Consider the following 111,649-nt stretch of genomic DNA (forward strand, 5'->3'; position numbering starts at 1 on the left):
CAGCCCTTCGAAATGGCCATATTCGTCATGGACCAGGCCCATCGGCACATCGGCGCGGCGGATCGCCTGCAGCGCGTCCATCGCGTCGACCTGATCGGGCAGCACCGGCGCTTCGTGCAGCAGGGTGCGCAGGTCGAGCGGTTCGCCGCGACAGATCGCCGCGACGATATCGCGCGCCTGCACCACGCCGATCACCGCATCGACCGATCCTTCGGCGACCGGCAGGCGGGTGTGCGGCGTGGTCGCCATCGCCGCGCGGATACCGGCTTCGTCCAGCGTCACGTCGAGCCATTCGACCTCGGTACGCGGCGTCATCACCTCGCGCACCGGCCGGTCGGCCAGGCGGACGACGCCCGAGATGATCGAGCGCTCATGCTCCTCGATCACGCCCGACTTGCTAGCTTCGGCGACCAGCAGGTGCAGTTCCTCCGCCGTCACCCGGTTTTCCGATTCGCGGTTCATGCCCAGCAGCTTGAAGATCAGCGACGAGGTGGTGTCGAGCAGCCACACGAACGGCGCGGTGATGTACGACAGCCACAGCATCGGCACCGCGACCAGCACCGCGATCGGCTCCGGACTGCGCAGCGCGAACTGTTTGGGCACCAGTTCGCCGATCACGAGGCTGGCAAAGGTCGTGACGCCGATGACCACGCCGAAGCCGACATTGGCCGCCAGCGATTCGGGCAGGCCTAGCAGCACCAGCCGCTCACCGACCGGCCCGCCCAGGCTGGCGCCCGAATAGGCGCCCGACAGGATGCCGATCAGGGTGATGCCGATCTGGACGGTCGACAGGAACTTGCCGGGATCGTCGGCCAGCCGCATCGCGGTCTGCGCGCCCCTGCCCCCCGATTTCGCCAGGCCTTCCAGCCGTGCCTTGCGCGCAGAAACGATGGCGAGTTCGGACATGGCGAACACGCCGTTCAACGCCACCAGCGCGAGGATGATGACGACGTCGAACCAGGGGAAGGGTGTGAGAGGTTCCATTGAACTGGCCCATCCATGCCGCAATGCCGCGCCCCGCACAACCGGCGAGTCGCGTGCCGGCGTGCGATTACGTCGCCCGCTGCGTCAGGAACCGTTCAAAACGGCTGCGGAACAAGTGGCGCGTTGCCCGGTTTTTTCGGGCAGGACACAAAATCGGATACGTTGGAGAATAGCATATGGCGAAAGGCTCGAAATTCTGGATCGCAGGCGCGCTGTCGGCGGCGATGCTGACCGGCGGTTGCGTGACCGACCCGGAAACCGGCGAGCGCAGCATCTCGCGCGCGGCGATCGGCGGCATCGGCGGCGCGGTCGGCGGCTATCTGCTGGGCGACCTGGTCGGTGGCCGGCGCGACCGGACCGAAAAGATCCTGGGTGCCGGCATCGGCGGCCTCGCCGGTGCAGGCATCGGCGCGTATATGGACAAGCAGGAGCGCGATCTGCGCGCCCGCACCGCCGGCACCGATGTCGAAGTGACGCGGCGTGGCGACGACCTGGTGCTGAACATGCCTGCCGGAATCACGTTCGCCTATGACAGTGCCAATGTGCAGCCGCAGTTCCGCTCGACGCTGGATCAGGTTGCCGACGTGCTGCGCGACTACAACCAGACCTATATCGACGTGTACGGCCACACCGATTCGACCGGATCGGACGCGTATAACCAGACGCTGTCGGAACGCCGCGCATCGTCGGTTGCAACCTATCTGACGTCGCGTGGCGTGCAGTCGGCCCGCATCGGCACGCGCGGTTTTGGCGAGACCCAGCCGATCGCGTCGAACGAAACCGAGGAAGGCCGCGCCGAGAACCGCCGCGTCGAGATCAAGATCGTGCCGATCGAGCAGGATCAGCTGCGGTAAGCCATCACTAGTTTGGCCCTCTTCGTCACCCCGGACTTGATCCGGGGTCCCGCTTCTCTCGCGACGGTGGAGAAAGAAGCGGGACCCCGGCTCAAGGCCGGGGTGACGGTTCTTATGCGGTTACGCCCACCGATCAAAAGCGGCGCGGCGGCGTCTCGTCGCTACGCAGCGTCAGCACCTCCACCCCGGTCGCGGTCACCGCGACGGTGTGTTCGAACTGCGCCGACAGCTTTCCGTCGGCGGTGACGACGGTCCAGTCGTCGTCCTCCTGCACCACCTTGCGTGATCCCTGATTGACCATCGGTTCGATGGTGAAGGTCATCCCCTCGTGCAGCACCGCGCCGGTGCCGGGACGGCCGAAGTTCAGGACCGAAGGCTCCTCGTGCATTTCCCGGCCAATGCCGTGGCCGCAATATTCGCGCACCACGCTATAGCCCTGTTTCTTCGCATGGCGTTCGATCGCCGCGCCGATGTCGCCCAGCCGCGCGCCGGGGCGGACCTGTGCGATGCCGGCCCACATCGCGCCCTGCGCCGCCTGTACCAGCCGCCGCGCCTGCGGAGAGACGCTGCCGACCAGATAGGTCTTGGACGAATCGGCGATGAAGCCGTCCTTTTCCAGCGTGATGTCGAGGTTCACGATATCGCCGTCCCTCACGATCGCCGCCGCATCGGGCACGCCGTGACACACCACGTCGTTGATCGAGCTGTTGAGGACATAGGCAAAGCCATATTGCCCCTTGCTCGCCGGGCGCGCGGCGCAGTCGTCGACGATGAAGCGTTCGACCAGATCGTTGATCGCGAGCGTCGACATGCCGGCCAGCGGCTGGCGGTCGAGCATCTCGAACACGGATGCGAGCAGCCGGCCCGACACACGCATCAGGTCGAGTTCGGCGGGGGACTTCACCATGTCAGGCGGCGACCGCACGCACCTGCGCGGCGGCGAGGCGGCTGCGGACAATCTGGTTGAACGACAGGTCGGGATTGGCCTCGGCGATCATGCCGATCGTCATCCAGAATTCGGCCTGTGCGTTGATCGAGCGGCACAGCACCCCGCTCGCCCGCCGCACTTCCTCGTGCAGCGCGTTGTCAATCTTCACGATACCCATCGCCATCCTTTCGATATACGAACCATATATGATCCGTATATCGCGTGGTCAAACGCCGCGTCGGTTGGCGAAGAAATTGCGCAACAGCGCCGCCGATTCGGCCTCGGCGATGCCGGGATAGATGTCGGGGCGATGGTGGCAGGTCGGCTGGGTGAAGAAGCGCGGGCCATGCTCGACCGCCCCGCCCTTCGCATCGGGCGCGCCATAATAGAGCCGGGCGATGCGGGCATGCGCGATTGCACCAGCGCACATCGCGCACGGCTCCAGCGTCACCCAAAGGTCGCAATCCTCCAGCCGGTCGCGGCCAAGCGCCTGCGCGGCGGCGCGAAGCGCCAGGATTTCGGCGTGAGCGGTCGGATCGGCCAACGCGCGCGGCGCGTTGGCGGCGGTGGCGATCACTTGGCCCTGCCGCATCACGACCGCGCCGACCGGTACCTCGCCCGAATCGGCGGCGGCGCGGGCGGCGGCAAGCGCGTGGCGCATCGGGGCGGCATCGAACATGCCGCCTCCCTTGCCAGCACCCGCCGCCGTCAGCCAGTTGTTACTGGCCGGCGGGCTTTTCGACCTTGATCGCCGGCACCTCTACCGATTTGTTGACGGTGCCGACCTCGACCTTGCCGACCTCGACGTCGAATTTGGGTGCCTGCCCGCCCTCTAGCTTCACCTGCGGCAACGCGGCGCGCTGCGTCTGGTCGATGTTGATGAAATTGAACGCCATCAGCCCTGCGACGATCAGCACGACCACGCCCAGCAGCCCCAGAAATCCGCGCATCTACCGTCTCCCGATCTTGTCATCGTCTGAATCGTTGCCGTAACAACGCAGTCGTGGCGGCGCGGGTTGCACGCGTGCCCTTGTGGTTGACGCGGACGCCGTTCGACGCTATCCGCGCCGTCTTTCCGGGGCATGTGTCCCGACACAGAATCAGGATCATATCATGTCGCGCATCTGCGAGCTGACCGGCAAGGGCCGGCAGGTGGGTCACAATGTTTCCCACGCCAACAACAAGACCAAGCGCACGTTCCTGCCGAACCTGCAGAACGTCACGCTGATGTCGGAAGCGCTGGAGCGCTCGATCCGCCTGCGCGTGTCGACCCACGGCCTGCGTTCGGTCGAGCATGTCGGCGGCCTCGACAACTGGCTGCTGAAGACCAGCGACGACGACCTGTCGCTGCGTGCCCGCCGCCTGAAGCGCGACGTGAAGAAGAAGGCCGCCGCGGCAACCGCCGCAGCCGCCTGATTCGGTCACGCCGGTTACAAGACGGACCCGCCGGGGCGCTGCATAGCGACCCGGCGGGTTTTGTCGTGGGCGGTGCCTGACAGATTTTTCCCATTGAAAGCGGCGGGCTACTCGCGCCAAGCCTCTCCGACCGAGGTGCGCAGGAACGGCGCCGGCAGGGTCGTCAGTGCGACCCGACCCACAGGCCGACGGCATAGGCCGCGCGCGGACCATATTCGAACGCGGTGCAGATACCGGCCAGCACCAGCGCAACGTTGCCCCAGCGTTCTAGTCGTTGCCGCATCATCCACTGCCTCCTTGTCCGACCTCGCCAGCCTAGCGGTCAGTATCGACGCGGGCAATCGACGCCGCCGCGGCGGTTTGTGACAGCAGCACAGGACAGCGGGGAGCGGCTCAACCGCCGTGCGCCGCGTCGACCTGCGCGCGCACGAATCGTTCGAACGCTAGCCGAGCCTCGTCGCTTGCGAACGCGCGGGCGGGCACGATCAGCCCGTTGAAATCCGACCGCCGGATCACGAGCGTCCCGTCGACCGATTCGATCGCCGCAATGTCGCACCACGGTATTGCGGCGTGCCGCCGGCCGATCGAGGTCTGGAGCCCGTCTGCCGTCGCCGAAAGTTCGCGGACTTCCGGGTTGAAGCGCAGCATCGGGTACAGGATGAAGCAGACCAGCGGGATGCAGTTGGCCAGCACGGCGGCCGTCAGGCCAGCCGCTATGGGCCAGTCACGCTCCGACAGATGCGCAAAGAGCAGCGTCGCCAGCACCACGAAGACCGCCAAGTGCGCCTTCCACATCCGTTGCCGCCACAACCGCCAGTAATAGCGCCACACCTCCGCGCGGGTGGACGCATAGTGGATGTGCATGGCCATGGTCCGAAGGTGCGGCATCATGCCACCAGCCGCAACGACCGGCTTCCCGTCGAGATTGCGTTGCGGGGCACGCCCCCTCCACCAGCTGCGCTGGTCCCCCTCCCCGTACCGGGGAGGAGATTACGCCTAGTCCGGCCTCAATCCGACCCGAAAATATCCCGCGTGAACAGCTTGTCGCCGATATCGCCCAGTTCGGGGGCGGCGCGGTTGGCGATGATGACGTCGCACTCGGCCTTGAACGCGCCCAGGTCCTTCACCACGCGCGATCCGAAGAAATTGTCCTCGTGGAGCGAGGGTTCGTACACGACGACCTCGATCCCCTTGGCCTTCACCCGCTTCATGATCCCCTGGATCGACGACTGGCGGAAATTGTCCGATCCGGCCTTCATCGTCAGGCGATAGACGCCGACGCGCTTCGGGCGGCGGGCGATGATCTGGTCGGCCAGGAAATCCTTGCGCGTGCGGTTCGCGTCGACGATCGCGCGGATCAGGTTCTGCGGCACCTCGGAATAGTTCGCCAGCAGCTGCTTCGTGTCCTTGGGCAGGCAATAGCCGCCATAGCCGAAGCTGGGGTTGTTGTAGTGCATGCCGACGCGCGGATCGAGGCCGACGCCTTCGATGATCTGCTTCGTGTCCATGCCGCCGGCAATGGCGTAGCTGTCGAGTTCGTTGAAGAAGGCGACGCGCATCGCGAGATAGGTGTTGGCGAACAGCTTGATCGCCTCCGCTTCCCGCGAATCGGTGAACAGGACGGCCACATCCTTCTTTTCCGCACCCTGCAGCAGCAGGTCGGCAAAGATGCGCGCGCGGTCGGAACGTTCGCCGACGATGATCCGCGACGGGTGGAGATTGTCGTACAGCGCGCGACCTTCGCGCAGGAATTCGGGGCTGAAGACCACGTTCGGCGCGTTCAGCCGCTGACGCACATCGTCGACGAAGCCGACGGGGATGGTCGACTTGACGATGATCGTCGCCTGCGGGGCGGCAGCCGCCGCTTGGCGGATGACCGCTTCGACCGAGCCGGTATTGAACTTGTCGGTTTCGACATCGTAATTGGTCGGGGTGGCGACGATCACATAGTCCGCGCCGGCCAGTGCCTGCGCCGCATCGGTCGTCGCGGTCAGGTTGAGCGTGCGCTCGACCAGGAAGCGTTCCAGCTCGGCATCGACGATCGGTGACTTGCGGTCATTGACCAGCGCGACGCGGTCTTCCGAAATGTCGACGGCAACGACGTCGTTATGCTGTGCCAGCAGGACGGCGTTGGACATGCCGACATAGCCCAGGCCAAAAACCGCGATCTTCATTCGAACCATCCCCGCTATGCCGCACACGGCCGCCATGCGCCCGTTAGCCCCCCGCACCCCCGTGCGGCAACCCTTGCTGCAGCACAGCATAGGTTCGCGCGCCGGTTCGCGCCAGTGTGGACGCTCAATACGCCAAAGCGAATTTCAGCAGGTAGGTCCGCTGGAACATCGACTGGTTGTCGTCGGACACCATCCACAGGATCATCCGGCCGCCTTCACGGGTCAGCGCGATCCCTTCGAAATTGTCGTGGAGGACGGGGCCCTTGAAGATCGCGACGGTCTTGCCCTTCACGCCCTCCCCCGGTTTCAGGTTGCGGATGTCGGCGACCTGCAACTGCACGATGAAGAAGTCGTGGATGTTGGCGCTGCGAGTCAGCACCAGCAGCCGCCCGTCGGGCAGCGCCGCCGCGTCCGACACGGCATAGTGCAGCGGCGGGTAATAGTGGAAGACGCTGGGCCGTGCGCCGGCCACGGTCGGATCGCCACCATGAAAGCGCAGCGCGACGAAGCCCCATTTGCCCGGCGACAGATACGCCTCGCTCATCACCACGACCGATTTGTCGGGCATCAGCGCCATCGCCTCGGCCCCGCTATTGTCGGACCATCGCTTCATCAGCGGCGGTGCGGCATGGGCGACGGGGCGCAGGGTGCGGTCGAACCGCCAGACCTGATTATGCCGTTCATAGCCGACCAGCATGTCACCGTTCGGCAGCAGGGCGAGCGATTCGGTATCGCGGTCGCGCTTTTCCCAACCGGTGCCGGGACCGGCCAGTTCGGTGACCTGCGGATCGCGGACATGCCAATCGGCCCCCATGCGAAACCGCACCAGCGAGCCGCCATCCGACAGCAGGGTAAAGCGATCGCCATCGACATGCAGCGCCGAAAAGCCGCCGAACGCCGGGTCCGATGCCTGCAGTTCGACCCCGCCGAGATAAGTCAGGACGCCGTTCTTCACCCGTTTCGGATCGTCAGGGAACAGCGCGACCGGCCTGCTGTGGATGACCGGCGTGCCGCGATACAGCGGAAGCCGTTCGCTGCCCGCCCAGCTCGGGACCAGCAGCAGCACGGCAAGACAGACCAGCAGGACACGCAACATCGCTCTGCCTCTACCCCATCATGTCGTGGGCGACAGTAGCCATTTTTCGCAATTGCGGTACAGCGCGCCGATGCACAGCGCGGAAGAAGGATCGATGCCGGTGGTGGATGTCGTGGATCTGGCGGCACGATTGATCGCGTGCGACAGCGTGACCCCGGCGACGGGCACGGTGTTCGACGTGCTGGAGGCGGCGCTGGTGCCGCTGGGCTTCGCGGTCGACCGGTTCGTGGTGGGCGAGGCGCCCGACGGCCCGGTCGAAAACCTGCTGGCGGTGCGCGGGAACGGCGGGCGGCATGTCGCCTTTGCCGGCCATGTCGACGTGGTGGCCCCCGGCCCCGGCTGGACCAGCCCGCCCTTCGCCCCCGAACGGCGCGATGGATTGCTGTTCGGGCGCGGCGCGGTCGACATGAAGGGCGCTGTCGCCGCCTTCGTCGCTGCCGCCGGGCGGGTGCCGGCCGATGCGGGGACGATCAGCCTCATCATCACCGGCGATGAGGAAGGACCGGCGATTTATGGCACCCGTGCGCTGATCGATCGGATGGCGGCACGCGGCATCGCGCCCGACCTGTGCCTGGTGGGCGAGCCGACCTCGCAGCAGCGGCTGGGCGACATGGTGAAGATCGGGCGGCGGGGATCGGTTAATATCTGGATCGACGTGCCCGGACGGCAGGGGCATGTCGCCTATCCCCACCTTGCCGACAATCCGATCCCGAAGCTGGTCGCGGCATTGGCAGCGATCGAGGCGGTCGTGCTGGATACCGGCAATGCGTGGTTCCAGCCGTCGAATATCGAGGTGACCGACATCACCGTCGGCAATCCCGCCACCAACGTCATCCCCGGCCATGCCGCCGCACGCCTGTCGATCCGGTTCAACGACGAACATCGTGGCGCCGAACTGGTCGAGCGGATCACCGTGATCGTCCACGCCCATGCGCCCGAGGCGCGGGTCGAGGGGCGGATTTCGGGCGAGGCGTTCCTGACCCAGCCGGGCGCGTTTTCCGCGCTGGTCTCGGCAGCGATCGGGCGGCACACCGGGCTGACGCCCGAATTGTCGACGACCGGCGGCACGTCGGATGCGCGGTTCCTGTCGCGGCTGTGCCCGACGGTCGAATTCGGGCTGCTGAACGCAACGATGCACAAGATCGACGAGGCGGTGGCGGTGGGCGACCTGATCGCGCTGGTCGATATCTATGCCGATATCGCGCTGGCCGCGCTGGCGGATCAGCCGGCGCGGTAATAGTCGCGATACCACGCGACGAAACGCGCCAGCCCCTCGGCCAGCATCACCTTTGGCCGGTATCCGGTCAGCGCGTGGAGCCGCGAGACGTCGGCGAAGGTCACGGGGACGTCGCCGGGCTGCATCGGGCGCATCTGCTTGATCGCGTCGCGACCCAGCGCCGATTCGAGCGTCGCGATCATTTCCATCAGCGATACCGGATGGCTGTCGCCGATGTTGAGCAACCGGTGCTGCCCGGCGTCGGGCGCATGGTCCAGCGCGCCGACCACCCCGTCGACGATATCGTCGATATAGGTGAAGTCGCGCGCCATGCGGCCTTCGTTGAACACCTCGATCGGTTCCCCGCGCAGGATGCGGTCGGTGAACGAGAAATAGGCCATGTCGGGCCGGCCCCACGGGCCATAGACGGTGAAGAAGCGCAGCCCCGTCTGGGGAAAGCGGTAGAGTTTCGCATAGGCGATGCTCATCAGCTCGCACGACCGCTTCGTCGCGGCATAGAGCGATACCGGCGCGACCGCCGCATCGTCTTCGGAAAAGCCGCGCTCACCCATCTCACGCTCGCCATAGACCGAGCTGGACGAGGCATAGACGAGGTGGACGAAGCCGGGCGCATGGCGACACGCCTCCAGCACCGCCAGATGCCCGGCCAGATTCGCGTGCTGATAGGCAAAGGGATTGTCGATGCTGTGCCGCACCCCGGCCTGCGCCGCGAGATGGACGACGCGCACGATATTGTGGTCGGCGATCAGCTGCGCGATCAGCCCCGGCTCGACGATATCGCCCTGGTGAAAGCGGAAGCCGTCGCGCGCGGTCAGCGTTGCCAGCCGCGCCTGCTTCAGCGCCGGGTCGTAATAGTCGTTGACGATGTCGATGCCGACGACCCGCTCCCCCCGGTCGAGCAACCGGTGGGCGGTGGCATGGCCGACAAAGCCGGCCGCACCGGTAATGAGGACGGGTCCGTTCATGCAGCATCAAATCCCAGAGGCGAAGGCGATCGATTGCCCGTCCCATGGGCAGGATGCAACGCCCGTCAGCGCAGCAGCAGCGCCGCCACCGCGCCGAGGACGACCCAGCCGCCGATCCCGACGCCGACCGCCGCCGCGACCTGTTGCCGCGGCGACAGCTTCCTGCCGTGGCTCGACGATGCCTGCGTACCCACGGCCATGCCCTGCAACCGGACGACATTGCCCTGGCTGGCGCTGGTGACCGCGCCGGGTGGCAGGCGCTGGATGAATTCACAGCCATAGCCGACCGTGCTGGAGCGCACGACCCGCGCGGTTACCGCGCCGATCCCGGCAAGGCCCAGCTCAACACGCTGGTCGGCGGTGAGCACCACGTCGCTTTCGATCAGACACCCATCGCGGGTCAGATCGACAAGCGTAACCGGGATCGAGGTGTGTGCGTCGATCCGCAATACGGCGGAGCGCTGAATCCCGACGCGTTCGTCGATGCGACGATCGCTAGTGGACGCGGTAACGGACTGGGCGGGTTGCGGCACGACGTTCCCCAAATTGGCTGACCTGCCAAGATGTAGGGCGAAGTGCTTACGAAAGGGTTGTCGCTAAGCGATTCCCGGTCGACAAAAATGCAGGTGTCAGGTCGGTCGTGCCGCCTGCTTGTGCCCTAGTCGTGGTTATCAAATGGTTAACGTCCGATTCTTGGAATCAGGCATCGGGTCGTCGGACATTAATGTCGGATCACGGCGAATATTATGTTCGCAGTTGCGGAACGCTGTGGCTATCGGGTAGCAGCACGAAAAGGTTCGACCGGTCACACCGGCATCGACAAGGGAAGCCTCTGACAACATGGACGCGCGATTGGTCAATCCTGCAGGGACGGACGAACGGAGCTTTACGGCGTTCTGGGGGCAGCCGCATTCGGTGCGCGTCCGGCTGTACATCGTCATGCTGCTGGTCGATGTCGCCGCGATCGGCATCGGCTTCGCGCTGCCCGCGCTGCTGATGCGGCCCGAGGCGCAATATGTGCCGATGTTCATCGTCGCCGCCGCGATGTATTCGGTGATCGCGTTCAATGCCGGCGCCTTTTCGGTCGGCATCAACGACCGGCTGGCCGTAGAGACCGGCCCGGCGATTCGGTCGCTGCTGTTCACCTACGCGACCTTCTTCCTGATCGCCTATTTCTTTCGCATGGATCGCGACCTGTCGCGGTTGCAGCTGCTCATCACCATGTTTTCCGGGTCGATCCTGCTGATCGTGTTCCGCCAGATCCTGGCCGCCTATGTCCAGCTGCGCCTGCGCTCTAAGCTGGTCTATCAGCTGCTGATCCGCGACCGCGTTCCCGCGAAGATTCCCGACGGGTTCCGCCATTTCGACACCGACACGGTGGGCCTGCGCCCCGACCTGCGCGATCCGGCGATGCTGAACATGTTCAGCAACCTGATCGGCGGGTGCGAGCGCGTGGTCATCGCCTGCCCGTTCGAAGAGCGCAAGGCTTGGGCGATGATGCTGAAGGGCGCCAATGTCCGCGGCGAGATCATCGCGCAGGAAGTCGACCAGTTCGGTGCGCTGGGCGTGTCGAAGCTGGAACGGTCGCCGACGCTGCTGGTGTCGGTCGGCCCGCTGCAGCTGCGCAAGGCGATCGCCAAGCGGGCGTTCGACCTGATGTTCTGCATCCCGGTCCTGATCCTGCTGGCACCTGCACTGCTGATGGTCGCGCTGGCGATTAAGCTCGACAGCCGGGGGCCGGTGCTGTTCCGCCAGCGCCGGGTAGGTCAGGGCAATGCTTTCTTCAACATCCTGAAGTTCCGCAGCATGCGCACCGACATGAGCGACGCCAGCGGCAGCCAGTCGACCCGGCGCGACGACGACCGCATCACCCGCGTCGGCTATTTCATCCGCCGCACCAGCATCGACGAACTGCCACAGCTGTTCAACGTGCTGCTGGGGCAGATGAGCATCGTCGGCCCCCGTCCGCACGCGCTCGGCTCGCTGGCAGGCGAGCGGCTGTTCTGGGACATCGACGAACGCTACTGGCACCGCCACGCGCTGAAGCCCGGCATCACCGGCCTGGCGCAGGTGCGCGGCTTCCGCGGCGCCACGCACCAGGAAGAGGATCTGACCGGGCGGTTGCAGGCCGATCTGGAATATATCTCGAAATGGTCGTTCTGGCTCGACCTGACCATCGTCGTCATGACGCTGAAGGTGCTGGTCCACAAGAACACCTATTGAGCGCCGTCAGGCACCGTCGGGAAAACGAAAACGCCGCCCGCTCCGACAGGGAGCGGGCGGCGTTTTCGCGTTCCGGGGTGGGTGGATCAGCGCTGGGTGAACATGCCCCCGCTGCGCGAGAGCAGCGGCCCCAGCACGAAGTCCAGCGCGCTGCGCGACTGGGTGGGGATCATCACCTCGACCGGCATGCCGGCACGAACCCCGCCTGCGAAATTGCCCGATCGTACCGCCGCCTGCGCCGCCGCCGGCGACACCCGCACCGTCGCGACATAATAGGAGGCGCCGGTGCGATCGTCCTGCACGCTGTCGGCCGACACCCGCGCGACCACCGCGTCGAGCGGCGGCAGCGTCTGCATCCCCGGCCCGACCATGCGAACCCGTGCGGCCTGCCCGGTGCGCAGGTCGGCGGCTTCGTTGATCGGCACGCGCATTTCGACCGCCATGACACGCGCGTCGGGCACGATTTCGAACAGCGAGGCACCCGCGGCGACCACCGATCCGGGCACCGGCAGATGGGTGGCGGATACGGTGCCGGCGATCGGGGCATGCACCGTCATCCGCTGCAATTCGGCCCGTGCCGCACGCCAGCCCGGCAACACGGTGTCGAGTTCGGTGCGGGCAAGGCGCAGCCGGTCGGCGGCGGCGGCCATGCGTTCGTTGCGCATCTGCTGCAACTGCAATCGCGTCTCCCCCACCTGGGTCCGCAACCGGGCAATGTCGGCACGGCTGCTGCCCGCCGCGCCACCCAGATCGGCGACCGAGCGCTGCAGCGCCAGCAGCCGGGTGCGGGTCGACAGCCCCTTTTCGTACAACCGCTGATATCCCGACAGCTCGTCGCGGCTGAGCGCTTCCTGCTCCCGCAGCGAGGCGAGGCGTTCGCCGACGCCATCGATCTGGTGCGCGATCTGGCGCGAACGGTCGGCCATCACGCCGGCTTCGGAGCGTTGCAGCGCGCGTTCGGCGTTCAGCTGCGCCTGTTGCGCGGCCAGTGCCGCTGCCGCCTGGGTCCGGTCGTCGCCCTGCAAGGCCGCGAAGGCGGCGGGCGCGGGCACGCGCGATTCGCCGCGCAGGTCGGCCTCCAACCGGGCAATCTCCGCCTGTAGCCCCAATGCGCGGGCGGCGAGCGCACGTTCCTGCGCCAGTGCGTCGGACGTGGTGAAATCGATCACCGGCTGCCCGGCGCGCAACGTCGCACCATTGGCGACATGCACCGCGGAAACGATGCCGGCGGCGGGCGCCTGCACGACCTGTCGCGTATCGGCGAGGCGGATCACCCCCTGCCCCACCACCGCGGCATCGAGCCGGCTGGCGACGGCCCAGCCGCCCACCCCCAGCACCAGCACGGCGGCGAGCGCCGCGCCGGCACGCACCTCGCGCCCCGGATCATGGAGCGCGCGGGGTCGGCGCGGCGTGGTCGACGGCGAAGGTCGCAGCCGGTCGATCGTGGTCGAGAAGTCCATGGGGTTACGCCTTTACGAACGAGGTCGGCTGGTCCTGGTCGGGCTTGCGCCGCGACCGCAGCCCGAAGAGCGGCCCGAACCGTTCGATCCGCCCCTGATCGAGCAGCATAAGCCGGTCGGATGCGGCCAGCAGGTCGGGATCGTGGCTGGCGAACAGGATGGTGCGCTGGGCTTGCCGCAGCGACGCCAGCAACCGGGCCAGCGCCTTCTTGCCATCGGTGTCGAGATGCGCGGTCGGTTCGTCGAGGACGAGGATTGCCGGGTTGCCGAACAGCGCGCGCGCCAGCGCGACGCGCTGTGCCTGCCCACCCGACAGGCCGGTACCGCCGACGCCGAGGATCGTGTCATACCCCTGCGGCAGCGCGGCGATCAGATCGTGGGCGCCGGCCGCCTTGGCCGCGCCGATCGCCGCCTCGTCGAGCAGCGCGGTGCCGGCGGCATCGGTCCCAACATAGAAGCGGACGATATTCTCCTTCACCGTGCCGTGGAACAGCACCGGGTCCTGCGGCATATAGCCGATATGCCGGGCCAGGCGGTCGCGATCCCAGTCGGTGCGGCTGATCCCGTCGAAGCGGACATGGCCGACATCGATATCGACCGCGCCGACGATCGCGCGCAGCAGCGTCGACTTGCCCGACCCGCTGGGCCCGGCGATGCCGATCACTTCCCCCGCGCCGATCGCCCCGTCGATCCCCGACAGGATCGGATGCCCGTCGAGCGGCGCTGCGATGCCCAGGCCCTCCAGCGTGATCGCGCCCGTTGGCGCAGGCAGATTGGTACGGTCGGGCGTGTCGGTCGACGGCAGCGCCAGCATCCGGTCCAGCCGGGCATAGGCGATGCGCGCCTGCACGATCGTCTTCCACCCCGCGACCAGCTGGTCGATCGGGGCCAGCGCACGCGCCGTCAGCAGCGAGGCGACAATGATCGCGCTGGCCGAGATCGCATCGTCGACCACCAGCACCGCGCCCAGCGCCAGCGCGCCCGATTGCAGCGCGAGGCGGACGAACTTGATCGCCGCCTGCAGGCTGCTTCCCGCGAAGCTGGCGCGCAGCTGCAACAGGCCCGCGACGCCGCGATCGCGTTCGTGCCGCGCAGCGAGCGTGTCGACCATGCCCAGCGCGCGCACTTCGGACGCATGGGCGACCCCGTGGTTCAGCCGGGCATAGGCAATGCTCTGCGCCTCGCTCGCCTGCTTCATCGGCGCGGCGGTACGCTTTTCATTCAGCCACGCGAGCCCGATCAGCAGCACGCCCGACGCCACCATCGATGCGCCGAGCAGCGGGTGGAGCAGGAAACCGACGAGAATGTAGATCGGGATCCATGGCGCATCGAGCGCGGCGAAGACCGCCGGGCTGGCAATCGACTGGCGCAGCGTGTCGACGTCGCGCATCACCTCGCCCCGTTCCAGCCGCGACAGCGCGGGCTGGCTGAGCGCGATGCGCAGCGCCGGCCCGGCCAATACCCGCTCCGCCTGGACCGAGGCGCGGATGAGCACGCGCGACCGCAGCCATTCGAACACCGCCAGCGCGGCGAGCGCGCCGAGCATCAGGATGCTGAGCGCCGCCAACGTCCCCAGCCCCCGGCTGGGCAGGACGCGATCATAGACCTGCAGCATGTAAAGCGACGGGGCCAGGTACAGCAGGTTGCCGATGGCGCTGAACGACGCCGCCGCGACAAGATGCGTCCGGCACCCACGCAGCGCAATGCTCAGGCGCGAACGCGCAAGCGGCGGGACTTGCCCGGCCGAGGAAACGGGGATCATCCGCAAACTTTCAACAGGCGGACATCGGCATCCGCAGGCCGTCAGCCTAGTTGAAAGTCGTTAATTTTCGCTGATTGCTTGAAGGAATCAGGCGTCGGGCGCGCGCCGCCCGAACAGATAGGCGATCCCGTTGGCCACGCGCTGATAAGCGGTAGTCGGCAACAGCACCTGCGCGCCGACGACCAGCGCCAGCTTGGGTGGATAGGCGCCATGAACCAGCGACTGGAGATACAGCCGCGCACCATACAACCGCCGTGCCCGCGCCGCGCCCCGCGCCGCGTGCCAGCCGCGAAACGCCCAATAGGCGCGTTCCGACACATGGACACCGCGCATCCGGTCGATCCATTGCAGCAGCGGCACATATTTCGGCTGCTTCGACACACGCTGGGGATCGAACACGTCATCGCCGATCGACAGCGCTTCGGGCACATAGACGAACTTCAGCCCGGTCGATGCGCAACGGATTGCGAAATCGGTGTCCTGCGACGACGGCAGCGTCTCGTCGAAGCGGACGCTTCGTGCGACGTGAGTCGGCAGGATCATGGTCGATGTCGGGACCCATCCGCGCGCGCAGAACAGATATTCGTCGATCCGTTCCTCCGCAGCGGGACCGCGTGGCGGCTTCAGCCAGAAGGTGCCGGTGCCGCGGTCCATCGCGATCTGGGTGAACAGCATGCAGTCGCCGGACTGCGCGGCGAGCACGCCGGCGGCATGTTCGAGCTTGTTGGGCAGGAACTGGTCATCGGAGTCGAGCAGTGCGACATGGGGGGCGCGCGCTTCGTCGAACCCCGTGTTGCGTGCCGCACTGGCACCACGATTGGGAGTACGGATATAGCGGAAACGGTCGTCACCCATTGCGTGGATAACCTGTTCCAGCGCTTCGCCGTCCTTCGATCCGTCATCGATCACCAGGCATTCGAAATTCGCCAGGGTCTGCGCCTGCAGCGATTCAAGAGTCGGTCCGATCTTGTCCGCGCGGTTGTACGCAGGGATGACCACCGAGAACATGGGCTGCAAATCCGTCATCCTTCTACCCTAGCGAGACCGTCCGAACGTACAAGTTTCCACCCCTGTCCGCAGCGATTATCCTGTGCCGTGGCCGTGAAGACGGCACCTCCTGCCGCGTTTCGCGCATTACACCGTTCTATGCTGCACCGCAAACTTGATAGTAAACAAATGCTGCATGGGCTATAGCCGCGCGGCTTTCGCCCCATGTGCTTCCATCGGGAAGGCTGGGGCTATTAACAGGGTGGCAGGCGCGATGAACGGCAAGGCAGGGATGGACCGATCCGGTATGGAAACCACACGGATCGCCGGATTTCCGGTAGTTACTGCTGGACGCCAGGCGCTGACCGACCGGATGGCAGCCGATTGCCGACGTGGCCCGGACGGCGCCGGGCGGGGTTCGGTGCTGGTGTTCGACATCAATGGACACGGCATATCGATGGCCGGCACCAATCGCGCCTATCGTGATGCACTGCACCAAGCGGACATGATCCATGCCGATGGCGGGGTGTGGGTCGCCATGTCGAAGCTGACCGGCACGCCGATCGCCGAGCGCAGCGCCACCACCGACATGATGACCGATTTTGCCGAGCGCTGCGAACGCGACGGCCTGTCCTTCTATATTCTGGGCGGCACCGAAGAGGTGAACCAGGCATTCTGCGCCTTCCTGAAGCGCGACTATCCCGGCCTGCGGATCGCGGGCAGCCGCAACGGATATTTCAAGCAGGACCAGGATGCGGAGGTGATCGAGCAGATCGCCGCGGCCAAGCCGGACGTCATCTGGGTCGGGATGGGCAAGCCGCGCGAGCAGCAATTCTCCATCGCGCTGCGGCGGCGGCTGGACCATGGCTGGATCGTAACCTGCGGTGGCTGCTACAATTACTTTGTCGGCGAATATACCCGCGCGCCGCAATGGATGCAGTCATCGAACCTCGAATGGCTGCACCGGATGGCGACCGAACCGCGCAAGTTCGCGTGGCGCTACATCACCACCAACCCGCATTCGCTGGCACTCGGCCTGTGGGATGTCGTGAAGCTGAAGGCGTCCCGATCGAACAAAGTCGGCTGATGCGGGTCGATTCGCTGACCGGCGTGCGCGGTGTCGCTGCGCTGTCGGTCATGGTCTATCACCTGCCGCAGCACAGCGTCTTTGCCGCTTTCCGGCTGCCGCTGTTCGATCGCGCCTATTTGTGTGTCGACCTGTTCTTCGTGCTGAGCGGATTCGTCATGGCGATCGGATATCGCGACCTTGTCGACGCGCGGCCATCGACCACGCGGTATGCCATGTTCCTGCGGCACCGGCTGGCGCGGGTCTTTCCGCTGCACTTGGTCGTCACGTTGGCATTTCTGCTACGCGCGATGGTCAACGTGTCGGGGGATGGCACCTCGGTCAGCGCGGGCGATGTCGGTGCGAACCTCCTGATGATCCAGTCATGGGGGCTGGGCACCACGGCGCTGGCCGGCAACAGCTGGTCGGTCAGCACCGAATGGGTCGCCTATCTGCTGTTCCCGCTTTTGGCGATTGCGGTGCGGTCACCGCTGCGTTGGGGACTGGCGGTCGCGGCCGTCGCGCTACTGGTGCTGGTCGCGACGTCCGGTATCGGGGTGCGGGGATCGATGGACGTCGTGCAGCGTACATCGGTCCTGCCGGTGCTGCGGTGCCTGGGCAGCTTCATCCTGGGTATGCTGGCACAGCGGATCGCCGATCGTCCGGGGGTGCGACGGCTACTGGGGGGTGACGGCGCGTTCGTCGTCATGATCACGTTGATCGCGTTGGCGTTGCTGGTTCCCAACAGCGATCTGATCGTCGTGCTGCTGCTGCCGATCCTGATTCTGTGCTGTTATTACGAAGGGCGGGCGGTGCGGGCGATTCTGGCGAACCGGGTCAGCCTGTGGTTGGGGATCATCTCCTATTCGCTGTATCTCTGGCATCCGTTGCTGCGCGATAGTGCTGCGCGAATCGTCACGATGCTGCACGGTCGGGGCGTGTTTCAGATCGATGCGGTCGCCTATGTCGCACTCATCATCGGCACGATCGCGGTCTGCGCGGCCAGTTATTGGTGGATCGAGCGGCCGGGCCATCGGCTAATCCTGCGACGACAGCGCGACCGTGCCGGATCGCCTGCGCTGGGGATAGCCGCATGACGCATGTCGCCATCGCCGTTCCGACCTTTCGTCGGCCCGATCAGTTGCGCACCCTGCTCACATCGCTGGCGGCACAGATGGATGCGCCGCCGATGACGATCGTCATTGCCGACAACGATCGACAGCGCAGCGAAGGTGTCGCGACCGCCGAAGCGATGGCGGCGGCGGGATATATCCATGCGATCGACGCCTTCGTCGTCGAGACGCCGGGGCTGTGCCATGCGCGCAACGCGCTGGTCGACCATGCCCTTGCGGTGCGCGGGGTGACCCATGTCGCGATGCTGGATGACGATCAGTGGGTGGCGCCGGACTGGCTGGCCAGGCTGCTGGCGTCGCATCGCGCGTACGGCGCGGACATGACCGGGGCACCCGTCCGCTACCAGTTCGATGGCCCCCCGCCGCATTGGAACGATGCGCTGTTCGTGTTCCAGGCCGAGCGGCGCGACGATGGTCCCACGGACATGTTGTTCAGCCTGACCTCGGCGATCGCCGACAGGGCATTGTGGGATTCGACCCCTGCCCCGTGGTTCGACACCCGGTTGAACCAGATCGGCGGAGAAGACCTCGACCTCTACACCCGTTGGGCGGCGGCGGGGCGGCGCTTCGGCTGGACCAACACGACCGAGGTGTTCGAATCGGTCCCGGCGGATCGCACCTCGCTGCGCTGGGCATGGCGGCGGGTCTGGCGGGTCGGCAATACCGATACGATCGTGGCCTGGAACCGGGCCGGCGCGGCGCGGCGGGGGGTGCTGGTGCTGCGGACGCTGGCGATGACCGGGGCGGCGCTGTTGCTCTGGCCGCTGTCGGCGCTTTCCACGCAGCGGCGGCTGACCGCGACCGGCCGGGTGATACGGCAATTCGGTCGGATCGCGGGGCTGACCGGCCACGGCTTCAAGGAATATGGCGGCTAGGCACGCATCGCCCGGAACGCGAAAACCACTTTCCTACAGAAAAATTGTGAACATATAGGGAACGCCTGCCGGCATCATCGGGGTGCCGGCGACGGAGGCGTTTCATGGCATATACCAATCATCCCGACACGGCGAACGGGCCGGCGCTGGCCCCCTATCCCATCGTCCCGAGCGACACCGCCGAACTGCCCGCGTCGCCCAAGGGCATCTATGTCGGCAGCGGCGGCGACGTCACGCTGCGTGGGGTCGAGGGGGCGGCCGATGTCACCTATCGCAACCTGCCTGACGCATCGTACATCGCGGTGCGCGCGCGGTTCATCCGCGCGACAGGCACCACCGCGTCCAACCTGATCGCGGAGGCCTGAACCATGACCGCAAGGCAATCGGGGGCGCAGGGCGGGATCACCGACCGGGCGCTCGACACGAAGCTGGCCACCCGCAACCTGCGGATGCCGGCGAACAACCGGATCGCGGTGTTCGGCCCCAGCCATGCCGCGCAGCATTTTGCCGGCACCAATGCGGCGGGCGATGTGCCGACCCTGCTCGGCCAGACGGTCGGGGCGGTGCACTGGGCGAATTTCCTGTCGGGTGGTCGCGCGGTGCTGGAGCCGGCCGACATGGTCGCGCGTAACGGCGAATGGACCGGGCCGATGCTGTGGAACGGCATCGACTATCCGGGGCTGGGATCGCGGGTCGACCGGCTGCTGGCGACCGGGGTCGGCCATGTCGTGATGGTCGCGCCCACCGCGAACGATCGCAATGCGTGGAGCGCGGCGCAGTCGATCGCCAACCTGACCGGCATCATCGACCGGATCGTCGGGGCGGGCATGTTGCTGACCATCCTGCTCGACTATCCGCACGGCGCAGCGGCCTATACCGCGATGCGGCTGTCCAACACCGCCGCCAGTCCGCAGCTCGACCATTGGAGCGTCGTCAATCGCTGGCTGCTGACGCTGCATGGCCAGCGCGGCATCCGCGTAGTTGATACGCCCGCGATCCTGGGCGACCTGACCAGTGCGGAGGGACAGGCGATGGCCGGCGTCACCATCGACGGGCTGCATCTGTCGACCCAAGGGGCGTATCAGGTCGGGCGGGTGCTGGCGCGCGAGTGGCGGCGTATCTATCCGCTGGGCGGGGTGCTGCCGTTCGGACAGGCGGAGCGGGCGGGCGGGACAGGCGGGCGTCAATCCGGCGGCGCTGCTGTCGACGCAGCCCTATTTTGGCGGGACCGGCGGGACTTTGGGATCGGGCGCGACGGGGCAGATCGGCACCGGGTGGACGACGTTGCTGGCGGCCGGGGTGAGCGGTGCCTATGCGAAGGTCACGACGACCGCGTTCGGCGGGCGCAGCTATCTCGACGAGGATGGGCCGCCGACGAAAGACTGGCAGCAGGTGACGCTATCGGGCACGGCCAGCGGCACCGCCGACGTCATCCTGTTGCGCCAAACGATCACGCCGACGATCGGCGATGTGCTGCGCGCCGTTGCCGAGATCGAGGTCGATCCGGGCACGACCGGGCTGTCGGGGGTCGGGCTGTATCTCTTTCACAGTGGCAGCGGGCAGCAGATCCGCGCGTTCGGCACCCCGGCGACGGGCCTTGCCGATCCGTGGCCGGCGCAAGGCATGGCTGGCGTCATGCGCAGCCCACGTTGGATCGCGGACAGCGCGCAATGCTATCTGCAACTAAGCGCAAAGCCGATCACCGGCGCGACCGTCGCCGCGACGATCCGCGTGCGTGGCATGGCCGCGGGCAAGGCACTTTAGCAGGTCGATCGATGGGCGGTACGCAACCGTCCGACGATCAGCACTGGCGGCATGCGTCAGGGAATGCGCTGCGCCGAACAGTCGAGGTCACCGCGCACACCGCCGTCGAAGAAGCTCGGCTTGCTGAGCGTACAACCGGTGGTGCGTTCCGCAGCGGTGCGGAACCGCGCGAGGATCGTGTTGTTGCGCGGTGCGGCCGGGTCACCTCCGGTAATTTCGACCATGTCTGGCGGCAGGCGACGCACGATATAGGGCCAGCCCGCAACCTCGATCCGCTTGGTATCATCGATCACCGCCGGTTTCGGGGCCGGGCGCGGCGGCGGGACCGGCAGCATGGTCTGATAGGCGATGAGGGCGAGTAACAGCATGGGCATAGAGATGGCGATTGCCGCGCCGCAGCGCAACCGGCGATTGGCCGGGCGTCCGGTTCAGGCCGGGGGAACGACCGTACCGCGCAACTTGCCCCGCCACGCGATCCACTGGTCGGCCGCCTTGCGATAGGCGCGCTGCGGCAAGAAAATCTGGAGGAAGACGGTGCTGGCCAGACGCGGCGAATAGGCCCCGCGGAGCAATGCCGCCATGTACAGCCGGAACGCGGCCATCGGATCGGTGTGGCGCACCACCTTGGCGATGTGCCAGCCGAAATAGCCGCGATAGGCGCGTTCGGGGATATGCGGGCGCAGGTCGGTCAGCCACTGCACCTTTTCGGCGCGATGCCCCCGCGCCGACAACCGGTCATCGCGTGGATCGTCGGCCCAGATCACGCTGGGCGACCTGGTCATGCGGAAACGACAGCCCGCCAAAGCAAGGCGAACGGCGAAATCGGTATCGTCGCCGAACGTGACGTCCGCGCGGTACCGGACCTTTGCCGCGATCGCACGCGGGACCAGCAGCCCGCTGGTCTGCACGAACCCCCGGTCGCACATCAGGTAGGAGGCCATGTCCTCTTCTTCACCAATACCACGCGGCGGCTTGACGACGAACCGGCCCCCGCCACGATCGGCCACCACCGCCGAGTAGGCCGCGACCCGCAGGTCGCCACCCGCCAACGCCATCAGGTCGGACAGGTGATTGGGCAGGAAACGATCGTCCGAATCGAGCAGCGCGACGTAATCGCCGCGCGCCACGTCGAACCCGCGATTGCGCGCCGGGCCGGCACCGCCATTGGCGATGGCGATCACGACCAGCCGTGGATCGTCGATCGCACACAGCCGGGCCACACTGTCGTCGCTCGACCCGTCATCGACCACGATCACTTCGAGCGGCGCGAAATCCTGCGCCAGCGCGGACTGCACTGCCGCTACTACCGCATCGGCTCGATTATAATTGGGGATGACGACCGAAACCGTCGCGCGCGGTGCGTCCATCACCACCCGCGATCGTCCCGACCGAATCGCTCTGCCAGCGCCACCCCAAATCCCTTTCACCAACCCGTCGGCCTACGCCGCATCAGGCGATATATTTTCCGACCCGCCTAATTATCGGCACCCGGACGATGATCGCACGTGCGACGATCGGCCCGATTACCCCCGCAACCATCAACACCGCGAGGAACGGTGCGTTCCATCCTCCGTCCGCTGGGAACCAACGTAGCCAGACCAGCTTCGCCACCCCGATAAAAATGGTATTCATCAGATAGATTGCCATCGAGTTAGCGCCGACGACCCGCAACAACCGCGACCGCTGCGCGATCGGGAACAGCATCGCCCCGTGCAGCGCTGGAATCGAGAGCAGTCCGCAATACAGGAGCGCGAAGGGATGCCACGGCCCCTGCGACGCGGCGGCGGCGAATAGCAGCGTCAGCGGCAACCACCATCGCTTCAATCGCGCGACGCACCAGTCCCAATGGAGCCACGCCCAACCGCCGGCGACGAAAAACACGTAATAGCGCAGCAGACGCGCCAGATAGAATCGCTCGGTAACCGCAAAATATTCCGCGCCCATCGATACGATCAGCGCCAGCCCGACCAGCCATGCCAGCCTGCCCCGGAAACCGGCGAACAGGAACGGCGTGACGAGCGAATACACGAACAGGACCAGCAGGTACCAGATCGAGATCGTCGGGTTGTCCGGCGTGTTCGACAACACCCGCCACAGCCCGGCCGGAATGCTGCCGACACCTTCATGCACCTCGCCGAATTGCGCGGCCAGAGCCTTGCCGACGATGATGACGAGGCCGAAAAACACGAACGGGACCAGCAGGCGATCCGCCCGCGACGCGACCAGCGACCGCCACGCCGCTCCGATACGGAGATGCGCGTTGGTCAGGAAGAAGACATAGCCGCTCAGATACAGGAAGAACGGCATGTGGAAGGTGTAGATGATGTCGCGCGTCGTCGCGTACCATGCGGTCTCGCCGGGGGACGCCGCCTGTACGAGATGGCCATAGACCACCAGCAACATGCCCAGCCCCTTGGCCACGTCGATATGCAGCAGCCGCTCGCGCGACTGGCGGGGTGCCGGATGCTCCTGTGCCATGCCCCGCCCCTTATCCTGGTTGGCGCTGGCGATAGCGCCGCGACCAACCGTGGCGACGGACGGGCCGGGTGGTGTCCCAGTTCGTATCGACCAGCCACTGGTCCTCGCCGCGCAACGCCGCGACATACCGCGTGTGCATGATGAGGATGAACACGACCACGAACGACCAGCTTTCCTTGTCGGGGGCAAAGAACTGCGCCTCGGTGAAGTTCTGCACCACGCCGAAGAACCAGACCCCGGCCCCCATCGACGCCAGCGGAAGGTCGCGGTCGGATGCCGTCCAGAACCGGTAGAAGGGGAGGACGACCAGCGCGACCAGCGCCAGGATCAGGCCGATGATGCCGGTGGTCAGCAAAATCTCGAAATAGCCCGAGTGCGAGTGTCCGACCGCCGCAACGACCTTGTTCACCCCCAGCCGCAACATCGGCGACGCTTCACCGATCGCGTAGAACGAGCCATAGCCCGATCCGAGCAGGAAATGGTCGCGGATGTACGGCATGATCGACGCCCAGATCGCCACCCGTCCCGACAGTGTCTCGTAATCCGAGAAATAGGCGTAAACGAGGTCCCAGTTCATGGCGACCAGCATGCCGGCCGTGGCGACAAGCAGGATCAGCCCGTACCAGAACAGAATGCGCTTCGACGGATTACCCACCCGGCAGCGATACAATATGTACGAAAACATCAGACTGATGCCGACCCAGCCCAGCGACGTCTTGGAGTGGGTCTTCGCCAGCACTAGAACGGCGCCGAGACACAGGACGATGTCCAGCCAGTGTCGCCGACGCCAGCTGTGATGGAAAAAGATGATCGTCGCATAGGCCATGACCGCGCCGGTCACGTTCTTGTGCCGAAAAATCCCTTTCCACGTCCCGATCAATTCCGGATCGAGCTCGTTTGCCGGGTGGACCGCAAACGAGAAAAGCGGGATCGACGAGAGGCTGGCCGTGACGATAGACGCGACCACGGTCAATCCGAGAAAGATGTACATGATGCGTACCGTCTTTCGCGCGCCCAGAATCTCGATGGCGAATGCCATACTGGCAAGCACGACGACCATGCCCAGCGAACGACGGATCGAGATGCCGGGATCGATCGCCCAAGTCGCGCTCAGCAGACACCACATGCAGGCAATCAGATAAGCATATGAAATGGCATGCAGGTTCTTCAGGCCGCGCATGTAGAAGACGACGACCGTCACGACCCCGAAGAGAGCAAAATAGAAGAACTGCCGGAACGCGCTGCCAGCCTGCGCAGCCAGCACTTCGCCATCGAGATTCTCTGCCGCAGCATACGCGTCGTTCGCGGGCATGTAGCGCAGATTGACGCAAATCATGTAGAACAGCGCGAGCAGCACGAACTGGAAGAACAGCTGCACCCGCCGGTCATAGCGCAGCATTTCGGTCGAACGGTGCCAGCTTCGCTGCGGCACGGGTGCCGGGAGCATCGTTTCGGGGATCGTCGTCGCCATGGCCTAAGCCTCCGCCCTGCGCCGGCTGACCAGCGCCATCATCGACAGTACCCAGCGCCGGTTCAGGAACCAGCTGCTGCCAAGATATACCAGCCCCCCTGCGATACCGCCGGCCACGATCCGGATGAAGTGGTCGGTGATCGGCATCGCCACGAACAGGCCCACGGCCGCCGCTGCGGCGGTCGCCACCAGCGGGCGCAGCCATTGCAGATTATACTCGACGAACCCCGCGCCGGTCAGCGGCCGGATGACACCCGCCCATAGCGCGATCGCGAAGACCGCATAGAAGATGGTGATACCCACCGCGACACCCATCGCACCCCAATGCGCCGAAATCGCGGCGGTGATCGCCAGCGCCACGGCAACGCTCAGCGACTGGATCAGCGCGACCTTCGACTTGCCGGTGCCATAGAGCAGGCTGCCCACCGGATTGCCCAGCGAACGGAACATGCCCCACAGCGCGAACATGCCGAGCAGGTCGGCGGCATCGCCCCAGCGCGGCCCCAGCGCGATCAGCGCGACGTCCTGGCGAAAGGCGGCGATAAAGCCGTAGATCGGGAAATTGATCGCAGAGGTCATCGCCAGCGTGGTCAGGTAGACGTTGCGGATGCGCCCCTTGTCATGCTGCACCTCGGCCAGCAGCGGTGTACCGACCCGCGTGATGATCGGGTTGGTCGCCATCATCACCTTCAGGCACAGTTCGCGCGGCACCGAATAGATGCCGAGCATCGTGCTGCCGAGCAGCCGCCCGACGATCAGGATATCGATCTGCACCGCGGCGGTATTGGCGAGGCTGGCGCCGAGCAGATACATGCCCGATCCCAGATACGGCTTGGCATCGGCGAAGCGGAAATAGGCGCGCAGGTGCCAGTCGTCCGACCGCGCGAAGATCCAGTAGAACAGGCTGTTGCCACCGCTCAGCAGCAGGATCGCCGCGACCAGCGCATAGACCCCGGCCCCGTTCCACGCGAGGATGATCGCCGCCAGCGTGCTGATCGCCGCCGAACACAGCTCGACGATGGCGATGGTGCGGAACTCCAGCCGCTTTTCGGCCAGTACCTTGATCTGTTGCCCCAGCGCCAGGAACAGGAACGACAATCCCGACAATGCCAGCGGCAGCGCGGCGCGCGAGTCGCCCAGGAAGCTGGCGAGTGCAGGCGATGCCGCCGCGACGATCCCGGCCAGCGCCGCGCCGATCGCGACGTTCAGCCAATAGAGCGTGGTCAGCGCGCCGTCGGAAATTGTCCGGCTGTGAATGATGACCGAACTGACGCCCAGATCGGCAAATAGCTGGACAAAGGCGGTGACGGTCAGCACCATCGCCATCAACCCGAAATCATGCTGGGTCAGCAGGCGGGCGAGGACGAAAATCTGCAGCGTCTGTAACAGCACCCGCCCCGCCGTGGCAAAGCTGGTCCACCGCACCGCGGCGACGGCGCGACCCTTGATCGTCATCGGATATTCTCCGGCACGCCATAGGCTTCGACGATCTGGGCGATCTGGCGGTCGTTGTTCGAATCATTGACGAAATTGACGTTCATCAGCGCGACTGCCTGCGACCCCGGCCATTCGCGGAAGCGGCGGCGCGGGCCGACCCGGCGCACCGTCGCACCCGACAGCCGCGCCATCCAGTTCAGCCACACATCGTCCGTCGTCGGGCACAGTTCGAGCAACCGGTCGACCCGCGTCACGTCGGGATGAAAGATGCCCGGCGGATAGAGGATGCCGCCAATGCCGGTGCCGAAGAGATTGGGGCTGTCGCCCAGATCGTCGACCTGATGTTCCCAGTCGACATAGGGAGCAAGGCCGTCACCCTGCCGCTTCATGCGATGGGCGCGGGCGCACAGGATTTCGCGACGGTCGGCGCGCCAGTCGTCGACGAGATACCCCAGCCAGTCGGCGGGATAGTAAACATCGTCGTCGGCGGTGACGATCGCCGCGTCGGGATATGCCTCCAGTGCGGGGATGATCTTCTTGTACGAGCGCAGATCGGGGGTGGTCCGGATCGTCAGCCCATGGGCCTCCAGCGCGCGTACCTCGGCGGGCAGCGCGTCGATATCGGCCGGGGCGATCCACAGCACGGTCGCATCGGCTTTCACCGCCTGCGACAGCAAGGTGGCGAGCGTGGGGGCCAGCGTGTCGAACCGCTTGGAATAGGAGGTCAGCGACACGACCAGCGGGAAAGGCAGGCCATGCGGCCGTTGCCGCACCGTGCGCAGCCGCACGAAGGCGTAGCGGCGCAGCGCCCCCAGATACAGGGTCTTGGCAAGAGCCTTAAGCATGGTTCCGTTCCCTCGATACCGTTTCCCGGCGGTCGCGGCGCCAACGCCGCTCGGCCACCACGATGCCCCACATCATCACCATCTGCCCCAGCAGGATGCCGATCAGCGACCACGCGGCGGCAAGGCTGGTCAGCACCAGCACGACGCCCGCGATCGACACGCCGCATGCCACCATGCTGGCCGTCGCCAGCGCGCGAAACCGGTCGGCGGCCTGCAACAGCACGCTCGACGGCGTCATCAGGCATTGCAGCAGCGCGATCACCCCGGTCAGCACCACCGCGATCTCGACCGATCGCGCATCCAGCTTTGCCGGGACGACGGTGCCGGGCACCAGCCACAGCATTCCCGCCGCCAGCGCGATCGTGCCGGCCCATAGCAGCAGCAGGACCAGCAGGAAATGGCGGCGCGACCGCTCGGCCGCATCGACGCGCCCGGCGCTCAGGTCGCGTGCCATGCGCGGACGTTCGGTCTGGGTCAGCGCGGTCACGCAGACGTTGAGCGGGCGCAGGAAGAGTGCTGCGACACTGAGCGGGGCGAACGCGTCCGGCCCCAGCATCGCCGTCACCAGATAGGCATGGCCGTTGGTCGTCGCCTCGCTGGTCACGACACCGACCAGCGCCCAGCTCGCCTGATCGCGCCAGATCGGGCGATAGGCACCGAAGGACGCGATCCCGACCAACTCGCCGATCACCGAACCGAACGGCACCAGCGCGAGCAGCGATGCCACCACGAACCCGGCCGCGATATGCGCCAGCCCGCCGCCCAGCAGCAGCACGCCCCCGGCCCACAGGCCTAGGATCGCGGCATAGAGCAGGTCGGACAGGGCCGCCCGCATCGGCTGGTCGGCGGCATAGGCATGGTTGCGCCCAAACCAGCGGATCAGTGCAAGGAACGCGGTCGCGCCAAAGCCCAGCCCGACCGGTAGCGAGGACGCACCGACGCCCATGACGATACCGACCAGCACGCCATAACCCGCCGACAGCGCGAGATTGATCGCACGCAGCGTCGGCAGGCCATCCGCGCTGCCATCGGCGCGGTGGGCGAGGATCGAATAGGGTGCGCAGACCAGCGCATTCGACAGGCCGAAGCCCAGCTGGATCAGGACGATCGCAAAGGCGAGCAATCCGACCCCACTGGCCGGAAGCCGGGCGATCGCCACGAGCTGGATCGCGAAATGCGCGACCGAGACGAATGCCGACGAGCCGCTGACCAGCCCATAGCGGCGCAGCACATCGATCCAGGGGGGGGTGCGGCGCGGGTTCATGCGGGCTGGATCGTCATCGTCCTCCGGCCGGGCGACATCGGGACGTCGCCCAGCCGGAACACCGGATCAGACGAGGACCGACCCGGCGACGGGGATGCCGCGCTGGTCGAGGACGTCGACGATGCGGCGGATGTCAGCGATCTTGGTCCGGTGCTTTTCCGCGACGATCACGACATTGTCGAACCCGGCAAGCAGGTTGCCCAGCGCCAGGACGCGGTCGCCCATCGCCGGCAAGGCGACGATGATCTGGCGGACGCCCGGCATCGACCATTGTTCGACCTGATCGACCAGTGCGCCACGTTCCAGATGGCTCGCCTGCGACGCGGCATCGCTGCCCGCCGGCAAGACGAACAGGCCGGGGATCGCGGTCCGCTGTGCCGCGATCGGGGCATCGGGCGTGCGCAGGCTGTCGGCAAGGCCCGGCGCTTCGGGCACGCGCAGCAGCGATGCGATTGCCGGATCGGCAAGGCCGGCATCGACCAGACCGGTGACGGTCCCCATCTGCGCAAACACCGTTGCCAGGTTCGCGCTCAGCACCGACGGCGCATCGCCGGGCGAGACGCCGACGATGGCGGTCAGCGCGATGCGGGTGGCCATGCCCGTCTGCTCGCTGGTCGCCGCGATCACCTTGGCCCGGATCGCGCGGATCTTGGCCACCATGTCGTCGTTGCGGAACGCCGCGACGACCAGCGGGTCGACGCGCTGGTCCCCCGGCTGCAACAGCGACCGGGCGTCGTCGTTACCCTGAACGGGCGTGTCCCCCGCCCCCTGGCGATGTACCGTCGATTTCAAACGCATAGGATGTACTTTCCCGAAGCTTAGGCGTGACGGAGCGCAAGGGCGGTGGAGGTGTCCGAGCTGCCGTCGGTGAAATCGGCCAGGACGTCGAGTTCGGTCGCCTTCGACAGCCCGCTGACCGAGCGCGCCCGCGGCGACGCGATTTCGAGGATCAGCGCAAGGCCGCAACCCAGCACGCCACCGAACACCAGTCCGCCCAGCAGCCACAGCAGCACGTTCGGCTTGAACGGCAGCAGCGGTGCGACCGCACGGTCGAGGATCGTCGTGTTAGCGCGCGACACCTCGCTCTTGAGTGCGGCATCGTTCAGCCGCTGACGCACCGTTTCATAGGTCTGGCGCGCGGCATCGACGTCGCGCTGCAGCACCGACAGCTGGTCCTGCGTGCCCGACATGCGCAGCATCCGCGACTGCTGTTCGGCAAGGCGGCTGCGCAGGTCGGCCTCACGCCGCACCGCTGCACCGCTGGCGGCCGACAGGGCGTTCGACTGGATACCGCGGGTTGCCGCCAGCTGGGCGCGCAGCGTTGCCACCTGCGCCTGCGCCGCGACCATCTCGGGATGGTTCGGGCCGAGCGTCCGGGCGAGTTCGGCGGCCTCGGCCGACTTGATCGCGACCTGCTGCTGCAGGCCCTGCACCGATAGTGCGGCGTTGACCTCGGGCATGTTCGCGCCACCGGCCTTCGACCGTGCCTCGGCGGCGGCGGCTTCGGCGCTGGTCAGCTCGGCCGACAGGCTCTTCAGCTTCTCCGCCTCGACGTCCATGCGGTCGACGCCGATGATGCCATTGGCGCGCTGGAAATCGGTCAGGCGACGCTGCGCCGCCTCGAACCGCTCGCGGACTTCCGCCGTCCGCTGATCGTACCAACGGGCGTTGACGCGGGCCGGGTTGACGCGCAGCTCGACCTGCTTGGCGAGGAAGGTGTCGGCGAACAGGTTCGCGACCCGTGCGGCCGTTTCCGGATCGCGGTCGATGAAGCCGATGGTGATCACGTTGCTCTGGCGATCGGTATCGACGCTCAGGTTCTTCGCGATCTCGTCCCGCACCCGCTGTGCCTCGACCGGGTCGTTCGGCTTTTCGATCAGCCCCGACTTGGTCGCAACTTCGGACAGGACCAGTTCGCTGCGCAGCACGCTGACCTGCGTGCCGATGATCGAATCGATCACGGCGGCGCTTTGCTGCTGGTCCTTTTCCGACTGGTCGGTCTGGGCCAAGTCGACCAGCAGCGACGAGGTGGCGCGGTACTGGCGCGGCTGGATCAGCGCCAGCGTCGCGGCCAGCGCGAACACCACCCCGCCGACCAGCAGGATCAGCAGCAGCCGCGTTCGTACGACCTGCCAGAGATCGGCTAAGTTGAAGCTCATTTCGTCACACCTTTCCGGGGGCAGGCCCCGTCCCCGATCACTGCCCGCCGAACCGGCGCGCCCCGACCCCATGTTCGATCATCAATCCCAGGAACTGCGGCGCCAGGCTGTCGCGGAACATCACCGCGCCATGCGCCATCGTCACCAATGCCGGGTCGACCTGCACCATCGCACGGCCAAGCGAAGCATCCGCTGCCTCACCCGCGCCCAGCGTCGCATGTTCGACCAGCCGCAGCAGATCGTCGTTGACCCCCGGCTCACCGACCGCCCGCGCGAAAATGCGATGGTCGTTGCCGCTGATGTCGGCCCAGGCCGCGAACGCGGACTGGAACCCGCGCATCACATCGGCCATCTCGATCCGGTCGCTGCCCCGCGCGTTGGCGACCAGCGCCGATTCCACCCCGAACAGCCGGGCGTGATAGGGCGAGCCATAGGCCGAATGCACGATCGCCGCCGCCGCATCGGGCGCAAAGGTCATGCCGCTCTTGCCCGCACAGGTCTCCAGCAGGCTGCGCAGGTCGTCGGCTGCAATCGGCCCGACCGGCACGACCAGCATATGCCGCCGCAGCGACGGGTGACCGCTGATCAGATCATCGACATTCGCCGCGATGCCGACGATCACGACCTGCACGCGCGCATGCATGTCGCTCAGCAGCTTCATCAGCGCGGCGACCTCGGACTGTACCGCCGGATCGTCGATCCGGTCGAATTCGTCGAGGACGAGGACGGTCGACTGCCGCACTTCTCCCAGGGCCGTTGCCAGCTCGCGCGGGCCGAACGAGGCCGTCTCCAGCGCGGCCAGCCGCTGCATCAGCGCGGTATCGCGACCGGTGCCGGGCAGCGATTCGAGGAAGGGGCGGAACAGATCGGTGAAGCCGATATTGCCGCTGGTGGATTCGTACAGGACGACCTGGCCTACTTCGTCGGCGAAGTCGCCGAACACGCGAACCAGCGACGTCTTGCCCGACCCACGCGCGCCGAACACGACGACGTGCTTGCGTTCCCACACGACGCCGCGCACCATCCGGTCGACTTCTTCCGTCCGGCCCGACAGGCCGAAGCGGTCCTCGACCGGCAACGCCGCTGCGAAGCCGCGATGGATGCGCAGCCGACGATCGGGCTGTTCGACCGGCGCGGCAGGCGCCGCGGCCGGCGGATACGGCACGACGCGTTCGATCCGCAACGTACCGCTGCCGGGCGGATCGATCAGCCGCGCGAACATGGCCTTCAAACTGGCGAACACGCCCATGCGAAATTCCCTTTAGAGACCGGTCGCGATCAAAACAGCTTTTCCTTGATGATCAGCACGTCCTCGGGCTGCACGACATCGTCGAGGCCCAGCCCCTCCACCTTCTTGCCGCTGCGACGCACCTCGATCCGCCGCGTCGATCCCGCCAGCGTCGGGCCGCCGGCCCGCGCCAGTGCCTGGCGATAGGTCATGCCCGGCTGCACCGCGAAGGCGCCCGGCTCGTTCACCTGGCCATAGACATAGACCATTTCGGCCGGCGGCACGAACAGCGTGTCGCCCGGGCGCACCAGCCGTGCGCCGCCCGCCGTCAGATCGGCCAGCGACAGCCGCTCGGGCGTGCCGTTCATCGGGGTCAGCACGACGACATTGGCACCATCGGCCCGCACGCCGCCCGCCCGCGCGACCAGCATCGCGATGGTGTAGGGGCGGTCGAGCGGATAGTTGCCGGCATTGGGCACATTGCCCAGCACCGTCGCCGACCGGCTGACATAGTTCGAAACCTCGACGCTGATCGACGGCTTGGTCAGGTATCCGCGACGCGAATATTCGGCGGCCAGGCTGCGCGACAGGTCGGCGGCGGTCATGCCGGCGGCCCGCACCGGGCCCAGCAGCGGCATATTGACCGTGCCGTCGGCGGCGATACGCGTCTTTACCGCCATGTCGGTGCGGCCATAGACGCTGATCGCGACTTCATCGTCGGGACCCAGAATATAGCCCGCCTGCGGCAGCGTGGCCGCCGGCGCGGTCGCCGGGGTCTGCGCCGGGAGGGCCGACGTGAAGGTCATTGCGGCAAACACCGCCCCGCCGACCAGGCGCATCTTGTTGCTGTTCATCTTGGCTCAGCCTTTTCCTCAGAATCGCATTTCAGCAGACGCGGTGACGCGCGTCGCATCGAAATCGCCGATCGATGGCTCCGTCTTGCGCCGCGAATGGGTCGCGTCGAGTCGCAGAAACAGGCGCCCGGTCATCTGCCGTGCCAAACCGGCACGGAAGATCGGCGACTGGTCCTTTTCCAACCCGCCGCGCACACCGTTCGGGGGCGCGCGGAAATCGCGCGTCCGGTAATCGAACCCGAGCGTGGCGGACGTCAGTTCGTTGACCTGCATCTGCCCGACCAGGCTGTAGCTCGACTGCACGGCATAGGCGGTGGTCAACAGCGTATCGAACACGACCGACCGCGCGGCCGTCGCCTCGATCTTCAGCGGCGCGAGCGCGCGGCTGACAATCTGCGCACGCCAGCCAAGGCCGCCATAATCCTCGATCAGCGGGTCCTGGCTGCGCACCGACAGCCAGTGGAGGTCGACGCTGGCGGTCAGCAGCGGCGACACCGCACGGTCAATCGCCACCCCGGCGCGGTCGACCGAACTGTCGCCCCGCACCTGGTTCGGACGCACGATATCGTCGCGGCGATAATAGGCGAGCGCCTGCCCCAGGCTCGGCCGGCGATACCCGATGCCGACGACCCCGGAAGTCGTGCGCTGATCGGCATATTCGAATTCGCCGTCGTTGCTCGACTGATACCGCTCGGCCGACAGCAGCGGATAGAGACCTGCCGGCCGCTGGCACGTCGCGGTCGCGCCGAAGCGCGACGTGCGGATGGTGTTGTCGAGCGGGGCGTTCAGATCGCCGAAATCCGTACGTTCGCGGCGATATTCGCCGTAAGGCGTGACGCTGCACGTACCCGCGATCCCCGCCGTGCCGCGTGCGTTCAGCGCGATGCGCGGACGGCTGCGATCCGGGTGGAAGGTAAAGACTTCGTAGCCGTACAGCGCACTTGCCGTCACTTGCGCGCCGGCGAGAACCCGGTCGACCTGCGCCGTCACCGAAGGCGCGACGATCAGCTCGTCTTCCCGGCCCGACGCCCCCTTGATGGTACGAAAGATGTTGTCGTCATAGGCGACCGACAATGCCGGCGTGATCCGGATATCGTTTTCGCGCAGCGACACCGGTGCCGACGCGACCGCCGACGGCAGGTACAACGACAAGGGCTGCTGCACATCGCGCGATCGCCCGGCGACATCGCGCGGCTGCGCCATGGCAGGCACGGCACCCACCAGCATCGCCGATGTCAGCACCTTACCCACACTGCACCGTTGGCGCGCGCCGATTCGCTTACGGATTGGCACCTTGCATCTCCAAGCTGCGCCGGTTTCAGTCATGGGTCCGCCTAACCCAGGATGATGGCGACGTCAAAACAATGCTGCATTGCAAAAAAACCAGCATTCCGGTGCGCCTGAGGGCAAAACGCCCCAAACGACGCGCCGCATCCGGGTTCAGTCCGCACCGTACCGGATCGTCAGCGCCGGCGGACGACACACTGGCTAGGCAAATTAAGATGAACAATGATTTAACTTCATGCGCAAGCCGAAACTTTACAGCAAATCGGCGATCCGATGACCGATTGGTCAGAGGGATTCGTCCACATGGATTACGTCAACGGCGCAGGAAAGAAGCTTTCGGTTTCGGGGGCTGTTAAGAGCAACGCCGTCAGGAATGCCGACGGCACCATAAGCAACGGCAACGCCGATAATAACGTGCTGCACAGCCTGGGCTATGGCGGCGGCAACAGCACGCTTACCGGTGGCGACGGCGACGACACCTATCACCTGTGGTCGAAAGGGACCGTCGTCGAGAAGGCCGGGGGCGGCATCGACACGATCTACAGCCATGTCGAAGCGGCCTATCTGCCCGATCAGGTCGAAAACCTCACGCTATCGGGGGCCAGCGCCCGGTTCGGCATCGGCAATGCACTCGACAACATTCTGACTGCGGGCGATTCCGGCAGCGAGCTGAACGGTGGACTCGGCAACGACGTACTCGTCGGCGGCACGGGCATCGACACCTTCATCCTGCGCAAGGGCGAAGGATCGGATGCAGTCTATAATTTCAACGTCACGCAGGACAATGTGCGCCTCAGCGGCTTCGGCTATCATGACTTTGCCGATCTGAAGACCCGCATGACGCAGACGGGTACCGACGTGACGATCGCCCTGGCGGACGATCAGAAATTGGTGCTGCGCAACACGCAGCTCGAGACGCTATCGGCGAAGAATTTCGAACTCGAACTCGATCGCAGCACGCTGAAGCTGACGTTCGAGGAGAATTTCGACAAGCTGGTTACCCAGTCACAGGGCGGGTTCTGGCGCACGGACTGGGGCAACGGCGGGACCAACGACAATTTCCGTCCCGGAGAAGCCGGCGCCTATGTGAACGACACGTTCCTTAACAGCGCGTCGAAGCTCTTGGGGGTGAACCCCTTCTCGATCGATAACGGCGTGCTGGCGATTACCGCCCGGCCGGCGGGTGCGCTGTCCAGCCTGATCGATGGCCGGACCTATACCACCGGCGTGCTGTCGACGAAGGATGCCTTCTCGCAGAAATACGGCTATTTCGAAATCCGCGCGACCCTGCCCGAGGGGAAGGGCTTCCTGCCCGCCTTCTGGCTGAAGTCCGCGGATGGCCGCTGGCCGCCCGAACTGGATGTCGTGGAAGCGACCGGCGACCGGTCGGACACGATCTACATGAGCAGCCACACCGCCGCCGAAACGGGGTCGCACACCTATCAGAGCCAGACGACGCACGTCGATTCCAGCGAGCCGCATACCTACGGCATGAACTGGACCAAGGACGCACTGGTCTGGTACATCGATGGCGTTGAGGCCGCGCGCTACAAGTCGCCGAGCGACGCGACGGCCGAATTCTACATGATGATCAATCTGGCAGTCGGCGGCAGCTGGCCGGGTGCGCCCGATGCCACGACGGGCACGGGGCAGTTCAAGGTCGACTATGTCCGCGTCTATGCGAACAGCGATACCGAAAGCTACACCAGCAAGGGCGAGACCTTCTACCTGAACGACAGCGTCCCGCACACGCAGGGCACGTTCGGCGACGACCTGCTGACCGGCGGCGCTGGGAACGACGTGATGGATGGCCGCGCTGGCCATGACAAGATGTTCGGCGGCGCGGGCAACGACACCATGACTGGCGGCGCGGGCAACGACCTGCTCGACGGCGGGACCGGGGCCGACGACATGACCGGCGGCGACGGCGACGATACCTATTATGTCGACAATGCCGGAGACCGGGTCAGCGAATATTACAACAACGGCAAGGGCGGCTATGACAAGGTATTCGCCTCGGTCGACTATACGCTGACCGCCAACGTCGAGGACCTGACGCTGATCGGCAATGCCCGCAGCGGCACCGGGACCGAGCAGGACAATATCCTGACCGCCAACGACCTGGGCAACACGCTGCGGGGCCTTGGCGGGCACGACACGCTCTATGGCGGGCGTGGCGACGACCTGCTCGACGGTGGTGCTGGCAACGACAAGCTCTACGGCGGTGCCGGCAACGACAAGATGTACGGCGGCGACGGTTATGACGTGCTGTACGGCGGCGACGGCAACGATGTCATCGACGGCGGCGCGCACAATGACATGCTGTACGGCGATGCCGGCAACGACAAGCTGTATGGCGGACCCGGCAACGACACGCTTTCGGGCGGTTATGACGCCGACTTCATGGCCGGCGGCCAGGGCGACGACACCTATCATGTCGATCATGTCGGCGACGTGATCGAGGAACTGTTCGGCGAAGGCTATGACCGGGTCCGCTCGTCGGTCGACTACACCCTGTCCGACAATGTCGAGGAATTGCAGCTGGTCGGCCCGGCGATCACCGGCATCGGCAATGCCCAGAACAACACGCTGTACGGCAACGAGAACAACAACCGTCTTTATGGCGGCGGCGGTGACGACGTGTTGACCGCCGGGCTCGGCAACGACCTGCTCGACGGCGGAACCGGGGCCGACCGGATGACCGGCGGCGATGGCGATGACACCTATTATGTCGATAACGTCCGCGACACGGTGGTCGAATTCCACAACGACGGTGCCGGCGGCTATGACAAGGTATTCGCCTCGGTCGACTACAGCCTGTCCGCCAATGTCGAGGACCTGGTCCTGACCGGTACCGCAATCAAGGGCACCGGCAATGCCGGCCACAATGTCATCACCGGCAACGATCAGGACAATATCCTGAACGGCGGCGACGGCAACGACACCCTCTACGGCGGGGCCGGCAACGACACGCTGTATGGCGGCACCGGCTGGAACACGATGTACGGCGGCACCGGCGACGACACGATCCATGGCGGCAGCGGCAACGAGACGCTGGTCGGGGACGAAGGCGACGACCAGCTGTTCGGCTATGGCGGCGACGACCGGTTGATCGGCGGCGACGGCAACGACGTGCTGAACGGCGGCGTCGGTGCCGACCGGATGGAAGGCGGCGACGGCGACGACATCTATTATGTCGACAATGCACGCGATACCGTCACCGAATATTTCCATGCCGGCCTGGGCGGGCGGGACAAGGTGTTCGCCTCGATCGACTATGTGCTGGGCGAACAGGTCGAGGACCTGACGCTGATCGGCAACGCCGTCCGCGCCACCGGTAACGCACTCGACAACTTCATCGTCGGCAACAAATGGAACAACGGCATCGATGGCGGCGCGGGCAATGATCGGCTGACCGGCGGTGGCGGGGCCGATACGTTCCTGTTCAGCGGCGTGTCGGGCAACGACGTCATCACCGACTTCGACGGCGACGACCGCATCGACCTGCGCGGCTGGTTCGCCGACGGCGCGGTCGACATGAAGAAGCTGTCGATCGTGAACGGCGACCACGGCGCGATCGTGTCGATGGAGGGCCATGGATCGATTGAACTGCTGGGCGTCATGGCCAACCAGCTGTCGGTCAAGTCGTGGGGCATGATCACCCACAGCTGATCCCCGGCCCCGGCCGGCAAGGGCTGCGACGAAGGGAGGCTCCGGCACATGCCGGAGCCTCCCTTTCGCGTTTAGCGCGCCGCTGGCCGCCGCAGGATCAGGTACAGCGCCCCCTGCCCGCCATGGCGCGGATGCGCCGGGCGGATCGAGGCCACGCGGTCGGCATGCCGCCCCGCCAGAATCCAGTCGCCCACCGCCGCGCGGATCGCACCGCGCGCGTGCGGCCGTTCCGACTCGGGGCGCGGCGGTTTGCCGGTCACCAGCAATAGCACCCGGTCACCGCGCTGGATCGCGCGGGCCAGCCCCTGGTCGAGCAGCAGGTGCGCCGACTGCAACGTGTGGCCGTGCAGGTCGATCGTCGATTCCGGGCTGACCAGCCCGCGCGACAGCCGCCGGTCCCAGCTGGCATCGAGCGTCGGCCCCGGCGTGCGCGCCTTGGCCGGCGCGGGCAGCACGGCGGCCGGACGCGCCCGCACCGGCTTGGGCGCAGGCGCACCGTGCTTCTCCATCGGCGTCGGCGCAACGGCGACCGGGCGCGCGGCGTGCAGCGGCTTTACCGCCGCGACCACCCGCGCCCACAGCGCCGCCTCGCCCGGATCAAGGCGTCGCCCGGCCACCCGCAATCCGTTGGACGGTGCCGACCGGCAATAGCAGGAACGCGGTGCCGCGCGCGCTCATGCCGCCGGCGATCGCCCGTGCCTCGTCGCCAGCACCCCAGAACGTGTCGAAGCGGTTGGTGCCCTTGATCGCGCCGCCGGTATCCTGCGCCACCCACAGTCCGCTGGCATCGGTGCGGTCCATCGACAGGAACACCGGCGCGCCCAGCGGCACGAACCGGGTATCCGCCGCGACGCTCGCCTGTCCCGTGACCGGCACGCCCAGCGCGCCCAACGGCCCCGCCCCGGTCAGTTCGCGGAAGAACACGAAGCTCTTGTTCTCGCGCATGATCGCACGGCCCTGTTCGGGGTTCGCGCGCAGCCACGCCATCAGCCCCTGCATCGACGCCTGTCCGGGCTGGACCAGCCCGCGGTCGCGCATCAGCTTGCCGATGCCGGTATAGTCGCGGCCATTCTGCCCGGCATAGCCGATGCGCATCACGCCGCCATCGGGCAGGCGCAACCGGCCCGAACCCTGTACCTGCAGGAAAAACATCTCGACCGGATCGGCCGCCCACGCGATTTCGAGGCCCCGCCCGGCCAGCGCGCCATCCTCGATCGCGGTCCGGTCGAAATACGGCACGAAGGCCTTGCCATCGACCCGCCCGCGAATCTTCTTGCCCTTGAGGTCTGGCGAGAACAGGCCGAGATCCGCCTCGACCAGATCGCCGGGCACGCCATAGATCGGCGTTTCATAGCCGCTGCGACGGGTCCGCGAGCCGTGGATTTCGGGTTCGTAATAGCCGGTGGCGAACGCCTTGCCGTCACCGACCTGCGCGGTTTCGAACCATTGCGCAAAGAACGCGCGCGCCGCGCCTGCGGAGACCCCGCGCGCGGCGTCGCATGCGGCCTGCCAGTCGGCCGGTCGGGTCAGCCCGGTCGGATCGGCCTTGCGCGTGACCGAGGGGCAGCTGATGCGGAACGCCGCCAGCGCGCGGGCGGCGACGTCCTCGGGGATCGGCAGGCTGGCGACCGGCGGCCCGGCGACGATCCCGGCGGCGAGCGCTGTGGTTGCGCCGTCGACGGCTTCCGTGCCGGTGATCGGCGGCAACGGCACCGCAGCGGTCGGCTGTCGCACTGGCAGGGGCCGGGTGGGCGTACCCGGTGTCGCGATTGGACGTTCATACGCATCCCGTTCGGGTGCCGGTCGCGATGCCGCGCTTTCCGCGCCGCGCGGCACGATCGCATTCGAACAGCCGGCCAGCAGCAGCGCGGCGAATGCCGCCATCCCCCCCTTGTGCATCGCCGTCAGGCTTCGTCGGTGTCAGCGAGCTTCCAGTTCGGATCGCTGCTCTTGAGCACCCGCAGGAACGTCCACACGTCATGCGTCTCGACCGCATCCGACAGCGACCCGGCAATCATGTTGCCGTCGGCATCGCGGGTGATCGCGGCGATATCGGCATCGAAGCGCACCGCGACGCGCGCCACGCCACCTTCAACCGACGCTTCGGTCACGACCGCGCGCTCGATCGACACCAGCCGGTTTTCCAGCGTCTGGCCCGCCGCATTGCGATCGGCAATCGCCTGCGCAAAGGCTACGCGCACATCGCGCTCGGTCAGCCATTCCAGCGTCGCCTCATCGCCCTTCCAAAAGGCTTCGAGGATCATGCGATAGGCCGACTTCGCCCCTTCGACGAACTGCGCCACGTCGAACGTCGGGTCGGCGGCGATCAGCGCACGCAGGCCGGCTTCGGCACCGCTTTCGACATGGCGGGGGCCCAGCACGCGCGCTTCGGGCGTCACCTCGATCGGGCGGGCGACGGGCGGCGTGCCGATGCGTTCCTCGGCCGCGCGCGGCAGGGGTTCATGACCGGTACGCTTGCCCAGTACGGCATAGAGCCGCATGGCCAGAAACGCCGCGATCATCGCGAGCAGGACGACAAAAACCACCATGCCTTCACTTCCTTCCGTCGACCGGACATAGGACCGATCGGGCGCGGATACAAACGCTGCGGCGGCCATCTGTTTCGCCGGGTGGGTCGACCCGTTGAATCGCGGTCCTGCCGCTGCTAGTCCGCGCCATCTTAACGCGGCAAGCGCCAAAGCTTTCCGCCGTAGCGGACAGGAACTACCATGGAAGATCAGAACGACGCCACCGGCATCGACGCCTTTGCCAATGGGGACGACAGCCAGCCGTCGGTCAACGTCATCACCCAGTACGTCAAGGACCTGTCGTTCGAGAATCCGAACGCGCCGGGCGTGTACCAGGTGCCGGGCAGCCCGAAGCTGGACGTGCAGTTCAACATCGGCGCCAACCAGGTCGGCGACGACGTGCACGAAGTCGTGCTGAAGATTGAGGCGCGCGCCGAGATCGAGGACCAGGTGATGTATCTGGTCGACCTGTCGTTTGCCGGGCTGTTCGGCCTGCGCAATATTCCGGCCGAGCATCTCCAGCCGTTCCTGCTGGGCGAAGCGCCGCGCATCCTGTTCCCCTTCGCCCGCCGGGTGCTGGCCGATGCGGTGCGCGATGGCGGCTTCCCGCCGCTGATGCTGGAGCCGATCGACTTCGCGCAGCTCTACATCACCCAGGCCGAACAGCAGGCCGGGATCGGCGAAGTCGCCGGCCACGCCTGAACCAGACCGGGCAGGCGCGGGCTAATCCCATGAAGCTGGCGAAATCGCTGGGATCGGTTGGCGGGCTGACGCTCGCCAGCCGGGTGCTGGCGCTGGGACGCGACTCGCTGCAGGCGACGTTCGTCGGCGCCGGGTTCGCGTCCGACGCGTTCTTGGTCGCGTTCCGCCTGCCCAACATGTTCCGCGCGCTGTTCGCCGAAGGGGCGTTCAACGCCGCCTTCGTGCCGCTGTTCAACAAGAAGGTGGCGGAGGGCGATGCGGCAGCCGAGGGCGAGGGGCTTGGCGTCGCCATCGCCTTTGCCCGCGACGTGCTGTCGGTGCTGCTGCCGGTGCTGGTCGCGGCGACCGTCGTGATGCTGATCGCCGCATGGCCGCTGACTTGGGCTTTGTCGGGCGGGTTCAACGATCCGACGCCCGATCAGTTCGCCTATGCGGTCACGCTGTCGCGGATCACCATCCCGTATCTGCTGCTGATCTCGATCGTGTCGCTCCTCGGCGCGATCCTCAATTCGCTCGACAAGTTCTGGGTGAATGCCGCCGCCCCCATCCTGCTGAACATCGCGATGGTCGCCGGCCTGCTGTTCTTCCACGGACCCGACCCCTATGCGACCGCCCGCGTGCAGGCATGGGCGGTGACGGTGGGCGGCGCGCTGCAATTGGGCTGGCTGATGCTGGCCTGCCGCCGCGCCGGGGTATCGCTGAAGCCTCGCCGCCCGCGCATGACCGATGATGTGCGCGCGATGCTGAAGCTGATCGTTCCCGCCGCCGCCGGGGCGGGGGCGATGCAGTTCAATCTGGTCATTTCGACCGCGCTGTCGGGCAAGCTGCTCGATGCCGGATCGATCTCGTACATCTATTATGCCGACCGCCTGAACCAGCTGCCGCTGGGACTGATCGGCATCGGGCTGGGCACCATCCTGCTCCCCACCATCTCGCGCCAGCTCAGCCGCAAGGACGATGCCGGCGCCATGGATACGCAAAATCGGGGCATCGAACTGGCGCTACTGCTGACGCTGCCGGCGACCATCGCGTTCCTGACCGTCGCCGAACCGATCATCCGCGCGCTGTTCCAGCATGGCGCGTTCGGCGCGGACGACACGATCCGCTGCGCCCAGTCGCTCGCCGCCTTCTCGCTCGGGCTGCCGGCCTATGTCCTTATCAAGGTACTGACGCCCGGCTTCTATGCGCGACAGGATACGCGGACGCCGGTGCGGTTCGCCTTGTGGTCGATCGGGGTCAACATCGTCCTCAACCTCGCGCTTATCCCGACCGTCGCCCATATCGGCCCGCCGCTGGCGACCGCCGTCGCGGCATGGGTGAATGTCGCGATGCTGTATGTCACGCTCAAGCGGCGCGGGCATTTCGCGCTCGACCGGCAGCTGACCCACCGCCTGCCGCGCTTCGCCGTTGCCGCGCTGCTGATGGGCGCGGCGCTGTTCTTTGCCGATGGTCTGGTCGCACCGTGGACGACGGGGGCGGTCGTTACCCGCATCCTCGGCATGGTCGCCCTCGTCGGCGCGGGCGCCATCGTCTACGGCCTCGCCTGCCTTGCCACCGGAGCATTCCGGCTGGCCGATCTTCGCGCGCTGCTCCGGCGGCGTGCCGCGTAACCTTTAGGAACCCTGCAATGCGTGTCGTCTCCGGCATCCAGACCACCGGCAATCTCCATCTCGGCAATTATCTGGGCGCGATCCGCAACTGGGTGCGGTTGCAGGACCGGATGGGCGCGGACGATGTGTGCCTGTTCTTCCTCGCCGACCTCCACGCGCTGACCGTGACGCAGGACCCGAAGGAGCTGGCGTCGAACACGATCGAGATGGCGGCGACCCTGCTGGCCGCCGGCATCGATCCCGATCGCTCGATCCTGTTCAACCAGGCGCGTGTGCCCGCGCATAGCGAGCTGGCGTGGATATTGGGCGGCACGGCGCGGGTCGGCTGGCTGAACCGCATGACCCAGTGGAAGGACAAGGCCGGCAAGAACCGTGAAGGCGCCAGCGTCGGGCTGTTCACCTATCCGGTGCTGCAGGCCGCCGATATCCTGGCGTACAAGGCGACGCATGTGCCGGTCGGCGAGGACCAGAAACAGCATCTCGAGCTGGCGCGCGATATCGCCACCAAGTTCAACCTCGACTTCGGGGTCGAGCTGTTCCCGCTGCCCGAACCGATGATCCCCGAGGATACGCCGCGCATCATGAGCTTGCGCGACGGTACCGCGAAAATGTCTAAGTCCGACCCGTCGGATATGAGCCGCATCAACCTGATCGATGCAGACGAGCTGATCGCGACCAAGTTCCGCAAGGCGAAGACCGACCCCGAGCCGCTTCCGTCCGAGGTCGCTGGCCTTGCCGAGCGGCCCGAGGCGCGTAACCTCGTCACGATCTATGCCGCGCTGTCGGGCGGGACGTCGCAGGACGTGCTATCGCAGTTCGGCGGGCAGGGGTTCGGCGCGTTCAAGCCGGCGCTGGCCGATCTGGCGGTGGCGAAGCTCGGGCCGATCCGCGACCGGCTGGTGGCACTGCTGGATGACCGGGCGGCGGTCGGTGCGACGCTGGCCAAGGGCGCGGCGAAGGCCGAGGCACTGGCCCGCCCAACCCTGCGCGCCGCACAGGACGCGTTGGGGCTTCAAGTCTGAATTTTTGTTTTATGGATGAACGGTAATACGGTCAGTTGCTGCTGGCCGTATACGACCCTGCACATTATGCGTGCAGCATTGCTCACCCAACAGGGGACGCCGTTCGTGACCAGCACCACCGTCGACACCACGCCCTTTACCGACCAGAAGCCCGGCACCTCGGGCCTGCGCAAGAAGGTGCGGGTGTTCCAACAGACGCATTATGCCGAAAATTTCATCCAGTCGGTGTTCGACGTGGTCGAGGGCAAGGACGGCGCGACGCTGGTGATCGGCGGCGACGGCCGTTACCTGAACCGCGAGGTCATCCAGACCGCGATCCGCATGGCCGCCGCCAACGGCTTCGCCCGCGCCATCGTCGGACAGGGCGGCATCCTGTCGACCCCCGCTGCCTCGAACGTCATCCGTACGCGCAGTGCGATTGGCGGCCTCGTCCTGTCGGCCAGCCACAATCCCGGCGGCCCGGACGAGGATTTCGGGATCAAGTATAATGTGTCGAACGGCGGTCCGGCGCCGGAGAGCTTCACCGACGCGCTCTACGCCCGCACGCTGGAAATCGACCGCTACGTCATCAGCGACGCGACCGGCATCGACCTCGACACGCTAGGCGAAACTCAGGTCGACGGCATGACCGTCGAAGTGGTCGATCCCGTCGCCGCCTATGCCGAATGCATGGAGGGGCTGTTCGACTTCGCCGCGATCCGCGACCTGATCGCCGGCGGCTTCCGCTTGTCGTTCGACGCGATGAGCGCGGTGACCGGGCCGTACGCGACCGAAATCCTCGAACGCCGCCTCGGCGCCGCGCCGGGTACCGTCGTCAACGGCACCCCCCTGCCCGATTTCGGCGGCCATCACCCCGATCCCAACCTCGTCCACGCCCACGAATTGTACGAGCGGATGATGGGCGACGACGCCCCCGATTTTGGTGCAGCGTCGGACGGTGACGGCGACCGCAACCTCATCATCGGCCGCGGCATCTTCGTGACGCCCTCGGACTCGCTCGCCGTGCTGGCGGCCAACGCCCACCTCGCCCCGGCCTACAAGGACGGTATCGCCGGCATCGCCCGCTCGATGCCGACCTCCGCCGCCGCCGACCGCGTGGCGCAGGCGCTGAACGTGCCGCTGTACGAGACGCCGACCGGCTGGAAGTTCTTCGGCAACCTGCTCGACGCCGGCCTCGTCACCATCTGTGGCGAGGAAAGCGCGGGCACCGGATCGAACCATGTCCGCGAAAAGGACGGCCTGTGGGCGGTGCTGCTGTGGCTCAACATCCTTGCCGTGCGGCGTCAGCCAGTAGCGGAGATCATGGCCGACCATTGGGCACGCTATGGCCGCAACTATTATGCGCGGCACGATTATGAGGGCGTGGAGCAAGCCGGGGCCGATGCCCTGGTGGCGTCGCTACGCGATCGGCTGGCGACGCTGCCCGGCACGACGATCGGCGACCTGACGATCGCCGAGGCCGACGACTTCGCCTATCACGACAGCACCGACGGATCGGTCAGCCGCAAGCAGGGCATCCGCATCCTGTTCGCCGACGGATCGCGCATCGTGTTCCGCCTGTCGGGCACCGGTACGCAGGGCGCGACGCTGCGCGTCTATATCGAGCGCTATGCGCCGGTCGACGGCGACCTGGCACAGCAGACCGGCGACGCGCTGGCACCGCTGGTGGCAGCGGCGGAAACGCTGGCGTCGATAAAGTCGCATACCGGACGCAACGAACCGGACGTCATCACGTAAGACGGATATCGGCGGGGTGAGGGAGATCCTACCCCCCCCCCGCCCAATCCGTTCGGTTCGAGCAGCTGCGAGCTTGTCGAGAAGCGTCCGTCGAGAACGCCCCCTTTGGGGCAACCCCTTCTCGACTACGGTTCTCGACAGGCTCGAACCTGCGCTCGAAGCCAACGGGATAGTGTAAGTAGGAAGTACGCTCAGCCTTCGAGCGAGCGCATCAACGTGCGCACCGCGCTGTCGATCTCGCGATCGACCCCGCGCAATTCCTCGATCCGGCGCACGGCGTGGATCACGGTCGAATGGTCGCGATTGCCGAACTTGCGGCCGATTTCGGGCAGCGAGCGGGTCGTCAGCCGCTTGGCAAGGTACATCGCCACCTGCCGCGGCCGCGCGATCACCTGTGCCCGGCGTGCCGAGATCAGGTCGAGCTGCTTCACCTCGAAATGCGCCGATACCGCGCGCTGGATATCGTCGATCGTGACGCGCTTCGCCGGCCCCGCCAGCATCTCACCCAGCGTCGCGTGCGCGAACGCCATGTCGATCGTCTCACCGGTGAGCGAGGCATAGGCGACGAGGCGGTTGAGCGCCCCTTCCAGCTCACGCACGCTGCCGCGAATCCGCCCGGCGAGCAGGTCGATCACGTCCTCGGGCACCGGCGTGCCGGGAACCTCGGCCAACTTGGCGGCAAGGATTTCGTGGCGCAGCTCCGTCTCGGGCGTCTTGATATCGGCGACCAGGCCACCGCCCAGCCGCGACAGCAGCCGCGGATCGATCCCGTCGAGCAGCGCCGGCGAACGATCGCAGGCGATCACCACCCGCTTGCCCGCGTCCATGAACGCGTTGATCGTGTGGAGGCATTCCTCCTGCGTCGCGTCCTTGCCGGCGACGAACTGCAGGTCGTCGATCATCAGCAGGTCGACGCCACGCAGCTTCGCCTTGAAGCTGTGGGTGTCGCGGGCGCGCATCGCCGCGACGAATTCGAACATGAACCGCTCGGCCGGCAGATAGACTGCGGTCGCCGCCGGATCGGCCTCGAGGAACGCATGGCCGATGGCGTGCATCAGGTGCGTCTTGCCCAGCCCCGTGGCGCTGTGGAGGAACAGCGGGCTGAAGCGCGGCACACCCGGTTCGGCCAGCGCCTTGGCCGCGTTGAACGCAACACGATTCGACGGGGCGACCACGAACCGGTCGAAGCGATAGCGCGGGTCGAACGCAGGGCGCTCGGCCGGCGCGCGCTGCGACACGGCGGGCAGCGGCGCGGGCGCAGCGGCCGCAATCAGCGGCAGCGGTGCATCGGCCGGGGCCGAGTCGAACAACGGCGCGGGAGGAACGATTCGCGTGGGCAAGGCAGTGGCGGTTTCGACGACGACGTCCCGGACCTGGGGCAGATGGGCGCGGAATTCATGCGCCAGCCGCTCGGCATAATGGTTGCGGACCCAATCGGTCATGAACGCCGATGGCAGCGTCAGGCGCACCACGCCGTCGCCATCGGGCGCGACCAGCTCCATCGGCTTCAGCCAGCGGTCGAACAGGCGCTGTCCGGCGGACACGCGCAGGTTCTGGCGCACGCGGGCCCATGCCGCCGCAACCTCCACCTGTTCATGATCCACCGGTATCGTCACTGGCAAAAACTCTCCCGCGCCGGGAAGCATGCTTCCCGACCGCCCTTGGTCCGTCGTCTAAAAATCCCCCCTCGACCGCGCCGAAGCATCGGTCGCACGCAAAGATTCGCGCGGGCCCCGGATCGCCACAAGGGCGTCGGGGAGTGCTGTTTAGGAACCGGAACGCGCTTCGATCAAGTCATCAAACCGAAATAAAGACGGTTGACACGCCCCCAGCCGCAGAAATGCGTCGATTTTCTTTTTTCGTGTTTTTAATCAATATCTTAACGTGAATCGGCCGAGCTGAATCGCGGGAATCCACGGATTTCCGCCATTTCCCGACAGCATGATTCGATGCACGCAGGCGGAACCAAATTTCCGGGCCCTCCGACCCCGCCGGCACCCGCCCCGAACGGCAGCGGACACACGCAGAAAACCCCGCCGGCAGGGTCGCCGACGGGGTGTCATGCTTGCCGCCAATGGCGTCAGCGGATCAGGCGATCGCGCCGACTGCCTTGGTCAGGCGTGCGAACTTGCGGCTCGCGGTGTTCTTGTGCAGCACGCCCTTGGCGACGCCACGGGCCAGTTCCGGCTGCACGTTCGACAGCGCGGTGGTGGCCGCTTCGCGGTCGCCGGCGACGATCGCTGCTTCGACCTTCTTTACGAAGGTACGGATGCGGCCAACGCGCGCACCATTGATTTCCGCACGACGCGCATTGCGCCGGATACGCTTCTTCGCCTGTGGCGTATTCGCCATGCCGTCCTCGACTCTCGCAAATGATTGGTGCCGATCGAGCAGATCCCGACCGGAGAAGGTGCGCCCCTTAAACGGTCATCGCGCTCCGGTCAACTATCGCTGGCAGGTTCGGCACCAGAAGGTGGAGCGTCCGCCATCCACCCGGCGCTCGACGATACCACCACAGGGGCACACCTCGCCCTCGCGGCCATATACCCGGAATTGCTTGGAAAAATAGCCGAGTTCACCGTCCGGCCGGGCATAGTCGCGCAGGGTCGATCCGCCCGCCTCGATCGCCGACAGCAGCACCGCGCGAGTCGCATCGACCAGTGCGGCGAGTCGTTCTGGCGCGATCTGCCCGGCCGGGCGGGTCGGGGCGATTCGCGCGACGTTCAGCGCCTCGCAGACATAGATATTGCCCAAGCCAGCGACGATCCGCTGGTCGAGCAGCAGCAGCTTCACCGGCGCGATGCGTCCGGCAAAGCGGCGCTCGAGATGCTCGGCCGTGAAATCGGGACCGAGCGGCTCCGGCCCCAGCGCCACGAACGGCGGCCATGCGGCGACCTCCGCGGTCGGTAGCAGGTCGACCGATCCGAAACGGCGCGGATCGTTCAGCACCACCTGCCGCCCCGCCGCCGTTTCCAGCACGAGGTGGTCGTGGGCCAAAGGTTCGGCGGGGTCGACCCGCCAGCGCCCCGACATGCCGAGGTGAAAGATGAAGCTGTCGCCGCGATCGGTGTCGATCAGCCCGTATTTGGCGCGGCGCGACAGGCCGGTGACCGTCGCCCCGGTCAGCCGCTGGCCCAGATCGACCGGCATCGCGCGGCGCAGGTCGGGACGATTGGCAATCACGCGGGTCAGCCGCTGGCCCCGCAGGACGGGAGCGAGGCCACGGACGGTGGTTTCGACTTCGGGCAGCTCGGGCATGGGGTCCAATCGATGGGGACCGGTACGTCCCTGACTGTAAAGAAAGCTAGGTTCGGTTTGCCCCCGCCACAAGGCGCGGCTAGGGCAGACGCATGAACGACACGGTATCCTTCGGTTACGAAGACGTAGCCCCCGATGAAAAGACGCGGCGCGTCGGCGATGTGTTTGCGAGCGTGGCGGCGCGCTACGACCTGATGAACGACGCCATGTCGGGGGGCATGCACCGGTTGTGGAAGGACCGGTTCGTCGCGCGGGTAAAGCCGGGCAAGGGCGAATCGATCCTCGACATGGCGGGCGGCACCGGTGACATCGCGTTCCGCATGGCCAAGCACGGCGCGAACATCACCGTCGCCGACATCAACCCGGCGATGCTGGGCGTCGGCATGGAACGCGCGGAAAAGCGCAAGATCGGCGGCCTGCTCTGGTCCGAACAGAATGCCGAGACGCTGGATTTCGCCGATCGCAGCTTCGATGCGTACACGATCGCGTTCGGCATCCGGAACGTGACCGATATCCCGAAGGCGCTGCGCGAGGCGCACCGCGTGCTGAAGCGCGGCGGGCGGTTCTTCTGCCTCGAATTCTCGACCGTGACGTGGCCGGGCTTCGCCGATGTCTATGACCAGTATTCGCACAAGCTGGTGCCCAAGCTCGGCAAGCTGCTGGCGAATGACGAGGACAGCTATCGCTACCTGATCGAATCGATCCGGCGCTTCCCCGACATGCCGACCTTCGAACGCATGATCGGCGATGCAGGCTTCATCCGCACCCGGGTCGAACCGATCATGGGCGGGCTGGTCGCGATCCATAGCGGGTGGAAGATTTGATGCCGAAGGCATCGAACCCCCGCGCAGGCGGGGGTCCAGGGCAAAAGGCCGCATGACGTCCACCCTCACCCATGGCTGGCGCATCCTGAAATGGGGGCGCACGCTGGCGCGGCACGGCGCGCTGATCGATATCGAGCGCAACCCGCGCACGCCCGCGCGCCTGCGCCGCGTGGTGCGGCTCGCCCGACTGGGCGCGCGCGTGCCGAAAACGCCGCGCTATGCCGAGGCGTTCGCCGCGCTCGGCCCCGCCGCGATCAAGCTGGGGCAGACGCTCGCCACCCGCCCCGATCTGGTCGGCGAAGCCGTCGCGCAGGACCTGCTGAGCCTGCAGGACGCGCTGCCGCCGCTGCCATGGGACGTGGTGCGTCCGGCGATCGAATCGGGTCTCGGCCAGCCGATCTCCGCGCTGTTCGCCTCGATCGAGGAAACGCCGGTCGGCGCCGCCTCGATCGCGCAGGTCCACCGCGCGATCACCACCGATGGCCGGCAGGTCGCGGTGAAGGTGTTGCGCCCGGGGGTCGAGGCGCAGTTCTTCGACGCGATCGACACCTATGAATGGGCCGCCGCCCGGCTGGAGACGATGGGCGGCGAGCTGAAGCGCCTGCGCCCGCGCCTCGTCATCGAAACGATGAAGCGCTGGACCGCGCGCGAACTCGACCTGCGCCGCGAAGCTGCCTCCGCGTCGGAACTGTCCGACAGCATGGAGGCCGAGCCGGACTTCACCGTCCCCGATATCGACTGGCAGCGCACCACGTCAAAGGTGCTGACGACGCAGTGGATCGACGGCATCAAGCTGTCGAACCGCCCCGCGTTGGTCGCCGCCGGGCACGACCTGAATGCCATGGCGACGCGGCTCGTCCGCGCGTTCCTGCGGCAGGCGATCGCCGACGGCTTCTTCCATGCCGACATGCACCAGGGCAATCTGTTCGCGCTGCCCGACGGGCGCATCGCCGCGATCGATTTCGGGATCATGGGCCGGATCGACCGGCGCGCGCGGGTGTGGCTGGCGGAAATCCTCTACGGTCTCATCACCGGCGATTACAAACGCGTCGCCGAGATTCACTTCGAGGCGGGCTATGTGCCCGCGCACCATAATGTCGCCGAGTTCGCGACGGCGCTGCGTGCGGTGGGCGAGCCGATGCGCGGGCTGGCGGTCAAGGACATGTCGGTCGGCATGATGCTCGATTCGCTGTTCAACATCACCCGCGATTTCGACATGCAGACCCAGCCGCATCTGCTGCTGCTGCAAAAGACGATGGTGATGGTGGAGGGGGTCGCCACCGCGCTCGATCCAGACATCAACCTGTGGGAAACGGCGGCGCCGTTCGTGCGCGGCTGGATTCGCGACGAGCTGGGGCCGGAAGCGATGGTCGCCGACCGGATTATCACCGACCTGCGCACCTTTGCCCGCCTGCCCGACCTGCTGCGCAATATCGAGGCGCGCTATCCCGCGCCCGGTGGTGCCCCGCCCTCCCCGCCGCTGCCCGATATCGCGGTGGTCAAGGTCGGCGGCGGCTGGCGTTACGGGCTGGTCGCACTGGCCAGCGGGGCGGCGGGCGCGGCGCTGGTGCAGCTGCTGGGATGATCCGGCCGCGGCCGCCGCTGTGGCTGTCGTCGCCCAGCCGGTTCGCGGGATTGCGGCCGATATCGGCGCTCGTCCTGCTGCTCCTCGGGGTCGCGCTGCTGCTGACCGCATGGATGCGCCCGGTCGAGGATGTGGGCGCGCGCGGACAGGGTGATCTGGGCCTCTATGGCGCGGTGGTCGATGGGGTCCGGCGCGGCGACGATTATTACGGCGTGGTCGCGACCGAATTTCGCGCGGCGGGCTATCCGCTGCGTCCGTTCACCGCCGTCCGCCTGCCGACGCTGAGCGTGGTGCAGGCGGCGTTGCCCGACAGCGTGTCGGTCGTGCTGCTGGTACTGCTCGCCGCCGCTACCGGCTTTGCCTGGACCCGGCGGATCGGCGACTGGTTCGGTCGCGGGCCGCCGCGCATCACCGCACTGTTCCTGCTGGCAGGCGGCATGGTCGCCTTCGTCCAGCCGTCGCTGGTGCAGTTTCACGAATTGTGGGGCGGGCTGCTGGTCGCATGGTCGCTGGCCATCCGGCGGGAGGGCCGTTGGATCGAGGCGGTGGCGCTGGCGCTGTGCGCCATGCTGATCCGCGAGACCGCCGCGCTCTATGCCATCGTCATGCTCGTCGCGGCGCTGATCGAGCGGCAACGGCGCGAGGCGCTGGCATGGGGCGCGATCCTGTTGCTGTTCGTCGCCATCCTGTCACTGCACGCGCGCGCGATCGCGATGGTCGCCGGGCCGCTGTACGCGGGCGCCGGCGGCTGGGGCGGCTGGCACGGCCCGGCGCTGTTCGCATCGGGCATGGCGCGATCGACCGCGCTCACCCTGCTGCCCTGGTGGTTGGGCGCGCCGATGGCGATGGTCGCGCTGGTCGGCTGGGCGGCGGCACCGGGGGCGCTGGGCGTGCGTACCGCCGCCGTCTTCGGCGCGTTCGCGCTGCTGGTCGCACTGTTCGCACGCACCGACAGCTTTCATTGGGTGCTGATCGTTGCGCCTGCCTATCTGGTCGGCATGGCCTTTTTGCCCGACGCCCTGCGCGATCTGACGCGCACCTTGCTCGACAGGCGGCGCGTTCGGGTGCAGAGGATCACGCGATGACACGCATATTGCTGATCGTCGGTGGGGGCATCGCCGCATACAAGGCGTGCGAGCTGATCCGCCTGCTCCGCGGGGCCGGGCACAGCGTGCGCTGTGTGCTGACCGATGGCGGCGCGCAGTTCGTGACGCCGATGACGCTGGCGGCGCTCAGCGAACAGCCGGTCCATACCAGCCTGTGGGACCTGAAGGACGAGGCGGAGATGGGCCATATCCAGCTCAGCCGCCAGGCCGATCTGGTCGTGGTCGCACCCGCCACCGCCGACCTGCTGGCGCGGATGGCGGCGGGCGTCGCTGACGACTTGGCCACCACCCTGCTGCTCGCCACCGACAAGCCGGTGCTGGCGGTGCCCGCAATGAATGTGCGGATGTGGCAACATCCCGCGACCATCCGCAACGTGGCGACGCTGCGCGGCGACGGTATCACCGTACTCGACCCCGACGAGGGCGCGATGGCGTGCGGCGAGTTCGGCCCCGGCCGCCTGCCCGAACCCATCGCGATCGTCGCGGCGATCGAACGCATGGCCGCGCCGACCGCGCCGAAGACGCTGGCCGGGCGGCATGTGCTGGTCACCGCCGGGCCGACGCATGAGGCGATCGATCCGGTGCGCTATCTCGCCAACCGGTCGTCGGGGAAACAGGGGTTCGCCATCGCCGCCGCCTGTGCCGCGCGCGGGGGGCGGGTGACGCTGATCGCCGGGCCGGTGACGCTGCCGACCCCGCCGGGCGTCGATCGGGTCGATGTCGAATCGGCGCGCGACATGGCCAACGCCGTGGCGCAGGCGCTGCCCGCCGATGCGGCGGTGATGGTCGCGGCGGTCGCCGACTGGCAGGTGGAGGCCGCCCCCTCCAAGCTGAAGAAGGGCGATGGCCCGCCGGTGCTGACGCTGCTGCCCAATCCCGATATCCTCGCGATGCTCGGCAGTTCCCCCCGCCGCCCGCGCCTGCTGATCGGCTTTGCAGCCGAAACCGACGACGTGCTGGTCCATGCCGCGGCCAAGCGAACGGTAAAGAATGCCGACTGGATCGTGGCCAACGATGTGTCGCGCGATGTGATGGGCGGCGACCGCAATACCGTCCATATCGTTACGGCCGACGGGGTCGAACATTGGGCCGATGCGCCCAAGCACGACATCGCCGGCCGACTGGCCGACCGGATTGCCGATGCGCTGGCATAGCCCCCTGCTGTTCCTCGCCGCCGCCGTGGCCGGATGCGCCCCCCATGCGACGGCTCCGTCGGCCGTGGCGCTGGCCGGCCAGGAGTTCGGCCCCGGTGCGGCGCGGGACGTCCGTACCCTCGTCATCGTGCTGCACGGCGATGGCGAGGGCGAGGTGCCGGCATCGTTCGCGGGATCGGCGCAGCATCTGGCCGATGCCATCCCGTCCGCTCATGTCGTCGCGCTGCTGCGACCGGGCTATCACGACGCTGCCGGCAACCATTCGCCCGGATCGCGCGGCGGGACCGGAGGCGATGCCTATACCGCCGACCGGATCGCGGTGGTGGCCGACACGATCAAGGGCTGGCGCGCCCGCTATCCGCAGGCGCGCAGCATCCTGATCGGCCAGTCGGGCGGAGCGGCGATGGCGGCGGCGCTCGCCGGCCTGCGGCCCGGTCTGGTCGATGGCGTCGTGCTGGCGGGATGCCCGTGCATGCTGCCCGAGTGGCGCAAGTTCCGCGCGAAGCAGGGGCATGCCGGCTTCGCCGCGCCGGTCACCAGTTTCGATCCGCTGATGACGGTCGGCGGGGTGGCGCCGGTCACCCGTGTCGCGCTGCTCGTGGGAGCCGACGATGGCGAGACGCCGCAACGCTTCTCGCGCCCCTATGCCGAGGCGCTGGCGCTGCGCGGCATCGCTACCGATTATCGCGTGCTGCCCGGACGCGGACATGACCTGCTGGACGATGCCGACCTGATCGACGCGGTGCGCCGCATGTCGGCCGATCCGGCGCCGGTACCGCCCCGAAACGCTGTGGTGACCCCATGATTGCGCTCCAGATCCTCCGCCTGCCCCATGGTGTCGACCTGCCGCTGCCGGCCTATGCCACCGCCGGTGCGGCGGGGATGGATGTCGTCGCGGCCGAGGATGTCGACCTTGTCCCCGGCGCGCGCCATGCCGTCGCCACCGGCTTCGCCATCGCGATTCCGGAGGGGTATGAGGTGCAGGTCCGCCCGCGCTCCGGACTTGCGCTGAAGCACGGTATCACGTGCCTCAACACCCCCGGCACGATCGACAGCGATTATCGCGGCGAGGTGAAGGTGATCCTCGCCAATCTGGGCCACGAGCCGTTTCGCGTGGTGCGCGGCGAACGCATTGCGCAGATGGTGCCGGCGGCGGTCACCCGCGCGAACTGGCACGTGGTTGACACGCTCGACGATACCGCGCGCGGCGCCGGCGGATTCGGGTCGACCGGACGATGATCCCGTTCGCCCTGCTCGGTCTGACCGCGCAGCTGGCGCAGGGTACGCCGCTGGTCCCGCCCGTGCCGGTCGCACCGCCACTGGTGCCGGTGCCACTGGCACGCTCGCCGATCGACTGGCAGGCGCTGCCGCCGCTCCCCTATCGCCGGACGCCGCGCCCGACCGCGCAGATGACGGCGTTCGTCCAGTCCGAACTGCGCCGCGCCAGTTGCCCCCGTCCCCTGCCGGTTAGCGGACGCGCGCAGCTGCAGGTCGATGTCGCGGTGCTGATCGGCGAGGATCATGTCGTGCGCGCGACCATCCCGCGCGCGATCGATTGTCCGACCGTCGAACAATATGCCGCCGGTCTGGTCATCAGCTATGCGCGCGGCAATCTGGTCCCGCGCTTCGTCAGCCCCGGCAACTGGTATCGCGCGGTGCTGCTGTTCGATTGGGTCGAATGAATTTTTCCGACGCCGAACTCGACCGCTATGCCCGCCACCTCGTGCTTCGCGAGGTCGGCGGCGCGGGACAGGCCGCGCTGAAGGCCGCACGGGTCGTGGTCATCGGTGCCGGCGGCATCGGATCGCCCGCGCTCCAGTATCTCGCGGCGGCGGGGATCGGCACGCTGGTCGTGATCGATGACGATCAGGTCGATGCCAGCAACCTGCAACGCCAGACGCTGTTCGGCGACACCGATATCGGCACGGCGAAGGTCGCGGCGGCGGCGACGGCGATCGCGCGGATCAACCCGTTCGTGACGGTCGAGCCGCACCGCGTCCGGATCGATGCCGCCAACGCCGCCGACCTGCTGGCGGGGGCGCAGGTCGTGCTGGACGGCTGCGACAATTTCGCCACCCGCCTGACCGTCGCCGATGCGGCGCTGGCCGCCCGCGTGCCCCTGGTATCGGCGGCGGTCGGACAGTTCGAAGGGCAGCTGGGCGTGTTCCGCGGCTGGGAACCGCAGCTGCCCTGCTATCGCTGCTTCGTGGGCGACGATCCCACCCGCGCCGATGCCAGCTGCGCCGACCAGGGCGTGCTCGGCGCGCTGACCGGGATCATGGGCAGCATGGCCGCATTGGAAGTGATGCGCGCGATCGTCGGTTTCGGCGACGACACGGCGGGCAAGCTGCTGATCGCCGACCTGCTGGCTTTCCGCTTCCGTACGCTGACCCTGCCCAAGGACCCCGGCTGCCGATGCGCGGGCTGACGATCGTTGTCGCCGGTGCCGATCCCGACCGGTTGCGCGCCGCACTGACCATGGCCTGCGCCGCCGCCGCGCTGGGCGGTCGGGCGCGGGTCTATCTGCACGAGGCGTCGGTCGGATTGCTGGCGGGCAGCGCGCCCGCGCCGGGCGGCCTGCCGGATCTGACCGAGTTGCGCACCATCGCGGCGGAGAGCGGCGTCGAGCTGTTCGCGTGCCAGACCGGCTTGGCGCTTGCCGGGCTGTCGGCGGACACGCAAAGGGTCGCGGCAGGCGGTCTGATCGACCTGCTCGCGACCCTTCAGGACGACCGGCTGGTCACCCTGTAGCGGCGGAGGAAACAAGCCCCCGCCCCGTGGCTCAGTTGGCCAGTGCTTCCTCGGCGAACGCCCGCACCGCCGGACCGATGTCCGCGCGCGCCAGCGCCAGCGCGATGTTCGCCTGCACCCAACCGGCCTTGTCGCCACAGTCGTAGCGCTTGCCGTCGAAGGTGAAGCCGTGGAACGGCTGGTTCCCGATCAGCTTGGCCATCGCGTCGGTCAGCTGGATCTCGCCACCGGCGCCCGGCTCCTGCGAATCGAGGATCTGCATCACTTCGGGCTGCAGGATGTAGCGGCCCGGGATCATCAGGTTCGACGGCGCCTTGCCCTTGGGCTTTTCGACCAGCGCGGTGACTTCGGTCAGGCGACCGTCGGTCTTGCCCGGCGAAATGATGCCGTACTTATCGGTTTCGCTGTCGGGCACTTCCAGCGCACCGATCACGTTGCCGCCGACCTGGTTATAGGCGTCGACCATCTGCTTCAGGAAGCCGCCGACCATCAGCTCGTCGGGCAGCAGCACCGCGAACGGCTCGTCACCGACGATCTCGCGCGCGCACCACACCGCATGGCCGAGGCCCAGTGGCTCCTGCTGGCGGACATAGACCGGCGAACCCGGCTTCTGGCGGATGCCCTCGATCAGCGCCATCGACTTGCCGCGTGCCTTCATCGTCGCTTCCAGTTCGTAGGAAACGTCGAAATGATCCTCCAGCGCGCCCTTGCCGCGGCCGGTGACGAAGATGATCTGTTCGATGCCGGCTTCCAGCGCCTCTTCGACCGCATATTGGATCAGCGGCTTGTCGACGACGGTCAGCATTTCCTTCGGCATCGACTTCGTGGCGGGAAGAAACCGCGTGCCGAGACCGGCGACCGGAAAGACTGCCTTGCGTACCTTCTTGATCGTCATCGCTTCCATCCCAAATTTGCTGCACTGCAATAGAACGTCATCGACCGGCTGGCAAACGCGTTTCGCCCCGCGCCGCCACCCGGTTCATTGATCGTGCAGCCCCTTTGGCATAGAGGCGTTAGAATATCATGGTCTTCTCCAAGTTATTTCGCCGGGCCGCCGCACCTGCGCCCCGCATTGCCGATGGCCGCGTCGTTTATGCGATCGGCGACATCCATGGACGGCTCGATTGCCTGGAGGATCTGCTGGCCCGGATCGACGCCGATCCGGAGCGTGGCGACCGGCGGGTGACCCTCGTCTTCCTCGGCGACCTGATCGATCGCGGCCCCGATTCGCGCGGCGTCGTCGAACGGGTGATGGCGCTGTGCGCCGCGAGCGAGGACGTCCATTGCCTGTGCGGCAATCATGAGGAATTGTTGCTGGAGGCCGCCGCCGGGTCGCGCCAGGCGCTCGGTATCTTCAACCGGGCCGGCGGCCGCGAAACCGTGCTCAGCTACGGCGTCGACGACGCGACCTATGAACGCGAGGATTTGAAGGGCGTCCAGCGCCTGATCCTTGACCATGTACCGGCCGCGCATCTCGATTTCCTGCGGACGCTGCCGGATCGGATCGTCATCGACGATTATGTCCTGGTCCATGCCGGCATCCGCCCCGGCGTCGCGCTGGACGATCAGAAATCCTCCGACCTGCTCTGGATCCGGGCCCCGTTCCTCGACCATCATAGTCGTCACGAACGGTTCGTCGTCCATGGCCATACCGTGACCGAGGAACCCGATGTCCGTAGCAACCGGATCGGGATCGATACCGGCGCCTACCGCACGGGACGGCTGACCGCATTGGTGCTGGCGGGCGATTCGTACCGGTTCCTGACCACCGCCTGCCCGGAGGGCAGCGGCGCCAGCGTCGACTGATCTGGCGGGACGTGCCGTCCGCCATCACCGCAGGCTAAACATCGTCCCCAGCGCGCTACGCATCGCCGGCAGGGCGCCCAACGAAAAAGGGCGCCCCGTGAGGGACGCCCTTTCCGCAGATCGTAGCGCGGTTGCCCGCGCGAACAATCAGTTGCTGTCCGAATCGCTGTCCGAGTCGGCGACGACAACGATGCCTGCAACGACGGCAGCAGCAGCCAGCAGAGCGACGATGATGCCGCCGCCGGCCAGCTTCTCACCCTTGGCAGCCGGCGCCGACGCGCGAGCAACCGACAGCTTCGAAGCGTTGGCAGCGTTGGCGATCGTCGGAGCGACGGTCATCGACACGGCCGAGGCCGCGATCAGCATCTTCTTGGCAAAACCCATTTCTACACTCCCTTGCAAAACTCTACGTCGGATCGCCTTTTGCATAGCAGCACGCCACCTGCAAGTACTATCGTCCCGTTCGCGACCAGCCGTTTGGCCGTGCGGACCAATAGTGGTCGCGCGGGTCACTGCGCCGGAACAGGTTAAATTCTACTTAGTTCCGACACGAAAAACAGTTCCGCCGGCCCAACAGGCTCGATCCGGCGCATTTCCCCTCAGGATAGAGGCGCGTTGCGGGTTGCCAGTATTGGCGGTTGGTACGGAATGGGCGCCCCATTCGGCAGGGTTGCCAGTTCACCCGCAATCAATTCGGCGCGTGTCGCTGCCGATGAATGCGTTCTACTGTGGAATATCCCGCCATCGATTCGCGCGCCCGGCCCCTGCCAGAATCGCACCGCCTCCTGTGGGTCCCATCCCGCATTGCGCAAAAGATGGACGCCCAGCCGGTCGGCATCGTCCTCGGTCTGGCGATGGATGCGGCCGTTGCGGCCCAGTTCGCGCAGCAGGCCGCGACTGACCTTCGCCGCGTCCAGCCGGGCATGATGCCGCAGGATATTGTGCGACAGTTCGTGCGCAACGACGACCGCCACTTGCGGATCGGCGAATCGGTCGAGGAATGCGCTCGAAATCTGCACGAGCCGTCCATCGGCGACCGCATCCAACGCGGTTCCCACTCGCAGTTCGAACAGCGTCCGGCATCCTGGCGATGGCGCGATGCCGATCGTGCGGTCGACACCGCCCCGCCGCAGAACCAGTGTGAGCGGCCGGTCGACCGGTTGCGAATCGATCAGCGCGGCCACCGCGTCGCGGGTGCGGACATGCCCTCCACCGCTAGCCGTCGGGACCGGCTGTCCATTGACGCTGACGATCGAATCATCGGCGCGCACCCCGGCGCGGGCGGCGGGGCTGCCCGGTACCACGCCCTCGACCGCGACACCGGTCGCAAAGCCGAATACGGCGCGGGCCGCCGGCTGCTCCGCCTCGGCATATTGGTCGATCGCATGCACCACCATGCCCGGCACCGGCGCGACGTCGGCGCATAGCGAGGCATTGGCCGTCGCCAGTCGATAGCCGATTGCCCCCAGTCGCAGATCGGCCGCCCGCAGCGCCTCCAGCGTTGCCCCGTCCGCTGACACCGGCATCGGCGCCGCGCCCAGGGTCGGCAGCGCCAGCAGCGCCCACGCCACAAGCCGGAAACGGGACCCGCGCTGGACGCGGGGGGAGAAGGGGGAAGCCATGCCGTGCACCTACCACGAAACCGGCGGGTCAGGCGATGCGGTCGCTACTCGATTCGCCCGTTCGCGATCGCCGTGCGCGACGGGCGACGCCGCGAACGCTACGCACCGGAGATGGCGACCTCCGCCGCCTGCACGCCGCGCTGGAAAGGACGCATCCCTTTCTACACCGTCCCCGATCGCATCGATCCGCCAGACAAACGAAAACGGCGCCGGAAGCCCGGCGCCGTCTGCGATCGATCCTGTCGGCCTCAGCGCCCGACCGGCGGCGCTCCCGCACCCGGCGGCGGGACCGCGCCTCCCTGCTGCTGTTGCTGCTGCATCATCTGCTGCATCTGCAACTGCTGCAGGACGGTTTCCGGAATGAAGTCGATCATCTCGACATCGAACACCAGCACCTGCTTCGCCAGCTTTTCGACTTCCGGCGACATCGGCGGCGCGCCTTCGGGACGCGGCGCGGCATAGCCCAGTTCCGGCTTCACCCAGAACCGGTACTTCGCCCCCTTCGGCATCAGCTTGATCGCTTCGCCAAAGCCCGAAACGACGCCCTTCGGCGACATCGGGGTCGGCTGCCGGCTCTGATCGAACACGGTGCCGTCGGTGAACTTGCCGACATAGTTGACCAGCGCGACATCGGCGTCGGTCGGGGTCGGGCCGGTACCCTTGGTCAGCACTTCATATTGCAGGCCGCTGGCGGTCGTCACGATGCCAGGGCGCGATGCATTGCCCGACAGGAACGAATCGACATCGCTACGCGTGCCGGCCCATGCGAACCCGGCTGCGAGCAGCACGGCCAGCACGATACCAACCCATATCCAGGTGATATGACGCTGCTTGACGGGACGCAGCGGAACGGCAGTGACCGACATCGAAACCCCTTATCGTGCGGCACACGGCGCCGCATCGCAGTACCAGCAGGGTCGCCGGCCCGCTGGCCCGCGACCCGATTCGGTATTTACCGGGCGCTGTCGCGTTCCATCCGCTTGCGCTCCAGCTTGCGGGCGCGACGGACGGCGGCGGCACGCTCGCGAGCGCGCTTTTCCGACGGCTTTTCGTAGTGACGGCGCAGCTTCATCTCGCGATACACGCCTTCGCGCTGCAGCTTCTTCTTCAGCGCACGAAGGGCCTGATCGACATTGTTGTCACGGACGATGATCTGCATGGGGCCGTAAAACTCCGGGTCTTTATCGCAATAGAATAGGGTTCGCCGAAGCATGGCTGCGGCGTGACGAATCCCCCTAACAGGACTGTCCCCGCCGGGCAAGTCAAACCGCCATGTTTCAGAAGATCAGATCGCCTCCGGCACGTCCGGCAAGGATTCGTCCGATCGCATCGAACAGCGCGTCCATCGCCACCGGCTTGAACAGCACTTCGTCGGCACCGGCGGCAATGCAGCGCTCGGTCAGGTCGATCGCGGTGTCGGCAGTCACGATGATGATCGGCAGCGTCCGCTTCGCATCATTGCGGGCGCGGACCCGCCGGATCACCTCGAACCCGTCCATGCCGGGCATGCGCAGGTCGAGCAGGACCAGATCGTAATCATCCTCGTCGATTCGCCGCAGCCCTGCTTCGGCGCAATCGGCCTCGACCATGGCCGCCCCGGCCACGTCGAGCATGTCGCGGACGACCCGACGATTCATCGCATCATCCTCGACGAACAGGATTTTCATCGTGTGTTCGCCGATCGGACGCAGAAGGATAGGACGCTGTTCATATGGCAACCCGCTATCGCGCTATGCGGCGTTCGGTACAAGGGACACCGCGGGCGCGCCTTCTAGCTGCTCTACAAACAGCGCGTCGATTAGTTGCGTAGCCGAAACAGGTTTTTGCAGCAATCTGACATTTTTTCCTTCAAGGTGGATTTCATCATGCGCGCGGGTCATGGCGACGATTCGCAAATTGCGCGCCTTGGCAAGCGCTGCCAGGTCGGACAGGTCGCGCACCGGGTCCGCCGACCCGGCGGACAACGACGCCATGTCGACCAGCACTCTCCGCGTTTCCGCCTGCGACAGCCGTTCGCGAAGCGCGCCGGCATCGTCGACGAACGCCGTTTCGCCGATATGGCGGGCGAACAGCGTGCGCATCATGCCGCGCGCGATCGGATTGCGCTCGAGGATCACCAGCGTTTCGACCGGGGCGGCATCGGCCGAAGACGCCTCGTCCGATTCGGGCGCGACCGGTACCAGCGGCAGGTCGAGCGTGAAGGTCGTGCCCCTGCCGGGCACGCTGTCGACGGTGATGTCGCCGCCCATCGCCCGCGCCAGATTGCGACAGATGGTCAGGCCAAGGCCGGTGCCGCCGAACCGGCGGGTCGTGCTGTTGTCGGCCTGCTGGAACGATTCGAACACGTCCTCCAGCCGCTCGGGCGCGATCCCGATGCCGGTATCGGCCACCGCGATCGACAGCCGCCCCCCCCGGACGGCGACCCGCATCGCGATTTCGCCGGATTGGGTGAACTTCAACGCGTTCGACAACAGGTTGAACATGATCTGCCGCAACCGCACCGGGTCCCCCTCCACCCACCGGGGCACGTCGCCCAGGTCGAGGACGAAGCGCAGCCCGCGATCCTCGGCCTGGCGCCGCCACAGCCGGGCGAGGTCCTGGGTGGTGGCGACCAGATCGGTCGGCACGCGTTCGACGGTCAGCTTGCCCGACTGCATCTTCGCCACGTCGAGAATGTCGTCGACCAGCGACCGCATGGTCACCCCGGCGTCGTGGATGATATCCAGCCGGTCGCGCATTTCGGGCGCCAGCCGGTCGTCACGCAGCATGACCTGCGCCATGCCGAGAATGCCGTTCAGCGGGGTGCGAATCTCGTGGCTGGTCGTCGCGAGGAAATCGCCCTTCGCCTTCAGCGCCTGTTCGAGCGCGGCATTGGTCGCGGCAAGGTCGATATTGGCCCGCCGGATCGCGTCGCGGCTGCGGCGAAGCGTGACGACGCCGAAGACCAGCAGCGCGACGAGCACCGCCACCGCCGCCGCGATGCTGCCGAACAGCGTCCGCTGGAACCGCGCGCTTTCGCGTTCGAACGCGACGTTGCGGCGCAATTCCTCCTGCTTCAGCCGCGCGATGCGCAGTTCCTGGTTCTGGAAATCGAACCGTGCCGCCATCAGCGCGGTCTTGGTCGAGGTGGTCAGTTGCGTTGCCTGGGCATTCAGCCGGTCGAGGGCCTCCAGATGCAGGAGCGCCTTCGCCGTTTCGCCAGCAGCCGCATAGACGCCATAGGCGTTGCGATGATTGTCCCGCGCGGTCAGCGGCGTCTTCTTCAGGTCGACGTCGGCAAAGGCGTCGTCCACCAGCTTCACGGCCAGCGCGGCATGACCGCGATCGATCGCGATCCTGCCGGCAAGCGCCTGTAACTGCCCGACGGTAGCCAACGATCCTGCGGCGCGCGCGATCGCGATGCCCCGCACCGCCGCCTGCCATGCGGCGTCCAGCTGCTTGGCGCCATGATAGGCCCTGGCGATATTCCCGAAGATCCGCGCTTCGAAGATCGGGTTCCTGACCTCCCGCACCAGGACGAGGCCACGCCGGAAATCGGCGAGCGCGCGCTGATATTGCCCCATCTCGGTCAGGACGTTGCCGCGATTGTTCAGGAGCGAGACCAGCAGCGGCGGATCGGCGGCATAGGTGTCGATCGCCTGGCCGTAATAGCGCAGGGCCGCATCGAAATCCGCGCCCTGGCGATAGAGCGCGCCGATGCTGAGCAATGCCATCGCCTGCCCCCGCCGGTCGCCGGTTTCGCGATAGATGCGGTAGGCGGCCTGATAGTCCGCCAGGGCAAGGGCGACCCCGCCGCTGTCGGAGGCGACGTCGCCGCGGGTCCGGAGGATGTCGCCCTCCAATGCGATGCGTGGCTTGATCCTGCTGGCGATTGCCAGCGCGTGGGCGATTTCGCGGCGGGCATTGGTCGCGTCGCCCATGCGCGAATAGGCTTCGGCCTGCAGCCAGATGCTGGCCGCGGCTAGGCGCGACTGTCGCCCGTCGCGCGCGATCGCCTCGCGCTCCAGCGCTTCGCTTTCGTGCAAGCCGCGTTCGGGCTCGGCCGCCAGACGGCTGCGCACCGTGTCGTAGCGACGCTCCAGCAGTCCGTCCCCATCCTGCGCGCCGGCCACGCCGATCGACAGGGGCAGGACCAGCAAGGCAAGGAGACAACGACCCGATCGAGAAGGCATTCGGTACACTTTCGCCATCGATGGCCAGCGGCCGGCGTGCATCAACCCGCCTTCCACTGCCCTTCATTGCGCCGGAACGAGAAACGCGGCCCAGCCATCGCCGCGACATGCCGGTCTTCCGACAGGAAGGTCAGGAACGCGGGAAATTCGATCGGACGACTGATGAGGAACCCCTGCACCATGTCGCAGCCCATCACCCCCAGCAGCGCCAGCGCCGCCGGAGTTTCGACACCCTCGGCGGTCACCTCCATGTCGAGCGCATGGGCGAGGTCGATCGTCGACCGGACGATCAGCGGGTCGCGATTGCTGCTGGTGAGCTGCGTCACGAACAATTTGTCGATCTTCAGCTCCGAGGCGGGCAGACGCTTGAGATAGGCGAGCGACGACAGCCCCGCGCCGTAGTCGTCGATCGACAGCGGCACCCCGATATCGGCGAAGATGCGCAGATTGGCGATGGCGCTTTCCGGATCGCGGATCACCGCCGTTTCGGTAATCTCGAACCCGATCTTCGCCCCGCCCGCAGTGACCAGCGCGCAGGCGTCGCGGACGAAGCCCGCATCCGACAGCAGGATGCCGGAAATGTTGATAAAGACCGGGATGTCATGCCCGCGCGCGGCCAGCACCCGCTGATCGGCGATCGCACGTTCGATGATCCACAGTGTCAGGGGGCCGATCGTGTCGGATCGCTCGGCCGCTTCGATGAACATGCCTGGCAGGATCAGCCCGCGCACCGGATGGCGCCAGCGGACCAGCGCTTCGGCGCCGACCACCCGCTGCTGCCGCACCCGCACCTTCGGCTGATATTGCAGGAAGATTTGCCCGCTGGCGATCGCATCGGGCAATTCGCGCATCAACTGGATCGGATCGTCGCCCGCCGACGGGTTGGCAAGGTCGCGAACAACGTCGCTGCGGATTTCCCGCGCATCGACCAGCGCCTGCTCGGCACCCTCGACCAGCCGCAGGTCGTCGGCATCCGGCGTGGGCGCGCCGACGCCGCCGATTCGCAACGACAGGCGAAAGGTTTCGCCATCGAGGTCGAACGGGTCGGCCATGGCTGCGCGCACCTGTTCGGCGATGGCGACGCCCGCTGCCGACGAATCACATTCGAACGACAGCTCCAGCGCCTTCTGCCCCGATGGCGTGGCACGCATCATCGGCAACGCCCGCAGCAGGCGCGCCATCACATCCTCGATCACCAGACGGGCGCGCGACACCCCGACGCTGCGGCGGAACGCCGCGAAATCTTCCAGTTCGGCCAGCAGCAGGAAGCGGTAGGGCGGCAGCTCGCGCAGCACGTTCGCCACCCCGGCCGCATCGCGAATCGGCGCCCCGCGACGGGATCGCGGGCGATGTCTGGTCCCGGCAAGCGGGAAATGATCCGATTTGGCGCGGCGCATGGCCGGTCCTCGCTACAGGCCCAACTGCAAAACTTCGGTTAACGACGAACGCCCTCGGATTGCGTCGAATGGCTGTGATTCAGGTTTGGTGTTCGGTTAATTTTCCGTTAATGGTTACGAACGCTTCGGCGTAACTGGGAGAAAGAAAATGCAGGCATTTTTTGCGCTGTTCCGTGATCATTACGGCGACGATCTGCGTCCGATCTGAACGGAACCGGCGCCTGGATCCATCCGGTTCGCCGGGCGGGTCCAGGCGCTTTTGATTCGTGTTTGGGCCGACCGTCGCGCGTTGGCATGCCAAGCCCCCTCTCCCAAACATTGCGCGATAGCTGAACTGGCGCGCGCTGCAGGAATCGTTGTTTTGGTGGCCGGACCCGGATCGCTACCTGCGATCCCGACATGACCGACCTCCCGACCGATCGCCTCACCCATCTCCAGCGCCTGGAAGCGGAGAGCATCCATATCCTGCGCGAAGTCGTGGCCGAGGCCGAACGCCCGGTCATGCTCTATTCGGTCGGCAAGGATTCGGCGGTGATGCTGCATCTCGCCAAGAAGGCTTTCTATCCCGCCCCGCCGCCTTTCCCGCTGCTGCATGTCGACACGACGTGGAAATTCCGCGCGATGTACGACCTGCGCGACAAGGCGGCGCAGGGTGCCGGCATGGAATTGCTGGTCCATCGGAATCCGGATGCACAAGCGCGCGGGATCAATCCGTTCGACCATGGCAGCCTGCACACCGACCTGTGGAAGACCGAGGGGCTGAAACAGGCGCTCGACCAGTATGGCTTCGACGCGGCGTTCGGCGGCGCGCGGCGCGACGAGGAAAAGAGTCGGGCAAAGGAGCGCGTCTTCTCGTTCCGATCGGCCAATCACCGTTGGGACCCGAAGGCGCAGCGGCCCGAGCTGTGGCACCTGTATAACGCGCGCAAAGCGAAGGGCGAATCGATCCGCGTCTTTCCGCTGTCGAACTGGACCGAACTCGACATCTGGCAATATATCCTGGCCGAGCAGATCGAGATCGTGCCGCTGTATTTCGCCGCGCACCGCCCGACCGTGGAGCGCGACGGCATGTTGCTGATGGTCGATGACGACCGGTTTCCGCTCAACCCCGGCGAGGTCCCGGTCGAGCGGTCGATCCGCTTCCGCACGCTCGGCTGCTATCCGCTGACCGGCGCGGTGGAGAGCGAGGCGGCGACGCTTTCCGAGGTCATTCAGGAAATGCTGCTGACCACCACCTCCGAACGGCAAGGCCGCGCGATCGACCGCGATGCGGGATCGGCCAGCATGGAAAAGAAGAAGCAGGAGGGTTATTTTTGATGGCGCCACGTCATGCGCAGCGTGACGAAGCGTCAACCCCGGCGAAGGCCGGGGCCTCCCGCCGATAGAATCCCCTCATTTCAGGGAGACCCCAGCCTTCGCTGGGGTGACGTGCAGATATGAACGCCCAGACGCCCGCCCCCGCCTATACCCCCGATGCGCTGATCGCCGACGATATCGACGCCTATCTGGCGCAGCATCAGTCGAAATCACTGCTGCGATTCATCACCTGCGGATCGGTGGACGATGGCAAGTCGACGTTGATCGGCCGACTGCTGTATGATTCCAAGATGATCTTCGAGGATCAGCTGGCGGCGCTGGAGAGCGATTCGAAGCGGGTCGGGACGCAAGGGCAGGAGATCGACTTCGCGCTGCTGGTCGACGGCCTCGCCGCCGAGCGCGAGCAGGGCATTACCATCGACGTCGCCTATCGCTTCTTCGCGACCGAAAAGCGCAAGTTCATCGTCGCCGATACCCCCGGCCACGAACAATATACGCGGAACATGGTGACCGGCGCATCGACCGCCGACCTGGCGGTGATCCTGATCGACGCGCGCAAGGGTGTGCTGACCCAGACGCGGCGGCACAGCTATCTGGCGCACCTGATCGGCATCCGCCACATCGTGCTGGCGGTGAACAAGATGGATCTGGTCGGTTATGACCAGGCGACGTTCGACCGCATCGTCGCCGACTATGCCGCGTTCGCCGAATCGATCGGCATCGCCGGCTTCACCGCGATCCCGCTGTCGGGGTTCAAGGGCGACAATATCGCCGCTGCCCCGTCGGCCAATACGCCATGGTATGCCGGCCCGGCGCTGATCGAGCATCTCGAATCGGTCGCGCTGGACAGCGAAGCGGCGGCGGCGCGTGCCTTCCGCCTGCCGGTACAGTGGGTCAACCGCCCGACCCTCGACTTTCGCGGGTTTGCCGGGCTGATCGCCAGCGGCACGGTGCGGCCGGGCGATGCGGTGCGGGTGCTGCCATCGGGCCGGACCAGCAAGGTCGCGCGCATCGTCACCATGGACGGCGACCTGCCCCAGGCGGTGGCGGGCCAGTCGGTGACGATCACGCTCACCGACGAGATCGACTGTTCGCGCGGCGACGTCATCGCCGCCGCCGACGCGCCGCCACAGGTCGCCGACCAGTTCCGCACGACGATCGTCTGGATGGACGGCGAGGCTTTGCTGCCGGGGCGCGCCTATTGGCTGAAGACCGGATCGGGCACCGTGTCGGCGACGGTCCAGCCGCCGCGCCACGCGATCGACGTCAACACGCTGGCCGAATTGTCGGTCAAGACGCTGCAACTGAACGATATCGGTGTGGCGGACGTGTTCACCGATCGCGGCATTGCGTTCGAACCCTATGCCGATAATCGCGACCTTGGCGGGTTCATCCTGATCGACAAGATCACCAATGCCACCGTCGCCGCCGGCATGATCGACTATTGCCTGCGCCGCAGCCAGAACGTGCACTGGCAGTCGCTCGACATCACGCGCGAGGCCCATGCCGCGCAGAAGAACCAGAGCCCCCGCGTGCTGTGGTTCACCGGCCTGTCGGGATCGGGCAAGTCGACCATCGCCAACCTGGTCGAAAAGAAGCTGCATACGCTGGGCAAGCACAGTTTCCTGCTCGACGGCGACAATGTCCGCCATGGGCTGAACCGCGACCTGGGCTTTACCGATGCCGACCGGGTGGAGAATGTCCGCCGCGTGGGCGAGGTTGCGAAGCTGATGGCCGATGCCGGGCTGATCGTGCTGACCGCGTTCATCTCTCCGTTCCGCGCGGAACGCGACCTGGCGCGCGCGATGCTGCCCGAGGGCGAGTTCGTCGAGGTGTTCATCGACACCCCGCTGGCCGTGGCCGAGGCACGCGACGTGAAGGGGCTGTATGCCAAGGCGCGTGCCGGCGGCCTTGCCAACTTCACCGGCATCGACAGCCCGTACGAAGCGCCGCTGCGTCCCGAAATCCATGTCGACACCCTGCGCGAGACGCCGGAGGCCGCCGCCGAGCGGATCGTCGAGCATATCCTGGGCGTGTGGATACCGATGCTGTGACCGACGACGCGCTGCTGGCCACCGCCATTGCCGCCGAGGCGGGCAAGCTGTTGCTGGCGATCCGATCGGAGGGGCGCGAGACGGGCAAGGCGCTGGGCGACCGTGCCGATGCGGCGGCCAACATGCTGATCCTCGACCGGCTGCGCGCGGCGCGGCCCGACGCGTTCGTGCTGTCGGAGGAGTCGGTCGACGACAAGCTGCGCTGCGCCGCGTCGCAGACGTGGATCGTCGATCCGCTGGACGGCACGCGCGAATATGCCGAGGGGCGCGACGACTGGGCGGTGCATGTCGCGCTGGCGGTCGGCGGGCGGGCAACGGCGGGCGCGGTCGCGCTGCCCGCGCTGGGCGTCGTGCTGTCGAGCAGCCCCGCGCCGATCGTCCCCCCCGCCCCGCCGCGTCCGCGCATGGTCGTCAGCCGCACCCGCCCCGCGCCGCAGGCGCTGGCGGTGGCCGAGGCGATCGGTGCCGAGCTGATCCCGATGGGGTCGGCCGGGGCAAAGGCGATGGCGGTGGTGCGTGGGCAGGCCGACATCTACCTGCATGCCGGTGGGCAATATGAATGGGACAGCTGCGCACCCGTGGCGGTGGCCCTTGCCGCCGGGCTACACGCGTCGCGGATCGATGGCACGCCGCTATATTACAACTGCCGGGATACGTGGCTGCCGGACCTGCTGATCTGCCGCCATGCCGATGCCGCGCGGATATTGCCGCTGATTACCTAGAGCGATTTCCGACCATGTTGGATCACCGGCACGGAGGTGGTTTCGGTTCGGGGCAAGGCGCGAGGAGCGGAGCGATGCAATAGCATCGTGACCGACGAGCAACGCAGTCCCGGATCGAAAGCGCCCCGCCGCGTCAGCGGTCGCCCGCGCGGGCACCGAGGCCTGGCCCGTCGCTTTCCAGCCGCAGGCTGCCACCCATCGCCGCCATCCCGTTCGCGCACCAATGCAGGCCGAGGCCGCCGGACTTGGCCTTGCGGGTCGAATAGCCGTGCTGGAACAGCATCGGCGCATCGGCCGGATCGAACCCGTCGCCATCGTCGGCGATCGTCACCGTCACCTCCGGCCCGTCGGCCACGGTGACGAGCACCTGCCCGTCGCCATCGCCCTGCGCCGCGATCGCTTCGGCGGCGTTGCGGAACAGGTTGCCGATCACCTGGCTCAGGATCACCCGGTCGGCCCGCACCCAGCACGGCGATGCGGGAAAGGACACCGCGATCGAATGGCCGTCGCCATAGCGGGCGATGGCACCGTTGCGCGCGATCAGGTCGGTCACGTCGCAGCGGTCGAGCACCAGCGCCTCGTCCGCCATGTCCTGCGCCCCGCCGATGATGTCGAGGATGTTGGCCAGCGCCGCGCGACCCGTCTCGAACTGCGCCAGCCGCTCCACCCGCGCCCGCGCCACCGTATCGATCGCGGTCATCATGAACGCGGCGAGCCGTTCGCGCCGGGCAGGCGGCAGGTCCGGCTGCGCCAGTTCGGTGATGACGCGTTCGATCATGCTGCGTTCGGCAACCGGCGGCTGGGCAAGCCCGTGCGACAGGATCGCGCTGATCGGCGACAGGGCATTGCGGGCGTTGTGGACCAGCGCCGCGCGGCTTTCGGTGCGGCCCAGCCGGAACGACCGCAGCTCGCGCTGTCCCGCCTGTTCCAGCATCTGTCGCTGCACCAGCGTCGACTGCCGCGACAGGGCGCGGATTTCGGCGGGCGCGCCGGGCAAGGGATGCGGTGCCGCCTCTCCCGAGGTTGCCATCGCCGCCACCTGTCCCGCGAACTGGCGCAGCGGATCGGTGACGCAGCGGGCAATGGCAATGCGCAGCGCCACCAGCATCAGCACGAGCAACCCGCCGCCGGCAAGGGCACTCCACAGCGCCACACCCGTCCCGACCGTCACCGCCAGCACGACCGCGATCGCCCCGACCCCGACGCCACCGACCGGCACCAGCCAGCGCAGGAGCATGGCATCGACCGGACGGGGGTCGCGCGCCGTCATGTCGTCGTCGCCCGCTCCCGTCCCATGCCGTCACGTGCCATGCTGGTCGCGGTCGCGCCGTCGACCGGCCGCGCGAAATAATAGCCCTGCAGATGCGAACAGCCCGCCAGCCGCAGCGCCTGCACCTGATGTTCGGTCTCTACCCCTTCGGCGATCACCTGCAACCGCAAAGCGCGGGCAAGATGGATGATCGAATGGACGATCGCCGCGCTTTCGCGCTCACGCCCCATTCCGTCGATGAAGCTGCGATCGATCTTCAGGCAGTCGAGCGCGAACTTGCGGATGTTATAGAGCGACGAATAGCCGGTCCCGAAATCGTCGAGCGCGATGCGGAACCCCATCTGCCGCAGCCGGTACAGCGTGTCGGCCGCGCGTTCGGCATCGTCAAAGATCGCGGTTTCGGTAATCTCGATCTGCAACCGGTCGGGGGCGACGCCGGCGCGCTGCACCTTTTCCACCAGATGCCCGACAAAATTCTGCCGCCGGAACTGGCGCGGGGAGAAATTGACCGAGACATATTGCCCCGGCCATTCGCCCAGCATCGCCAACGCGGCGTCGAGCACCCAATCGCCCAGATCGTGGATCAGGTTCGATTCCTCGGCGATGGGAATGAACGTCGCCGGGCCGATCGTGCCATGATCGGGGCTGTTCCAGCGCAGCAGCCCTTCGAAGCCGACGAGCGCGCCGGTGTCCTGCGCCACGATCGGTTGATACAGCAGCGCCAGTTCGGCGTTGGCGATCGCGTGGGTCAGCCCCTGTTCGACGCGACGACGAAAGCGGATCGATTCGTCCATGCTGTCGTCGAACAGCCGCACGACGCCGCGGCCCGACCGCTTCGCCTCGTTGAGCGCCAGATCGGCGCGGCGCATCACGTCGACCGATTCGCGCCCGCCTTCCCCCGCGACCATCACCACGCCGATCGATGCCGCGCCCTGGATCGGATGGCCGAACACCTGCAGATCGCCCGAGCAGGCCCGCACCAGCCGTTCGCAGCGCATCACCGCTTCGTCGGCGTGATCGGCGCGCAGCAGCACGCCGAATTCGTCACCGCCCAGCCGCGCGACGAACCCGTCCTCGCCGACCTGTTCGATCAGGATCGCACAGATGGTGCGGATCAGTTCGTCGCCGACCAGATGGCCGAGCGTATCGTTGATGAGCTTGAACCGATCGAGATCGATCATCGCCATCGCGAAATTGCCCGGTTGCCGCGCCTGTTCGGACAGGATGCGCAGGAACGCCAGCCGGTTGGGCGCACCGGTCAGCGGATCGCGATTGGCGAGGCGGATCGCCTTGCTCTCGTTCGCGGCCAGCTCGCGCGCCTGTTCCTCCAGCTCGTCGATCTTGGCGGCCAGCGTCGCACGGGTATTGGCAAGCGCGCGATCGGCCAGCCAGCGATGCGACAGCGCGGTGGCGGTCTGCACCACCTCGTCGGCGGTGAACGGCTTGGCGATATAGAATAGCCGGTCGGGCGGGCCGGCAACGCGTGCGATCTGGGCCGGCGAAAAATCGGAATAGCCGGTGACGATGACGATCTGCACCTCCGGGTCGATCGCCCGGATGCGCCGCGCGGTTTCGCGGCCGTCGATGCCCGGCGGCATCCGCACGTCGATGAAGGCGACGGCAAAGCGCTGGTCGTCGCGCACCGCGCGTTCGACCGCCACGATCGCGTCTTCCCCCTGATGCACATGGTCGAGGCGCAGGCGCAGCGGTTCCGCCGTGTCCGGCGTCGCATCATCGAACAGCTGCGCGGCAAGATCGGCCAGCGCCGCCGCATCCTCCGACGGGGCGAACGACATGCGATAGGAATCGTGCACGGCCGGGTCGTCATCGACGATCAGGATGCGTGCCATGGGTTCATCGGGTTTCATACCGTACGTCTATTTGCCCGGCTGGCGACCAAGGTCGCTGGAATTGCCGGATCAGCGCGCGACGGGCCGTTTCGATCCCGTTTCGGCCGGTCCTGCCCAAGTTTCGGCGGCAGGTCGCGTCTGGTCAGCGTAGCGCGACAGTGCCAGAAGGCGGCGCATGGGCGCACATCATCACGACCACGGGCATGGCCACCACGATCACGGCGAGGGGCATGGCCACGGGCATCACCACATGCCGACCGATTTCGGCCGGGCCTTTGCCATCGGGACGCTGCTGAACATCGGCTTCGTCATCGTCGAGGGCGGCGCCGGATTCTGGTTCGATTCGGTCGCGCTGCTGGCCGATGCCGGGCATAATTTGTCCGACGTGCTGGGCCTGCTGATCGCATGGGGCGGCATGGAGCTGGCCAAGCGGCCCGCGACCCGACGCTTCACCTATGGGCTGGGCGCGTCGACGATCCTTGCCGCGCTGGCCAATGCGCTGGTGCTGCTGGTCGCGGTCGGCGCGATCCTGCTGGAGACGATCCAGCGGCTGGGCAGCCCGCGTCCGATCGACGGCTGGCCGGTGGTGTGGGTTGCGCTCGCCGGAATCGTCGTGAACCTTGCGACCGCGTTGCTGTTCGCGCGGGGGCGGCATGGCGACGTCAATATTCGCGGCGCCTATCTCCACATGGCCGCCGATGCGGCGGTGTCGGCGGGGGTGGTCGTCGCGGGCCTGGTGATCCTGTCGACCGGTGCGACGTGGATCGACCCGCTGGTCAGCCTGATCGTCGTCGCGATCATCCTGATCGGGACGTGGGGGCTGCTGAGCGAATCGCTGCTGCTGGCGCTACAGGCGGTGCCGCGCGGGATCGATGCGGGGGCGGTCGAGAAGCTGCTGGCCAGCCAGCCGGGCGTCAGCCGGGTCCACGACCTGCATATCTGGCCGATGAGCACGACCGAAACCGCGCTGACCGCGCATCTGGTGGTGCCCGGTGGCCATCCGGGCGATGGCTTCCTGGCGGCACTGGGCGATCGGCTGAAGCAGGACTTTGGCATCGGTCATGCGACGGTGCAGATCGAAACCGGCGACGATTGTGCGTTGGCGCATGTGCATTAAGGGGGCGGTTCTTCCCCGGATCGTCACCCCGGACCTGATCCGGGGCCCCGCTTCTTTTTCACGGTAGCAGAAGAAGCGGGACCCCGGGTCAAGCCCGGGGTGACGTAAACAATACAGGCAGCGTCAGCGCGCCACCGACACCCGGTAGACCATGCGGTGGTGGTACGGCTTGCCAGGCTCGACCCGTGCCGACCCGAACGCCGGCTGGTTGGGCGTGTCGGGAAACTTCTGCGGCTCCAGCGCGATACCGTCACCCATGCGGTAGACATGGCCCTTCTTGCCGACCAGCGTGCCGTCGAGGAAATTGCCCGAGTAGAACTGCACGCCCGGTTCGGTCGTCAGCACCTCCAGCACCCGGCCCGAGGCGGGGTCTTCGAGCCGCGCGGCGAGCTTCGGCTCCTTCGTGATCCCGGCATCGAGGACGAAATTATGGTCGTAACCGCGCCCGGCGACGATCTGCGCATCGCGGCCGTCGCGGACATCCTGTCCGACGATGCGGCCGCGGGTGAAGTCGAACACCGTGCCCTTGACCGCGCGACGCTCGCCGGTCGGGATCAGCGCGTCGTTGATCGGCGTATAGCGGCTGGCGGGCATGGTCAGCCGATGGTTCATCGTGCCGATCGCGCTCCCCTCGCCGCCCATGTCGAACAGCGCATGGTTGGTCAGGTTGACGATGGTCGGCGCATCGCTCTTCGCATCGAAATCGATCGTCAGCGCGCCCTTGTCGTCCAGCGCATAGGTGACGGTGACGTCGAGCGTGCCGGGATAGCCCTGGTCGCCGCTTGGGCTGTTCAGCGTCATCGTGACCGAGGCGGTCGGGCCGTCCTTCATCGACACGATCCGCCACACCCGCTTGTCGAAGCCGACCGTGCCGCCGTGCAGCGAATTGGCCTTGTCGTTCTGCGTCAGCTGATAGGTCTTGCCGTCGAGCACGAACTTGCCGCCGGCGATGCGGTTGGCATAACGGCCGATGGTCTGGCCCCAGTAATTGGGTGCCTTAATGTAGCTGGCGGCATCGTCATAGCCGAGCGTGACATCGGCGACCTTGCCGTTGCGGTCGGGCGCGTTGAACGCCTGCAGCGTGGCGCCCAGCGTCATGATCCGCGCGCTGACGCCGTTGCTGCCGGTCAGGGTCACCGCCTCGACCGCCGTGCCGTCGGGCAGCGCGCCGAAGCTCGCCCGCTTGGCCGTCGCCGCTTCGGCCTGCGCGCCGCCCAGCATGATAGCGGCCAGTGCGGCCTGGCAAAGAAACGCTCGCTTCATCGTCACCCCTCCCATGGTGACCGGCGGGCTGTTCACGCCGCGTCCGGTCTGTTGGGAGGAGATATAGTCCGACAATAAGCGGCAGTTCAAGCTCAGCCGTCGCCCAGCCGTTCGATATCCGCACCGACCGCCTGCAGCTTTTCCTCCAGCCGCTCATAGCCGCGATCGAGGTGGTAGACGCGGCTGACCGACGTCTCGCCCTCGGCCGCCAGGCCGGCGATGATGAGGCTCATCGACGCGCGCAGGTCGGTCGCCATCACCGGCGCGCCGACAAGAGAATCGACGCCGCGCACCACCGCCGACCGGCCGGTGACGGTGATGTCCGCCCCCATCCGCGCCAGTTCGGGAACGTGCATGTAGCGGTTTTCAAAAATCGTCTCGGTCAGGACGCTGGCGCCATCGGCACGGGCCAGCAGCGCCATGAACTGCGCCTGCATGTCGGTGGCGAACCCCGGATAGGGCGCGGTCGACAGGTTGACTGGGCGGATCGGGCCGCTCGCCTCGACGAACAGCGAGGTCGCTTCCTCGCGCACCGCGACGCCCGCCTCGACCAGCGCGTCGATCGTCGCGCGCATGTCGCCGGGGACGACGTTCGCCAGTTCGACCGCGCCGCCGGTGATCGCGGCGGCACAGGCATAGCTGCCCGCCTCGATCCGGTCGGGCATGACGGCATAGGTCGCCCCGTGGAGCCGGTCGCGGCCCTCGATCGTCAGCGTGTCACTGCCGATACCGTCGATGACCGCGCCCATCGCGACGAGGCAGCGGCACAGGTCGACGATTTCCGGCTCACGCGCGGCGTTTTCGAGGACGCTGGTCCCCTTGGCCAGCACGGCGGCCATCACCGCATTCTCGGTCGCGCCGACCGATACGACGGGGAAGCGATAGCGCCCGCCGGGGAGACGCCCGCCCGGCGCGGTCGCCTTTACATAGCCCGCGGCCAGCTCGATCTCGGCGCCCAGGGCTTCCAGTGCCTTGAGGTGGAGGTCGATCGGGCGGTTGCCGATCGCGCAGCCGCCGGGCAGCGATACGGTCGCCTCACCGGCGCGCGCGACCAGCGGGCCGAGCACGAGGATCGACGCGCGCATCTTGCGCACGATGTCATAGGGAGCGACGGTCGACGTCAGCCGCTGGCCGCGCATCGTCATCACGCGGCCGAACTCGGACGGGTGCGATCCCTCGATCGTGGTCGACACACCGAACTGGTTGAGCAGGTGGCCGAAGCTGTCGACGTCGGCCAGCCGCGGCAGGTTGCGCAGCGTCAACGGCTCCTCGGTCAACAGCGCGCAGGGGAGCAGCGTCAGCGCTGCGTTCTTGGCCCCGGAAATGACGATGCGGCCGGACAGGCGATTGCCGCCGCGAATGACGATACGATCCATGCGCCAGCTTCTACTGTGTGCGCGAAGGCGCGCAAGGGGCGTGGCGGATCAGGCCGCTGCCGCCTGCTCCGCCACGAAGGGCGCGATCACGCCAAGCGCGCGGTCGACCGACGCCGCCTTTTCCCCAACCGGCGCGACATAATGGATCGCCGCCTCCGCATCGGCCAGCGACCCGCCGCGCGCGATGATCCATGCCGCCAGATATTGCGACGCCATGCAGCCGCCAGCGGTGGCGACATTGCCATGTGCGACGAACGGCGCATCGATGACCTCGACGCCAGCCTCCACGACCCATGGCTTGGTCGTCAGGTCGGTGCAGGCGGGCAGGTCGCCGATCAGGCCGAGCTTCGCCAGCAGCAGCGTACCCGAACATTGCGCCCCGATCAGCTGGCGCGCGGGGTCGAGCGCGAGTTGGGCCAGCAGCTCGGTATCGGCGGCGATCTCGCGCGTGCGGATGCCGCTGCCGATCAGCACCCCGTCCGCATCGCGGGCGAAGGCAAGCGGACGCTGGCGGCGGATGGTGACGCCGTTCATCGACGTCACTTCCTCGGTCGGCGAGGTGATGTACGCGTTCCAGCCCTGTGGCCGCATCCGGTTGAGGATACCCGCCGCGATGAACGAATCGAGTTCGTTGAACCCGTCGAAGGTCAGGACCGCGATCTGCATCCGGCGAATCCTAGACAGTGCGGGCGGTTGTGCAACCGGTCGTCGCAAGCCCCTCCCCGTGCCGGAGAGGATCAGGCCGTCGCCTCAAGCCTTCTCCAGCGTGCATTGCAGCGGGTGCTGGTTCTGCCGGGCGAAGTCCATCACCTGTGCGACCTTCGTCTCGGCCACTTCGTAGGTGAAGACGCCGCAGACGCCGACGCCACGCTGGTGAACGTGCAGCATCACCCGTGTCGCTTCCTCCATGCTCATGCGGAAGAAGCGCTGGAGGCAGAGGACGACGAATTCCATCGGGGTGTAGTCGTCGTTCAGCATCAGGACGCGGTAGGGCGTCGGTTTCTTGACGCGGGTCTGCGTCGCGACGCCGAGGCCGGTCGCGTGGTCGTCGTCATGGTCGCGGTCGTCACCGGCCGTCGGGATGCTGGGCTGTCGAGACATGTCGTCGCAAAATATGGCATTGCGGGGCGGCAGGGCAAGGGGGTGCGAACCCGCCTGCGCGCCCGGTGGATGCAAAAAGGGCGACCGCTCGCGCGATCGCCCTCCCTGTCCGTCAAAGTGAACCGGTCGCTTATGCGACGGTCTTCACCTTGTCGGCGGCAACCGCAACGCGGTTGCTGATCGGCTGCGCGGCGTCGCCGGCGAGCTTGATCATCATTTCGGTGGTCTTCGACGCTTCGGCGACGAACGAGTCGAACGACTGGCGCACGAAGTCCGACTGGAGCTTCATGAACTCGGTCGGCGACTTGACCGACGCCAGCGTCTTGGCGGTCGAGGTCGCGTGTTCGAACGACTTGCGGCCATATTCAGCCATTTCCTGGCCGAGCGATTCCAGGCCCTTGGCGGCGATGCGGCTGGCTTCGACCATCGCTTCGATGTTGCCCTTGGCCATCTCGTTCATTTCCTCAAAGCCCTTGGCGCCCTTTTCCATGGCGGCCTTGGCCTTCTCGTTGAAGTCGGCGGTCATCGCCTGCGCCTTGGCGGCGGCATCCTGCGTGAAGGCCTGCGCCTTGTTGGCGGCGTTCTGGGTGGTGGCGGTCGCTTCGTTGGTGACGTCCATGGTCTTTTCCTCGACTTGCGCGGTCACGGTCTCGACCGCCGCGGTGGTTTCCTCGACCGCGTTCTGCGCGGTTTCGACTACGGCTTCCGCCGCCTTGGCCACCGGTTCCGCGACGGGCGCGGGATCGATAGCGGGTAGTTCAACCTTCAAAGGCAATTCGGTCGGCGCGGGCTTCGGCTCGGCGACGAACGGCACCGGCGGAACGTCTGCCTTCACCGGTTCGGCGACGGGCACGGCCGGCGTGGCAGCCTCGACCGGAGCGGTCGCGACCGGGCGGGTGGAACGGGAACTGGCGGGCTTGCGCGCGCCGGTCTTCGGACCTCTCGTGGCCACTCGGACTTCCTCCATCTAGTGCTGCTGCGATGCACCAAATAGCGGAAGTCCATGACCGTTTCAAGACGCGATTTTGTGCAGCGCAACATAAATATGCTGCACGTTTTTACCGGTACTTAGCGCGTTCGCACATACTCACCGGGTGCATCGCACAGTGCCGGTGCGGTGCCGTTGCCGGGCACGCGCGCGCCCTTGGCCGGAACGGTCTTGCCATCGGCCGCCGCGATCCATTTGCGCCAGTCCGGCCACCAGCTGCCCTTCGTTTCCGACGCGCCGGCGACGAACGCCGCCAGCGAGTCCGCCGGCGCATCGTTGGTCCAATAATGATATTTCCCGGCCGAGGGCGGGTTGACCACGCCTGCGATATGCCCCGACCCGGCCAGGACGAAGCGCAGGGGGCCGGTGAAATGCTCGGTCACCTTCCACACGCTTTCGGGCGGGGCGATATGATCCTCGCGCCCGGCCTGGATATAGGCGGGGGTCTTCACCGTGGTCAGGTCGATCGGCACGCCGTCGACGGTCATCGATCCGGGCTGCGCCAGCCGGTTGTCGCGGTAGAGGTCGGTCAGATAGCCCAGATGCCAGTTGGACGGCAGGTTGGTAACGTCGGCATTCCAGTGGAGCAGGTCGAACGGCGCATAGTCGTTGCCGAGCAGATAATTGTTTGTGACATAGTTCCAGATCAGGTCGCGCCCGCGCAGCAGGTTGAACGTCGCCGCCATGTAGCGCCCGTCGAGATAGCCGTCCTTGCCCACCTGCCGGATCATCTTCAGCTGTTCATCATCGACGAACAGCGACAATTCGCCGGCATCGGCAAAGTCGACCTGCGCGGTGAAGAAGGTGGCGGTGGCGACCTTTGCCGCCTCCCCCCGTGCCGTCAGCAGCGCCAGCGTCGCAGCGAGCGTCGTGCCCGCCACGCAATAGCCGATGGTGTGGACCGATTCGACGCCCAGCAACTCGCGCACCGTGTCGATCGCGTCGACCTGCCCACGCACGACATAGTCGTCCCATGTCACGTCCTTCATCGACGCATCCGCCGACTTCCACGACACGACGAACACGCTGAGGCCCTGCTCCACCGCCCAGCGGATGAAGCTCTTCTCAGGCGTCAGGTCGAGGATGTAGAAGCGGTTGATCCACGGCGGAAAGATCAGCAGCGGGATCGCCCCGACCTTCTCGGTCGTCGGGGCATAGTGGATCAGTTCGTAGAGCGGCGTGCGCTTCACCACCTTGCCCGGCGTGGTCGCGACGTTGCGGCCCAGTTCGAACGCGCTGGTATCGCTCTGCGTCATCTGGCCCTTGGCCATGTCGGCCAGCATGTTCTGCAGGCCCTTCAGCAGATTTTCACCGCGCGTCTCGATGATCTTTTCGACGACCAGCGGATTGGTCGCCGGGAAGTTGGTCGGGCTCATCGCGTCGATCAGCCCGCGCGTGGCGAAGCGCAGCTGCTCCTTCTGCTTGGGCTCCACGCCGTCGAGCGCATCGACGCTTTTCAACATATGGTCGGCGACCAGGAAATAGCTCTGGCGGATGAACGCGAACAGCGGGTCGTCATGCCACTGCTTCGCCTTGAACCGCCGGTCGCGCGCACGCTCGGGCGATTCCTCGACCGGGATCGCATTGGCGGGGTCGAGGAAGCGCTGCCACAGCTTCATCGTATCGGCCCAGAAATCGCTCTGCGCCTTCAGGATGCCGGTCGGATCGGGGATCGCCGGGGTTCGCTCCAACAGGTCGATGCCCTGTTCGAGCATCATCTGCTGCGCGCGGCCCAGCATCTGAGTCCAGTGCTGCAGATCTTCCAGCGACATGGCGGGGGCGGGCGGCGGGGCCGGCGGCACGTTCGACTCGGCGGTCATTTTCTTCTCCTGAAGGCAGGCAGGCCTACCCGTTAGTTGCTTCCTAGCGTAAGGACCGCCGTGAAAGGAACGAGAATGTCCGACGAATTCTACCGCATGAAGCGCCTGCCCCCCTATGTCATCGCCGAAGTGAACGCGATGCGGGCGGCCGCGCGTGCCGGTGGCGAGGACATTATCGACCTCGGCATGGGCAACCCCGACCTGCCGCCGCCCGAGCATGTCATCGAAAAGCTGGTCGAGGTCGCGCGCAAGCCGTCGGCCCACGGCTATTCGCAGTCGCGCGGCATTCCGGGCCTGCGCAAGGCGCAGGCGAATTATTACGGCCGCCGCTTCGGCGTCGACATCGATCCCGACAGCGAGGTCGTGGTGACGATGGGGTCGAAGGAGGGGCTGGCCAGCCTCGCCACGGCGATCACCGCACCGGGCGACGTCATCCTTGCGCCCAATCCCAGCTATCCGATCCACATGTTCGGCTTCATCATTGCCGGCGCCACGATCCGCGCGGTGCCGACGACCCCCGACGAGCATTATTTCGAGAGCCTCGAACGCGCGATGGCGTTCACCGTGCCGAAGCCCAGCGTGCTGGTGATGGGATATCCGTCGAACCCGACCGCCGAGGTCGTCGACCTCGCCTTTTACGAACGGGTCGTGGCATTCGCGAAGGAACATGGGCTGTGGGTCATCTCCGACCTCGCCTATTCCGAGCTATATTATGACGGCTGTCCCACCCCGTCGATCCTGCAGGTGCCGGGGGCTAAGGACGTCGCGATCGAGTTCACCTCGCTCAGCAAGACCTATTCGATGGCCGGCTGGCGGATGGGGTTCGGCGTCGGCAACAAGAAGCTGATCGCGGCGATGACGCGGGTGAAGTCGTATCTCGATTACGGTGCGTTCACCCCGATCCAGGCGGCGGCGTGCGCCGCGCTCAACGGCCCGCAGGATATCGTCGAGAAGAATCGCCAGCTCTATCACAAGCGTCGCGATGTGCTGGTCGAGAGCTTCGGCCGCGCCGGATGGGACATTCCCTCCCCGCGCGCATCGATGTTCGCGTGGGCCCCGCTGCCGCCGGCGCTGGCGCATCTGGGGTCGCTGGAGTTTTCGAAGCAGCTGCTGACCGAGGCCAAGGTCGCGGTCGCGCCGGGTGTGGGTTACGGCGAGAATGGCGAGGGCTATGTCCGGATCGCCATGGTCGAGAACGAACAGCGGCTGCGCCAGGCCGCGCGCAACGTGAAGAAATATCTCCAGTCGATGGGGGTCAATACGCCGGCGGGGCGGAACGCGGGGTAACGCCAATTTTCGTCATTCCCGCGCAGGTGGGAATGACGAAGACGGAGCGCCGGAACCGTCCGGTCTGCCGGGCACTTTACCGCCCATCCCCTGACGGAGCGCGCCGATGACCACCCTGCCCCTCGAACTCACCCTGCTCGGCTGGTCGGTCGTGCTGCTGGTGATCGCGATCATGCTGCAGGGGCAGTTGGCGACGCGCGAGCTGGGCGTCGGCTGGAACGCCGGCCCGCGCGACGGCGACCAGCATCCGACGGGCGCGATGGCCGGCCGGGCGCAGCGCGCGCTCGACAATTTCAAGGAAACCTACCCCGCCTTCATCGCGCTGGCGCTGGCGCTGGCCGTCAGCGGGCGGAGCGGCGGGCTGGGCGCGACGGGCGCGCTGCTGTGGTTCGCCGCGCGGATCGTCTATCATCCGCTCTATCTGTTCGGCGTGCCCTATATCCGCAGCCTCGTCTGGGTGGCATCGATGTTCGGGCTGCTGCTGATGCTCATCCGCCTTTTGTGACAAAGTGTTGCTTGCGCGGCCCCATATTTTCCTCGCTACGCAGCGGCGCGCGACTGTCGCACGCCATGGCGCCCGGCATCCCGCGCGGGCGGAGTCGTGTCGCCCATGTTCCTGTTCAAAGGTCTTGAGAGCCATCCGCGCAGCTTCGTGAAGGCGGTGTCGTGGCGCACCGTCGGATCGATCGATACCTTCGTGCTGGGGCTGTTCTTTTCCGGGTCGGCAAAGCTGGCCGGCGCGATCGCCGGGACCGAGGTCCTCACCAAGATTCTGCTCTTCTATTTCCACGAACGCGCCTGGTCGCTGGTCCGCTGGGGGCATCGCCCCGACCCGGCGGCGGACGCTGCGCCGGACAGCGGCGAACCGGCCCCGGCCGCCCTGCCCGCCACCGGCTGACCCGGGGGTCAGTCGCGCACGACATCCTCTTCGACCGCCCAGAGCAGGTCGCACTTGTCCAGCACCCGGCCGTCATGGCTATGCACCGCCACCGTCGCGATCGGGCGGCGGTCGCGTGCATCGACCAGGATCGGGGTCGCGGCGACGCCGGTTTCCCACCGCTCGCCCCATTGGCGCAACGCCACCATCGTTGGCAGCAGCGCCCGCCCCTTTTCGGTCAGGCGATATTCGATCTTGCGCCGATCCGCCGCCACCGCGCGCCGTTCGAGAATGCCATGCCCGACCAGCCGCGACAGCCGGTTGGCCAAGATGTTGCGCGCAATACCCAGTTCCGACTGGAATTCCTCGAAATGGCACAGGCCGTTGAACGATCCACGCAAGATCAGGAACGACCAGCGTTCACCCATCGCCTCCAGCGCGGCGGGCAGGCTGCAGCGGTTGGCCAGTTCGCGCAGCGGTTCTCTGAGGGTCGTCGTCATCGGATACGGTCTAGCCCAACCGCGCCACGAAGGGAAATCAACGTTTTTCGCAAATGCAGCAAACATAGCCATTTGCAACTTACATCGATGTATATTAGCTGCCGATCCATCGAATCGCTGGAGACGCGCATCATGAAGACCTTCGTCCTGCTGGCCGCCGCCGCCCTCGCCCTGCCCGTCGGTGCCACCGCCCAGCCGGTGCGCGGCTACAGCGCGGTGCCGGCCACCGCCCCGACGATCGCGGGCATGATGACGCGCAGCACCCCGTGGAAGTGCGCGGGCGATCGCTGCACCACCAATCGGACCGAGGGCAGCCCGCTGACCATGTGCCAGCTCGCCGCGAAGGAACTGGGGATGCTCACCGCCTTCACCGCCAATGGCGAAGCATTTGCCGCCGAACAGCTCGCCAAATGCAATGCTCGCGCCAAGAGTGCGTGATGTGCGCTAAAAACGGTTGCAATGCACGACCGCCCCGCTCCATCTAGATTCCATGCTGCGGCAGTATGAATTGGTGGAGCGGGTCAAGGCGTATGACCCCGATGCGAACGAGGCGCTGCTGAACCGCGCCTATGTGTTTTCGATGCACGCGCATGGCAGTCAGAAACGGGCGTCCGGCGACCCGTATTTCAGCCACCCGATCGAGGTGGCCGGCATCCTGACCGACCTGCACCTCGACGACGAGACGATCGCGACCGCGATCCTGCACGATACGGTCGAGGATACCGTCGCCACCCACGAGGAAATCCAGGCCAAGTTCGGCGACAATGTCGCGCGGCTGGTCGAGGGGGTGACGAAGCTATCCAAGATCGAGGCGCAGACCGAGAACGAGCGCGCCGCGGAGAACCTGCGCAAGTTCCTGCTGGCGATGTCCGACGACATTCGCGTGCTGCTGGTGAAGCTGGCCGACCGGCTGCACAACATGCGCACGCTCCATCACATTTCGAAGCCCGAGAAGCGCAAGCGGATCGCGCGCGAGACGATGGATATCTATGCCCCGCTGGCCGAGCGGATCGGCATGTACGAGTTCATGAACGAAATGCAGACGCTGGCATTTCGCGAGATCGAACCCGAGGCCTATGAATCGATCACGCTGCGCCTCGAACAGCTCGAGGCCGGCGGCGGCGACCGCGTTACCAAGATCGGCGGCGACCTGAAGGCGATGCTTGACCGCCACGGCATCTCCGCCGAGGTGTCGGGCCGGCGCAAGCATCCCTATTCGATCTGGCGGAAAATGTCGGAACGGCATGTCACGCTGGAGCAGCTGAGCGACATCATCGCATTCCGCGCGATCGTCGATAGCGAGGAGGAATGCTACCGGGCGCTGGGCATCATCCATCGCCGCTGGCCGATGGTGCCGGGTCGCTTCAAGGACTATATCTCGACGCCCAAGCGCAACGGATACCGGTCGCTCCACACCGCCGTCATCCATGCCGAGAATATGCGGATCGAGGTGCAGATCCGCACGCGCGAGATGCATGCGCAGGCCGAGTTCGGGCTGGCGGCGCACTGGGCCTACAAACAGGATGCGGTGCGTCCCGATACGCAGGTGCGCTGGATTCGCGATCTGGTCGAGATTCTCGACAATGCCGAAAGCCCGGAGGAGCTGCTCGAACATACCCGCATGGCGATGTATGCCGACCGCATCTTCGCCTTTACGCCAAAGGGCGAGCTGCACCAGTTGCCCAAAGGCGCCACGCCGATCGACTTCGCCTATGCCGTCCACACCGATCTGGGCGACCAGGCAGTCGGGGCGAAGGTGAATGGCGGCGTCGTGCCGCTACGTACCGAGCTGAAGAACGGCGACCAGGTACAGATTTTGCGGTCGAAGGCGCAGCGCCCGCAGGCCAATTGGCTGAACTTCGCGATCACCGGCAAGGCCCGCGCCGCGATCCGCCGCTATATCCGCCTGCGTGAGCGCGACGAGACGGTGGCGCTGGGCACCAAGCTCTATCAGGAGTTGATCGCCCGCCTGCCCGTCGCCCCGGCCAGCGACGCGCTGGGCGAGGGACTGAAGCGGCTGAAGCTGACCGAGGAAGCGCAGCTGTTCGAAGGGCTGGCGCGCGGCAAGCTGACCGAGGAAGCGGTGATGGAGGCGGTCATGCCCGGTGCCGTCGCCGATCCGAAGGCCGAACCGATCCCGGCGCAGCGCGCGCCGATCGAGATCAAGGGGCTGACCGCCGGCGTCGGCTACGACCTCGCCACCTGCTGCCACCCGGTGCCGGGCGATCGCATCATCGGCATCCGGCGCGGTGCGGGTCGGTTCGAGGTGCACGAGATCGGCTGTGGCGAAATCGAATCGATCGACCCGCATCACTGGATCGACCTGACCTGGGGCGACAATGCCGAGGGGGCGACCGCGCGGATCGCCGTCACGCTGAAGAACGAACCCGGCGCGCTGGGCGCGGTCGCGACCGTCATCGGCGGGCACAAGGCCAACATCCTCGGGCTGCGGCTCGACAATCGCGACACGACCTTCCACACCAACACCATCGACGTGGAGGTCCGCGACGCCGCGCATCTGATGAAGCTGCTCGCCGGGCTGCGCGCGGCGGATGCCGTAAACAAGGCGGAGCGGGTCTAGCCGGCGGACGATCGGTGCCGTCACTGCTGCAAACGGGCGATCGCGGCGCGCCCGCAGCCGGACACGGGTCTTGTCATGCAGCAAAATCGAAACGCCACTGGCGCACCCGAAGGGATTCGAACCCCTGGCCTCTGCCTTCGGAGGGCAGCGCTCTATCCAGCTGAGCTACGGGTGCTTGGCCGTGGAGGCACGCGCCTAGCAAAGCTCGCGCGGCATTGCCAGCCGTTTCAGTCGGTCGCGGACGTCTTTTGCTTCGGCGCCGGTGTTTTCGGTTTGAACGCGCACAGGTCGGCGACCGGGCAGCGCCAGCATTCGGGGCGCCGCGCCTTGCAGATATAGCGGCCGTGCAGGATCAGCCAGTGATGCGCGTGCAGGCGGAACGGTTGCGGCACCACCCGGTCGAGCACCGATTCGACCGCGTTCGGCGTCTTGCCGCGCGCCAGGCCGGTGCGGTTGCCGACACGAAAGATATGGGTGTCGACCGCGAACGTCTCCGCACCGAACGCGACGTTCATGACGACATTCGCGGTCTTGCGCCCGACGCCCGGCAGTTTTTCGAGGGCGGCGCGGTCGGGCGGGACCTGCCCGTCATGGTCGGCGATAAGCGCTTCGGACAGGGCGATGACGTTCTTCGCCTTGGTATTGAACAGGCCGATGGTGCGGATGTGCTGCTTGAGGCCGTCGACGCCCAGCGCGACCATCTTTTCGGGCGTGTCGACGGTGGCGAACAGGGCGCGCGTCGCCTTGTTTACGCCGATGTCGGTCGCCTGCGCCGACAATGCGACCGCGACCAGCAGGGTATAGTCATTGACCGATTCGAGCTCGGTTTCCGGGTGCGGATTGTCCTCCGCCAGCCGCCGGAAAAATTCGAAGACGTCCGCCTTCTTCAAACGCCCAGAACCGCATCCATCGTGTAACGGCCGGCCGGCGCGCTCGCCAGCCACAGCGCGGCGCGCACTGCACCGCGGGCGAACAGCGCGCGGTCGTCGGCGCGGTGGCCGAGTTCGATCCGCTCGCCCTCGCCCGCGAACACGACCTGGTGATCGCCGACGATGGTGCCACCGCGCAGCGAGGCGAAGCCGATCGTGCCGCCGGCACGCGCACCGACCAGCCCGGCGCGGCCGATCACGCCGCTATCCGCCAGGGTGGTGCCCATCCCCTCCGCCGCAGCATCGCCCAGCATCAGCGCGGTGCCCGACGGGGCGTCGACCTTCAGCCGGTGATGGCTCTCTACGATCTCGATATCCCAGTCCGGCCCCAGCCGGCGGGCGGCATCGCGCACCAGCCGCGACAGGAGCGCGATGCCGAGCGAGGTGTTCCCGGTCTGCAGCACCGCGACCTTGGCCGCGGCTTCGTCGATCATCGCGTGATGGCGGTCGTTGAGACCGGTGGTGCCGATGACGATCGGCGTGCCCCAGCTGCGCGCGGCGGCGAGGTTGGCGGCAAGGGCGTTGGGGGAGGAGAAATCGACCAGTACGTCGGCCCGCGCCGCCAGCTCGGCCGGATCACCGCCCTGATCGACCCCGCCGGCGAGCGTTTCGCCGACGCGTTCGATCTCCTGCCCGATCGCGCGTCCCATCCGGCCCTGCCATCCGAAGATACCGATGCTGGTCACTGGTGTTTCGTCCGCCTGCTGCTTGGCGCCGCCCGACGCGACCCCGGCTCGCGCGGTCCATGGCCCCGGCGGCGGGGATGTGCAAGCGATTGTGCCGGGCCGGGCGCGTTACCGCCTAGCGCTCAACCGACGCGACCGGGGCCTCGGCATATTTGGAATCGGCGGGATCGAATTCGGGCTGCGGATCGAAGGTCCGCGAGGTCAGGGCGACATTGCCGAGGCCGAGCAGCTTGAACGTGCCGATCTTGAAGATTTTCGGCGGGCTGCCCGCGCGTTCGACGGTCACCGCATCGACATGCAAGTCGCCATGCTTGGTCCACAGCATGTGCGGCGCGAGGATCATGTCCATGTTGTTATAGCGCACCGACAGGCAGATCCGCTGCATCAGGGCGAAGCGGATGATGTCGCTGAGCGACGCACGCAACTCTTCGGTTGCGGTATCGGTCGCGGACTCGGGTGCGGCGTCGTTGTGCATCGCAACAATTAATAACGATTGCTACCGCTCCCAGCAAGGGGCGGCGATCATCCGAACGCCCAAATCGCCATGACCCGCCCCGGCGTGAAGGCGAACAGGCCCGGAATGACCATCGCCCCCAGGAACATGGCGACCAGCCGGCGGCGATGCCGGGGAATGTCGCCCGCGCGCGCCGCGGCGATTGCGACCCATGCGGCGACCAGCGTCACCGGCACGAAGATGTGAATCCACGACAGGCTGCCATGGTTCAGCACCCGGATGAAGAACGCGCTGATCGCGGTCGACGCCATCAGTGCCATCCAGACCTTGCCCAGCAGCCGGTGCCGCGCCCCGCCCTTGCGCGTCAGCAGGATGTAGAGGCCGAGCGGAATGGCGGGCAGCACGCTCATCAGGTGCACGGCGACCGCCACGTCATGCGCCGCCGGTGCGGTCGGGGCGATGCCGGTCGCCGCACGGACCAGCGCGAGGATGCTGAGCAGGCCGAGCGCACCACCGCTCGCCACCATCACCCCGCGCAGGGCGGGCGAGACGTCGGTCGGGCGGGCGGCGGTCGGGGCGGGTGCGGACATGATCGGCAGTTCCTGTGGTTCGATGTTGCTCCCCTCCTGCCGCCACGCGCTTCGCCCGCAAGGCGATCTGCGTGGATCGTGCCCGCCGCGTCGTGGATCGTCCGCCTTGCCCGTTCGCGATACGTGAAATGGCAGGGGCCGACAGACCGGGCGTGCCAATCGCCGGCGGGCGCGCTATCGGGAGCGGCACCCTCCATACCGAGCCGCCCATGCCCGATGCCCGCCGATTGCTGATCGACCTGACCATCATGACGGTGGTCGGATTGCTGCTGGCGGTGCTGGGGCCGTTCGGCAGCTTCGGCATGCCGTTCGCGGTGCGGCTGGGCTATTGGCTGAGCATCACGCTCGCCGGCTATGCGCTGTATCTGCCCGCGACGGTGGTCGCCACGCGACTGGCCGGGAGGCTGGCGTTGCCGGAGGCGGCGCTGTGGGTCGCGGCCTGTATCGTCGCGACGGTGCCGATGACGGTCGTCGCCTGGGCAGTCGACGGAATGTGGCAGCCGCTGCACCTGCCCACGGCGCAGGGGTGGCTGGCGCGCTATGCCAACGTGCTGATCCTGGGGTCGGCGATCACCTCGATCTTCTGGTTCGGTCGCGCCCGGCGGCGGCCGGCGATGGTCGAGGCGGTCGAGCCGCAGCCAGCCCCCTCCACGCCGACACCGCCGTTTCTCGACCGGCTGCCCGCGCATCTCGGCCGCGACCTGATCGCGCTGGAGATGGAGGATCACTATGTCCGCGCGCATACCCCCGCCGGGTCGACGCTGATCCTGATGCGGATGCGCGACGCGGTGGCCGAACTGGGCGGTATCGACGGTGCGCAGGTGCATCGCAGCTGGTGGGTCGCGCGCGGCCATGTGACCGGCACCGCGCGCGACGGGCGCAACGTCCGCCTGCTGCTGACCGGCGGAATCGAGGCCCCGGTCGCGCGGGGACAGATGGAGGGGTTGCAGGCCGCCGGCTGGATCGGGCGCAGCACGACGGTTTCATCGCGCGCCGCAATCGGCTAGGCGACAGCCGATCATGGGAAATCTCTTTATCGTCATGGCCGGCGGCGCGATCGGCGCCGGCTTGCGACATCTCTTCGGGCGCTGGACGCTCACGACCTTTGGCCCCGGCTATCCCTGGGGGACGCTGGGCGTCAACCTGATCGGCGGGCTGGCGATGGGGCTGCTGGTCGGCATCCTCGCCCGGAGTGGCGGCAACGAACAGGTGCGGCTGGCACTGGGCGTCGGGGTGCTGGGCGGGTTCACGACCTTTTCCGCCTTTTCGCTCGATCTGGTCAACATGATCGAACGCGGTGCACTGGCCCAGGGGCTGGGCTATGCGTTGCTGTCGGTGATCGGTGCAGGCGTCGCGCTGTTCGCCGGCCTTTCGATGACACGGGGTGCGGCATGAGCGACAACGACGTTCGGCAATTCACGGTCGGGGCCGACGACGACGGCATCCGGCTGGACCGCTGGTTCAAGCGGCATCTGCCCGACACCAGCTTCAACATCGTGTCGCGCTGGGCCCGCACTGGGCAGCTGCGCATCGATGGCGGGCGTGCCCAGCCTGGTGCGCGCCTGAGCGCCGGCCAGGTACTACGCGTGCCGCCGCCCGAATCGGCGATCGTGGCGCAACCCAAGCCCAAGGCCGAGCGCGCGCCGCTGTCGGCAGAACAGACCGCGTTCGCGCAAGAGATGGTCATCCACCGCGACAAACAGGCGATCGTGCTGAACAAGCCGCCGGGCCTTGCGACACAGGGCGGGACCAAGACCCACGACCATGTCGACGGGCTGCTCGACGCGCTGCAATTCGATGGCGAGAGCCGGCCGAAGCTGGTCCACCGGCTGGACAAGGACACGTCGGGCGCACTGCTGATCGCGCGCACCGCGCGGGCGGCGGCGTTCTTTGCCAAGTCGTTTTCGGGGCGGACGGCCAAGAAGGTCTATTGGGCGCTGGTCGTCGGCATTCCCGATATCTCGGACGGCATCATCGACCTGCCGATCGCCAAACAGCCGGGCACCGGCGGCGAGAAAATGCATGTCGACGAGGAGGAGGGCCAGCCCGCCCGGTCGCGCTACCGCGTGATCGAACGGGTCGGCAATCGCGCCGCCTGGGTCGAGTTGCAGCCGTTCACCGGGCGCACCCACCAGCTGCGCGTACACATGTCGGCGATCGGCCACCCGATCGTCGGCGACGGCAAATATGGCGGGCAGGCCGCCTTCCTGACCGGCGGGGTCAGCCGCAAGATGCACCTGCACGCGCGCCGCATCCGCATCGACCATCCCGATGGCGGACAGGTCGACGTGACCGCCGAACTGCCGCCGCACTTTGCCGAGAGCATCGAGCTGCTGGGCTTCGACATGAGCCTCGGCAATGCCATGATCGATGATGCGCCGCCGCCGGTGACCAAGGCCGACCTGAAGGCCAAGGCGAAGGCGCACGCCAAGAATTATCGCAAGGAACGGCGCGGCGAACGGCGGTCGCGGGGCCAGCGCGACTGATGCACCCCGACGCGACCTTTCGGATGGGCGAGGATGCGGCACGGGCGTTCGTCCAGGACGAAGGGTTCGGCATGCTGTTCGCGACCACGCCCGACGGCCCGCGCGTGGCACAGGTGCCGGTGGTGTCGATGGCGGATGGCACGCTGCGGTTCCATCTGGGGCGGCGCAATGCGATGACGCCGCATCTGGCGGGGGCGACCGCGCTGTTCGTGGCGCAGGGACCGCACGCCTATATCTCGCCGCGCTGGTACGACACCGGGCCGGATGCGGTGCCGACCTGGAACTATGTGTCGGTCGAGGTGGAGGGCATCGTCCAGCCGATCGACCGCGCAGGGTTGCGCGAACAGGTCGACGCGATGGCCGACAAGTACGAAGCCGAACCAAAATGGTCGGTTGCCGCCATGGACCCGCGAAAGGCGGAAGGGTTGTTCGGCGCGATCACCGGCTTCGAACTGATCCCGACCGCGTGGCGCGGCACCACCAAGCTGGGCCAGAACAAGCCGGCCGAGGTGCGCGATCGCGTCGCCCTAGCGCTGGGCGACCATCCGCTGGCGGCATGGACGCGCGACGCATGACCCGCCTCGCCGTGTTCGATTGCGACGGGACGCTGGCCGATGGGCAGGCGAATATCTGTCTCGCGATGGCGCTTGCCTTTGCCGATGCGGGGCTGGCCGAACCCGACCCGCGCGACGTGCGGCGGATCGTGGGATTGAGCCTGCCGCAAGCCGTCGCGATGCTGGTGCCCGACAGCGATGCCGACCTGCACGACGCGGTGGCGGAAGGATATAAGCGCCATTTCAGGGCGATGCGTACCGATGGGCGGCTGGCCGAGGAGCCGCTGTTCCCCGGTATCGCCGATGCGCTGACCGCGCTGCGCGACGGCGGATGGACGCTGGGGGTGGCGACCGGCAAGTCGGATCGCGGGCTGGCGCTGCTGCTCGACCATCATGGCCTCACCCGGCATTTCACGACGCTGCAGACCGCCGACCGCCACCCGTCGAAGCCGCATCCGGCGATGCTCTATGCCGCAATGACGGAAGCGAACGCCCAGCCCGAAGCGACGGTGATGATCGGCGATACCGGGTTCGACATGGCGATGGCCGTCGCGGCGGGGACGCGGGCGGTCGGTGTCAGCTGGGGCTATCACGACCGCGATACGCTGATCGCCGCCGGCGCACACCGGATGTGCGACGATGCCGCCCTGCTCCCTGCCCTGCTGGACCTGCCATGACCCCTGACCAAACCGCCCGCAACCGCTGGCTCGCGCTGGTCGCGATCCGCATCGCCACCGCGATGGGCGCGGTGTTCGGCCTGATCGTGCTGGCCCGCGCCCCCGATACCGCGATGCGGGTGCTGGGCGCGGCGATCGTGTTGTCGGCGCTCTATGCCATGGCGGTGGTCCCGCGTGGGCTGACCGCGAAGTGGCGCAGCAAGTGAAGCGTTTCTGGCAGGACGTTGCGGTTACGGGCGAAGGCGGCATCACGCTCGACGGACGGCCGGTGCGTACGCCGGGGCGGCTGCCGCTGGTCGTGCCGTTACCCGCACTGGGCGAGGCGATTGCCGACGAATGGCGCGCGGTGGGCGAGACGATCGACCCGCGCGCGATGCCGCTGACCGGACTCGCCAACGCCGCGATCGAACGGATCGCCCCCGACGCCCCGACCTTTGCCGGCGGTATCGCGGTGTATGGCGGCAGCGACCTGCTGTGCTACCGCGCCGAACCGGGGCCGCTGGCGGAGCGGCAGGCAGCGGCGTGGGACCCGGTGCTCGACTGGGCGCGCGGGCGGTACGGCGTCGATTTCACCATCACCGATGGCGTGATGCCGGTCGAACAGCCGCCGCGAACGCTGGCTCGGCTGCGCGAGGCGGTGGTCGCGCTGTCGCCGTGGACGCTGGCGCCGCTGTCGCCGATCGTATCGCTGACGGGATCGCTGCTGCTGGGGCTGGCGTTGGTCGAGCGCGCGATCGATGCCGATGCCGCGTGGGCCGCGACCCATGTCGACGAGGACTGGCAGATCGAGCAATGGGGCGAAGACACGCTGGCCGCCCAAACCCGTGCCGTGCACGCGGCGGAATATCGCGCGGCGATCCGCTTCCTCGACCTTATCCGCGCCTGACCGGGCCGCACGACCCGCCGATCGACAGCGACAGCGTGGTCGATAGCGGCGCGTCGTCGGCCACCCCCTCGATCCGGTCGATCAGCCGCGTCGTGACCGCCGCCGCCATATCGGCGATCGGGCGATGCACCGTGGTCAGCGCCGGGGTCAGCATCCGTGCCAGCATGCTGCCGTCGAACCCGACCACCGACAGGTCGCCCGGCACGGCCATCTCCAGACCGGCGGCGACCTTCAGCACCGCCGCCGCCATTACGTCGTTCGCGGCGAAGATCGCCGTCGGGTGCGGATCGGATGCCAGCAGCCGGGTCGCCGCCGCCACGCCGCTGTCGAAGCCGTAATCCCCCTCCGCCATATCGGCGAGCGACAGGCCATGGCGGGCCAGCCCGGCGACGAATCCGGCGCGCCGTTCCTGTGCGGAGGGGGCGCCGGCAGGACCGGACAGGAGCGCGATGCGGCGATGGCCGAGCGCCACCAGATGGTCGGCCACCCCTTGCGCCGCACCCCGCTCATCGGACACCAGCACCGCGCAATAGCCCGCGAGTGCCACCGAAGAGAGCGCGACCGCCGGTACCCCCATTCGGCCAAGGGCATCGGCCACGCCGTCGATCGCCGACACCGGCGGCACGACGACCATGCCATCGACCCGCGACCGGCCCGCGAAATCGAGGACGTCGGCCACCGGATCGCCACCACCCGGTGCGACCGGATGGACCACCAGTTCATAGCCGCGCCCCGCCGCCGCGCCGACGATTCCACGCTGCAGCGGATCGAGCACCAGCGCATTGCGATCGTTATGCACCAGCCCGAGCAGGAACGACCGCCCGGTCGCCAGCCCGCGCGCCCGCGCGCTGGGGCGGAATTGCAGTGCGGCGACCACCGCCTCCACCTGCTCACGCGTGGCGGCATTGACCAGCGGCGACCGGTTGAGCACGCGCGACACGGTGCGGATCGACACGCCCGCGCGCGCCGCGACATCGGCGATGGTCGTCATGCGCCGCGGCTGGGCAGGAAAACGACATGCGGGGCGGAGACTGCCTCGGCCGTCTCCGCCCCGACATGGTTCGGCGACGCGGTGCCCGAGGGAGCGAACCACCGCATCGTCTGGATCATCGGCAACCGGCATCTCCTGTCCTGCTCACGCAAGGCATAGGCGATGCCGGTCGCCGCTGTCGAACGGTCAGGCGAGCGTCAGGCCTACATCGACATTGCCGCGCGTCGCGTTGGAATAGGGGCAGATGCCGTGCGCGGTATCGACCAGCGCCTGTGCCTGCTGCGGATCGACGCCGGGCACCGACACCTTCAGGTCGGCGGTGATGCCGAACCCGCCGAGCGCGCGCGGGCCGATGCCGACGGTCGCGGTGACGGCAACGTCGTTCGGCACCTTGATGCCCAACTGCTGCCCGGCGACCTTCATCGCGCCGATGAAGCAGGCGGCATAGCCCGCCGCGAACAGCTGCTCGGGGTTGCTGCCGTCACCGCCGGCCCCGCCCAGTTCGCGCGGGGTCGACAGCTTGACGTCGAATTGGCCGTCCTCGCTGCGCGCATGGCCGTCACGACCGCCGGTGGCGGTGGCGGTGGTGCTGTACTTGACGTCGACGGACATGGCGGATGCTCCATTTATTTATCGCGATAACGATTTAGGCTGCCGTACCATGATTGTCCAGAATTATTTATCGCGACAATCATTCATGCTATGCCCGCCGCATGGACACCCCCCTGCCCCTCGACGAACAGCTGTGCTTCTCGCTCTATGCCGCGACGATCGCGATCAACCGGACGTACAAGCCGATGCTCGACCGGATGGGTATCACCTATCCCCAGTTCCTCGTCCTGCTGACGCTGAGCGAGTCGGACGAAGGGCTGACCATCGGAGCGATCGCCGAGCGGTTGTCGCTGGAGCCGAGCACGATCACCCCGCTCGCCAAGCGGATGGAGGCTGCCGGGCTGGTCGTGCGTGCGCGCAATCCGGAGGACGAGCGGCAGGTACGCGTCCGGCTGACCGAGGCGGGCCGCACCCGCTGGGCGGAGACCGGGTGCCTTGCCCCGACCGTTGTCGCCCGCAGCGGCATGACGCCCGACCGGCTGATCGCGCTGAATGCAGAGGTGACCGCGCTGCGCCGCGCGCTGGACGAAGCGCTCGGCTGATTCCCCCTTGGCGGGGAAGCCATTGGAACATATATCGAACGCATGGCGCAGCTCGACACCCGTGCGAAACTGGCGATCCTGGCCGATGCGGCCAAGTATGACGCGTCGTGTGCGTCGTCGGGCACCGCCAAGCGCAATTCGCGCGACGGGAAAGGGGTCGGATCGACCGAGGGCATGGGCATCTGCCATGCCTATGCGCCCGATGGCCGCTGTATCTCGCTGCTGAAAATCCTGCTGACCAACAGCTGCATCTTCGACTGTCATTACTGCATCAACCGCAAGTCGTCGAACGTCCGCCGCGCGCGCTTCACCGCGCAGGAGGTCGTCGCGCTGACGCTTAATTTCTATCGGCGAAACTATATCGAGGGGCTGTTCCTCTCGTCGGGGATCATCGGGTCCTCCAACTACACGATGGAGCAGATCGTCGAGGTCGCGCGGTCGCTGCGCGAGGATCACGACTTTCGCGGCTATATCCACCTGAAGACCATTCCCGATGCCGATCCCGAGCTGGTGCATCTGGCCGGGGTCTATGCCGACCGGGTGTCGATCAATGTCGAACTGCCGACGACCGGGGGCCTGAAACGCCTCGCCCCCGAAAAATCCGCGCCGCAGATCGAGGGAGCGATGGGCAACGTCGCCCATGCCATCGCCGACGGTCGCGACGCGCGCAAACGCTATAAGTCCGCGCCGAAATTCGCGCCGGCGGGGCAGTCGACGCAGATGATCGTCGGTGCCGATTCGGCGACCGACCGCGATATCGTGGGCAAGGCGTCGACGCTGTACGACCGCTATGCCCTGCGCCGCGTCTATTATTCGGCGTTCAGCCCGATCCCCGAGGCGTCCTCCGTCCTGCCGCTGCAACGCCCGCCGCTGATGCGCGAACATCGGCTGTACCAGTCGGACTGGCTGATGCGCCTCTATGACTATCGAGCGGACGAGGTGCGCGCGGCGGCGGACGATGCGACGGGGATGCTGCCGCTCGACATCGATCCCAAGCTCGCCTGGGCGCTGAAGTTCCGCGACCGCTTTCCGGTCGATGTGAACCGCGCCCCGCGCGAGATGCTGCTGCGGGTGCCGGGGCTGGGGGTGAAGGCGGTGAGCGCGATCCTGTCGGCGCGGCGCTGGCGGCGGCTGGCGCTGGCCGATGTCGCGCGGCTGACGGTGTCGGTGGCGAAGGTGCGGCCGTTCCTGATCGCCGACGACTGGCGGCCGGTGGTGCTGGCGGATCGCGCCGACCTGCGCCCGGTGGTGGCGCCCAAGAAGGCAGACCAGTTCGAGCTGTTCGGCTGAGGCTGCAAATCCCTCGCAAGAGAAACCTCCACCCGCCGTCGCCGTTGGTTGGGCCGAACCAGCAAAGGAATTTCCCAATGGCCGACGCCCGCATCTATGCCGACCTGAAGGCCGATCACGATCGGCATCGCGACCTGTTGAAGCGGATCGACGCAGCCAAGGGCGACGAACGCGCCGAACTGTTCGAGGAATTCCGCGTCGAGGTATCGGCCCACGCCGCCGCCGAAGAGGAAGCGCTCTACGCCACGATGCTCGCCAATCCCGACCTGCGCGACGAGGCGCGGCATTCGGTGTCGGAGCACAAGGAAATCGACGACTATCTGGGCGAGATCGCCAAGCTCGACACCGGCAGCAACGAGTGGAACGAGCGCTTTGCCGAGATGCGCCACCGCTACGAACATCATATCGACGAGGAAGAGGAAGAGATGTTCCCCGCCGCCGCCAAGGAACTGGACGACGCCGAGGAAGCACGCATCGCCAAGGTGTTCGAGGATCGCAAGCCCAAGGAACTGGCGATCGCCGAGTCTTCGGAAGCGGGCGATGATCGCGACTGACGCCTGATGCGGGTTGCGGCGCTGGCGGCGGCCGATGATTTCGACGGGTGGCGCGATGCCGCCCGCAGCCTTGCCGCGCAGCGCGTTTCCCCGGCGGAGGTGGTGTGGCAGGTCGGCGACCTGCCCACCGACCTGTTCGCCGACGAGGCGATCGTCGCCAGCGACGCCCCCGCCCCCCGTGTGCCGCGCGCGTTCATCGATCTGGCACGTACGGTGGCAATGCATGCCGACCCGGCGCGGTTCGCACTGCTCTATGCCATGCTCGTCCGCCTGATCGCCGAGCCGCGACTGATCGACGACAAGGCCGATCCGGCGATGCGGCGGCTGGAGGAGATGGCCAAGGCGGTGCGCCGCGACATCCACAAGATGCGCGCCTTCCTGCGGTTTCGCGAGGTCGAGGAGGCGAACGGCACCCGCTTCGTCGCGTGGTTCGAGCCCGAGCATCACATCGTCCGCCATAACGGCCGGTTTTTCGTCGACCGGTTCGCGGCGATGCGCTGGTCGATCCTGACGCCCGAGGTGTCGCTGCACTGGGACGGCGAAACCCTATCCGAAGGGCCGGGAGCGACCAAGGCGGATGCGCCCGACGGCGATCCGGTCGAGGAAATGTGGAAGACCTATTACGCGTCGATCTTCAATCCCGCCCGGCTGAAGACCGGCGCGATGCTGAAGGAGATGCCGCGCAAATATTGGAAGAACATGCCCGAAACCGCGCTCGTCCCGGCGCTGATCGCGGGCGCACAGGCACGCGAGGCGGCAATGATCGAGACGGCACGGGCGGCCCCCGGCGGCAACAGCGAGGGTGCTTGGGCAGCGCTGCGCGAGGAAGCGAAGGGGTGCCAGCGCTGCCCGCTATGGCAACCGGCGACGCAGACGGTGTTCGGCGAAGGGCCGGTCGATGCCGAAATGATGGTCGTCGGCGAACAACCTGGCGATCAGGAGGACCTGGCCGGGCGGCCGTTCGTCGGCCCGGCGGGGCAAGTGTTCGACCGGGCGATGGCCGAGGCCGGAATCGACCGGTCGCGGGTCTATGTCACCAACGCGGTCAAGCATTTCAAGTTCGAGCTGCGGGGCAAGCGGCGCATCCATGCCAAGCCCGGCGTGGGCGAGATCGATGCCTGTCGTTGGTGGATCGAACAGGAGCGCGGCATCCTGCGCCCGCGCATGACGGTGGCGCTGGGCGCGACGGCGGCGCGGTCGCTGACCGGCAAGACGGTGACGATTTCGCGCGAACGCGGCCGGGTGCTGACGCTGGCCGATGGCGGAGCGGCGTGGATCACGGTGCATCCGAGCTATCTGTTGCGGCTGCCGGATAAAGCCCAGGCGGAGGAGGAGTTTGCGCGCTTCGTCGAGGATCTGAAGGGCGCGCGGGCGGCGATGGTTTGAGGCCAAAGTTCACGAAGTTCACACTCGCCGCGGTTTCGTGACGCGGCTGGATTGGGGTCGTTCACGGCGGGAGTGCCTCTCTCCCGTCACCCCGGGCTTGACCCGGGGTCCCGCTTTTTTACCTACCGTTGAGAAGAAGCGGGACCCCGGATCAAGTCCGGGGTGACGGGTGCAGAGACTGATCTGACATGCAAACAATGCAGGTGAAGAAGGACTCACAAGGTAGCGGCCCCGGCCCCTGTAGGAAAATCATTCCGGCTTGGCGTGCCACCACGGCTCCGCCTGCGGCAGGGTGATCGCGTCGTGGTGCGCGGGGTCTTCGGCAATGGAGCGCAGGCGGTCGAGGTCCTCGGGTGTGTCGATGTCGATCAGTTCGGCGGGCGTCGTCACGACGTGGCGACCGGCGCGGACCAGATCGCGGGCGCCGGCATCGCCCTCCAGCGACTCCAGAAAGTCGAAGCGGCCAGCACCGAACACGGCGGGGGGGCACGGCTTCGTCCCGTCGCTCGACGCAACCACCGCTTGCTGGTCGTCGCGTGCGGTGTCGAGCAGGCGATAGACATGGGCGGCGGTGATGCGCGGCATGTCGGCCAGTGCGATGACGACGCCCTTCGCCCCCATCGCCCGCGCCGCGCGGGCCCCGAGCTGCACCGAGCGCGACATGCCCGCCGCCGGATCGTCGTTGACGATGACGTCGTAGCCGCGCGAGGCGAAGTCGAGCTTCGTCCCGTCGATCACCGCGATCCGGCCGAGAAACGGAATCGCCTCCAGCGCGGTGACGACATGATAGGCGACCGGCTTGTGCAGGAATTCCTGTGCCAACTTGTCCGCATCGCCGAAACGCTGCGAGCGCCCCGCCGCCAGCAGGATCAGGACGGTATCTTCAGCGCGCATGGAAGCTCCTTACCATTGCCGCCGCGATCGACAGCGCGATTTCCGAAGGACCGATTGCCCCGATGTCCAGCCCGACCGGCCCGTCGATCCGCTCCAGCCCGGCGGCCCCGGTGGCGGCGAGGCGTTCGAGGCGGGCGGCATGGCTGCGCCGTGACCCCAACGCGCCAATATAGGCGGCGGGGGTTTTCAGCGCCTCGATCAGCGCGGGGTCGTCGATCTTGATGTCGTGGCTGAGCGTCACGACAGCGGTGGCGGCGTCGGGTTTGAGCGCCTGTACCGCCTCGTCCGGCCAGCGATCGTCGAGGGTGACGCCGGGAAAGCGTTCCTCGGTCAGAAAACGCGCGCGCGGGTCGATGACGGTGGTGGCGATGCCCAGCTCGCGCGCCATGCCGGCCAGCCCCTGCGCAATCTGCACCGCGCCGATAATCAGCAGCCGGCGCGGCGGGTCGTAGCGGTTGGCAAAGGCACCTTCGACCGCGCCGATGGTCGTGCGGCCGGTGGTGCGGTCGGTCGACAGGGTGATCGGCTGGCCCTCCGCCCCGGCACCGGCGATCGCGTCGAACAGCGCGGGGTCGAAACCGTCTGCGTCGACGCGCTGGACCATCACCTCGATCTCGCCACCGCAGGGCAAGCCGACTTCCCATGCGGCGGCATCGGCCACGCCGTAGCGTTTGATAACGAACGGCGCGCCGGCGATCACCTCGGCCGCGGTGGCGAGGATGTCGCTTTCGACGCAGCCGCCCGACACCGATCCTTCGAACCGACCGTCCTGATGGACCAGCATATGGCTACCGCGCGGACGCGGGGCGGACCCCCAGGTCGAGGTGACCGTCGCCAGTGCGAGCGGCGCGCCGGCCCAGTCGCGGGCGGCGGTCAGGATGGTGTCGTTATCGGCCATGATGCTCCGATGATGGGGGATTTTGGACGTGGTGGCCAGAGGGGGTGACTGCACCAATTGCCGTACCCCCGCGCAGGCGGGGGTCCAGAACCGCATATACAAACGTTGCGGGCTGTACCCTGGACCCCCGCCTGCGCGGGGGTACGGAAGCATTGCGGACAGGCGTCAGATCACATCCAGCACCAGCCCGCGCGCCTTGGCTTCCTCGGCACCGATATACCAGTTGGCCGGGGCCTTCTGGACCAGTTCCTCGAACGGCACCTGCGATCCGGCGACGATGGCACGAAAGCCCTCTTCCTCGATCTCGACCGAGGTTTCGATCTCGTGCAGCTTGGCCTTGAGCGTCGCGACCAGCATCTTGAGCGGACCCGACAGTTCGATGGTGCTGGTCATCTGCCGCTCGTGCAGCATCAGCCGCGTGCCCTTGGTCAGGAAGCGCTTGTTGACCGGGAAGGCCGACATGAAGGTCGACCCGGCGGAATAGACCGCGACCTTGCCCAGAAACAGCGCCTCGCGCCCGGTATAGTCGCGCAGCAGGCGGATATCGTCGCCCATCGCGCGGGCGACTTCCGGGTCACCCCCCAGCGTCGAGATCGACACGACCAGCGGGCCGTCGGCGGGGGCGGCCAGGACCTGGTTGCGGAAGCTCTCGTACATCGCATGGTCGACCGGGCCGGCGAGATGGACGTGCGGGCGGGCGAGCAGCGGATAGTCGTTGATGTCGGTGTCGGGCATGGCGGGCGTTCCCTCTGGCGCAGTCGGCGGCGGTAACCGGAGGGAACGGGGGTTGGTTCCGGTTTTCTGCAGGAATTGATCCGTTGAGCCTGGAAAGGCTTTGCAGACCGGTCCACCCCGTCACCCCGGACTTGATCCGGGGCGACGTTTGAGGCGCTGTTGGGATCGAATCACTAGCGGTTGACCCAAGCGCCCTGACCGCACCCTCGCGAAACGGAAAGGGGCGACCGGTTCCCACCGATCGCCCCTTCCCTAACCCGCTGAAAGCAGGATCAGTATACCCGCTTCTTCGGCTTGATATACTCGATCTCGTCGGTGAGCGTGTAATCGTGCACCGGGCGATAATCGATCGCCGTCGCGCCGCCCTTGCCGCCCCAGCCGTCGAAGGTCGCGATGGTGTGCTTCATCCAGTTGGCGTCGTCGCGATCGGGGAAATCCTCATTCACGTGCGCGCCGCGGCTTTCCTTGCGGTTCTGCGCCGACTTCATCGTCACCATCGCCTGCGCAAGCAGGTTATCGAGTTCGAGCGTCTCGACCAGATCGGTGTTCCAGATCAGCGACCGGTCGGTGACGTTCACATCGGCGAACGACTGGTAGATGGCGTCCATCATCGTGACGCCTTCGTTCAGCAGCGCGTCGTCGCGGAACACGGCGCAGTGCTTCTGCATCGTCTTCTGCATGTCGAGACGGATTTGCGCGGTCGGCTTGCCACCGCTCGCGTTGCGGAACCGGTCGAGACGGGCGAGCGCGAGGTCGGCCGAGTCGCCGGGCAGCGGCTTGTGCGGGGTGTTGGGCTTCAAGGTTTCCTTGAGGCGCAGGCCCGTCGCACGGCCGAACACGACCAGATCGATCAGCGAGTTGGAGCCGAGGCGGTTGGCGCCGTGCACCGACACGCAGGCCGCTTCGCCGACCGCAAACAGGCCGGGGACGACCGCATCGGGGTTGCCGTCGCGGTTGGTGACGACCTCGCCATGATAGTTACACGGGATGCCGCCCATATTGTAGTGGACGGTCGGGGTCACCGGCAGCGGCTGGCGCGTCAGGTCGACACCGGCAAAGATCTTGCCGGTTTCGGTGATGCCCGGCAGGCGTTCGGCCAGCACCTTCGGATCGATATGGTCGAGGTGCAGGAAGATATGGTCGCCGTCCTTGCCGACGCCGCGCCCTTCGCGCATTTCCATCGCCATCGACCGCGATACGACGTCGCGCGACGCCAGATCCTTGGCCGAGGGGGCGTAGCGTTCCATGAACCGCTCGCCATCCTTGTTGGTCAGATACCCGCCCTCGCCGCGCGCACCCTCGGTGATGAGGACGCCTGCGCCGTAGATGCCGGTCGGGTGGAACTGGACGAACTCCATGTCCTGCAAGGGCAGGCCGGCGCGCAGCACCATGCCGCCGCCGTCGCCGGTGCAGCTATGCGCGGAGGTCGCCGAGAAATAGCAGCGGCCGTAACCGCCGGTCGCCAGCACCACCGAATGCGCGCGGAAGCGGTGGATCGAGCCGTCTTCCATGCACAGCGCGATCACGCCCCGGCAGACCTTTTCTCCATTGGCGCCATCTTCCATGATGAGGTCGAGCGCGAAATATTCGATGAAGAAGTCAGCGTCATACTTCAGCGACTGCTGGTACAGCGCGTGCAGCATGGCGTGGCCGGTACGGTCGGCGGCGGCGCAGGTGCGCTGCACCGGGGGACCTTCGCCCATATTCTGCATGTGCCCGCCGAAGGGACGCTGATAGATCGTCCCATCGTCGTTGCGGCTGAACGGCACGCCGGCATGTTCCAGCTCGATCACCGCCGCCGGGGCTTCGCGGACCATGTATTCGATCGCGTCCTGGTCGCCGAGCCAGTCGGAGCCCTTGACGGTATCGTACATGTGCCACGACCAGTGGTCGGGCGAGTTGTTGCCGAGCGAGGCGGCGATGCCGCCCTGTGCCGCGACGGTGTGCGACCGGGTCGGAAACACCTTGGTGATGCAGGCGGTCTTCAGACCGGCCTCGGCGCTGCCCATCGTCGCGCGGAGGCCAGAGCCGCCCGCGCCGATGACGACGACGTCATAGGTGTGGTCGATGATCTTGTAAGCGTCGGTGGCCATTATGCGGGCGTCCCGGTGAAAGCGGTACGGAGGATCGAGAAGGCGGCAAGCAGCCAGCCCGCGCCATAGACGAGGTTCAGCACGACCAGCGCGACGACGCGCGTTTCGTCATGCTGATAATCCTCGATCACGGTCTGCAGGCCCATCTTGGCATGGTAGAAGACCGAGGTCGCGAGCAGGATCAGCGGCACCGCGCCCCATGCCGACGACACCCAGGCATAGACGGTGTCGTAATCGTAGGACGGCAGCAGCGCGAGCGACAGCACGAACCACACCATCAGGACGAGGTTCGCGAACGCGGTCAGCCGCTGATGCCAGAAATGATGCGCGCCGGCTTTAGCCGACCCCAGGCCGCGTACGCGGCCGATGCTGGTTCCGTTACCCATCAGTGCTTCCCCACCAGCAGCCAAGCCCACAGCGCGGCAGTCGCGCAGGCGGCGAAGACGATCGTCGCGACCGCGCTCTGGCGGTTGCCCTTCAGTTCGAAATTGGCGCCGATATCCATGAAGAAATGGCGGATGCCGTTGCCGATATGCTGGAACAGCGCGAAGCTGAGCCCGATGCCGAACAGGTAGCCGACCGGCGCAAACGGCCCGGTGAACCACGACAGGAACCGTGCATAGCTGTCCTCGCCACCCGACAGCGCGGCCAGCCACCACACGAACAGCGCAAGGCCGACCGTGCCCATGGCGACGCCGGTCGCACGGTGCAGGATCGACACCAGCATGTTCGGACCCCAGCGCCAGACCTGCAGGTGGGGCGATACGGGACGGGATTTGGGGCGGACCATGGCCAAGTCGGACATTCCTCAAGACAGCGCGCGCAGCCACGTCGGGCAGATGCGGATTTCCAGCGATTGTGGCCTATCTACGCACCCGCCCCGCCGATGCAAGTCCGCTTGCACGAAAGGGTGGCCTCGCACGGTTTGGCACCGCGCATGCGGCCCGTGGTCAACCGACTGTTAACGCCTGCACGTTACCCCGGATGGCAGAGGTGTCCGCCGTGCCAGTTGCGGATGCCGCCGAACAGGGGAAGCGAATCGTGGGGACCAGGAAGCTGCCGGCGCCGGAAAGCGTGAGCCGGACGATCGATCTGCAAGAACGCCTGCGCCTGTTCAACATCACCGCCGACGACGTGGCCGCCGCGCGCGAATTGTGGACCGTCATCGAACCGCATGCGCGCGAAGTCGCCGCGGCGCACTTTACCCAGTCGCAAAAGGTCGGCGGGGCGAACAGCATGCACCGCAATTACGACCGGATGATCGAACTGGGCGTCGCCTATCTGCGCAACCGCTTCACCAACCTGACCGGCCTCGCCTGGGTCGAATCGTGCGAGCGCACCGTCGCCAGCGCGTTCGAGGCCGATGTCGCATTGACCGCGATCCTGTCGATGGGGGATGCCGGGGCGCGCTCGCTGCTCGACGTGCTGCGCCGGGGGATCACCGACGAAGCGGCGTTCCGCTATGCCGCCGAATTGCTGTTCCGGCTGCGCTCGCTGGAATGCGAAGTGTTCGTGTCGCTCTACAACGCCTATTTCCAGTTCGACCTGCAGGATTCGCGCGAGCGGCTGGCGCATGAGTTCCGCGACAATATCGGCGCGACGGTCGAACGCGCGAGCCGCGAGAGCGACACGCTGCGCATCCATGCCGGCCGCACCTCCGCCAATATCCGCGGCATGCTGGGCAAGGCATCCGAAGTCGCCGCCGCCGCCGAACAGTCGGCGGTCGCCATGCGGGAAGCAGCCGCCACCTCCGCCGGGCTGATCCGCGCGATCGAGGATGCCCGCATGGAAGTCGAAGCCGCCGCCGAGATCGCGACCCGCGCGTCGGAACAGGCCGGCACCGCCGTCGGCATGTCCGAAGCGCTGTCGGACCATGCGAAATCGATCGAATCGATCCTGGGCCTGATCCGCGATATCGCCGGGCAGACCAACCTGCTGGCGCTGAACGCCACGATCGAGGCGGCGCGTGCGGGCGATGCCGGGCGCGGCTTTGCCGTAGTGGCGCAGGAGGTGAAAAGCCTCGCCAGCCAGACCGCGCGCGCCACCGACGACATCGCCGCCAAGATCGCCGCGATCCAGGCCGCGACGCGGTCGACTGTCGAAACCAACGCATCGATCCGCGCGACCGTCAGCGAGGTGCAGGAAAGCGCCAACCGCATCCGCAGTGCGATGGAGGTGCAGGCACAGACCGTCACCGCGATCACGGCGGCTGTGGACGAAACCGCGCTGGCCGCCGATTCGATGTCGTCGACCATCGCCGCGATCCGCGAGGATACCGAAACGGTCGCGTCGGAAATCGACCGGGTGGGCGACGGCTTCACCTCGCTCGACAGCGAACTGGGCGCGCTGAAGGCCAGCGCCACCGATTTCGTCGGCAAGGTCGCGGCATAAGGCCAGCCCTGCTATCCCCGGACCTGGTCCGGGGTTCCGCGCCCTACGGACAGCACCCAAGGCGCGGGACCCCGGATCAGGTCCGGGGACGGTGCATCGATCGCGATGCCCCGCCACTGCACATGCATTGAATGTGCCCCCGCCCGCGCCTACACCGCGCGGCCATGGCATTTTCGACCCTGACGGCTCTCGCGCGATGAGCTGGAAACTCACCCTCCCCTGCACCCGCGCCGAAGCGGAGGCGATCGATGCGGCCGAGGATTTTGGCATCGATCCGGCGCCCGTGCTGATGACCACCGAAACGGTCGAGGACGATACCGAGACGTGGCGGCTGGACGCCTATTTCGAGGCGGAGCCGGATGCCGATGCCATCGCCACGATCGCTGCACTGGTGCCGAGCGCTGCCGGCACGCGCCCCGAGATCGAGGCGCTGGGCGATGAGGACTGGGTGACGATGAGCCAGGCGGGGCTGGAGCCGCTGCATGTCGGGCGCTTCTTCGTCCACACCGCAGCCCATGCCGATGCGGTACCGGCGGGGGCGCGGGCGTTCCTGATCGATGCCGGGCGCGCGTTCGGTACAGGGCATCACGAAACGACCAGCGGGTGCCTGGCGATGCTCGACCGGCTGGCGGGCACGGCGTTTACCAACGCCATCGACCTGGGCACCGGGACCGGGCTGCTCGCCTTTGCCGCGCGCGAGCTGTGGCCGGCGGCGCGGGTGATCGCGACCGATATCGATCCGGTGGCGATCGATGTGACCGCCGACAATGCGCGGATCAATGCGGTCGAGGGCGTCGAGCTGGTGGTCGCCGATGGCGCGCTGTCCGATGCGATTACCGCCACTGCGCCCTATGACCTGTTGATCGCCAACATCCTGGCCGGGCCGCTGATGTCGATGGCGCCCGAGGTGGCGGCGATCGCTGCGCCCGGAGCGACGATCGTGCTGGCGGGCCTGCTGGAGACGCAGCGGGACGATGTGGTCGCGGCCTATGCGGCGTGCAGCTGTTCGCTCGAAGAGGTCGACCGGCGGGGCGACTGGAGCGTGCTGCGGCTGGTGGCAGGGGCGGAACGCTTCGTGCCGACCGCGCCGATCGATCCGAAGGGGCGCGACGGCTGGGCTTTGGACCTCTGATCCTGCCCGCTCGCGGGGAGGGGGACCGCCGCGTAGCGGTGGTGGAGGGGGTTGGCCGCGCACCGCAACCGTTGTGGACGCCGATACCCCCCTCCACCAGCTTCGCTGGTCCCCCTCCCCGTGCCAGGGAGGATCTCAGAGTTTGGACCTCGCGTAATCCTGCGTGCCATGCGTCACCACCGCGTCCTCGGGCAGCACTTCGTCGACCGCGATTGCGCGTTCGTCGCGGATCGCATCGTACACCGGCGCGAAGTCGGTCTCGACGGTCAGGCGCAGCAGTTCGTCGAAGCTCGGGATGACGAAATAGGTCTGCTGGAAATCGTCGATGCGGTAATCGGTGCGCATCACGCGGGCGAGGTCGAGCATGATCCGGTTCGGGCTGGGGTCGTCGAGCGAAAAGCGGGTTTCCGCCGCGCTCGACACGATGCCCGCACCATAGATGCGCAAGCCGTCGGCCTCCTGCACCAGCCCGAATTCGACCGTGTACCAGTAGAGCCGCGCCAGATGCTTGAGCGATCCCAGCTCGAGCGCGCGCAGGCCGCCACGGCCATAGGCCGCGAGATAGTCGGCGAACACCGGATCGGCGAGCATCGGCACATGGCCGAACACGTCGTGGAAGACGTCGGGTTCCTGCAGATAGTCGAGCTGGTCGGGGCGGCGGATGAAATTGCCGGCGACAAAGCGGCGGTTGGCCATGTGGGTGAAGAACACGTCGTCGGGCACCAGCCCCGGCACCGCGACCACGCGCCAGCCGGTCAGCGCCTCCAGCCGATCCGACAGTTCCTCGAAATCGGGGATGCCCGATTCGGAGAGTTTCAGCGCGTCCAGCCCGCGCAGGAACGCATCGGACGCGCGACCGGGCAGTAGCGCCATCTGTCGCGCGTACAGCGTGTCCCATGTCGCGTGATCTTCGGCGCTATAGGCGTCCCAACCCTGCGGGATGGTCCAGTCGGCATTGGCCCCTGCGGGCGGGCGGTCGAGTACATGGGTTTCGCTTGCCATCCGTAAATAGTAGCATGGGAAACGATGCGACGGAAATGGCTGCGCCGAATTGCGGGTATGGTGGGTGCGGTCGTGCTGGTCGTGCTGCTCTATGCCTTTGTCGGGCTGGTCGGCGGGGCGATTCCGGCCGGGGGTGCGCCCGCGCCGACGCAGGGCGTCCGCATCTATGTCGAGGATAACGGCATCCATACCGGCATCGTCCTGCCCAAGCATGCCGCCGGGGTTTCGTTCGACGATCTGGTACGGGCGGACGATCTTGCCGATCCGCGCTATGCGGGGCATGACTGGCTGTCGATCGGCTGGGGCGAGCGGAATTTTTATCTCGGCACGCCGACCTGGGCCGATGTGAAGCCCGCGACCATCGCCGCCGCCGCGATCGGCAGCGACGCGGTGGTGCTGCATGTCGGGCATCTGCCGGAGCCGGTGGGCGAGCCGGGCGTTTATCCGGTGATGCTGACCCCCGACCAATATCGCCGACTGGTGACCGCGATCCGGGCGAGCTTTGCCGCGCGCACCGATCCGGTCCACGGCTATGGCCCATCCGACGCCTTTTACGTCGCGCGCGGGCGGTACAGCGCGGTCGAGACGTGCAATGCGTGGACCGGGCGGATGCTGCGCGCGGCGGGCGTGCCGATGGGGCAGTGGACGCCGTTCCCGATCACGGTGACGTCGTGGCTGTAGAGACCCTGCCCCCGCCCCCGCTCGGCCAGTTTCTGATCGAGACGCCGCGCGCCGCGCTGGCGCTGGCCGGGGTGCCGTTCGGGTGGCGGCAGGCGCTCTCCGGCGTACCGCGCGCGCAAGGTGAGCCGGTGCTGTTGCTGCCGGGGCTGTTCAACAGCGACCGGTCGATGACGATCATGGCGCGCTATCTGCGCGACCTGGGGCACGCCCCGCATGGCTGGGGGCTGGGGCGCAATTTCGGGCAGCGCAGCATCGGCGTGGACGGCGCCGCGCTGATCGATCGGATCGATGCGGTGGCGCAGGCCGCCGGGCGGCCGGTGGCGCTGGTCGGGGTCAGCATGGGCGGGATCATGGCACGGTTCGTGGCGCATCGCCGCCCCGACCTGATCGAACAGGTGGTGACGGTCGCCAGCCCCTATGCCGGGCCGGCGCGGTCGACGCGGGTATGGCGGCTGTACGAATGGATCAGCGGCGAATCGGTCGACGATCCCGCCGTGCTGGCGCTGGCCGAGGAAGTGCGTCGGCCGCTGACCGTCCCCGCGACCGCGATCTGGAGCGCCAGCGACGGGCTGGTCAACGGGATGGGCTGTCATGTGCCGGGCGAACCGGGCTGCCGCGCGGTCGAGGTAGTGAGCAGCCATTACGGCGTGCAGACCCGGCTGATCGTGCTGCGCGCGGTGGCGGAGGCGCTGGCTGGGAATCGGTAAGCGGGCACTCACCACATACACTACACCTGGTTCAACGGGGCTCCACGAAGAGAGGAACCATCCGCAGGATGGTGGAGAGGCGTCCGCCGACGCATCGTCGCCTTGCTTGGCGCGCCTCCCCCTCCCCGAAAACGGGGAGGATTGCTAAGGGACGCCTATGCTCCCCATCCACGCGGTCCTCCCCCACCTCCTCCAGACGCTGCGCGACCGCACTTCCGCCGTCCTCGTTGCGCCGCCGGGCGCGGGCAAGACCACTGCCGTTGCGCCCGCGCTGCTCGCCGAACCGTGGGTGACCGGCGAGATCCTGCTGCTCTCCCCCCGCCGCATTGCCGCGCGCGCCGCTGCCGAGCGCATGGCCGCGACCGCAGGCGAACCCGTCGGCCAGACCTTTGGCTATGCTACCCGCATGGACAGCAAGCGGTCGGCGGCCACCCGCGTGACGGTGATGACCGAAGGCATCTTCGTCGCCCGTATCCAGGCCGATCCCGAACTGGCCGGCGTGTCGGCGGTGCTGTTCGACGAAGTGCACGAACGCAGCCTCGACAGCGATTTCGGCCTCGCCCTCGCGCTCGACGCGCAGGCGGCGCTGCGCCCCGACCTGCGCATCCTTGCCATGTCGGCGACGCTGGATGGCGAACGTTTCGCCGCGCTGATGGACGATGCCCCGGTGATCGAGAGCGAGGGGCGCTCCTATCCGCTCGACCTGCGTCATATCGGCCGCAATGCCGAGGCGCGGATCGAGGACTCGGTTGCCGCCGCGATCCGCCGCGCGCTGGTGGAGGCCGACGGCGGCATCCTCGCCTTCCTGCCCGGCGTCGCCGAGATCGAGCGGACCGCCGAACGCATCGCCGTGCCCGACGGCGCGGTGCTGCATCGGCTGCACGGCACGCTGCTGCCGGCCGAACAGCGCGCCGCGATCGCGCCTGATCCTGAGGGGCGGCGCAAGATCGTGCTGGCGACCAGCATCGCCGAAACCTCGCTGACCCTCGACGGCATCCGCATCGTCGTCGATTCCGGCCTCGCCCGCCGGCCGCGCTATGATCGCGCAGCGGGGATGACACGGCTGACCACGGAGCGCGCCAGCCAAGCCGCCGTCACCCAGCGTGCCGGCCGTGCCGCGCGACAGGGGCCGGGCGTCGCCTATCGCCTGTGGGAAGCGGCCGCGACCGCCGGGTTGCCCCGTTTCGACCCGGCCGAAATCCTCGAAGCCGATCTGTCGGCACTGGTGCTCGAATGCGGCAAATGGGGGGTCACCGATCCGACCAGCCTGCGCTGGCTCGACCCGCCGCCGCCCGCCGCCGTTGACGAAGCACGCGCACGCCTTGCCACGCTCGATGCGATCGATGCCGATGGCCGCCCGACGCCGCACGGCCTCGCCATCGCCGCACTCCCGCTGTCGCCCCGACTGGCGCACATGCTCATTCGTGCGGGCGAGGGCGGCTTTGCCGGCGCGGCGGCGGAGGTCGCGGTCTTGCTGGGGGAACGGGGGCTGGGCGGCAACGACACCGACCTCGACCAGCGTCGCCGCCGTTGGCGCACCGAACGCGGGCAGCGGGCCGAAGCGTCGCGTCGCCTGGCCGAGCGCTGGCGCAAACTGGCGAAGGGCCGGGACGATCCGCCCGCCGATGCGCTGGCGCGCAGCGTCGCGCTGGCCTTTCCCGACCGGATCGCCAGACGCCGCGATGCCGGAGGCGAACGCTGGGCCTCGGTCGGCGGGCGCGGCTTCACGCTGGACGTCGCCGCACTCGGCTCGGCCGAATGGCTGGCGGTGGCCGAGACGCAGGGACAGGCGGCGGGCGCGCGCATCCTGTCTGCCGTCGCGATCGACCAGGCGACCGTCGAGGAACTGTTCGGCGACCGGATCGAAACGCGGCGCAGCGTCCGGTTTGATCCCGCCACGCGCGGCATCGTGGCGCTCCGCGAACGCCGGCTGGGCGCGATCCGGCTATCGTCCGGCCCCGATGCCGCCGCCTCGCCCGACGAGATCGCCGCCGCGCTGGTGCAAGCGGTGCGCGGCGACCTTTCGCTGTTGCCGTGGGAGGGGGCGGAGACGTTGCGTCGCCGTTCGGCCTACGTCGCGGCGATGCTGGGGCAGGACGATCCGTTGGGCGACGCAGCGCTGGTCGCGGCGATCGATGACTGGCTGCCGCCGCTGCTGACCGGCAAACGTCGGCTCGATTCGGTGACCGGGCTGCATGATGCGCTGGAGCAGAAGGCGGGTTGGGACTGGATGCAGCAGGTCCGCCGCCTTGCGCCCGCGCGGTTCGAAAGCCCCGCCGGGTCGAGCCACGCGATCGACTATGCCGCCGAAGGGGGGCCACGGGTGGAGCTGCGGGTGCAGGCGCTGTTCGGCCTCGCCACCCATCCGATGGTGGCGGGCCAGCCGCTGACGCTCAGCCTCACCTCGCCCGCCGGACGCCCGATCCAGACGACGCGCGACCTGCCGGGCTTCTGGGCCGGGTCGTGGCGCGACGTATCGAAGGAGATGCGCGGCCGCTATCCGCGCCATCCGTGGCCGGACGATCCGACGGCAGCATCGGCGACGCTCAGGACCAAGAAGGCGGATGCGCGGCGGGGGTGATCCTGCGCATTCCTGTCTGGTTCGAGCAGCTTCAAGCTTGTCAAGAACGCCGGAGTTTGGGGCACCCCCTTCTCGAATTCGGTTCTCGACAGGCTCGAACCTGCGCTCGAAGCGAACGGGGGCGTAGAGGGGGAAGCGAAGCTACCCCTCGCCATGCCCCTTGGTGAGATATTCCTCCGACCGCATCTCCTCCAGCCGGCTGATCGTCCGATCGAATTCGAACCGGCCGTCGCCGGTCGGGTACAGCTCGCCCGGCTGCGCGTCCGCCGCCGCCAGCAACTTCACGCGATATTCGTACAGCGCATCGATCAGCGTCACGAACCGCGCCGCTTCGTTGCGGTTGTCCGGACCCAGCACCGGGATGCCGACCAGGATCACTGTATGGAACGCCCGCGCGATGGCGAGGTAATCGGGCGCGCCGCGCGCCTCGCCGCACAGTCGCTTGAAGCTGAACACCCCGACGCCCTTCAGCGCCTTGGGCACGTGCAGCGTCCGGCCCCCGCCGACATCGAGGTCGCACGACGGCACGTGCGCCGCATCCTCGACGGCGAAGTCGGTCAGGCGAAAGAACGCGGCCGACAGCGCTTCGGTCGCTGCCGCGCCATTGGGCACCAGCCACGTATCGACCGCACCCAGCCGGTCGCGACGATAATCGGTCGGGCCGTTGAGCGGCAGCACGTCGAGGTTCGTTTCGAGCAGCTGGATGAACGGCAGGAAGCTGTCGCGCTGCAACCCGTCCTTGTACAGATCGACCGGCGGGCGGTTCGACGTCGCGACCATCGTCACGCCGTGGGTCATCATCTCGGTAAACAGCCGCGACAGCACCATCGCGTCGGCGGTGTTGTTGATGACCATTTCGTCGAACGCGAGCAGCTTAAGGTC

114 protein-coding genes and 1 tRNA gene (2 of these 115 running past the window's edge) are annotated in these 111,649 nt (G+C 67.1%); 49 read left to right on the forward strand and 66 right to left on the reverse strand.

All coding sequences use genetic code 11. The annotated features are described in order from the left end of the window. Positions 1-984, reverse strand: the 5' portion of a protein-coding gene (locus ASE67_RS12935; RefSeq protein WP_055762022.1) for a hemolysin family protein. It extends 321 nt beyond the left edge of the window; 984 of the gene's 1,305 nt are visible here — the first part of the coding sequence; the start codon lies at positions 982-984; its stop codon lies beyond the left edge, outside the window. Between the two features lie 176 nt (positions 985-1,160). Between ASE67_RS12935 and ASE67_RS12940 the strand changes: the two genes are divergently transcribed. Next, the gene (locus tag ASE67_RS12940; protein WP_055762025.1) at positions 1,161-1,838 is read left to right on the forward strand and encodes an OmpA family protein; all 678 of its coding nucleotides are present in this window, start codon (positions 1,161-1,163) and stop codon (positions 1,836-1,838) included. Between the two features lie 133 nt (positions 1,839-1,971). Here ASE67_RS12940 and map read toward each other — a convergent pair whose 3' ends face one another. From map to ASE67_RS12960, 4 genes are read right to left on the reverse strand one after another with little or no spacing between them, the layout of a single operon-like run. Further along, entirely contained in the window at positions 1,972-2,745 is a 774-nt protein-coding gene (gene map, locus ASE67_RS12945; RefSeq protein ID WP_055762872.1) for a type I methionyl aminopeptidase, read from the reverse strand. Position 2,746: 1 nt separating this feature from the next. After that, positions 2,747-2,944: a ParD-like family protein gene (locus ASE67_RS12950; protein WP_055762875.1), complete on the reverse strand. Its 198-nt coding sequence runs from the start codon at positions 2,942-2,944 to the stop codon at positions 2,747-2,749. A 48-nt stretch (positions 2,945-2,992) separates the two neighbouring features. After that, entirely contained in the window at positions 2,993-3,427 is a 435-nt protein-coding gene (locus ASE67_RS12955; RefSeq protein WP_055762878.1) for a nucleoside deaminase, read from the reverse strand. Between the two features lie 58 nt (positions 3,428-3,485). Then, entirely contained in the window at positions 3,486-3,716 is a 231-nt protein-coding gene (locus tag ASE67_RS12960) for a hypothetical protein (RefSeq protein ID WP_055762028.1), read from the reverse strand. A 163-nt stretch (positions 3,717-3,879) separates the two neighbouring features. On the opposite strand from ASE67_RS12960, the gene rpmB reads away from it, so the two are divergent. Next, the gene (gene rpmB / locus ASE67_RS12965; protein WP_055762031.1) at positions 3,880-4,182 is read left to right on the forward strand and encodes a 50S ribosomal protein L28; all 303 of its coding nucleotides are present in this window, start codon (positions 3,880-3,882) and stop codon (positions 4,180-4,182) included. Positions 4,183-4,345: 163 nt separating this feature from the next. Here rpmB and ASE67_RS18745 read toward each other — a convergent pair whose 3' ends face one another. From ASE67_RS18745 to ASE67_RS12980, 4 genes are all read right to left on the reverse strand, one after another. Next, positions 4,346-4,468 (reverse strand): hypothetical protein, encoded by a 123-nt coding sequence (locus ASE67_RS18745; RefSeq protein ID WP_268795375.1) that lies wholly within the window; start codon positions 4,466-4,468, stop codon positions 4,346-4,348. 107 nt (positions 4,469-4,575) lie between these two features. Next, positions 4,576-5,052 carry a YcxB family protein gene (locus tag ASE67_RS12970; RefSeq protein WP_055762035.1) on the reverse strand — a complete coding sequence of 159 codons (477 nt, stop codon included), beginning with the start codon at positions 5,050-5,052 and terminating at the stop codon, positions 4,576-4,578. Between the two features lie 137 nt (positions 5,053-5,189). Then, positions 5,190-6,356, reverse strand: coding sequence for a nucleotide sugar dehydrogenase (locus tag ASE67_RS12975; protein ID WP_055762038.1), 1,167 nt, complete (start codon positions 6,354-6,356; stop codon positions 5,190-5,192). A gap of 124 nt (positions 6,357-6,480) precedes the next feature. Continuing rightward, positions 6,481-7,452, reverse strand: a complete 972-nt coding sequence (locus ASE67_RS12980) for an esterase-like activity of phytase family protein (protein ID WP_055762041.1) — start codon at positions 7,450-7,452, stop codon at positions 6,481-6,483. A 70-nt stretch (positions 7,453-7,522) separates the two neighbouring features. Between ASE67_RS12980 and dapE the strand changes: the two genes are divergently transcribed. Then, positions 7,523-8,689 carry a succinyl-diaminopimelate desuccinylase gene (dapE, locus tag ASE67_RS12985; protein ID WP_055762044.1) on the forward strand — a complete coding sequence of 389 codons (1,167 nt, stop codon included), beginning with the start codon at positions 7,523-7,525 and terminating at the stop codon, positions 8,687-8,689. Here the strand turns inward: dapE and ASE67_RS12990 are convergent. Both ASE67_RS12990 and ASE67_RS12995 read right to left on the reverse strand, forming a co-directional pair. After that, complete coding sequence (locus tag ASE67_RS12990) at positions 8,674-9,654, reverse strand: NAD-dependent epimerase/dehydratase family protein (RefSeq protein WP_055762048.1); 981 nt, start codon at positions 9,652-9,654, stop codon at positions 8,674-8,676. The two genes, dapE and ASE67_RS12990, sit on opposite strands and share 16 nt — an antisense overlap. A gap of 65 nt (positions 9,655-9,719) precedes the next feature. Next, a complete protein-coding gene (locus tag ASE67_RS12995) occupies positions 9,720-10,187 on the reverse strand; it encodes a hypothetical protein (RefSeq protein WP_156348611.1) in 468 nt (155 codons plus the stop codon). A gap of 307 nt (positions 10,188-10,494) precedes the next feature. On the opposite strand from ASE67_RS12995, the gene ASE67_RS18620 reads away from it, so the two are divergent. Beyond that, positions 10,495-11,877 (forward strand): sugar transferase, encoded by a 1,383-nt coding sequence (locus ASE67_RS18620; RefSeq protein ID WP_055762053.1) that lies wholly within the window; start codon positions 10,495-10,497, stop codon positions 11,875-11,877. Between the two features lie 86 nt (positions 11,878-11,963). Here ASE67_RS18620 and ASE67_RS13005 read toward each other — a convergent pair whose 3' ends face one another. The 3 genes from ASE67_RS13005 to ASE67_RS13015 all read right to left on the reverse strand — a co-directional run bounded on the left by ASE67_RS13005 (position 11,964) and on the right by ASE67_RS13015 (position 16,107). Further along, a complete protein-coding gene (locus ASE67_RS13005) occupies positions 11,964-13,337 on the reverse strand; it encodes an HlyD family type I secretion periplasmic adaptor subunit (RefSeq protein WP_055762056.1) in 1,374 nt (457 codons plus the stop codon). A gap of 4 nt (positions 13,338-13,341) precedes the next feature. Next, on the reverse strand, positions 13,342-15,099 hold the full coding sequence (locus ASE67_RS13010; protein WP_055762059.1) for a type I secretion system permease/ATPase: 1,758 nt from the start codon (positions 15,097-15,099) through the stop codon (positions 13,342-13,344). Between the two features lie 87 nt (positions 15,100-15,186). Then, positions 15,187-16,107, reverse strand: a complete 921-nt coding sequence (locus ASE67_RS13015; protein WP_055762062.1) for a glycosyltransferase family 2 protein — start codon at positions 16,105-16,107, stop codon at positions 15,187-15,189. Positions 16,108-16,393: 286 nt separating this feature from the next. On the opposite strand from ASE67_RS13015, the gene ASE67_RS13020 reads away from it, so the two are divergent. The 4 genes from ASE67_RS13020 (at position 16,394) to ASE67_RS13035 (ending at position 19,525) form a co-directional block, all read left to right on the forward strand. Then, positions 16,394-17,173: a WecB/TagA/CpsF family glycosyltransferase gene (locus ASE67_RS13020; RefSeq protein ID WP_162236349.1), complete on the forward strand. Its 780-nt coding sequence runs from the start codon at positions 16,394-16,396 to the stop codon at positions 17,171-17,173. After that, positions 17,173-18,249, forward strand: a complete 1,077-nt coding sequence (locus ASE67_RS13025; protein ID WP_055762068.1) for an acyltransferase family protein — start codon at positions 17,173-17,175, stop codon at positions 18,247-18,249. Before ASE67_RS13020 ends, ASE67_RS13025 begins: the two co-directional genes overlap by 1 nt. Then, positions 18,246-19,160 (forward strand): glycosyltransferase family 2 protein, encoded by a 915-nt coding sequence (locus tag ASE67_RS13030; protein WP_055762071.1) that lies wholly within the window; start codon positions 18,246-18,248, stop codon positions 19,158-19,160. Before ASE67_RS13025 ends, ASE67_RS13030 begins: the two co-directional genes overlap by 4 nt. Before the next feature lie 104 nt (positions 19,161-19,264). Then, positions 19,265-19,525 (forward strand): spike base protein, RCAP_Rcc01079 family, encoded by a 261-nt coding sequence (locus tag ASE67_RS13035; protein ID WP_055762074.1) that lies wholly within the window; start codon positions 19,265-19,267, stop codon positions 19,523-19,525. 305 nt (positions 19,526-19,830) lie between these two features. Here ASE67_RS13035 and ASE67_RS18245 read toward each other — a convergent pair whose 3' ends face one another. After that, a complete protein-coding gene (locus tag ASE67_RS18245) occupies positions 19,831-20,001 on the reverse strand; it encodes a hypothetical protein (protein WP_156348613.1) in 171 nt (56 codons plus the stop codon). Positions 20,002-20,399: 398 nt separating this feature from the next. Between ASE67_RS18245 and ASE67_RS13040 the strand changes: the two genes are divergently transcribed. Continuing rightward, complete coding sequence (locus ASE67_RS13040; protein WP_055762077.1) at positions 20,400-20,924, forward strand: hypothetical protein; 525 nt, start codon at positions 20,400-20,402, stop codon at positions 20,922-20,924. 56 nt (positions 20,925-20,980) lie between these two features. Here the strand turns inward: ASE67_RS13040 and ASE67_RS13045 are convergent, their stop codons facing one another. The 12 genes from ASE67_RS13045 to ASE67_RS13100 form a co-directional block, all read right to left on the reverse strand. Beyond that, the gene (locus ASE67_RS13045; protein ID WP_055762080.1) at positions 20,981-21,292 is read right to left on the reverse strand and encodes a hypothetical protein; all 312 of its coding nucleotides are present in this window, start codon (positions 21,290-21,292) and stop codon (positions 20,981-20,983) included. A gap of 60 nt (positions 21,293-21,352) precedes the next feature. Then, positions 21,353-22,291, reverse strand: a complete 939-nt coding sequence (locus ASE67_RS13050) for a glycosyltransferase family 2 protein (RefSeq protein WP_055762083.1) — start codon at positions 22,289-22,291, stop codon at positions 21,353-21,355. 82 nt (positions 22,292-22,373) lie between these two features. Further along, positions 22,374-23,402 carry an acyltransferase family protein gene (locus ASE67_RS13055; protein WP_055762085.1) on the reverse strand — a complete coding sequence of 343 codons (1,029 nt, stop codon included), beginning with the start codon at positions 23,400-23,402 and terminating at the stop codon, positions 22,374-22,376. A 10-nt stretch (positions 23,403-23,412) separates the two neighbouring features. Continuing rightward, complete coding sequence (locus ASE67_RS13060; RefSeq protein ID WP_055762088.1) at positions 23,413-24,873, reverse strand: O-antigen ligase family protein; 1,461 nt, start codon at positions 24,871-24,873, stop codon at positions 23,413-23,415. A 3-nt stretch (positions 24,874-24,876) separates the two neighbouring features. Next, complete coding sequence (locus ASE67_RS13065) at positions 24,877-26,328, reverse strand: MOP flippase family protein (RefSeq protein WP_055762091.1); 1,452 nt, start codon at positions 26,326-26,328, stop codon at positions 24,877-24,879. Beyond that, on the reverse strand, positions 26,325-27,155 hold the full coding sequence (locus ASE67_RS13070; RefSeq protein ID WP_055762094.1) for a hypothetical protein: 831 nt from the start codon (positions 27,153-27,155) through the stop codon (positions 26,325-26,327). The genes ASE67_RS13065 and ASE67_RS13070 overlap by 4 nt, the downstream gene beginning before the upstream one ends. Further along, positions 27,148-28,419, reverse strand: coding sequence for a hypothetical protein (locus tag ASE67_RS13075; protein WP_055762098.1), 1,272 nt, complete (start codon positions 28,417-28,419; stop codon positions 27,148-27,150). Before ASE67_RS13075 ends, ASE67_RS13070 begins: the two co-directional genes overlap by 8 nt. 66 nt (positions 28,420-28,485) lie before the next feature. Further along, positions 28,486-29,217 (reverse strand): P-loop NTPase, encoded by a 732-nt coding sequence (locus ASE67_RS13080; RefSeq protein WP_055762102.1) that lies wholly within the window; start codon positions 29,215-29,217, stop codon positions 28,486-28,488. 20 nt (positions 29,218-29,237) lie between these two features. Continuing rightward, complete coding sequence (locus ASE67_RS13085; protein WP_055762105.1) at positions 29,238-30,578, reverse strand: GNVR domain-containing protein; 1,341 nt, start codon at positions 30,576-30,578, stop codon at positions 29,238-29,240. Positions 30,579-30,615: 37 nt separating this feature from the next. Next, positions 30,616-31,827, reverse strand: coding sequence for an ATP-binding protein (locus tag ASE67_RS13090; protein WP_055762107.1), 1,212 nt, complete (start codon positions 31,825-31,827; stop codon positions 30,616-30,618). Positions 31,828-31,856: 29 nt separating this feature from the next. After that, positions 31,857-32,660 carry a polysaccharide biosynthesis/export family protein gene (locus ASE67_RS13095; RefSeq protein ID WP_055762110.1) on the reverse strand — a complete coding sequence of 268 codons (804 nt, stop codon included), beginning with the start codon at positions 32,658-32,660 and terminating at the stop codon, positions 31,857-31,859. An 18-nt stretch (positions 32,661-32,678) separates the two neighbouring features. Continuing rightward, positions 32,679-33,911 carry an outer membrane beta-barrel protein gene (locus ASE67_RS13100; protein ID WP_055762113.1) on the reverse strand — a complete coding sequence of 411 codons (1,233 nt, stop codon included), beginning with the start codon at positions 33,909-33,911 and terminating at the stop codon, positions 32,679-32,681. A gap of 339 nt (positions 33,912-34,250) precedes the next feature. Between ASE67_RS13100 and ASE67_RS13105 the strand changes: the two genes are divergently transcribed. Beyond that, positions 34,251-37,619, forward strand: a complete 3,369-nt coding sequence (locus ASE67_RS13105; RefSeq protein WP_055762116.1) for a family 16 glycosylhydrolase — start codon at positions 34,251-34,253, stop codon at positions 37,617-37,619. Between the two features lie 71 nt (positions 37,620-37,690). Here the strand turns inward: ASE67_RS13105 and ASE67_RS13110 are convergent, their stop codons facing one another. The 3 genes from ASE67_RS13110 to ASE67_RS13120 are packed head-to-tail and all read right to left on the reverse strand — an operon-like array spanning position 37,691 to position 40,168. Then, positions 37,691-38,236 (reverse strand): Smr/MutS family protein, encoded by a 546-nt coding sequence (locus ASE67_RS13110; RefSeq protein WP_055762118.1) that lies wholly within the window; start codon positions 38,234-38,236, stop codon positions 37,691-37,693. After that, complete coding sequence (mltA, locus tag ASE67_RS13115; RefSeq protein ID WP_235511902.1) at positions 38,217-39,503, reverse strand: murein transglycosylase A; 1,287 nt, start codon at positions 39,501-39,503, stop codon at positions 38,217-38,219. The genes ASE67_RS13110 and mltA overlap by 20 nt, the downstream gene beginning before the upstream one ends. Before the next feature lie 20 nt (positions 39,504-39,523). After that, a complete protein-coding gene (locus ASE67_RS13120; protein WP_443025579.1) occupies positions 39,524-40,168 on the reverse strand; it encodes a Tim44/TimA family putative adaptor protein in 645 nt (214 codons plus the stop codon). A gap of 180 nt (positions 40,169-40,348) precedes the next feature. Between ASE67_RS13120 and secB the strand changes: the two genes are divergently transcribed. The 4 genes from secB (at position 40,349) to ASE67_RS13140 (ending at position 45,218) form a co-directional block, all read left to right on the forward strand. After that, the gene (gene secB / locus ASE67_RS13125) at positions 40,349-40,849 is read left to right on the forward strand and encodes a protein-export chaperone SecB (RefSeq protein WP_055762125.1); all 501 of its coding nucleotides are present in this window, start codon (positions 40,349-40,351) and stop codon (positions 40,847-40,849) included. Between the two features lie 29 nt (positions 40,850-40,878). Beyond that, positions 40,879-42,459, forward strand: coding sequence for a murein biosynthesis integral membrane protein MurJ (gene murJ, locus ASE67_RS13130; protein ID WP_055762128.1), 1,581 nt, complete (start codon positions 40,879-40,881; stop codon positions 42,457-42,459). Positions 42,460-42,476: 17 nt separating this feature from the next. Next, positions 42,477-43,481 carry a tryptophan--tRNA ligase gene (gene trpS, locus ASE67_RS13135; protein WP_055762131.1) on the forward strand — a complete coding sequence of 335 codons (1,005 nt, stop codon included), beginning with the start codon at positions 42,477-42,479 and terminating at the stop codon, positions 43,479-43,481. A 66-nt stretch (positions 43,482-43,547) separates the two neighbouring features. Beyond that, entirely contained in the window at positions 43,548-45,218 is a 1,671-nt protein-coding gene (locus tag ASE67_RS13140) for an alpha-D-glucose phosphate-specific phosphoglucomutase (RefSeq protein ID WP_055762134.1), read from the forward strand. Between the two features lie 191 nt (positions 45,219-45,409). Here the strand turns inward: ASE67_RS13140 and dnaA are convergent, their stop codons facing one another. The 3 genes from dnaA to mutM all read right to left on the reverse strand — a co-directional run bounded on the left by dnaA (position 45,410) and on the right by mutM (position 48,476). Next, a complete protein-coding gene (gene dnaA / locus ASE67_RS13145; RefSeq protein ID WP_055762137.1) occupies positions 45,410-46,864 on the reverse strand; it encodes a chromosomal replication initiator protein DnaA in 1,455 nt (484 codons plus the stop codon). 442 nt (positions 46,865-47,306) lie between these two features. Continuing rightward, positions 47,307-47,570: a 30S ribosomal protein S20 gene (gene rpsT, locus ASE67_RS13150; protein WP_055762140.1), complete on the reverse strand. Its 264-nt coding sequence runs from the start codon at positions 47,568-47,570 to the stop codon at positions 47,307-47,309. A 93-nt stretch (positions 47,571-47,663) separates the two neighbouring features. After that, the gene (gene mutM, locus ASE67_RS13155; RefSeq protein WP_055762143.1) at positions 47,664-48,476 is read right to left on the reverse strand and encodes a bifunctional DNA-formamidopyrimidine glycosylase/DNA-(apurinic or apyrimidinic site) lyase; all 813 of its coding nucleotides are present in this window, start codon (positions 48,474-48,476) and stop codon (positions 47,664-47,666) included. A 92-nt stretch (positions 48,477-48,568) separates the two neighbouring features. Here mutM and ASE67_RS13160 point away from each other — a divergent pair, with 92 nt between their 5' ends. The 9 genes from ASE67_RS13160 to ASE67_RS13200 are packed head-to-tail and all read left to right on the forward strand — an operon-like array spanning position 48,569 to position 55,896. After that, positions 48,569-49,300, forward strand: a complete 732-nt coding sequence (locus ASE67_RS13160) for a class I SAM-dependent methyltransferase (protein ID WP_055762146.1) — start codon at positions 48,569-48,571, stop codon at positions 49,298-49,300. A 52-nt stretch (positions 49,301-49,352) separates the two neighbouring features. After that, positions 49,353-50,885, forward strand: coding sequence for a 2-polyprenylphenol 6-hydroxylase (gene ubiB, locus ASE67_RS13165; RefSeq protein WP_055762148.1), 1,533 nt, complete (start codon positions 49,353-49,355; stop codon positions 50,883-50,885). Then, positions 50,882-51,970 (forward strand): hypothetical protein, encoded by a 1,089-nt coding sequence (locus ASE67_RS13170; protein ID WP_055762151.1) that lies wholly within the window; start codon positions 50,882-50,884, stop codon positions 51,968-51,970. The genes ubiB and ASE67_RS13170 overlap by 4 nt, the downstream gene beginning before the upstream one ends. Beyond that, positions 51,967-53,145, forward strand: coding sequence for a bifunctional phosphopantothenoylcysteine decarboxylase/phosphopantothenate--cysteine ligase CoaBC (coaBC, locus tag ASE67_RS13175; protein WP_055762154.1), 1,179 nt, complete (start codon positions 51,967-51,969; stop codon positions 53,143-53,145). Before ASE67_RS13170 ends, coaBC begins: the two co-directional genes overlap by 4 nt. Next, a complete protein-coding gene (locus ASE67_RS13180; protein ID WP_235511904.1) occupies positions 53,132-53,950 on the forward strand; it encodes an alpha/beta fold hydrolase in 819 nt (272 codons plus the stop codon). Before coaBC ends, ASE67_RS13180 begins: the two co-directional genes overlap by 14 nt. Beyond that, entirely contained in the window at positions 53,947-54,384 is a 438-nt protein-coding gene (dut, locus tag ASE67_RS13185) for a dUTP diphosphatase (RefSeq protein WP_055762160.1), read from the forward strand. The genes ASE67_RS13180 and dut overlap by 4 nt, the downstream gene beginning before the upstream one ends. Continuing rightward, the gene (locus ASE67_RS13190) at positions 54,381-54,827 is read left to right on the forward strand and encodes a hypothetical protein (RefSeq protein ID WP_235511905.1); all 447 of its coding nucleotides are present in this window, start codon (positions 54,381-54,383) and stop codon (positions 54,825-54,827) included. Before dut ends, ASE67_RS13190 begins: the two co-directional genes overlap by 4 nt. After that, entirely contained in the window at positions 54,824-55,573 is a 750-nt protein-coding gene (locus ASE67_RS13195) for a HesA/MoeB/ThiF family protein (protein ID WP_055762163.1), read from the forward strand. The genes ASE67_RS13190 and ASE67_RS13195 overlap by 4 nt, the downstream gene beginning before the upstream one ends. Next, positions 55,561-55,896, forward strand: coding sequence for a DsrE family protein (locus tag ASE67_RS13200; protein WP_055762164.1), 336 nt, complete (start codon positions 55,561-55,563; stop codon positions 55,894-55,896). Before ASE67_RS13195 ends, ASE67_RS13200 begins: the two co-directional genes overlap by 13 nt. 31 nt (positions 55,897-55,927) lie before the next feature. On the opposite strand, the gene galU is transcribed toward ASE67_RS13200, so the two are convergent. Then, positions 55,928-56,791 carry a UTP--glucose-1-phosphate uridylyltransferase GalU gene (gene galU, locus ASE67_RS13205; RefSeq protein WP_055762887.1) on the reverse strand — a complete coding sequence of 288 codons (864 nt, stop codon included), beginning with the start codon at positions 56,789-56,791 and terminating at the stop codon, positions 55,928-55,930. Between the two features lie 128 nt (positions 56,792-56,919). Here galU and ASE67_RS13210 point away from each other — a divergent pair, with 128 nt between their 5' ends. After that, the gene (locus tag ASE67_RS13210) at positions 56,920-57,702 is read left to right on the forward strand and encodes a metallophosphoesterase family protein (RefSeq protein WP_055762169.1); all 783 of its coding nucleotides are present in this window, start codon (positions 56,920-56,922) and stop codon (positions 57,700-57,702) included. Positions 57,703-57,849: 147 nt separating this feature from the next. On the opposite strand, the gene ASE67_RS13215 is transcribed toward ASE67_RS13210, so the two are convergent. The 7 genes from ASE67_RS13215 to ASE67_RS17795 all read right to left on the reverse strand — a co-directional run bounded on the left by ASE67_RS13215 (position 57,850) and on the right by ASE67_RS17795 (position 64,893). Next, on the reverse strand, positions 57,850-58,086 hold the full coding sequence (locus tag ASE67_RS13215; protein ID WP_200909374.1) for a hypothetical protein: 237 nt from the start codon (positions 58,084-58,086) through the stop codon (positions 57,850-57,852). A gap of 215 nt (positions 58,087-58,301) precedes the next feature. After that, on the reverse strand, positions 58,302-59,324 hold the full coding sequence (locus tag ASE67_RS13220; RefSeq protein WP_055762172.1) for a M48 family metallopeptidase: 1,023 nt from the start codon (positions 59,322-59,324) through the stop codon (positions 58,302-58,304). 248 nt (positions 59,325-59,572) lie between these two features. Continuing rightward, positions 59,573-60,190, reverse strand: coding sequence for an FKBP-type peptidyl-prolyl cis-trans isomerase (locus ASE67_RS13225; RefSeq protein WP_055762175.1), 618 nt, complete (start codon positions 60,188-60,190; stop codon positions 59,573-59,575). Positions 60,191-60,276: 86 nt separating this feature from the next. Beyond that, the gene (rpsU, locus tag ASE67_RS13230; protein ID WP_010545388.1) at positions 60,277-60,483 is read right to left on the reverse strand and encodes a 30S ribosomal protein S21; all 207 of its coding nucleotides are present in this window, start codon (positions 60,481-60,483) and stop codon (positions 60,277-60,279) included. A gap of 118 nt (positions 60,484-60,601) precedes the next feature. Next, a complete protein-coding gene (locus ASE67_RS13235) occupies positions 60,602-60,991 on the reverse strand; it encodes a response regulator (RefSeq protein WP_055762894.1) in 390 nt (129 codons plus the stop codon). A 63-nt stretch (positions 60,992-61,054) separates the two neighbouring features. Beyond that, a complete protein-coding gene (locus tag ASE67_RS13240; RefSeq protein WP_055762178.1) occupies positions 61,055-63,463 on the reverse strand; it encodes an ATP-binding protein in 2,409 nt (802 codons plus the stop codon). Positions 63,464-63,537: 74 nt separating this feature from the next. Then, positions 63,538-64,893: an EAL domain-containing protein gene (locus ASE67_RS17795; protein WP_082457131.1), complete on the reverse strand. Its 1,356-nt coding sequence runs from the start codon at positions 64,891-64,893 to the stop codon at positions 63,538-63,540. 399 nt (positions 64,894-65,292) lie between these two features. Between ASE67_RS17795 and cysD the strand changes: the two genes are divergently transcribed. From cysD to ASE67_RS13260, 3 genes are all read left to right on the forward strand, one after another. Next, positions 65,293-66,210, forward strand: coding sequence for a sulfate adenylyltransferase subunit CysD (gene cysD / locus ASE67_RS13250; RefSeq protein WP_055762183.1), 918 nt, complete (start codon positions 65,293-65,295; stop codon positions 66,208-66,210). Positions 66,211-66,329: 119 nt separating this feature from the next. Then, complete coding sequence (cysN, locus tag ASE67_RS13255; protein WP_055762186.1) at positions 66,330-68,264, forward strand: sulfate adenylyltransferase subunit CysN; 1,935 nt, start codon at positions 66,330-66,332, stop codon at positions 68,262-68,264. Then, positions 68,261-68,986, forward strand: a complete 726-nt coding sequence (locus tag ASE67_RS13260) for a 3'(2'),5'-bisphosphate nucleotidase CysQ (protein ID WP_055762898.1) — start codon at positions 68,261-68,263, stop codon at positions 68,984-68,986. The genes cysN and ASE67_RS13260 overlap by 4 nt, the downstream gene beginning before the upstream one ends. 133 nt (positions 68,987-69,119) lie before the next feature. Here ASE67_RS13260 and ASE67_RS13265 read toward each other — a convergent pair whose 3' ends face one another. Both ASE67_RS13265 and ASE67_RS13270 read right to left on the reverse strand, forming a co-directional pair. Next, complete coding sequence (locus ASE67_RS13265) at positions 69,120-70,256, reverse strand: sensor histidine kinase (RefSeq protein ID WP_055762189.1); 1,137 nt, start codon at positions 70,254-70,256, stop codon at positions 69,120-69,122. Continuing rightward, entirely contained in the window at positions 70,253-72,106 is a 1,854-nt protein-coding gene (locus ASE67_RS13270) for a putative bifunctional diguanylate cyclase/phosphodiesterase (protein ID WP_055762191.1), read from the reverse strand. Before ASE67_RS13270 ends, ASE67_RS13265 begins: the two co-directional genes overlap by 4 nt. Before the next feature lie 175 nt (positions 72,107-72,281). On the opposite strand from ASE67_RS13270, the gene ASE67_RS13275 reads away from it, so the two are divergent. Continuing rightward, positions 72,282-73,223 carry a cation diffusion facilitator family transporter gene (locus tag ASE67_RS13275; protein WP_055762194.1) on the forward strand — a complete coding sequence of 314 codons (942 nt, stop codon included), beginning with the start codon at positions 72,282-72,284 and terminating at the stop codon, positions 73,221-73,223. A gap of 123 nt (positions 73,224-73,346) precedes the next feature. Here the strand turns inward: ASE67_RS13275 and ASE67_RS13280 are convergent, their stop codons facing one another. The 6 genes from ASE67_RS13280 to ASE67_RS13305 all read right to left on the reverse strand — a co-directional run bounded on the left by ASE67_RS13280 (position 73,347) and on the right by ASE67_RS13305 (position 79,771). Next, positions 73,347-74,486 carry an aldose epimerase family protein gene (locus ASE67_RS13280; protein WP_055762197.1) on the reverse strand — a complete coding sequence of 380 codons (1,140 nt, stop codon included), beginning with the start codon at positions 74,484-74,486 and terminating at the stop codon, positions 73,347-73,349. A gap of 92 nt (positions 74,487-74,578) precedes the next feature. After that, positions 74,579-75,862 (reverse strand): UDP-N-acetylglucosamine 1-carboxyvinyltransferase, encoded by a 1,284-nt coding sequence (gene murA, locus ASE67_RS13285; protein ID WP_055762200.1) that lies wholly within the window; start codon positions 75,860-75,862, stop codon positions 74,579-74,581. A gap of 48 nt (positions 75,863-75,910) precedes the next feature. Beyond that, positions 75,911-76,528: a DJ-1/PfpI family protein gene (locus ASE67_RS13290; RefSeq protein ID WP_055762203.1), complete on the reverse strand. Its 618-nt coding sequence runs from the start codon at positions 76,526-76,528 to the stop codon at positions 75,911-75,913. Between the two features lie 84 nt (positions 76,529-76,612). After that, positions 76,613-76,963, reverse strand: coding sequence for an ATP-dependent Clp protease adapter ClpS (clpS, locus tag ASE67_RS13295; protein ID WP_082457132.1), 351 nt, complete (start codon positions 76,961-76,963; stop codon positions 76,613-76,615). Positions 76,964-77,093: 130 nt separating this feature from the next. Then, positions 77,094-77,915, reverse strand: coding sequence for a phasin family protein (gene phaP, locus ASE67_RS13300; RefSeq protein WP_055762206.1), 822 nt, complete (start codon positions 77,913-77,915; stop codon positions 77,094-77,096). Positions 77,916-78,031: 116 nt separating this feature from the next. Beyond that, a complete protein-coding gene (locus tag ASE67_RS13305) occupies positions 78,032-79,771 on the reverse strand; it encodes a PHA/PHB synthase family protein (RefSeq protein ID WP_055762209.1) in 1,740 nt (579 codons plus the stop codon). A gap of 75 nt (positions 79,772-79,846) precedes the next feature. Between ASE67_RS13305 and ASE67_RS13310 the strand changes: the two genes are divergently transcribed. The 3 genes from ASE67_RS13310 (at position 79,847) to ASE67_RS13320 (ending at position 81,956) form a co-directional block, all read left to right on the forward strand. Continuing rightward, on the forward strand, positions 79,847-81,058 hold the full coding sequence (locus tag ASE67_RS13310) for an LL-diaminopimelate aminotransferase (protein ID WP_055762212.1): 1,212 nt from the start codon (positions 79,847-79,849) through the stop codon (positions 81,056-81,058). 106 nt (positions 81,059-81,164) lie between these two features. Beyond that, positions 81,165-81,563 carry an MAPEG family protein gene (locus ASE67_RS13315; RefSeq protein ID WP_055762215.1) on the forward strand — a complete coding sequence of 133 codons (399 nt, stop codon included), beginning with the start codon at positions 81,165-81,167 and terminating at the stop codon, positions 81,561-81,563. A 105-nt stretch (positions 81,564-81,668) separates the two neighbouring features. Continuing rightward, on the forward strand, positions 81,669-81,956 hold the full coding sequence (locus ASE67_RS13320; RefSeq protein ID WP_055762218.1) for a DUF2061 domain-containing protein: 288 nt from the start codon (positions 81,669-81,671) through the stop codon (positions 81,954-81,956). Between the two features lie 8 nt (positions 81,957-81,964). On the opposite strand, the gene ASE67_RS13325 is transcribed toward ASE67_RS13320, so the two are convergent. Further along, complete coding sequence (locus tag ASE67_RS13325) at positions 81,965-82,435, reverse strand: winged helix-turn-helix transcriptional regulator (RefSeq protein WP_055762221.1); 471 nt, start codon at positions 82,433-82,435, stop codon at positions 81,965-81,967. Between the two features lie 132 nt (positions 82,436-82,567). Between ASE67_RS13325 and ASE67_RS13330 the strand changes: the two genes are divergently transcribed. Then, entirely contained in the window at positions 82,568-82,873 is a 306-nt protein-coding gene (locus ASE67_RS13330; protein WP_156348617.1) for a CC_3452 family protein, read from the forward strand. Between the two features lie 52 nt (positions 82,874-82,925). Next, positions 82,926-85,016 (forward strand): RelA/SpoT family protein, encoded by a 2,091-nt coding sequence (locus ASE67_RS13335; protein ID WP_055762227.1) that lies wholly within the window; start codon positions 82,926-82,928, stop codon positions 85,014-85,016. A 98-nt stretch (positions 85,017-85,114) separates the two neighbouring features. Here ASE67_RS13335 and ASE67_RS13340 read toward each other — a convergent pair. The 5 genes from ASE67_RS13340 to ASE67_RS13360 form a co-directional block, all read right to left on the reverse strand. Beyond that, a tRNA-Arg gene (locus ASE67_RS13340) sits at positions 85,115-85,191 on the reverse strand. A 52-nt stretch (positions 85,192-85,243) separates the two neighbouring features. Then, on the reverse strand, positions 85,244-85,906 hold the full coding sequence (gene nth / locus ASE67_RS13345) for an endonuclease III (protein WP_055762230.1): 663 nt from the start codon (positions 85,904-85,906) through the stop codon (positions 85,244-85,246). After that, entirely contained in the window at positions 85,903-86,631 is a 729-nt protein-coding gene (gene dapB / locus ASE67_RS13350; protein ID WP_055762233.1) for a 4-hydroxy-tetrahydrodipicolinate reductase, read from the reverse strand. Before dapB ends, nth begins: the two co-directional genes overlap by 4 nt. Positions 86,632-86,746: 115 nt before the next feature. Further along, complete coding sequence (locus ASE67_RS13355) at positions 86,747-87,106, reverse strand: hypothetical protein (protein WP_235511906.1); 360 nt, start codon at positions 87,104-87,106, stop codon at positions 86,747-86,749. Positions 87,107-87,153: 47 nt separating this feature from the next. Beyond that, entirely contained in the window at positions 87,154-87,675 is a 522-nt protein-coding gene (locus ASE67_RS13360; RefSeq protein WP_055762234.1) for a DUF2306 domain-containing protein, read from the reverse strand. Between the two features lie 209 nt (positions 87,676-87,884). Here ASE67_RS13360 and ASE67_RS13365 point away from each other — a divergent pair, with 209 nt between their 5' ends. The 7 genes from ASE67_RS13365 to ASE67_RS13395 are packed head-to-tail and all read left to right on the forward strand — an operon-like array spanning position 87,885 to position 92,278. After that, entirely contained in the window at positions 87,885-88,682 is a 798-nt protein-coding gene (locus tag ASE67_RS13365) for a LytTR family DNA-binding domain-containing protein (protein ID WP_055762237.1), read from the forward strand. 13 nt (positions 88,683-88,695) lie between these two features. After that, positions 88,696-89,070, forward strand: a complete 375-nt coding sequence (locus tag ASE67_RS13370) for a CrcB family protein (protein WP_200922227.1) — start codon at positions 88,696-88,698, stop codon at positions 89,068-89,070. After that, positions 89,067-90,161 carry an RluA family pseudouridine synthase gene (locus ASE67_RS13375; RefSeq protein ID WP_055762243.1) on the forward strand — a complete coding sequence of 365 codons (1,095 nt, stop codon included), beginning with the start codon at positions 89,067-89,069 and terminating at the stop codon, positions 90,159-90,161. The genes ASE67_RS13370 and ASE67_RS13375 overlap by 4 nt, the downstream gene beginning before the upstream one ends. Further along, on the forward strand, positions 90,161-90,736 hold the full coding sequence (locus tag ASE67_RS13380) for an FMN-binding negative transcriptional regulator (RefSeq protein ID WP_055762247.1): 576 nt from the start codon (positions 90,161-90,163) through the stop codon (positions 90,734-90,736). Before ASE67_RS13375 ends, ASE67_RS13380 begins: the two co-directional genes overlap by 1 nt. Beyond that, complete coding sequence (locus ASE67_RS13385; RefSeq protein ID WP_055762909.1) at positions 90,733-91,392, forward strand: HAD-IA family hydrolase; 660 nt, start codon at positions 90,733-90,735, stop codon at positions 91,390-91,392. The genes ASE67_RS13380 and ASE67_RS13385 overlap by 4 nt, the downstream gene beginning before the upstream one ends. Then, a complete protein-coding gene (locus tag ASE67_RS13390) occupies positions 91,389-91,598 on the forward strand; it encodes a hypothetical protein (protein WP_055762250.1) in 210 nt (69 codons plus the stop codon). Before ASE67_RS13385 ends, ASE67_RS13390 begins: the two co-directional genes overlap by 4 nt. Beyond that, positions 91,595-92,278, forward strand: coding sequence for an ATP12 family chaperone protein (locus ASE67_RS13395; RefSeq protein WP_055762255.1), 684 nt, complete (start codon positions 91,595-91,597; stop codon positions 92,276-92,278). Before ASE67_RS13390 ends, ASE67_RS13395 begins: the two co-directional genes overlap by 4 nt. On the opposite strand, the gene ASE67_RS13400 is transcribed toward ASE67_RS13395, so the two are convergent. The 3 genes from ASE67_RS13400 to ASE67_RS13405 form a co-directional block, all read right to left on the reverse strand. After that, positions 92,265-93,269 carry a LacI family DNA-binding transcriptional regulator gene (locus ASE67_RS13400; RefSeq protein WP_055762258.1) on the reverse strand — a complete coding sequence of 335 codons (1,005 nt, stop codon included), beginning with the start codon at positions 93,267-93,269 and terminating at the stop codon, positions 92,265-92,267. The two genes, ASE67_RS13395 and ASE67_RS13400, sit on opposite strands and share 14 nt — an antisense overlap. Further along, positions 93,266-93,388, reverse strand: a complete 123-nt coding sequence (locus tag ASE67_RS18750; RefSeq protein ID WP_268795376.1) for a hypothetical protein — start codon at positions 93,386-93,388, stop codon at positions 93,266-93,268. The genes ASE67_RS13400 and ASE67_RS18750 overlap by 4 nt, the downstream gene beginning before the upstream one ends. Positions 93,389-93,455: 67 nt before the next feature. Continuing rightward, the gene (locus tag ASE67_RS13405; RefSeq protein WP_055762261.1) at positions 93,456-93,881 is read right to left on the reverse strand and encodes an organic hydroperoxide resistance protein; all 426 of its coding nucleotides are present in this window, start codon (positions 93,879-93,881) and stop codon (positions 93,456-93,458) included. A 101-nt stretch (positions 93,882-93,982) separates the two neighbouring features. Between ASE67_RS13405 and ASE67_RS13410 the strand changes: the two genes are divergently transcribed. The 4 genes from ASE67_RS13410 to ASE67_RS13425 all read left to right on the forward strand — a co-directional run bounded on the left by ASE67_RS13410 (position 93,983) and on the right by ASE67_RS13425 (position 97,653). Further along, entirely contained in the window at positions 93,983-94,423 is a 441-nt protein-coding gene (locus tag ASE67_RS13410) for a MarR family winged helix-turn-helix transcriptional regulator (protein ID WP_055762264.1), read from the forward strand. Between the two features lie 42 nt (positions 94,424-94,465). Further along, a complete protein-coding gene (locus tag ASE67_RS13415) occupies positions 94,466-95,713 on the forward strand; it encodes a putative DNA modification/repair radical SAM protein (RefSeq protein WP_055762266.1) in 1,248 nt (415 codons plus the stop codon). Between the two features lie 77 nt (positions 95,714-95,790). Continuing rightward, positions 95,791-96,267, forward strand: a complete 477-nt coding sequence (locus ASE67_RS13420; RefSeq protein ID WP_055762270.1) for a hemerythrin domain-containing protein — start codon at positions 95,791-95,793, stop codon at positions 96,265-96,267. Positions 96,268-96,273: 6 nt separating this feature from the next. Continuing rightward, positions 96,274-97,653 carry a UdgX family uracil-DNA binding protein gene (locus tag ASE67_RS13425; RefSeq protein ID WP_055762273.1) on the forward strand — a complete coding sequence of 460 codons (1,380 nt, stop codon included), beginning with the start codon at positions 96,274-96,276 and terminating at the stop codon, positions 97,651-97,653. A 249-nt stretch (positions 97,654-97,902) separates the two neighbouring features. Here ASE67_RS13425 and ASE67_RS13430 read toward each other — a convergent pair whose 3' ends face one another. The 6 genes from ASE67_RS13430 to sdhC form a co-directional block, all read right to left on the reverse strand. Continuing rightward, a complete protein-coding gene (locus ASE67_RS13430; RefSeq protein ID WP_055762276.1) occupies positions 97,903-98,547 on the reverse strand; it encodes a nucleotidyltransferase family protein in 645 nt (214 codons plus the stop codon). Continuing rightward, the gene (locus ASE67_RS13435) at positions 98,537-99,445 is read right to left on the reverse strand and encodes an XdhC family protein (RefSeq protein WP_055762280.1); all 909 of its coding nucleotides are present in this window, start codon (positions 99,443-99,445) and stop codon (positions 98,537-98,539) included. The genes ASE67_RS13430 and ASE67_RS13435 overlap by 11 nt, the downstream gene beginning before the upstream one ends. A 165-nt stretch (positions 99,446-99,610) precedes the next feature. Further along, positions 99,611-100,180, reverse strand: a complete 570-nt coding sequence (locus tag ASE67_RS13440; RefSeq protein ID WP_055762284.1) for an ATP-dependent Clp protease proteolytic subunit — start codon at positions 100,178-100,180, stop codon at positions 99,611-99,613. 272 nt (positions 100,181-100,452) lie between these two features. Further along, on the reverse strand, positions 100,453-102,273 hold the full coding sequence (sdhA, locus tag ASE67_RS13445; protein WP_055762287.1) for a succinate dehydrogenase flavoprotein subunit: 1,821 nt from the start codon (positions 102,271-102,273) through the stop codon (positions 100,453-100,455). Further along, positions 102,273-102,659, reverse strand: a complete 387-nt coding sequence (sdhD, locus tag ASE67_RS13450) for a succinate dehydrogenase, hydrophobic membrane anchor protein (RefSeq protein WP_055762288.1) — start codon at positions 102,657-102,659, stop codon at positions 102,273-102,275. The genes sdhA and sdhD overlap by 1 nt, the downstream gene beginning before the upstream one ends. Continuing rightward, positions 102,659-103,063, reverse strand: coding sequence for a succinate dehydrogenase, cytochrome b556 subunit (sdhC, locus tag ASE67_RS13455; protein WP_200922235.1), 405 nt, complete (start codon positions 103,061-103,063; stop codon positions 102,659-102,661). The genes sdhD and sdhC overlap by 1 nt, the downstream gene beginning before the upstream one ends. Positions 103,064-103,329: 266 nt before the next feature. Here sdhC and ASE67_RS13460 point away from each other — a divergent pair, with 266 nt between their 5' ends. Next, on the forward strand, positions 103,330-104,664 hold the full coding sequence (locus ASE67_RS13460; protein WP_055762915.1) for a methyl-accepting chemotaxis protein: 1,335 nt from the start codon (positions 103,330-103,332) through the stop codon (positions 104,662-104,664). A gap of 196 nt (positions 104,665-104,860) precedes the next feature. Then, positions 104,861-105,796, forward strand: coding sequence for a 50S ribosomal protein L11 methyltransferase (locus ASE67_RS13465; RefSeq protein ID WP_055762291.1), 936 nt, complete (start codon positions 104,861-104,863; stop codon positions 105,794-105,796). Between the two features lie 135 nt (positions 105,797-105,931). Here the strand turns inward: ASE67_RS13465 and phhA are convergent, their stop codons facing one another. Further along, positions 105,932-106,798, reverse strand: a complete 867-nt coding sequence (gene phhA, locus ASE67_RS13470; protein WP_055762295.1) for a phenylalanine 4-monooxygenase — start codon at positions 106,796-106,798, stop codon at positions 105,932-105,934. Between the two features lie 24 nt (positions 106,799-106,822). Here phhA and ASE67_RS13475 point away from each other — a divergent pair, with 24 nt between their 5' ends. From ASE67_RS13475 to hrpB, 3 genes are all read left to right on the forward strand, one after another. Beyond that, positions 106,823-107,479: a TIGR02117 family protein gene (locus ASE67_RS13475; RefSeq protein ID WP_235511908.1), complete on the forward strand. Its 657-nt coding sequence runs from the start codon at positions 106,823-106,825 to the stop codon at positions 107,477-107,479. After that, on the forward strand, positions 107,470-108,186 hold the full coding sequence (locus tag ASE67_RS13480; RefSeq protein WP_235511909.1) for an esterase/lipase family protein: 717 nt from the start codon (positions 107,470-107,472) through the stop codon (positions 108,184-108,186). The genes ASE67_RS13475 and ASE67_RS13480 overlap by 10 nt, the downstream gene beginning before the upstream one ends. 157 nt (positions 108,187-108,343) lie before the next feature. Continuing rightward, positions 108,344-110,767, forward strand: coding sequence for an ATP-dependent helicase HrpB (gene hrpB / locus ASE67_RS13485; RefSeq protein WP_055762302.1), 2,424 nt, complete (start codon positions 108,344-108,346; stop codon positions 110,765-110,767). Between the two features lie 141 nt (positions 110,768-110,908). Here the strand turns inward: hrpB and zapE are convergent, their stop codons facing one another. Then, positions 110,909-111,649: the 3' portion of a cell division protein ZapE gene (gene zapE / locus ASE67_RS13490; protein ID WP_055762305.1), read on the reverse strand. Its footprint extends 366 nt past the window's final position; only the last 741 of its 1,107 coding nucleotides appear in the window; its start codon lies off the right edge, out of view; it ends in the stop codon at positions 110,909-110,911.

Source organism: Sphingomonas sp. Leaf23 (genome assembly GCF_001421585.1).
In the GTDB taxonomy this organism is placed as follows: Bacteria; Pseudomonadota; Alphaproteobacteria; order Sphingomonadales; family Sphingomonadaceae; genus Sphingomonas.

Coding starts and splice junctions, on each gene's coding strand:
- ASE67_RS12940 (WP_055762025.1), top strand. CDS start 1,161: ATGGCGAAAGGCTCGAAATTCTGGATCGCAGGCGCGCTGTCGGCGGCG.
- map (WP_055762872.1), bottom strand. CDS start 2,745: ATGGTGAAGTCCCCCGCCGAACTCGACCTGATGCGTGTGTCGGGCCGG.
- ASE67_RS12950 (WP_055762875.1), bottom strand. CDS start 2,944: ATGGGTATCGTGAAGATTGACAACGCGCTGCACGAGGAAGTGCGGCGG.
- ASE67_RS12955 (WP_055762878.1), bottom strand. CDS start 3,427: ATGCGCCACGCGCTTGCCGCCGCCCGCGCCGCCGCCGATTCGGGCGAG.
- ASE67_RS12960 (WP_055762028.1), bottom strand. CDS start 3,716: ATGCGCGGATTTCTGGGGCTGCTGGGCGTGGTCGTGCTGATCGTCGCA.
- rpmB (WP_055762031.1), top strand. CDS start 3,880: ATGTCGCGCATCTGCGAGCTGACCGGCAAGGGCCGGCAGGTGGGTCAC.
- ASE67_RS18745 (WP_268795375.1), bottom strand. CDS start 4,468: ATGATGCGGCAACGACTAGAACGCTGGGGCAACGTTGCGCTGGTGCTG.
- ASE67_RS12970 (WP_055762035.1), bottom strand. CDS start 5,052: ATGGCCATGCACATCCACTATGCGTCCACCCGCGCGGAGGTGTGGCGC.
- ASE67_RS12975 (WP_055762038.1), bottom strand. CDS start 6,356: ATGAAGATCGCGGTTTTTGGCCTGGGCTATGTCGGCATGTCCAACGCC.
- ASE67_RS12980 (WP_055762041.1), bottom strand. CDS start 7,452: ATGTTGCGTGTCCTGCTGGTCTGTCTTGCCGTGCTGCTGCTGGTCCCG.
- dapE (WP_055762044.1), top strand. CDS start 7,523: ATGCACAGCGCGGAAGAAGGATCGATGCCGGTGGTGGATGTCGTGGAT.
- ASE67_RS12990 (WP_055762048.1), bottom strand. CDS start 9,654: ATGAACGGACCCGTCCTCATTACCGGTGCGGCCGGCTTTGTCGGCCAT.
- ASE67_RS18620 (WP_055762053.1), top strand. CDS start 10,495: ATGGACGCGCGATTGGTCAATCCTGCAGGGACGGACGAACGGAGCTTT.
- ASE67_RS13005 (WP_055762056.1), bottom strand. CDS start 13,337: ATGGACTTCTCGACCACGATCGACCGGCTGCGACCTTCGCCGTCGACC.
- ASE67_RS13010 (WP_055762059.1), bottom strand. CDS start 15,099: ATGATCCCCGTTTCCTCGGCCGGGCAAGTCCCGCCGCTTGCGCGTTCG.
- ASE67_RS13015 (WP_055762062.1), bottom strand. CDS start 16,107: ATGTTCTCGGTGGTCATCCCTGCGTACAACCGCGCGGACAAGATCGGA.
- ASE67_RS13020 (WP_162236349.1), top strand. CDS start 16,394: ATGGAAACCACACGGATCGCCGGATTTCCGGTAGTTACTGCTGGACGC.
- ASE67_RS13025 (WP_055762068.1), top strand. CDS start 17,173: ATGCGGGTCGATTCGCTGACCGGCGTGCGCGGTGTCGCTGCGCTGTCG.
- ASE67_RS13030 (WP_055762071.1), top strand. CDS start 18,246: ATGACGCATGTCGCCATCGCCGTTCCGACCTTTCGTCGGCCCGATCAG.
- ASE67_RS13035 (WP_055762074.1), top strand. CDS start 19,265: ATGGCATATACCAATCATCCCGACACGGCGAACGGGCCGGCGCTGGCC.
- ASE67_RS18245 (WP_156348613.1), bottom strand. CDS start 20,001: ATGGTCAGCAACATGCCCGCCCCGACGATCCGGTCGATGATGCCGGTC.
- ASE67_RS13045 (WP_055762080.1), bottom strand. CDS start 21,292: ATGCTGTTACTCGCCCTCATCGCCTATCAGACCATGCTGCCGGTCCCG.
- ASE67_RS13050 (WP_055762083.1), bottom strand. CDS start 22,291: ATGGACGCACCGCGCGCGACGGTTTCGGTCGTCATCCCCAATTATAAT.
- ASE67_RS13055 (WP_055762085.1), bottom strand. CDS start 23,402: ATGGCACAGGAGCATCCGGCACCCCGCCAGTCGCGCGAGCGGCTGCTG.
- ASE67_RS13060 (WP_055762088.1), bottom strand. CDS start 24,873: ATGGCGACGACGATCCCCGAAACGATGCTCCCGGCACCCGTGCCGCAG.
- ASE67_RS13065 (WP_055762091.1), bottom strand. CDS start 26,328: ATGACGATCAAGGGTCGCGCCGTCGCCGCGGTGCGGTGGACCAGCTTT.
- ASE67_RS13070 (WP_055762094.1), bottom strand. CDS start 27,155: ATGCTTAAGGCTCTTGCCAAGACCCTGTATCTGGGGGCGCTGCGCCGC.
- ASE67_RS13075 (WP_055762098.1), bottom strand. CDS start 28,419: ATGAACCCGCGCCGCACCCCCCCCTGGATCGATGTGCTGCGCCGCTAT.
- ASE67_RS13080 (WP_055762102.1), bottom strand. CDS start 29,217: ATGCGTTTGAAATCGACGGTACATCGCCAGGGGGCGGGGGACACGCCC.
- ASE67_RS13085 (WP_055762105.1), bottom strand. CDS start 30,578: ATGAGCTTCAACTTAGCCGATCTCTGGCAGGTCGTACGAACGCGGCTG.
- ASE67_RS13090 (WP_055762107.1), bottom strand. CDS start 31,827: ATGGGCGTGTTCGCCAGTTTGAAGGCCATGTTCGCGCGGCTGATCGAT.
- ASE67_RS13095 (WP_055762110.1), bottom strand. CDS start 32,660: ATGAACAGCAACAAGATGCGCCTGGTCGGCGGGGCGGTGTTTGCCGCA.
- ASE67_RS13105 (WP_055762116.1), top strand. CDS start 34,251: ATGGATTACGTCAACGGCGCAGGAAAGAAGCTTTCGGTTTCGGGGGCT.
- mltA (WP_235511902.1), bottom strand. CDS start 39,503: ATGGCGGCATTCGCCGCGCTGCTGCTGGCCGGCTGTTCGAATGCGATC.
- ASE67_RS13120 (WP_443025579.1), bottom strand. CDS start 40,168: ATGGTGGTTTTTGTCGTCCTGCTCGCGATGATCGCGGCGTTTCTGGCC.
- secB (WP_055762125.1), top strand. CDS start 40,349: ATGGAAGATCAGAACGACGCCACCGGCATCGACGCCTTTGCCAATGGG.
- murJ (WP_055762128.1), top strand. CDS start 40,879: ATGAAGCTGGCGAAATCGCTGGGATCGGTTGGCGGGCTGACGCTCGCC.
- trpS (WP_055762131.1), top strand. CDS start 42,477: ATGCGTGTCGTCTCCGGCATCCAGACCACCGGCAATCTCCATCTCGGC.
- ASE67_RS13140 (WP_055762134.1), top strand. CDS start 43,548: ATGCGTGCAGCATTGCTCACCCAACAGGGGACGCCGTTCGTGACCAGC.
- dnaA (WP_055762137.1), bottom strand. CDS start 46,864: ATGCTTCCCGGCGCGGGAGAGTTTTTGCCAGTGACGATACCGGTGGAT.
- rpsT (WP_055762140.1), bottom strand. CDS start 47,570: ATGGCGAATACGCCACAGGCGAAGAAGCGTATCCGGCGCAATGCGCGT.
- mutM (WP_055762143.1), bottom strand. CDS start 48,476: ATGCCCGAGCTGCCCGAAGTCGAAACCACCGTCCGTGGCCTCGCTCCC.
- ASE67_RS13160 (WP_055762146.1), top strand. CDS start 48,569: ATGAACGACACGGTATCCTTCGGTTACGAAGACGTAGCCCCCGATGAA.
- ubiB (WP_055762148.1), top strand. CDS start 49,353: ATGACGTCCACCCTCACCCATGGCTGGCGCATCCTGAAATGGGGGCGC.
- ASE67_RS13170 (WP_055762151.1), top strand. CDS start 50,882: ATGATCCGGCCGCGGCCGCCGCTGTGGCTGTCGTCGCCCAGCCGGTTC.
- coaBC (WP_055762154.1), top strand. CDS start 51,967: ATGACACGCATATTGCTGATCGTCGGTGGGGGCATCGCCGCATACAAG.
- ASE67_RS13180 (WP_235511904.1), top strand. CDS start 53,132: ATGCGCTGGCATAGCCCCCTGCTGTTCCTCGCCGCCGCCGTGGCCGGA.
- dut (WP_055762160.1), top strand. CDS start 53,947: ATGATTGCGCTCCAGATCCTCCGCCTGCCCCATGGTGTCGACCTGCCG.
- ASE67_RS13190 (WP_235511905.1), top strand. CDS start 54,381: ATGATCCCGTTCGCCCTGCTCGGTCTGACCGCGCAGCTGGCGCAGGGT.
- ASE67_RS13195 (WP_055762163.1), top strand. CDS start 54,824: ATGAATTTTTCCGACGCCGAACTCGACCGCTATGCCCGCCACCTCGTG.
- ASE67_RS13200 (WP_055762164.1), top strand. CDS start 55,561: ATGCGCGGGCTGACGATCGTTGTCGCCGGTGCCGATCCCGACCGGTTG.
- galU (WP_055762887.1), bottom strand. CDS start 56,791: ATGACGATCAAGAAGGTACGCAAGGCAGTCTTTCCGGTCGCCGGTCTC.
- ASE67_RS13210 (WP_055762169.1), top strand. CDS start 56,920: ATGGTCTTCTCCAAGTTATTTCGCCGGGCCGCCGCACCTGCGCCCCGC.
- ASE67_RS13215 (WP_200909374.1), bottom strand. CDS start 58,086: ATGGGTTTTGCCAAGAAGATGCTGATCGCGGCCTCGGCCGTGTCGATG.
- ASE67_RS13220 (WP_055762172.1), bottom strand. CDS start 59,324: ATGGCTTCCCCCTTCTCCCCCCGCGTCCAGCGCGGGTCCCGTTTCCGG.
- ASE67_RS13225 (WP_055762175.1), bottom strand. CDS start 60,190: ATGTCGGTCACTGCCGTTCCGCTGCGTCCCGTCAAGCAGCGTCATATC.
- rpsU (WP_010545388.1), bottom strand. CDS start 60,483: ATGCAGATCATCGTCCGTGACAACAATGTCGATCAGGCCCTTCGTGCG.
- ASE67_RS13235 (WP_055762894.1), bottom strand. CDS start 60,991: ATGAAAATCCTGTTCGTCGAGGATGATGCGATGAATCGTCGGGTCGTC.
- ASE67_RS17795 (WP_082457131.1), bottom strand. CDS start 64,893: ATGCGCCGCGCCAAATCGGATCATTTCCCGCTTGCCGGGACCAGACAT.
- cysD (WP_055762183.1), top strand. CDS start 65,293: ATGACCGACCTCCCGACCGATCGCCTCACCCATCTCCAGCGCCTGGAA.
- cysN (WP_055762186.1), top strand. CDS start 66,330: ATGAACGCCCAGACGCCCGCCCCCGCCTATACCCCCGATGCGCTGATC.
- ASE67_RS13265 (WP_055762189.1), bottom strand. CDS start 70,256: ATGACGGCGCGCGACCCCCGTCCGGTCGATGCCATGCTCCTGCGCTGG.
- ASE67_RS13270 (WP_055762191.1), bottom strand. CDS start 72,106: ATGGCACGCATCCTGATCGTCGATGACGACCCGGCCGTGCACGATTCC.
- ASE67_RS13275 (WP_055762194.1), top strand. CDS start 72,282: ATGGGCGCACATCATCACGACCACGGGCATGGCCACCACGATCACGGC.
- ASE67_RS13280 (WP_055762197.1), bottom strand. CDS start 74,486: ATGAAGCGAGCGTTTCTTTGCCAGGCCGCACTGGCCGCTATCATGCTG.
- murA (WP_055762200.1), bottom strand. CDS start 75,862: ATGGATCGTATCGTCATTCGCGGCGGCAATCGCCTGTCCGGCCGCATC.
- ASE67_RS13290 (WP_055762203.1), bottom strand. CDS start 76,528: ATGCAGATCGCGGTCCTGACCTTCGACGGGTTCAACGAACTCGATTCG.
- clpS (WP_082457132.1), bottom strand. CDS start 76,963: ATGTCTCGACAGCCCAGCATCCCGACGGCCGGTGACGACCGCGACCAT.
- ASE67_RS13305 (WP_055762209.1), bottom strand. CDS start 79,771: ATGACCGCCGAGTCGAACGTGCCGCCGGCCCCGCCGCCCGCCCCCGCC.
- ASE67_RS13310 (WP_055762212.1), top strand. CDS start 79,847: ATGTCCGACGAATTCTACCGCATGAAGCGCCTGCCCCCCTATGTCATC.
- ASE67_RS13315 (WP_055762215.1), top strand. CDS start 81,165: ATGACCACCCTGCCCCTCGAACTCACCCTGCTCGGCTGGTCGGTCGTG.
- ASE67_RS13320 (WP_055762218.1), top strand. CDS start 81,669: ATGTTCCTGTTCAAAGGTCTTGAGAGCCATCCGCGCAGCTTCGTGAAG.
- ASE67_RS13325 (WP_055762221.1), bottom strand. CDS start 82,435: ATGACGACGACCCTCAGAGAACCGCTGCGCGAACTGGCCAACCGCTGC.
- ASE67_RS13330 (WP_156348617.1), top strand. CDS start 82,568: ATGAAGACCTTCGTCCTGCTGGCCGCCGCCGCCCTCGCCCTGCCCGTC.
- ASE67_RS13335 (WP_055762227.1), top strand. CDS start 82,926: ATGCTGCGGCAGTATGAATTGGTGGAGCGGGTCAAGGCGTATGACCCC.
- ASE67_RS13355 (WP_235511906.1), bottom strand. CDS start 87,106: ATGCACAACGACGCCGCACCCGAGTCCGCGACCGATACCGCAACCGAA.
- ASE67_RS13360 (WP_055762234.1), bottom strand. CDS start 87,675: ATGTCCGCACCCGCCCCGACCGCCGCCCGCCCGACCGACGTCTCGCCC.
- ASE67_RS13365 (WP_055762237.1), top strand. CDS start 87,885: ATGCCCGATGCCCGCCGATTGCTGATCGACCTGACCATCATGACGGTG.
- ASE67_RS13370 (WP_200922227.1), top strand. CDS start 88,696: ATGGGAAATCTCTTTATCGTCATGGCCGGCGGCGCGATCGGCGCCGGC.
- ASE67_RS13375 (WP_055762243.1), top strand. CDS start 89,067: ATGAGCGACAACGACGTTCGGCAATTCACGGTCGGGGCCGACGACGAC.
- ASE67_RS13380 (WP_055762247.1), top strand. CDS start 90,161: ATGCACCCCGACGCGACCTTTCGGATGGGCGAGGATGCGGCACGGGCG.
- ASE67_RS13385 (WP_055762909.1), top strand. CDS start 90,733: ATGACCCGCCTCGCCGTGTTCGATTGCGACGGGACGCTGGCCGATGGG.
- ASE67_RS13390 (WP_055762250.1), top strand. CDS start 91,389: ATGACCCCTGACCAAACCGCCCGCAACCGCTGGCTCGCGCTGGTCGCG.
- ASE67_RS13400 (WP_055762258.1), bottom strand. CDS start 93,269: ATGACGACCATCGCCGATGTCGCGGCGCGCGCGGGCGTGTCGATCCGC.
- ASE67_RS18750 (WP_268795376.1), bottom strand. CDS start 93,388: ATGATCCAGACGATGCGGTGGTTCGCTCCCTCGGGCACCGCGTCGCCG.
- ASE67_RS13405 (WP_055762261.1), bottom strand. CDS start 93,881: ATGTCCGTCGACGTCAAGTACAGCACCACCGCCACCGCCACCGGCGGT.
- ASE67_RS13410 (WP_055762264.1), top strand. CDS start 93,983: ATGGACACCCCCCTGCCCCTCGACGAACAGCTGTGCTTCTCGCTCTAT.
- ASE67_RS13415 (WP_055762266.1), top strand. CDS start 94,466: ATGGCGCAGCTCGACACCCGTGCGAAACTGGCGATCCTGGCCGATGCG.
- ASE67_RS13420 (WP_055762270.1), top strand. CDS start 95,791: ATGGCCGACGCCCGCATCTATGCCGACCTGAAGGCCGATCACGATCGG.
- ASE67_RS13425 (WP_055762273.1), top strand. CDS start 96,274: ATGCGGGTTGCGGCGCTGGCGGCGGCCGATGATTTCGACGGGTGGCGC.
- ASE67_RS13430 (WP_055762276.1), bottom strand. CDS start 98,547: ATGCGCGCTGAAGATACCGTCCTGATCCTGCTGGCGGCGGGGCGCTCG.
- ASE67_RS13435 (WP_055762280.1), bottom strand. CDS start 99,445: ATGGCCGATAACGACACCATCCTGACCGCCGCCCGCGACTGGGCCGGC.
- ASE67_RS13440 (WP_055762284.1), bottom strand. CDS start 100,180: ATGCCCGACACCGACATCAACGACTATCCGCTGCTCGCCCGCCCGCAC.
- sdhA (WP_055762287.1), bottom strand. CDS start 102,273: ATGGCCACCGACGCTTACAAGATCATCGACCACACCTATGACGTCGTC.
- sdhD (WP_055762288.1), bottom strand. CDS start 102,659: ATGGGTAACGGAACCAGCATCGGCCGCGTACGCGGCCTGGGGTCGGCT.
- sdhC (WP_200922235.1), bottom strand. CDS start 103,063: ATGGTCCGCCCCAAATCCCGTCCCGTATCGCCCCACCTGCAGGTCTGG.
- ASE67_RS13465 (WP_055762291.1), top strand. CDS start 104,861: ATGAGCTGGAAACTCACCCTCCCCTGCACCCGCGCCGAAGCGGAGGCG.
- phhA (WP_055762295.1), bottom strand. CDS start 106,798: ATGGCAAGCGAAACCCATGTACTCGACCGCCCGCCCGCAGGGGCCAAT.
- ASE67_RS13475 (WP_235511908.1), top strand. CDS start 106,823: ATGCGACGGAAATGGCTGCGCCGAATTGCGGGTATGGTGGGTGCGGTC.
- hrpB (WP_055762302.1), top strand. CDS start 108,344: ATGCTCCCCATCCACGCGGTCCTCCCCCACCTCCTCCAGACGCTGCGC.